The following is an 81,766-nucleotide window of genomic DNA, read 5'->3' as shown; positions in this document are numbered from 1 at the left end:
ATCGACTGGTCGCTATCAATGGCGAATCTGCCGCAAGGCCACCAACCGGACGCAACGTATAGATCAGATCAAGTTACTGCGGACCGCCCTCTCAGAGCGTCAAGGCCTCCCGCATCGAAGGCACGCGCCTCACCATCGAGATCGGCCACCGAAACCTTCCCGACAGCCGCGACAGCCGACATTCACACCAGTGCACTACATTTCCTACACCGGTGTAGAGCGAATGGCAAGAGGCTTCTTCATGCCCCATGACCTCCGTGGTGGACCCTGTACTCGACACCGCCCGGACTTCTCCAACGGCAAAGAGGTCACTCATGAAAGCCAACATAACGGGCAGCCGCTTCAAGGCAATTCATGCCAGTTGACCTGCAGTTTCATGCCGTTCGACGCAGTTGGCGCGCCCGTCCTTGGAGCGCCTGCGTGAATACGGTCCACACCAAGCCCGCTGAACTGCGGGAACGGCACTCCAGCAGGTCAGCAGCTTATCCATTGAGGACCGCTGACGCCGGTTCGGCGCCGTTGACGTCCGTTGGCGGCCCCACCTGCAATCCCCACCGGACCGGTCAGAACGGCCGCCGACCCCATCCGCCGCGCTCGCACTACCCGGACACCGGCAGTCAGGTCGCACGAACCCCACCCGGACCTGTCAAGGACCTGACGGCCATGCGGGCGTCGGCAGTCGGACGGGGCGGATGAGTGCCACGGCGTCCCCAGCCACGCCCGCGAACCCCGCCTGACAGCCCGCTGAGCTGCACTGTCAGGTCCGGTCAGGTCGCAACGTCCGGACGGCAGCGGCCAGGTCACCCATGAACTGTCGCCGGGCCTGCCGTTCACGGACACCGAATGCCGCGCGGCTCACACGGACAGGTCAATCAGATCGCAGCCGAAGCCCGACAACCCCCTGTCAACGCCGGCTGAAATTTGGCATCATCGGGCCTGATCTGGTCGCCCGCGACGGCCGGCTGGTGACCCGGCGGGCGGAGTCGAAACCCGGCGTTCCGCAGTCGTCCGGTGGAGACGACATACGAAGCCGCCGCCCCCGTCGCTTGCCGGATTTGTCGCTGGCAGGCCGATGAATCTGAGGTGCCGCGGCGGCCTGTGGTCTTTGACCTGCACAGACAGGGCAGGGCACGGCATCCGGCGGCATACGCCATCAACGCGGACAAACCCGGGCGATGGTTGGAAGGATCCACCAGGTCGAGCTGCGCGGCACGTTGCTGCACAGGAAACTCCAGTCCTCGTGGATCCGGCTGTACTCGCGCTCACTCATCCATGCGCACAACCGAGAAGATCGCCGAGAGCTCGCCGGCAACCCGCAAGGCTGCGCCCCGTTCCGGCAAGCGGAACACTCCGCTCGGTAAATGGACGAGTGATCGCCACGGTGTGCAGCATGGACGTCACCCTTGCCGCCCCTCGGGCAACGGTCGACGCGGCCGCGGAGCGCCTCCGCACGGCCGCACGTGACCGGATTCCCTGCCCACCGTTGCGCGACCTCATCGACCCCGACGACGTCACCACGGCGTACGCAGTGCAAGAGCGGCTGGGCGAGCTACGACTTGCCACCGGAGCCAAGGTGGTCGGACGCAAGATCGGCCTGACGTCCCCCGCCGTCCAGGCCCAGCTCGGCGTGGACCAGCCTGACTTCGGGGTGCTGTTCGACGACATGGCGTTCACCGCAGGCGCCGAGCTGCCCACCGAGCAGCTGCTACAACCCAGGGCAGAGGCGGAGATCGCCTTCGTCCTCGGTGCCGACCTGGCGGAAGGCCCGCTCGATCTGGCCCAGATACGGGCGTCTGTCTCCTACGCCGTCGCGGCATTGGAGATCGTTGACAGCCGGATCGCCGGATGGGACATCACCTTCGCCGACACCGTCGCCGACAACGCGTCCAGCGGGCTCTACGTGCTCGGCTCGCAGCGTCGCACGCTCGTTGAGGTAGAGCCGGTCGAGGTCGAGATGCGGATGCTCGTCGACGGCGAGGTCGTGTCCACCGGAAACGGCGCCGCCTGCCTCGGCGATCCCCTGGAGGCGCTGGCCTGGCTGGCTCGCACCGCCCGGGAGTTCGGGGATCCGCTGCGATCTGGTCAGGTGGTGCTCTCCGGCGCGCTCGGCCCGATGCATCCCGTCCACCCAGGTGCCCGGGTGACGGCCGAGATCAGCGGCCTCGGCAGCGTCACCACCACGTTCTCAGCACAGGAGGAGTGAGCATGAGCAAGACCAAGGTCGCGATCATCGGGTCGGGCAACATCGGCACCGACCTGATGATCAAGGTGATCCGGCTCTCCGACACCCTCGAGATGGGCGCGATGGTCGGCATCGACCCGGAATCCGACGGCCTGGCCCGCGCTCGTCGCCTCAAGGTGCCCACCACCCACGACGGCGTCGACGGGCTCATCGCGATGGACGGCTTCGAGGACATCGGGATCGTCTTCGACGCCACCAGCGCGAAGGCCCACAAGGCCAACGCGGGCCAGCTGGCGTCGTACGGGAAGCGTCTTGTCGACCTGACGCCTGCGGCCCTCGGCCCGTTCGTGGTGCCGGCGGTCAACCTCGGCGAGCACCTCGACGCACCGAACGTCAACATGGTCACCTGCGGCGGCCAGGCGACCATCCCGATCGTCGCCGCGGTCTCCCGGGTCACCCCGGTCGCGTACGCCGAGATCGTCGCCTCGATCGCCTCCAAGTCGGCCGGGCCGGGCACCCGGGCCAACATCGACGAGTTCACCGAGACCACGTCGCACGCGATCGTGACCGTCGGTGGGGCGGCGCACGGCAAGGCGATCATCATCCTCAATCCGGCGGAGCCGCCGCTGATCATGCGCGACACGGTCTTCTGCCTGATCGGCGCCGACGATCCGGCGGTGCACGAGCAGATCCGCTCCTCGATCGAGCAGATGGTCGCTGACGTGGCCGCTTACGTGCCGGGCTACCGGCTCAAGCAGCAGGTGCAGATCACGCCGATCCCCGAGGGCCAGCCGGTGCACACGCTGGCCGGAAAGGTGCCGCTGAGTCACCAGGTGTCGGTGTTCCTCGAAGTAGAGGGCGCGGCGCACTATCTGCCGGCGTACGCCGGCAACCTCGACATCATGACCTCGGCGGCGCTGCGCACTGCGGAGCGCCTGGCCGTTCGCGAGTTCTCGGAGGTGCCCGCATGACCGACGTCTTCCTGCAGGATGTCACCCTGCGTGACGGAATGCATGCCGTTCGCCACCGGATCACTCCCGCCGACGTCGGCCGGATCGTGGCCGCACTCGACGCGGCCGGCGTCGACGCCATCGAGGTCGCCCACGGGGACGGGCTGGCCGGCAGCTCCGTCAACTACGGCCCGGCCAGCAACACCGACTGGGAGTGGATCGAGGCGGCGGCCGCCAACCTCTCCCGGGCCCGGCTGACCACGCTGCTGCTGCCGGGCGTCGGCACGATCGCCGAGCTGAAGCAGGCCTACTCGCTGGGCGTGCGCTCGGTGCGGGTGGCGACCCACTGCACCGAGGCCGACGTCGCCGCCCAGCACATCGCCACCGCGCGCGAGCTCGGCATGGACGTGTCGGGCTTCCTCATGATGAGCCACCTGAACGACGCCGCCGGTCTCGCGCAGCAGGCGAAGCTGATGGAGTCCTACGGGGCTCACTGCGTCTACGTCACCGACTCGGGCGGCCGGCTGACGATGGATGGCGTGCGCGACCGGATCCGCGCCTACCGGGACGTGCTCGACCCGGCCACCGAGCTGGGCATCCACGCCCACGAGAACCTCTCGCTCTCCGTCGCCAACTCGGTCGTGGCCGTCGAGGAGGGGGTGTTTCGGGTCGACGCCTCGCTCGCCGGGCATGGCGCCGGAGCCGGCAACTGCCCGATCGAGGCGTTCGTCGCGGTCGCCAACCTGCAGGGCTGGAAGCACCGGGCCGACCTGTTCGCGCTGCAGGACGCCGCCGACGACCTGGTCCGGCCGTTGCAGGACCGGCCGGTGCGGGTCGACCGGGAGACGCTCACGCTGGGGTACGCGGGCGTCTACTCCAGCTTCCTACGGCACGCCGAGGCCGCCTCGGAGCGCTACGGCATCGACGTGCGCACGATCCTGCTCGAGGTCGGCCGGCGCCAACTGGTCGGCGGCCAGGAGGACATGATCGTCGACATCGCGCTCGACTTGCTCGCGGGGCAGGAACCGGCGGCACCGTAGGGCTGGTGTGTCGCCCGCACCGGCGCAGCGCGACCGCATCGCCAGCGCGATCGCGGCCTACCCTTCGCGATCGGGCGGCACGGTGAAGGCGGACCTGCCGCCATGTCATCCCGGTACGAGGACTCGCCGCTCGGGTAGGCCTCGCGGGAGGTGTTGGTCGGGCCGGTCGGATGATCGTGGGCAGCGGCGGCCCGTATCGCTCCGTGAGCGACCGGTCGGCGCCGTTGTCGCCACGATCGACTCCCTCGCCGAACCCGATCCGCGGGCGATAGCCGGCAGCAGCTTCTAGCGCTTCTGACCTGACCGGTCCGGCGTCGGGTCGGATGGTCGGCGGCGTGCTGCGGCTGCGCTCCGCACCGAGGGCTCGCGGTTCCGTTGAACAGAACGACCCGCTCGTGAAACGGTCGTCGGACCGCGATCGTGGTGCCATGAGTGCGCCAGGCAGCAGCAGGACGGGTCTAGCGGGGCAGCGCCGGCGCTGGACATGAGGGAAGAGCTGAGCACCTTCGCGCAGGCCGTGTGGCACCGCGCCCGGTGGATGCCAGATGCCGAGGTCCTTCGAGTGCCCGGGGTCGAGGTCTGGACCGCTGAGCAGCTGAGGCATCGGGCTGCCGCATGGGCCGCCGGCCTGTCCGGGAGCATCGGCCGAGGCGACGTCGTCGTCACCTGTGTCGATTCCGGCCCGGACGCGGTGGCGCTCACCGCAGCCGTGTCCACGCTTGGAGCCGTCGAGCTGCCACTGAGCAACGACCTACCGGAGGACTGGGCCCACCACCTGGTGGCCACCACCGCCGCCCGCGTCGTCGTCGCATCGGCCCACCGGGCGCAGGACGCACTCCCGGCACGGCTGGCCCGGCGCACCGGACACCCGCTGCAGCTCCTCGACGGGCCTCACCAGACCCTGCGTCCCGATCATCCAGAGGCGCACTCCGTCGCTCCCGCCGAGTTGCCACCCACGGCGCCCGCGCTGATCATGACCACCTCGGGCACCACCGGCCGGGCGAAGGCCGCGCTGCTGCCCGCCGGAGCCCCCGCCGGACAAGCACGCAGGGTGACCCGAGCCATGGACTACGGACCCGGCGACGTGCTGCTGAGCTACTTCCCGTGGCACCACATCAACGCCCGGCACGCCAGCCTGCTGCCCGCCCTCATCAGCGGCGCACGTGTGGTGATGGCACCGCGGTTCTCCGCCTCCGGCTTCCTCGACCTGGTGCGAGGTGAACAGGTGACCGCCTTCAACTTCATGGGAGCGGTCTGCATGATGCTCCTGGCGCAGCCGCCGACGAGCCGCGATCGGGACCATGTGCTCACCAAGGCGTACGGTGGGCCAGCACCCGCCCGGCTCGTTCACGACTTCCAGGAACGATTCGGTGTCACCCTTCGGCAGGCCTACGCCTGCACCGAGCTCGGCGACGTGGCCACGACTGCGATGGACGACCTGCGGCCGGGGGCGGCCGGCCGGATCGTGGCCGACCACGATGTCCGGATCGTCGACGGATCCGGCCGCGACGTCGCCGACGGCACGGTCGGTGAGATTCTGGTCCGGCCCCGCCGGCCGGAGTTCGCGTTCCTCGGGTACGTCGCTGACGCGGAGGCAACCCGCCGCGCCTGGGCCGGCCCCTGGTTCCGCACGCGGGACCGTGGTCGGCTCGTCGACGGCTGGTTGCACGTCGAGGGGCGCCTCGGAGACGTGATCCGGCGCCGCGGGGTCAACATCGACCCCCACCACGTCGAGGACGTGCTGCTCGCCCATCCGGCCGTCGCCGAAGCCGCAGCCGTCGCCGTGCCGTCCGAGCTCACCGAGGACGAGGTGCTGGCCGTGGTGGTGCCGCGCGACGGCAGCCGGATCACCGCAGAGGACCTCTGGTCGCACTGCCGCGCCGCATTGCCACGAGCTGTGGTCCCCCGCTATCTCTCGATCGAGGCCACCGTTCCGCACACAGCCACCCACAAGCTGGACCGCGCCGCCCTACGCCGGCGCGGCATCCCACCCAACGTGTGGGACGCCGAGTCATCCGTCCCCGCCACAACGGAGATCTCATGACCCCTGTTCCGCTCCTACGTGTCCTCGACCTCACCGACGGCCTCGCCGCGAACGCGGTCCGGCTGCTGGTCGGCCTGGGAGCCGACGTCATCCGGGTCCGGACGGACACCGCGGTGCCAGCCACACCGCCGGCTGCTGTGCACTGGTACGCCGGCACCCGGACGCTCACGGTGCCCGACGTCGACCTCGACCGCGTGGTGGCCAGCTTGCTGGTCGACGCCGACATCGTGCTCGAGTCCGGCCCGGTCGGCGACCTGCGCACGCTCGACCTGCGCAAGGCCAACCCGGAAGCGTGGGAGCACGTCGCCCATGTCGTGGTCACGCCGTTCGGTCTGAACGGATGCCGCCGCGACTGGCTCGCCGACGAAAGCGTCGCCGCAGCCGCCGGAGGCATGACCTGGCTTGGCGGCCGGCCGGGCGAGGCACCCACGCCGCCGCCGCGGGGACAAGCCACCCAACTCGCCGGCACCCACGCCGCCATCGCGGCGCTCCTCGCCGTCATCGCCCGCCGCCGCATCGGACGCGGCCAGCTGGCCGAGGTATCGGTACAGGAGGCTGTCGCCGCCACGCTCGAGACCGGTGCCATCGCCTGGATCCACGCTGGCACCGTCCCGGGCCGCACCGGCGGCGTCTACGGCCATGTCGCACACCGGGTTTTCCCCACCGCGGACGGCTACGTCGCCGGCGGCTACTCGGGGCCCGACCGGATGTGGAGCGACCTGTTGGCGTGGATGAACGAAACCGGCGAGGCCGCCGACCTCACCGACGATGTGTGGCAGGACCCTGTGCACCGCTGGCGCCACCGTCCACACGTCGACGAGGTGGTCACGGCATGGACGCTTCGGCGTACCACCGCGGAGATCGCCGTTGAGGCGCGCCGGCGGGCGCTGCCGTGGGCGGAGGTTGCCGCGCCGGCCGACCTGGTCGCCAACCCTCAACTGCGTGACCGGGACTTCTTCCTTCAGATCAGCACGCCTGAAGGGACTGTCATCGACGCCGGTTTCCCATACGAGTCTCCCGGCCAGCCGCGGCCGGTCCGGCTCGCTGCGCCCGAAGCCGTCGGGATCGGCGCGCGTTGGCACGTCGCCGCCCCACCGGCGGAGCTGCCACCGCAGATGCGGCTCGCCGGCGGCGGCGCACTCTCCGGACTGCGGGTGCTCGACCTGACCTGGGTACTCGCTGGTCCCTACGTCACGAGGATTCTCGGCGATCACGGCGCGGACATCGTCAAGGTCGAGTCGGCTCACCGGCAGGACCCGACCCGGTTCGCCCCCTCGATGCGACTGCGCCCCGGGGCCGGAGCTGATGAAAGCGGCTACTTCCTCAACTTCAACCGCAACAAGCGCAGCCTGGCACTCAACCTGCGCTCGGCGGAAGGACCGCAACTGTTGCGCCGCCTCGCCGGCACGGTTGACGTGGTGGTGGAGAACTTCTCCCCCGGCACGCTCGCCAAATGGGGTCTGGACTTCGAACATCTGCACCAGATCAACCCCGACGCGGTGCTGGTCTCGATGTCCGGGGTCGGTGCGACCGGGCCGTGGCGCTCGGCGGTCACCTTCGCCGACACCCTGGCCGGCTGGTCCGGGCTGACCCACGCCACCGGCGGTGCCGACGGCATTCCGCAGGGCCTGACCTTCGGGCTCGGCGACATGGTGGCCGCGAACGCCGCGGTCGCCGCCATTCTCGAGCGTGTGCTGCGCGGCGAGGGCGGCCATGTCGACCTCTCCCAACTCGAGGCCATGGCTGCCCACCTGGGCACCGCTGTGCTCGACGCCGCCGTCCCTGCCGTCGCCGACGACCGGCTCGGCCCCTTCGTGCTCCGTGCGCCCGGGGACGACCGATGGCTCTCCGTCGGCCGCGTCTCACCTGAGCAACTCGCGAGCATCGTCGGCGGAACCGACCCGGTGCGTCGGCTCGAAGAGTATGCCGCGGCCACCGACGCCGATCAGGCCGCCGCCCACCTGCAGGCGCACGGGATCCCGGCGTACCCGGTCCGAGACGGTCAAGACCTCGTCGAGCGCGATCCGCAACTCGCCGCCCGCAACTTCTACCCGACCCTCACCCACCCCCTCGCCGGAAAGGTGCGCGTCGAGGGTGTGCTGCACCATCTGACCGACACCCCACCCCATCTCGACCGCCCCGCTCCGTTGCTGGGCGAGCACACCGAGGAGCTGCTCGGCGAGCTGCTCGGACTGACCACCCAGGAGATCGCAGGTCTCCGCGAACGAGGAGTTCTGGTATGACGAGCGAGGACCTGAGGGCGCGCGAGGGCGCGGCGACCCAGGGATTCCGGATCGAGTGGAAGGGCGCCGTGGCGACGCTCGTGCTCGACAACGGTCCGGTGAACACCGTCGATCCACAGCTCATCGAGCGGCTCATCGAGGTGCTGCCCAGCCTGACGGAGGACGTCAGCATCCGGTGCCTCGTCATCCGTGGCAAGGAGCGTGTGTTCATCGGCGGCGCCGACATCCGGGTGATGCGGCAGCTCGACCCCGACATCTACACGACGATGCGTCGCTGGGTCGAGGTGCAGCGGCTGCTCGAGCTCGCACCCAAGCCGGTCATCGCCGCAATGAACGGACACGCCCTGGGCGGAGGCGCGGAGCTGTCGCTCGCCTGCGATCTGCGTATCCTGCACGCGCGGGCGACGTTCGGGTTCCCGGAGTCCCGCCTCGGCATCTTTCCCGGGGCGGGCGGCTCCCAGCGTCTCCCGCGGCTCATCGGCCCGCACCGCGCGAAGCGGCTGATGATGGACGGTACCCGGCTCAGCGCCGACGAGGCGCTGGCCGAGGGCCTCGTCGACATCGTGGCCGGCGAGGATTTCGACGCCGTCGTGGCCGCCGAGGCTGCGCGGCTGGCGGCGCTGCCCACGGCGACGCTGGGGCTGATCAAACGCGCCGTCACCGAGGGCATGGAGTTGCCGCTGTCGGACGCGCTCGCTGTCGAGGCGGCGTGCGTTCGTGCCAACCTCGATCTGGCCGATGCCGCCGAAGGTCTGCAGGCCTTCCTGGACAAGCGTGAGCCGCGGTTCAGCGGCCGGTGATCAGTTGATCAGGTTGGCCGAGGAGACCCGGCGGCTGACCTCGGTCAGCGCGGCGGCCACCTTGGGGACGTCCGCCCGGTAGGTCGGTGCCGCGATCGACAGCGCGCCCAGCAGCAGCCGGGTGCCGGTCAACAGCGGCACCGCCACCGAGCACCAGCCGGCGGCGATCTCCTCCTGCTCCACACCCCAACCGTTGGCGCGGATCCGCCGGATCTGTTCGAGCAGCAGCCCTGGTGCGACGGTGGTGTGTGGGGTGAGGCGCTTCAGCTCGCGGCTGACCACCTCCTCGAGCACCGACGGCGGCGAGAACGCGAGCAGCACCTTGCCGGTCGAGGTGGCGTGCAGCGGCATTCGCCCGGCGATGCGGGAGGGCTTGGCCGACTGTGCTGCTGCCAGCTTCTCGAGGTAGAGGACCTCGAGTCCGTCCAGCACGGCCAGGTGCACCGCCTCCTTGGTGGCGAAGTGCAGCCGCTCCATGAACGGGCGGGCGGCGTCGCGGAGCACGCGGAAGCGCGGCACCCGGGAGCCGAGCTCGAAGGCCCGCATGCCGAGGCGGTACTCGAAGCCGGAGCGCTCGAGCATCCCCCAGTCGACCAGCTCCTGTGCCAACCGGTGCACGGAGGCCTTGGAGATGCCGGTACGTCGGGACAGCTCGGAGAGCGACAGCTCGGCGTCATCGTGCTGGAACGACTCCAGAATCAGCCGAGCCTTGCCCAGGACGCTGTTGGCGCCCTGCCCCAGCCCTTCACCGTAGGCGCGAGTTTGAGCGACGTTTGTCATCTTTCCTCACCACAACGTCCCTCATGTTCTACCTTCATCACCACTCCTCACCGCAGTGGTTCCTCCTCCAAGCCCACAACAGTACGCACGAGTACCTCCACCAGGCGTTTCGCCTCCTTCAGATCGACGGCGTTCATGCCCAGGGTGAAGTCGACCGCCCGGCCGTTCGGACCCTGCGCGATCTTCGGCATGCCGACCCGGGCGGTCGGAATCCCCCGCATCCGGATCATGTTCGCGTCGGTGGCGCCACTGTTCGCCAGGACCAGCTCATGCGGCTGACCCGCAACCGACTCCCATGCCGCGACAGCCGACCGGACGATCCGGGCTGCCGGGTCGGTCCGGGTGCCCGGCACGGACGCGACCTGGCGCACCACGAGCGGCGCGCCGAACTCGGCCTCGAGCGGGGCCAGCGCCGCCCGCACCTCACGTACGACGGCGGGCGCGGTCTGCTCGGGCGTCATGCGGACGTCGAGCCGCACCCGGACCAGGGCCGTGGTCGACGCAGCCAGCCGCTCGAAGCCGCCATGGACCGACGACACGACGCCCTGCGGGCGCATCGTGCCGGCCTCGTGCCGCACGGCGTACTCCTCGCACCAGGCCTCGAGCACCTCGATCACCCGGGCCGCCGCGCTCGCCGCGTTGCGGTAGGGCATCCGGTGCCGGCTGCCGACGTAACTGTGCTCGCCGGGCACCTCGACATCCACCCAGGTGAGGCCGACTTCCTCGTGCGAGACGGTCCAGCCCGGTTTGGCGATGATCGCGTGATCGGTGGCAAACCCGCGTTCGAGGAGGAAGCTCGCACCGACTCCGTGTCCGGTGTTCATGCGACCCGGGACACCCACGCCATCAATGGCGAAGCTGGGCATCCCGCCGGCGCCGAAGGCCGCCACGACATTGACCGGGAGATCGATCCCGGCCCGCGCCATCGCCTCCACGGCGACGAGCACGCAGGCGGCATGCCCCTTCGGGTTACTGGCACCCAGACCGATGATGAGATCGTCGTACACGGTGGCGCGCGGCAGCATGTCCTCGCGCATGCGCGGACCGGCGAACGGGATGTCGAGGCTCGCATCGCCGGTGGTGTAGGTGTCCAGCGGCGCGTAGAGCAGCACGGATTCGCCGTCGTCCGGCCCGCGCAGTACCCCGATCGCGTTGGCCTGGGCATCGTCGATCACCTGGAGGGTGCTGTCCACCCCCGCGGCGGCGAGGTGGTCGACCAGCCACTCGGCGGCCTGGCGCTCCGCCCCGGTCGGGCTCGATCGATCGACCAGGCCGCAGACCGCCTCTAGCAGGTGGTCGCGCTCCACCTGCGCGAGCACCGCAGCGACCGCATCCTCGTGGGTCCGAACGGTCTCGGTCACGCCGGCACACCCGCCTCACGAGCAGCCAGGCTGGACCGGAAGTGCACCGACACCTCCGGCAGGTCGCCGATGACCGCGCTGAAGGAGTCGCCCTCGTTGATCTCCACCATCGGTCCGAGCGCACCGGCGAGGACCACCTGCCCGGCGCGCAGTGGCGTGCCACGTCGGTGCGCCTCGCCGGCGAGCCACGTCAAGCCGCGGATCGGGTCGCCGTGGAAATTGTCGCTCCCGGAGCCCGTCGACACGACGGTGCCGTTGCGGCGCACCTCCATGCGAAGGTCGCGCAGGTCGCGGTCCCCCAGCGGTCGCCCCTCGGCGGCCAGCACGAACAGGCCGGCAGAGGCGTTGTCGGCGATGGTGTCGACCGCGCTGATGTCCCAGCCCTCGATCCGGCTGTCGACCACCTCGAGTGCGGCCAGCACCTCGGCGACCGCACCACGCGCCCGGTCGGCGTCGACGTCCGGCAGATCAAGGTCCTCACCGAGCCGGAACACGACCTCGGCCTCGATCAGCGGCTGCAGCAGCCGCCGGACCGGGACCACGCCGCCGTCCGGGATCTGCATGGTGTTCATCAACGTGCCGATCGTCGGCTGGTGAACGCCGAGTTGATGCTGGACCGTGCGCGCCATCAGCCCGAGCTTGTGGCCCACCACGTAGCCTCCGCTAATCTCCTGCAGGGCCACCACGTGGCGTTGGACGGCGTAGGCGTTCTCGATGTTGCCCTCGCCGATCAGGTCACGCACCGGTGCGCAGGTGCGGTGCATGGTGCCGGCGTAGCGCAGTCGCTCTGCGGCCAGCGCCAGTGGCGGGCTCAGGTCGTCACTCATCAGGGTCTCTCGTCTCAGTTCGTGGGTGGCACCAGTACGGCCCGACCGCGGAGCTGTCCCGCTCCGAGCAGTTCGAGCGCGCGGCCCGCCTCGGCGAAGTCGAACTCCTCCGTCTCGAGGACGAGCTCGCCGGAGACCAGCAAGGGTGCCCACTCCTCCGCCAGTGCACGGGCCTCGGCGTTACGCCGGATCATGTTCACCGGCAGCAGCGGCACGTCGAGCAGTAGCCAGTTGGGAAGGTCGAGCGTAGCGGCCTCGCCGGCGACGTACCCGATGGAGACGGCGCGGCCTCCGGCACGGACCCAGCCCATCCGCTCGTTGAGCTGTTGGCCACCCAGGGTGTCGACGAGGAGGGTCGCCGGGCGTTCCTTGCCGAGGACCGAGAGCGCGTCCCCCGAGGCGATCAACGGCTCGACACCGCTGGGGAGGCGCTCCGCCTGCTGCTGGTCGAGCACAAGGCCGAGCACGCGGGCACCTTCGCGGAGGGCCAACTGGGCGACCATTGACCCGACCGCGCCGGCCGCGCCGGCCACGAGGACCACTTCGTCGGCTGCCGAGGTGACGTCCGGGATACCCCAGGTTCCTATCCGGCCGACTGTGCGCAGGGCGGTGACGGCGGTCGTCAGCGGCACGAAGTAGGTAGCACCGAGCGACGGCGGCATCCCCTCGGGCAGCGGGGACAGGCTGGCCGTCGGCACTGTCACGTACTGTGCCCAGGTCCCGTCGCGGAGCAGCCCCAGGCCGGCGCCCCGCAGCATCACCTGGGTACCTTCGGCCAGCTCATCGGATGCGACCACCCGGCCGCACCCCTCGACACCACCGACGTACGGCAGGGCGGGCTTCATCCTGAACTCGCCTCCGGCGACGGTGCGGTCGAGGTGGCCGACTGCGGCCGCCTCGACCCGCACCAGGGTTTCGCCATCGGTCGGCTGCGGCATCGGCACGTCCTCCACCACCGGGGCGATTCCCCAGTCGTGTACGCGGACCGCCTGCATGGTCGTCGTCATCAGCTCACCCGGTGACGGTCGATGAATTCGAGGCTGAGCTGGTTGTACTTCTCGGCCTGCTCGTGCTGGGGCCAGTGGCCGCACTCGTCGAAGATCGTCAGCTCGGAGCCCTTGATGTTGCGGTGCACGGCGTCGGCCTCCGGAACCTCACCGAAGGGGTTGTCACGGCCCCAGACGATCAGTGTCGGGACGTCAATCCTGGCCAGGTCCTCCGGGCGCAGGATGTTGCGCAGTCGGGTCTCCATGTCCTGCAGACACAGCAGGTTCCCGATGTTGGCGACGAAGCTCGGCTGGTGGTAGATCGCGTGCCGGACGGCGACGAGTTCCTCGGTGGCATCGGCGTCGTCGGCCATCAGCAGGCGCATCCGGGCCCGGGTCAGCTCCACATCGTCGGTGGTGACCGCCTTGCGGGTGCTGTCGCGGATCCGCTCCATCACCTGGGGGTTGGCGACGGTGCCGCCGGCGCAGAGTAGCTGCAGCGACGCGACCCGGTCGGGGGCGTCGATCGCGGTGCGAGCACCCACCCACCCGCCGAGCGACTCGCCGACGATATGCGCCTTCCCGATGCCCTGGGCGTCGAAGTACGCCAGCAGGTGGTCGCGGTAGCGCGGGATCTCGTAGGGGTAGTCCGGCTTGCCGGTGTAGCCGTGGCCGAGCATGTCGATGGCATGGACACGGTAGTGCTCGGCGTGCGCCGCAACATTGCGCATGAACGCCTCAAGGTGGCCAGAGGTCCCATGCAGGAAGATCACCGGCTCGCCGGCTCCAGCCCGCAGCGAGCGCGTGGGCACACCGCCCGCGTCGACGGTGGTGAGCTCGAAGTCGACACCGGCGAGCTCGGTCCAGATGGTGTCTGCAAGGGCGGTGGTCATGGGTTCTCCCGGAAGTCGTGGATCGGTCAATGGTTGATGCGGTGCACCTGGGTGTTGCTGCGGCGCGCCGCCCGGGCGACGCCGTAGCCGATGCCCGCGAGGACTGCCAGGATGAGCAGCGTGCGCAGTGCGGTCATGTCTTCTCCTTGTTGCGTCTTCGGCGCGTCTGTCAGGGGTGATCCACTGAGCGCAGGAAGCCCTCGACGACGGCGTGGTAGGCGCCGGGCCGCTCCTCCTGCAGGTGGTGCGAGACGTGGTCCATCACGTGCAGGTTGCCGCGCGGCACCATCCTCGACAGCATCAGCGGGTAGTCCGGGGTGAGGAATGCGTCCTCGCGGCCCCAGATGAACAGCGTCGGCGCCTGGATGCGGCCAAGCTGCTCCGTGAGGTCTTGCCAGTCACCGCGCGGCGAGTCCGACATCGCCGCCAGCTCGCGCTCGCCGGGGTCGAGGCTCTGTTCGTAGCGAATGTCGAGCGTCTGCTCCGGCAGCCGGTCGGCGTCGTACCACTCCAGCCGGGTGATCAGCTGGCGCAGCTTCTCCCGGGTGGGCCCCTCGCCGCCGTAGTAGACGTCGCGGGCGGCGCGCCCACGGTGGCCGCGCTCGGGCAGCGGGGCCAGCGGCCCGTAGAACACCGGCATCGAGCCGGTGACCACCAGCGAGCGCACCCGGTCCGGGTAGTACGCCGCCAGCGCGAGCGCGATCGTCCCGCCCCAGGAGTTGCAGATGAAGTCCGCCCGTTCGATCTTCAGGGCGTCCATGAAGGCCACTGTCTTGGCGGCATGGAAGTCCCACATCGGACCGGTGATGCGGCACTTGTCGGACCTGCCGTACTGAAGGATGTCCTGCAGCACGCACCGGCGGCTCTTCGCGAAGTACGGCACAACCGGGCCGAAGTCGCTCCAGCCGGTGCAGCCGGGGCCACCTCCGTGCAGGAAGATGGTGTCCGGGCCGCTGCCGAGGTCGTGGAAGTGGAAGGTGACCCCGTCGGCCTCGACGAAGTGACTCTCTGGCACCGGCCCGGCAGCGGGCGAGGTGAGGGGCTGGGCGGCAAGTGTCATGCTCTTCCTCCTGCAACGTTCGGCTCGATGACGGCGGTGCCCATGCCGGTGAGCCATTCGGGCATCGGCGAGTAGCAGAGGGCGGCGCCGGGAGCAAAGCCGAGGGCGGCGGCCATCACCAGCCAGGTGCGCAGCTCCTGACCGCCGTTACCGGCGATCTGCTCGAGCTCTGCGGTCGACAGGCGCAGGTACTCCTCGAGTCGGCCGGCCTCGAGGTCGGCGAGGAAGCGCTGGTCGAAGTCCTCGAACAGGCACGGCTGCGCGGCTACGATGATCTCCCGGCGGCGCTTGTCGAAACGCTCCCACTCCCCCCGGCCGTTGAGCCAGGCGTCGACCATGAACTCCTCGTCGTCGCCCTGCGGGTCGGCCCAGTTGCTGGGCCACGGCAGCTGGTGGGAGAGGCCACCGGAGGCGATCACCACCACCGTGCGGCCATCGGCGTGTGCCTCGATCGCCTCGGCCAGCCGCCGACCCAGTTGGGCGCAGCGTTCGAGCGTCGGCAGAGGCCGGGCGAAAACGTTGACTACCAGCGGCACGATCGGAATGTCGATGCCATCCAGAAGGTATTGGATGGCGTGCGACTGGCCGTGGTCGATCTGTAGCCGCGCCGAGATCGCGACCTCCGAGCCGGCCTCGATCAGGTATGTCGCCAGGTTGTTAGCCAACGTCGGATCGGTCTTCTGCGGGCCTTTGGGCGTGCCGGACTCGCCGGAGGCGATGACCTCGCCGACACCCAGGGTGAACGACGGGATCAGGTCGAGCCAGAACCCGCGGAAGTGGTTGGATCCCACGATGACCGCGACGTCCGGCTGGAGCTCCTTCAGTCGCCGGTTCACGTCGCCGAGGGAGTCGCGGAAGGCCACGGCCCGCTCGGTGTGCACGACCTTGTCCCAGTGCGTGTTCATCAGCGTGGAATGGGACGCTCCCACTCCGAGCGCGATCGCCGACACTCGTCGTTCCTCTCGTCTCAGTCGTCCTGGCCCGTCGGGGTGAGTCCGGACTCCGCGAGCCGTTCGATCCGCTCCTCGGTGACGTCCTCGGCGAGCTTGCGCCACTTCAGCAGCGACTCGTCCGGGCGGTAGAGCTTCTCCGGCGGCGCGTCGGTAACCTCGACCATCCACTTGTCCTGTGCGGAGAACTGGCCGTGGAACAACCAACGCACGGCGCCGAGGTACTTTGCGTAGAAGGGCAACGTCCGGAGTCCCTTGCGGAACTCGACAAGCGCTCCGACGTACAGGTGGTTGTTCTCGTCCACCGGCACGTACCACTCGTAGTGGATGAAGTTCGGGTAGACGATGCGCAGGATGCCGGGCATGGTCACCGATGCGAAGCCGGGGAAGTCCTGGGCGGCGATGACCGGGTTGACCTCGCGGTGCGAGGTGGTGTTGCCGACGTTCTGCTTGCCCGTGTCCTGAGATGGACGAGGCTGGTACCAGGCGAGGTTCGGCCACTTGCCGATTCCGGGATAGTCGCCCTCCCAGAACTGCTCCTCCTGAACGCGGTAGAGCCAGCGGCCACGCTGCACGATCTTGGTCGTGTTCCAGGCCGGCATCGGCTTGAACATCCGCCACAGTGAGCTGCGGTGCAGGTACTTGGCGTGGCCCTCGTCGAAGCCGTTCTCGCACGCAAACCGCCAGTTGCCCTCACGCGGCTGGATCCGGTGGCCGACGATGCCGGCATTGCTCACCAGCTCCTCGGGAAGCTGCTCGTCGATCGAGGGCGGCACCTCGCCGTCGCCGACGTAGACCCACACCATGCCGAGGCGCTCCTCGACGTCGTAGGTCGGCTGGCGGACCTTGCCGCAGATCGGCGATTGCGGGCCGTCAGTGAGCGCGGCGACGAGGTCGCCGGTCTTCAGGTCGAACGTCCAGCCGTGATAGACGCAGGAGACCGTGCCCGGGAATGCCTTCTCCCCGCAGCTCAGCGGGACGCCGCGGTGCGGGCAACGGTCCTTCATCCCGTAGACGGTGCCCTTGTCGCGGATCAGGAAGAGCTTCTCGCCCAACAGCGTCACCTGGCGAGGCTTGTCCCCGACCTGTGAGGAGAAGCAGACCGGATACCAGTAGCCACGGAACCCTGCCCTGGCGGCCTGGTAGTGCGGCCAGCTCGACCAGTCCTGCCGGCCGGGCAGCTTGCCTGCGCGGTGCTTGCGGACGGGCTTCTTCCGCGGCTCCTCGGCCGCTGCGGGCTCGGTGGCGCTGGTCTCCGCCTCCGGCTTCGCAGGCTGGGTCATGGCATGCTCCCGGGTTGCTCAGGTTGGGGTGTGCCCGGAGCAGACCACCGGCGTGTGGCGGCTCACAACAGGAGCGGTTCATCCACCGGAACGCCTGCAGGTCGCGGCGCTTATCGAGCTCAAGCGCGGGACAGGTCTCGCCCCCGCGAGCCTGACAAGGGCCATTCCGGTCAGCGATCCACGCCACAAGACCGAGCCGCGAACTGTTCCTACAGTCCGGGTCTCCCGCACTCGAACGCAGGAGGCCGGCGTGACCAGCGCACAGACATTGACGATGGACGTCCTTGTCCTCGGGGCCGGGCCGACGGGACTGTACGGCGCCTACTACGCCGGCTTCCGCGGCCTGTCGACCGTCGTGGTCGATGTCCTACCCCAGGTCGGCGGCCAGGTGATGGCCCTCTACCCCGAGAAGCAGATCCGCGACGTCGCCGGGCTGCCGAGCATCCGAGGGCGCGACTTCGTGGCGGCGCTCAAGGAGCAGGCCGACGCCTTCGAGCCGACGTACCTCCTGGGCCGCCAGGCCGTGGCGCTCACCCACGAGGACGGGCAGCCGGTCGTCACCCTCGACGACGACACGGTGATCCGCGCCGGCGCCGTGGTGATCACCGCGGGGATCGGGACGCCCCGCGCGCGGCCGCTCGAGGTCGGCACAGAGTGGCTCAGCACTGGCCTCTCCTACTTCGTCGTCGACCCCCAAGCGCACCGGGAGCAGGACGTGGTCGTCGTCGGCGGCGGCGACTCCGCGCTGGACTGGGCCGACGCCCTGGCCCCGATCGCGAACTCGGTCACGCTGGTGCATCGACGAACCGCTTTCCGCGGGCACGCGGCCACCCTCGCCCGGGTCGAGGCCTCGCCGATCACGACGGTCCTCACGCAGTGCCAGGTCACCGCACTCGACGGTGACCTGGCCAGCGGCCGCCTCGAGAAGGTCACCGTGCGGCACACCTCCGGCACGGAGCGGGTGCTCGCCGCCGACCACGTGATCGCCGCGCTGGGCTTCATCTCCGACATCGGTCCGCTGCGCGACTGGGGCCTGGCGCTACGCGGCCGCTCGATCGAGGTCGACCGGGCGATGCGCACCAACCTGCCCCGCGTCTACGCGGCCGGCGACATCGCCGACTTCGACGGCAAGGTCAAGTTGATGTCGGTCGGATTCGGCGAGGTCGCACTCGCCGTCAACCACGTCGCCGTTGACCTCGACCCCGACCTCACTCTCTTTCCCGGTCACTCGACCGACGAGCCCTGACAGCGAACCCTCGCGGAGGAACCACCATGACCTACGTCATCGGAGCCGACTGCATCGATGTCCTCGACCGATCCTGCATCGAGGTCTGCCCGGTCGACTGCATCTACGTCGGCGACCGCAAGAGCTACATCAACCCGAACGAGTGCATCGACTGCGGCGCCTGTGAGGTCGAGTGCCCGGTTTCGGCGATCGTCGTGGACCGGAAGGCCAAGAAGGATCCGGGCCTGGCGGTCTACCTGGCCGACTCGAGGGACTTCTTCGAGAAGCCGCTGCCGAGTCGGGATACTCCGCTCGGCAACCCCGGTGGCGCCTCCCGCCTCGGCGACATCGGCGTCGACACACCCCTGGTCTCCGGCCAGCCCGTGTCATCGTGACCGCGGCCGGCGGAGGACCGGTCCTGATCACCGGCGGCACCAGCGGCATCGGCATGGGCGTCGCCGAGGCGCTGACCCGGCAGGACCGGCCGGTGGTCATGTTCGGGCGCGACGCCGGGCGAGCCGCCGCAGCGGCCCAGCGCCTGCGCGCCTCGGTGCCGGGTGCAGATGTCGTCGACCTCCCGGGCGACACGACCAATCCGGGCGACCTCGCCGTCGCCGTCGAGGCGGCGCTGGACCGGTGGGGTCGACTGGACGGGCTCGTCACGGCCGCCGGCCGGCTGGCGCGCGGCTCGCTGCTCGGGTTGTCGCCTGAGGAGTTCACCGATGCCTGGCAGACGAACGTGCACGGCACGTGGCTCGCCATACGCGCCTGCGCGCCGCGGATGACGGAGCAGCGACACGGCCGGATCGTCACGATCGGCTCGGTGCTGGGCAGCACGGGTGCACCTGCCCGTGCCGGGTACGCCGCGACCAAGGGTGCCGTCGCAGCCCTGACGCGCTCGATCGCCCTGGAGCTCGCCCACACCGGCGTGACCGTCAACTGCGTCGCACCCGGACCGGTGCGCACCCCGATGAACACGACGGGCCCGGACACCTGCTCGCAGTTCGACGACGCCATCCCCGTGGGCCGCTGGGGCACGCCCGCCGACGTGGCGCACTCCGTCGTCGGCCTGCTCGACGCCGATGCCGGCTGGACGACCGGGAGCATCGTCCAGGTTGACGGCGGCTATACCGCGCGATGACCCACGGAGAACCGATGATCTCAACCCTGCCGCTCGCCGACACCACTCTCCGCTACTCGGTGACCACACCGGCCGCGATCGACCGTGCCGTGCCGATCCTGCTGCTGCACCCGTGGTTCGGCTGTCGCGCGTTCTGGGACCCGGTCGCCGACGATCTGGGGGCGCGCTGCTATGCCGTCGACTGGTACTCGCTCAGCCACGGGGCCTGGACCGACTGGGCCTCACCGGAGGGGCTCGCTCGCGCGGCGATCGCACTCGTCGACCACCTCGATCTCGACTCCGTTGACGTCGTCGGCAACAGCGTCGGCGGCATCGTCGCGCAGCTGCTCGCAGCCCGGAGCCCCGAGCGGGTACGTCGGCTGGTGCTGGTGGGCACCGGCGCCAGTCTGGGCGGACCGCCGACCGCCTTCGGAGAGCTGGTCTCTGCCTGGATCGCCGGCACGCAGGACCGCCGGGTTCTGGCGGCGCGGCTGGTCGATGCGCTGGTCGCCACGCCGCCGGACGAGCCGCAGCGCAACGCCTATGTCCGCGCGGTCCTCGATGCGGACCCCGGCTTCGTCAGCGCCGTGCTGACGGCCGCGCGCGGTCTGGATCTGCGCCCCGAACTCCAGCGGATCACCGCGCCCACCCTCGTGATCCGCGGTGAGCACGACAGCGCCCGGACCCCAGAGCACGTTGCCACCCTGATCGCCGGGCTCCCCGACGCCAGCGCAGTCGAGATGTCCGGATGCGGGCACTCGCCGATGATCGAGCAGCCGGCCACGTTCGCCACGCTGGTGCGCCGCCACCTGGCGGCCTGACCTCGTCGATATGCGCGGGCTCACGGAGCCCGCCCGCTGAGTTCAGCTGATTGGTACTCCACTTCATCTTTCGGCTGGCTTGATGACCCGGTCGCCCAGGCGCGACCTGGCGCTACCGATACGTGGGTGCCGCAGCCTCGAGGTCGTTGATACTGCCGGACATGATCGTGCGAAGGTGCTCGGTGATGTGCTGAGCTGTCGCACGTCAGAGACGGCAGGGGCTGTGATGTGGTGCGACATCACAGCCCCTGCCGTCGGTGGGTCCAGCACGCCGTCAGGGGCGCTGCTGAGACCACCAGTCGGTGATGATCTGCTGCTTCAGGTCCGGCATCGACTTCATGGCGCCATCGTCGACGAAGAACTGGGCGGTGTCGGTGGCCCGCTTGACCGTGGACTCGTCGAGATCACGCGTTTCGAACACGAGGTCCTTCATGATCTGTGCCGTCTGGTCGGTGGGGATCTTCACCGCCTTCTGCACGATCTTCTGCGCCTCCTCCGGGTGCTCCCGAATGAACTTGTTCGCGTCATCGAACGCGGCGGCGACCTTGGCAGCCTCGTCCTCGTGGCCCTTCAGCCACTTCTCGTCAGTGATCAACCACTGTGAGTAGCTGACGCCGAAGTCGCCGATCGACCCTACGATCTTGCCGCCGGATTCCTGGGCGGAGCGCGTTGCCCAAGGCTCGTAGATGACCGTGGCGTCGACGTCGCCGCGCTTGAGCATCACCGGGATGTCGGGCGGCGTAGCGGTGGACAACGTCACCTTGTCGGCGTCGATGCCCTTGCTCTCGAGATAGCGCACGGTGGCGAGCTTCATCAGGCCCGGCAGGATCGCGAGCTTCTTGATGTCGGACGGGTCCTTCACCTTCGGGCCCCAGACCACCTTGATGTACGTCTCGGAGTGCTGGAAGTCGAGCAGCGCCCGCAGCGCCGGATCGGTGCCCATCATCGTCGTGGTCGTCGCGTCGGACTGCGTTGCCATGTCCGCCTGGCCGGCGATCACGGCCTGAGCCATGGCGGGCCCGCCCTCGAAGGTCGAGTACTCCACGTTGACGCCGCGGTCTTTGAAGTACCCCTTCTCGGCCGCGACGTAGACCGCGGTGTATGAGGCGTCGACACCGGTGGCGAGACGGACCACGTCGCCGTCGCCGCCACCACCGTTCGAGTCGTTGCCACAGGCCGCCAGCAGCATCGACGATGCCGTAAACAGAGCCGCCACAAGGATCCTTGTGGGTCGCTTCATGGATGTTCCTCCTGTATGGCTCGAGGGTCGTGACAGCTATCCGGGAGACCGGGGCATCTGTTGGGGAGGTCAAACCCGGGCAGGTGGCCCGGTGAAATTCAGACCTTGACGTCGTATCGGGCAAGGACCGTGCGTCCGAGCACCCGGATCGCGCGGTCGCACAAGTAGCCGAGGATTCCCAACGCGATGATCCCTACGAAGATCCAGTCGATCCGGCCGAAGTTCCGGGAGTTCCAGATCAGGGATCCCAGGCCGGTCTGCGCTGCGACGATCTCAGCCGAGACGATGGTCAGGAAGCTGTTGCCGAGGGCCAGACGTGCGCCCGTGACGAGATGCGGAACGGTGGCCGGCAGGACCACCGCGGTGAAGACCTGCCGCCGACTGGCCCCAAGGCTGGTGGCGGCGAGCAGCTTTGACTCGTTGATGGACAGCACACCTGCGATCGTGTTGATCGTGATGATGAATACCGAGGTGTAGAAGATCAAAATGACCTTCGAGGTCTCGCCGATCCCGAACCAGGCGATAGCCAGGGTGACGAAGGCGATCGGCGGGATGAACCGGAAGAACTCGATGTAGGGATCAAGCAGGTTGCGGATGAGGCTCACCCGGGCCATCAAGATGCCCAGCGGGGCCCCAAGGAGGATGCCGGCTCCCCAGCCGATCATGATGCGCTGCAGCGACACCAGGCACGACTCCAGCAGGGTTCCATCGCGTGCGAGCTCGACCGCAGCCCTCCACGTTGTCGCAGGCGAGCTCACCAGCGAGGGGCCCATGTACCAGGCGAAGAACTGCCAGACCACGAGGCCGAGCACGATCGAGATGAGGAAGGAACCCCCACGGCGCAGCCCTGCACCACCGGCCGTGGACGGGCTGCGTCCCGAGCGCCTCTTCGGGGCGCGTTCGGGCGCCGCGATGCCCGTCTCGGGGGCTGCCAGGCTCATCGCTGTCCTCCCTTCAGCTGGCCACCGAGGGACTTGGCAACCTCTTCGGTGATGTCGGCGCGGATCTGGTGTCGCAGCTCCACGAACTGAGGGCTGTCCTCGTCACGAGGGCGCGGCAGCCCGACCTCATAGCTGGACTTGATCCGCGCCGCCGGACCCGCAGTCATGATCGCGATGCGATCGGCGAGAATCAGCGCCTCGTCGATGTCGTGGGTGACGAAGACGATCGTGCAGCGCCGCTCACGCCAGATCCGGTCCAGCTCGTGCTGCATGACCGTGCGCGTCTGGGCGTCGAGCGCACCGAACGGTTCGTCCATCAGCACGATCTGGGGCGAGTTGGCCAGGACACGCGCGATCTGGACGCGTTGTCGCATCCCACCGGACAGCTGTGGGGGCCGTTTGTCCGCGGCGTGCTCGAGACCGACGAGCCGCAGATGCTCCTCGACGAGCGCCGCCCGCTCCCGTTTTCCAATGCCGGCCATCCTCGGCCCGAAGCCCACGTTGTCGGCCACCGTGAGCCAGTCGAAGAGCGCGTCGGAGCTCTGGAAGACGAAGCCGAGCTCCTTGCCCGCGCCTGTGACCGGTTTACCCACCCGGGTGATCTCGCCGGAGGCGGCCGAGTTGAAGCCGGCCATCACCGAGAGTAACGTCGATTTGCCGCATCCCGAGGGCCCGAGTAGGCATACGAACTCACCCTCGCGGATGTCGAGGTTCACGTCCTGAACGGCGACGAAGTCACCGAACGCGACGTTGACGGCGTCCAACGACAGCGCGGCGGCCCCACCGGTGTTGGACCCAGGAGCGGCATCTGCGATGTTTGGGTGCACGGTCACGACGGGCTCCTGGTTAGCGATCGCGGTCATGGCTGCTCCAAGGTCCGGCAGGTTTCGCGAAACTGGGTGTTCACGGCTCCGTGTGATGCTGGTCATGCTCGAGCCGTGAGCAGACACGAACCGGTGGCCTGCCACAATGCCGACGGTTCGTCTAGTGGAACGCGAGAGATTTTCCCGCTTCGCTAATTGTGCACCAATTCGTGCCGCGAAGGCCGCGCCAGCCCGATCTTGAAAGGTGGCGCAGGCCGGATTGTGGCGATCTCGGTCGTCCGGTGGAAGCTGAAGCTTCGCCGGCTGCTGGTTGACGATGTGTCGCCAGATCTCGCGGGCCTGGGCAAACGGTTGGACCGGGTATCGATCTCCAGCAGGCGGGGGTGCTCGTACTTCAGTGGTCCCGACTGCGACGCGTCCTTGTCGGTGACGAGCTCGAAGCGCCGCTCCCGCCCGCTGTTCCGGTCGCGGACCTGCGCCGAGAAAGCCCGGCAACCGGCCCTTCATCGGCGCGCCTCTAGCCCACCGGTCGTTTCATTCAGCGGTCCAGCACGAGCCCTTCCAGCCGCCGTACGAGCCTACGGTCACGCCGAACTGAACCGTCGGTCGGAAGGAACGTGAGGCACATGGGAAGGAAGATGCAGGTCGGCGTCCGCGTGCCTCCCTGCCAGCCGGTGAGGGAGATCGGTGACTTTGCCTGCGAGGTCGAGCAGGCCGGCTTCGATGCCCTGTACGTCCCCGACTCGCAGACGCTGTGGCGGGACGCGTACCTGACGCTCTACGCGTCGGCAGTGCGCACCTCCCGGATCCGGCTCGTCACCGCCGTCTCCAATGTGATCACCCGCCACCCCACCGTGATCGCCGGACTGGCACGGAGCATCGACGAGGCCGCACCCGGCCGATTCGTCCTCGGCCTCGGCGTCGGCCACAGCTCGGTCGAGCCCATCGGCGTGGCACCCAGCACCGGGGCGCAGCTGCGCGACGGCGTCGACCAGATCCGCAGGCTCGTCCGCGGAGAGCAGCTCACCTACGGCGAGGGACGGGCACGCATCCGTGACCCGCGGCCTGACGGCATCCCCGTCCACATCGCTGCCACCGGGCCTCGCAATCTGCGCCTCGCCGGCGCCATCGGTGATGGCGCGATCCTGCTCTCCGGAGTCGCCGCCGACCCGCTCCGCCACGCGGTCGGGCTCATCCGCCAAGGGGCGATCGAGGCCGGACGAGACCCTGACGACCTGCAGATCACGGTTGCGGCACACACGATGGTCACCGACGACATCGAACGCGATGCCCGGATCCTCAAGCCGGTGGTCGCGACCATCGCCCAGAAGGGCGGCCGAGGCGCGCTGGAGCTTCTCGGGATCAAGGTCGACGTGCCCGCGCACGTACCCGAGGTCACCCCCGACCTGATCCACGCCGAGGACTGGGACCTGGCCGTCGAGGTGTCCTCGCGGTGGATCAGCGACGCCGACGCGGCAGCATTCGCCCGCGGCTTCTGCCTGTTCGGCTCCGCCGCGGACATTGTCGAGCGCCTGCACGTCATCGCAGACCTAGGCATCACGTCGGTCTTCATGCAGCACGTCGGCTCCTGGGACCTCCCGGAACGGCTGGTCCACTCGGTGGGCCGGGAAGTGCTGCCACTTCTCGGCGATGCGGCGCATGAATGAGGACGTCCCCCACGACACCGGTGCGCTGCGATCGGTCGCCGGCCTGGCAGGCGCCATCGTCTCGGCGGCGATACCACCGTTCCTGGTCGGGGCCCTCGCGCCACGGATTGCCCTGAGCATTCCGCTCGACACGGGGGACGTGGGCATTGCCATGGCGGGCTTCTACCTCGTCTCGGGCGTGCTGTCGCCGGCCGGTGGGCGCGTGGTGCACCGGATGGGCCCGACCGCCGCACTGAGGTGGGCGTGTGGCTTGAGCACGCTCGGCCTCGCCGCCATCTCGGCAGCATCGAACCCCGTGCAGATGATCGTGCTCCTCACGCTCCTGGGCGTTCCCAACGCGGTCGTCCAGCCGTCGTGCAATGAGGTGTTGTCCCGCCTGCGGAGTTCCCAGGTCCGTGCAGTGTCGTTCGGAGCCGTGCAGTCGTCGATTCCGGTCGCGACGCTGATCGCGGGTGTGCTGCTCGCAGTCGCCAGCTACGGAATTGGATGGCGCTGGACCGTGCTCGGTGTAGCAGTGCTCACGGTCGCGGCACAGCTGCCCATCCCGAATCTTGCGCCCAACACCGGCGCGGTGTCCGCGGTTCAGCCCGCGCCTCGACGTCGCTCGACCAGCGCAGCGCGAGGCCCCGCGCGGGGCCTTCTCGGGCTGCTCGTGGCCACCGGGTTCCTGGCCTCGTGTGCGGTCACTTCCCTGCCTTCGTTCGCCGCGACGACCGGACATCACTTCGGGCTGGCGCCGTGGGTGATCGCTGCCGCGCAGATGCTGGGGAGTGTGGGCTCGGCGGTCATGCGGGTCGTCGCGCCGGCACTCACGAGCCGAGCGTCCGCACGGCGTCAGCTGGTGGCAGTGGCTCTGCTGCAGGGCACCGGAACGCTCGGCTTTGTCGCCCTGGCCAGTGGCTCGAGCGCTGGCTTCGTCGCCGGCACCATCGCGGCGTTCACCTTCGGGTGGGGATTCAACGGGTTGTTCAACCTGATCGTGACCGACGCCCACCCCGGCCGGATCGCGACCGCCACCGGACTCACCCAGGGTGGAGTCTTCATCGGGGGCATGGCCGGTCCCCTGGTCTTCGCCGCGATCGCCGGATCCGACCGCTTCGGGGCGGCGTGGCTGGCCATGGCGTTGTTCATGTGCGGGGCCCTCTCGGCGACGCTGCTGGCCGCCCGCAGAGCCCGGTCGGTCACCACTGCGCACACCGTCGTGCCCGCCGGACCGGTCACCGTACCCGAGGGCAACCGGTGGTGACGCCATGTCGCCACCTCATCCGCGCGGGCCGAGGCCGTTGAGTTCCCTCGGTGATCGCGGCCGAGTCGTGGCCGCCGCCGCCGTGATGGTGTCGGCATCGCTTCCCGCCTTCCTCGTCGGCGCGTTGGCTCCGCACATCGGCACCGAGATGCCGTTCGCAGCGGCCGAGGTCGGAATCACGATGGCGTGTACCTTCACGGTGGCCGGCGTGCTTTCCCCGCTGGGCGGACGGCTGGTGCAGCAGCTCGGTGCCCACCGCGTCGCCCGGATCATCTCGGCGCTGTGCACGGCCGGGCTCCTCGGCATCAGTGTCGCTCACGCCGTCTGGCAGCTGGTGGGGGCACTTCTTCTGGTGGGGCTGGCGAATGCGCTGTCGCAACCGGCGTCGAACCAGCTGCTCGCTCAGTTGCAGACACCGCGACGGCGCGCGCTCGCGTTCGGCGTCGTCCAGGCAGCCATCCCTGCGGCCGCGCTGGCCGCCGGCGCGGCCCTCGCCGTCGCCAGCCATGGTGTGGACTGGAGGGCGACCACACTGGTAGCCGCGGTGTGCACGATCGCCGTGCAGGCAGTCGTGCCGCGCCGACCGGCAAGCTTGGCGCCGGTTCCACCCGCCCGCACACCAGGGCGCACACCGATGGCAAGGCCATCCCGCCCGGTGCCGGCAGGACAACTCGCCACACTCGTCCTCACCGGTGCCCTTGCCTCGGCGGCCGCTACCGCGCTGCCGACGTTCATCGCCACCGCCGGGCTCGCCCAAGGGCTGAGCCCGTTCACAGTCGCCGGCGCGCAGATGGCCGGCAGCATCGGCAGCATCGTCGTCCGGGTCCTTGCGCCGGTCGCGGTCAGCCAAGCTTCCGAGCAGCGCAGGTTCACGCTGATGGCCGTGCTCATCGGGGCCGGCACCGCTGGCTTGCTGCTGCTCGTGCCCGGCACACCGGCCGCCTTCGTGCTCGGCGCGGTGCTCGGCCTGGCTTTCGGCTGGGGTTGGAACAGCCTGTACAACCAGCTCGTCGCGGCCACGGCACCGGGCCGGGTCGCAAGCACGACCGGCTCCACCCAGGCTGGCGTCTTCCTCGGCGGAACTGCGGGTCCGGCACTTTTCGCGCTGGTGGCGGCCCGTATTGGATTCCCCACTGCGTGGACGGTGATGGCGGTGCTCATGGCCGTCGCCGCTGCTTGCGCACTGGCCGGACGGGCGGGTCGCCGCCGGCCCACCGCTTCCCAGATGACAACAGCCGAAAGGATCTGACATGCCCCTACGACGCGCATACGCCGACACTGCCCTCGGCCAGTTCCACTACGCCGACGCCGGCGCCGGCCGCCGCACGATCCTGATGCTCCACCAGGCACCGCGGTCACTGGACGAGTTCGTGGAGGTCCAGCATGAGCTGTCCACGGACTTCCGCACGATCGCCATGGACATGCGTGGCTTCGGCCTGAGCGCGCCTCTGGCCGCCCCCCAGACCATCGAGGCCATCGCCGAGGGCGTTCCAGCCCTGCTGGACGCGATCGGTGTTGAGACCGTCGTGCTCCTGGGTCACCACACCGGGGCAGTTGTGGCCCAGGAGGTGGCGGCGGCCTACCCCGAGCGGGTCGAGGCCCTCGCGCTTTCCGGGATGCCGTGGATCGGCCCGGAGCGACGGGCTCGCGATCACGGCGTCGGTGTGGACGATGCCCAGACCGCCGCGGACGGCAGTCACCTCGTCGACCTTTGGCGGCAACGGCTGCCCTACTACCCGCAGGGGCGACCCGATCTGCTTGACCGGTTCATCCGCGACGCCCTCGCGCCCGGCGTTGACCCGGCGGAGGGCCACCGTGCCTGCGCCCGCTACGTCATGGACGAGCGCATCGGCCTGGTCCGCTGTCCGGTCCTGGTCTTCGCACCGAGCGACGATCCGTTCGCTGCGCCCGCCGTACCGCTGGTGGTGGCCGGCCTCAGCGGGGCGGCCCGGGTAACGACCGCGCCCCTCGAAGGAGCGATGATCCCGGCCATGGAGCAGTGCGCCGACCAGGTCGCCGCACACCTGCGCGCCTTCCTGTCTGCTTGAGCGGCCGATGCCCGGACCGGCGGCCGCCGGTCCGGGCATCGGCACTCAGCCGAACGGGTCGGCGCTCACGCTGCCGAGGAACTCTGTGACGACCGCGGCGAACTGCGCCGGGTCGTGGTCGACTGAAGGCACGCCGACGCCCTGCAGGGTGGCCGTATGTGCCTGCGGCAGATGCGCCACCAGTTTCGGTACGTCCGGGAGCGAGAACGCGTCGAGCTCGCCACAGACCACGAGCGCCGGCGCGCGGACGAGATCGATCCGCTCGTCCATGCGGTAGGCGTTCACCGCCAGGTGGCCCTCCTCTACCCGGTCTTGCACCCGTACGGCATCCGCGACGAGGCGGTGCAACAGGTCCGGACGGTCGGCTGGATAGAAGGGCACCCGCTTGTTCCACAGCGCCTGGTAGTGGCTGCCGTCGTCGGAGATCGGCACGCCGTCGATCGACGGCCGGCGGCTCACCTCGTCACGCCTGCGGGCGTCGACGTACGGCACCCCGGACAGCACCAGCGCCGTGACGAGGTCGGGGCGGCGCGCGGCCAGCTCGAGCGCGATCACTCCACCGGTGTGGTGGCCCACGACCGCGACGCGGGTGAGTCCGAGGGCGTCAGCGAGGTCCTCCACGCCGTCGGCGAACAGCTCGATGTTCCACGGCTCAGCCGGGCTGTCCGAGCTGCCGAAGCCGAGGGTGTCCGGCGCGATCACCCGATGGTCACGCGCCAGCAACGGGATGACCTCGCGGTACTCGTCCCACGAGCGTGGCGTCTGGTGCAGCAACAACACCGCGGTGTCAGAGCCCACTTCGCCGTCTCGCCGCCCCGACCGCGCGGCCTCCACGTAGTGGATCTGGCCGTGTCGTGTGTCGGCGTAGTTCTTACGCATCAGTCTTGCACCACCTGTTCGTCGTGCGGACACAGCACCAGGCGCCCCCGTATCTCACCCCGCTGCAACCGCGTCATCGCGTCCTCAAAGCCGGACCAACCGACCCGCTCCACCGGCACGGTGAGCGCGCCCTCCGCCGCGAGCCGGTCGACCGCGGCGAGCGCGTCGATCGGCCGGTCACCGCGGCGCAGCATGTTGACCGGGAGCAGGGCGACGTCGGCAAGAAGCCAGTTCGGCAGGTCGAGGGTGATTGCGGTACCCGCCGTGTGGCCGAGCGCTGCGATTCGGCCGCCGGGTGTGACGCCCGCCCGCAGGAGCGCCTCGAGGACCGGACCGCCGACCGTGTCGATCGCAACGGTGGCCGGCCCTGTCGCGGCGAGTGCCTCGACCAAGGCCTCGCCCTGCCCGACCACCGGCTCGACACCTGGTGGCAGCTCGGCCACGCGGTGCTCGGCCGACACGACTCCATACACCCGGCGTACGCCGGCGCGTCGGGCGAGCTGTGCGGCGACCGCGCCTACTGCCCCGGCTGCGCCGGTGACGATCACGGTGTCGTCGGCGGTCACCTGGGCGACGTCGTGCACTGCTACGTATGCCACAGTGGCGACGCTCGGCAGTGCCACCGCGAGTGCGGGGTCGAGCCCCGACGGGGCGCTGGACAACGAGGCGGCCGGCGCGGCCACCCATTGGGCCCAGCACCCATCGCGGGTAATCCCCAGCCCGGCGCCCCGAAGCCGTACCCAACGGCCAGCGCCAGCGCCGTCGACCACCACACCGACAGCCTGGCTTCCCCCGATATAGGGCAACCCCGGCCGACGCCCGAAGGTCCCGGAGGCGATGGTCCGGTCCAGGTGTGTGACGGTAGCGGCACGCACCTCCACCAATACTGAATCGCCCGCGACGACCGGGACCGGCACCATCTCGAGGCGCGGCGGGCTGCCGAACTCGTGCACCCGGGCCACTCGCATGACAGGTGAGGTGCTCATCCTGCGAAGACCGCCGGGCGATCGGCAGCCCACGGTCGCGCTTCCTCCAACTGCGCAGCCACCGCGACGAGCAGATCCTCGCGGCCGAGTGCCGCCACCAGCTGGATACCGATCGGCTCCCGGTCATCGGTGAGCGTGGCGGGCAAGGCGATCGCCGGCTGCCCCGTCGTGTTGAACGGAGCGGTGAAGGACAGCACATCGATGGAGGTTTGGATGCCGTCGGGCTCCCGCCACGGCCACGAGACCGGCTTGGGAGGTGTCGCGAACACCGGGCTCAGCAGCAGGTCGAAACCCGACTCCCACCAGGTCGACATCCGGGCCCGGAATGCCCCCTGCCAGGCGAAGGCGTCGGCCAGCTCGACACCGGTGATCCGGCGGCCGCGGTGTTCCCAATACTCGGTGACGGGGTCGAGGTCACCCGGCTCCGGAGGGCCGATCTCGCGGGTGAGCATCTCGATCGTTTGCACCACGGTGACGCTGAGGGCGTCGAAGAACATCGGCATGCACTTCGAGTCGTCCATCGCCTCGGGGTGGTCGTCGACCACGTCATGGCCGATCGACGCCAGCAGCTGCGCGGTCTGCCGCACCGCCGCGCGCACCGGCCCGACGACCTGCGGCGCGTGGCCGGGGGCCTGATCCATCACACCGATCCGCAGCCGTCCGGGATCCCGGCCGACCTGCCCGATGAGGCCACCGTCCGGCAATGGCCGGCGAAGTCCCACATCGGCCGGAGAGGAGATCGCTACAGCGTCGAGCACCCGAGCGGTGTCGCGGACGGTCCGGGTGACCACAGCCGGGACGCTGTGCCCCCACCGGGTCGGGGCGCCGGGTCCACCGCTGATCCGGCCCGCGGTCGGTTTGAGCCCGACCAGATGGCAGAAGGCCGCGGGCATCCGGATCGAGCCACCGCCGTCACCGCCCTGGGCGACCGGCACCATCCCCGCAGCGACGGCGGCGGACGCCCCACCGGACGAACCTCCCGAGGTGAGGTCCGGGCGCCACGGGTTACGAGTGATGCCGTGCACCTTGGTCTCGCTGACCGACAGCACACCGAACTCCGGCGACGACGCCTGACCGACCATGACGAAGCCGGCGTTGCGCAGGCGTTGGACGATCAGCGAATCCTTGACGGCGCGGCGCCCATGACGGGCGGGCCAGACGCTGCCCAGGTTCGCCGGGTCTCCGGCGCTCTCATTGAGGGACTTCGTCAGGCACGGCACGCCTGCGAACGGCGCTGACCTGTCGACGCGCTCCGCCTCGGCGCGTGCCTCGTCATAGCGGCGGTGGGTGATGCAGTTGATCTCGCCGTCCACTTTTTCGATTCGCTCGATCGCGGCGTCGACGAGCTCGCGCGGAGTGACTTCACCCTTGCGCACCAGCTCGGCTTGCGCGGTGGCGTCCAGGTCGACGAGGTTCAACGGACGGGCTCCTTCGTCTGCTCGGCGGGGTGATGGCAGGCGACATGGTGGTCGTCGTGCGCGTTCAGAACTGGTCGCTGCGTGACGCACACGTCCTCTCGGCGTGGGCAGCGTGTCGCGAACGAGCACCCTGTGGCGGCCGTGAGTGTCCCTGCGGATCCGCCAGGTCTGACCTTGCCGCGCCGCGCTTCGGGGCGTTGCCGCGGGTCCGGAGACGGCACTGCGGCGAGCAGCGCCTGCGTGTACCAGTGGCGTGGTTGGGCGAAGACCTGAGTGGTGTCGCCCATCTCGACGACCTCACCGGCGTACATGACGGCGACCCGGTCGCTGATCTTCTGCACCACCGCCAAGTCGTGAGAGATGAAGATGTAGGTGAGCTGGCGGTCCCGCTTGAACTCGGTGAGCAGGTCGAGGATCTGCGCTTGAACCGACACGTCCAGGGCGGACGTTGGTTCGTCGAGGATCACCACGTCGGGCCGCTTCACCAGTGCGCGGGCGACGGCGATCCGCTGTGCCTGTCCGCCGGAGAACTCATGCGGGAACCGTCGCTGTGCCCCTGCGGGAAGACCGACCTCGTCGAGCGCGCCCGCCACCTGGTCGCGGCCCTGTTTCGTGCGCGCTTCCCTACCCAGCGGCTCGCCGACCGACGTACCGACCCGCAGCTTCGGATTGAGTGAGCCCAGCGGGTGCTGGAAAACCATTTGAAGACGCCCGGCCAGGGCGGTGCGACGCCGGTGCTCTACCGGCTGGCCGTCAAAGGTGATCGTGCCGGCGGTGGGCGCCTCCAGGCCCGCCAGCATCCGAGCCAGGGTCGATTTTCCCGATCCGGATTCTCCGACGATGGCGAGCACTTCGCCTTCGCGCACGTCCAGCGACACGCCCCTCACTGCGGCGATGTGCTGGCCCTTGGAGCGGAACGTCTTCCGCACGCCCTGAATGGTGTAGACAGGCCGTCCCCGGGGGGCTGTGGGCGCCGCGTCGGTCTCTCCTACCCGCGGCATCGCGGCGAGCAACCGCCGCGTGTAGTCAGCACGGGGGTGTAGGAGGACGTCGCTCACGGCACCGTGCTCGACGATCTTACCGTCGAGCATGACGCCTACCCGGTCAGCGGTCTGGGCGATCACGCCCATGTCGTGCGAGATGAGGAGAACGCCGACGCCGAACTCGTCGCGGACCTCCCGGAACAGTTCGAGGATCCCGGCCTGGACGGTGACGTCCAGCGCCGTCGTGGGTTCGTCCGCCAACAGAATTCGCGGATCACCGGCGAGTGCGAGCGCGATGGCGACTCGTTGACGCAGTCCGCCGGACAGCTGGAAGGAGTACTGCCTGGCACGGCGTTCCGGCTCAGGGATGCCGACGCGGTCCAACAGCTTCACAACAGCTTTACGCCGGTCCCGGCCCCGTAGTCCGCCGTGGCGATTGATGACTTCGGCGAGCTGGTTGCCGACGCGCATCGACGGGTCGAGGGCACCCATTGCGTCCTGGAAGATGGTGCCGACCAGGCGGCCACGGATGCCGCGCCAGCCCTTCGTGTCGAGGCCGAGCAGGGCTTGGCCACAGACAGCCAAGCGCTCAGCCTCGACACGAGCACCTCGTGGAAGCAGACCGGCACAGGCCATGGCAACGGAGCTCTTGCCGCTTCCGCTCTCACCGATCAGCCCCAGGATCTCGCCCGGCTTCATCCTGAGCGAGACATCCTGCACCGCTGCCGGTGCGTCACCGTAGGTGATAGTGAGACCACTGATGTCGAGGAGCGGCTGCGATGCGGTGGCGGTGTCACGCATGGGTGGGTCTGCCTCCACGAGGTAGGGCTGGCCGGGTCATCGGAGCGTCGCGTCCTTGAGCAACAACCGGGTGTTGGACGGCTCGGCGCTGAACTTCACGCCGGGCGCCCACGCCTCCCAGACCTGAACCGACGCGTACGGAATGAGGATGTAGGCCTTCTCGGCGATGTACCGGTTGATCTCCCGGTAGGCGGCGGTGCGCGCTTCGTCGGTCTGCGCATCCTCGACCGCGGCAGCCATCATCTGCCACAGCTTGTCGTCGTTGATCTTGGTGGCTGCGCCGCCCTTGGCGAACCACAGGTCGAGGTATTGGCTCGGGTCTGCGTTGAGCGCAGCTGTCAGCTGGACCAGATCGGCGTTCCACTTGCCTGAGGTGATCGCGCTCACCAGGCGGCTCCACTCGACCTGGCGGATCTCGACGGTCACACCGATCTTCGCCAGCTGCTCCTTGACCAGCTGTGCCGTCGCGAGCTTTTCCGGTGACTCCGCACGGATCGCCAGGGTGATCGTCACGTTCTTTGCGCCGGCGTCGGCGAGAAGCTGCTTCGCCTTCTCCGGGTCGTACTGATAGTTGGGCATGTCGGCGCCGACGTCGGCGCCGAACGGGTCACCAGGAGGGATCACGCCGGATGCGACACCCGCGCCCTGCGAGCCGATTTCGATCAACTGCTTGCGATCGACTCCGAGGTTCACCGCCTGACGGATGCGCTCATCCGACAGCGGCCCTTCCTTCACGTTCATCGCCAGCCAGTACGCACCCACCCGGTAGGTGTCTCCGACGGTGAATCCGGCCTTGTCGAGCTGCTGGGTGTTGCGCGGCAACCGCACCTGGGTCATCTGGATCGCGCCGGACTGGAGGGCCTGAACCCGGGTCGACTCGTCCGGCATGACGCGGTACTGCACCTTGGCGATTTCCGGTGCACCGTCCCAGTAGTCGGGGTACGCCGAGGTCGTGATCGTCGAGCCCTCCTTGAACTCGTCGAGCTTGTAGGGCCCAGTGCCGTTCTCCTGGGTCTTCAGCTCGTCCACCGACTTGGCGGTGACCCACTTCTTGTTGACGATGCCTCCGCTCCAGGGCTGGGCGAGGAGGCGGGGAAGGGAGGTCTGCGGCTGGGTGAGCTTGACGACGACCTGGCTGTCGCCCTTCACCTCGACATCGGCGATGCGGTACAAGGATTTGTACGGGGAGTTCTGCTTCGGATCGACGATCCGCTTGAGGCTGAACTGAACGTCCTCGGCGGTGAGCTCGCTGCCGTCGTGGAACTTCACGCCCTTACGGAGCGTGAACTCGTACTCCGTCGGGGACGTACGCTTCCACTGCTCCGCGAGGGCCGGCTCGACGGTCTTGCCGTCGGGAGCCAACTGAAGGAGACCCTCGTAGAACTGGGCGACCATGCGCTTGGCGTCGTGCGCCTGCGCCATGATGGGGTCGAGCCCGCTGAGCGGCTGGGTCTCGTCGGCGATCACGAAGGTGTCGCCCTTCTTCAGCTTCGACGCGGAACCTGCTGCGCCCTCGCCGGATCCTCCTCCGCATGCTGTCAGGAGCAGGCTGGCGGTCGCGGTGACGGCGACCCCGACGAGTCGCATTCTTGTTCTGGATGTCATGACGTCGGTTACCTTTCACGGATCTCCGGCAATGGAGGTTGGACGTGCGTTTTCAGACGATCGACTTGCGTGAAACGGCGAAGCCCTCTCCGATCAGGCCCCAACCGACGGAGGAGAGCACGAGCGCTGCGGCGCCGCCGAGGACCAGCCATGGAGATCCAGTCATGTAGCTCTGCGACTCGAACACCATTCGGCCCCAGCTCGGCGTCGGCGGCTGCACTCCGAGCCCGAGGTAGCTGAGGGACGATTCGAGGAGGATGACGATCGCTGCGGTGTTGGCGAGCTGGATTGTCATCAGTGGGGCAACGTTCGGCAGCAGGTGCTTGAGCGCGATCTTCGGCTCGGCGACACCGGACACGCGGGCGGATTGGACGAACTCACGTTCGCGCAGCTCGAGACATCGCCCACGCACCACCCGGGCGAAGTGCGGAACGGTGACGAGCGCGAGCACCGCGATCAGGGTGGTCTTGCTCGGGGACAGGACTGCTACCACGCCCAGCGCCAGAAGCATCGAGGGAAAGGAGAGCAACAGGTCGACCGCCGACATCAGGATCGTGTCGAGCCAGCCTCCGCGCAGGCCGGCGATCAGTCCGATCGCCGAGCCCACTGCCATGGCGAGCAGGGCGCTGGCCAGGGCGATGGACAAGGACGTTCGGCCAGCGACGCAGAGGCGGACGAAATAGTCACGTCCGATGTCGTCGGTGCCCAACCAGTGAGTACCGTTCGGCGGCTGGAATGGAATGCCGGCCACCTCGGTGGGCGTGAACGGACGTAGCACTCCGACCCCGAACGACAGGGCGAACAGCGTCAGCAGCAGTGCGATCCCCGCCACGATCTCGACTCGGCCGCGCAGAAGCGCCGCGCGTCGGCCTTTGCCCTTCGTTGGCTGTGTCACGGGTGCCGTGGTGGACACGTCGGCAAGGGCGGTCATCGCTTGGCACCCACCTTGGGATCGAGGAGCGGATAGGTCAGGTCGACGGCGAGGTTCATCACGACGTACACGGCACCCAGCAGCAGCAGGCAGGCTTGGGCGACCGCGTAGTCCTGCTGTTGGAGGGAATTCACGGTCAGCTGACCGATGCCCGGGATGGCGAAAACGTTCTCGACCAGGACTGCTTCGCCGATCAGTCCAGCCATCTGCAGACCGGCGATGGTGACGACAGGCGCTGACGCGTTGCGCATGCCGTGCCGAACGGTTGCGCCGAAGCGGGTCGATCCGGCCGCCAGGGCGGTTCGGATGAAGTCCTGCTCGTAGACCTCGAGCATCGAGGTCCGCATGTAACGGCAGATCGTCGATCCAAGCGGAAGTCCGAGAGCCAGGGCGGGCAACAGCAGCGACTTCAGGTTGCCGCTCGGATTCTCGGCGAACGCGACGTACTGCAAGGTAGGCCAGCTCGGCGCCCAGGTGGAAGCGGCAAGCACGAGCACTACGCCGAGGACGAAGACCGGCGTGGCGAGTCCGAGGAACGTGCCGGCCCGGGCGAGCCGGTCGATGACTCCGCCGCGGTTGAGCGCGGCGAGCGCGCCCAACGGGACCCCCCACAACACGGATATCAGCGTGGCGGCGGCTGCGAGCTCAACCGTGCCCGTCAGCCGATCGGCGATCATCTCGCTCACCGGCAGCCCCGAGAACATCGAGGTGCCGAAGTTGCCCTGGAGCACCTGTCCGAGCCAGGCGAAGTACTGGACGACCATCGGCTTGTCGAGGCCCAGCTGTTCCGACAGGCGCGCCCTGGCATCGGCGTCGGAGTAGGGACCCGCGAGGACATCGACCGGCGAGCCCGGCAGCGCCTGGACCAGTGCGAAGGCGAGGATAGACAGCAGCCAGAGAACCACCGCGCCACGCAACACGCGCCCCAGGATCATCAAGATCAGCGGCGGTACCCGCAGCGTCCGGCCCCAAGAGTCCCTGAATGGTTTGACGGCAGCGGTGCCGACTCGAACCTCACCCACGGTCATCCTTCCGACGGGGGCCCTCAGTGTTGTGATGCTCACAGTGCAGCGCTACGACGGTGTTCCGTTCAGCGAACCTGGTGCGGGCGCAGCAGAAGCACCGGATCCGGGTGCGGTACTCCCGCCCCGTCAAGTTCGGCTCGGACGGCGCCGGCTGCCAAAACACCCGGTACCTGAGGACCGGACTCCAGGTTCTCCGCCGGCAAGGGCTCGCGCGGCGGCCGAGTGAACCGGCAACGGCCGTCTCGGTCAACGGACCGCGTTGCTGTGCCCCTCACCATGGCTCGGCGAACGATGCGGCTGATGCGCCGTCAGCTGTTGTCCGCAGAGGAGAGCCATGTCCCAGACCAGCGCCCATGAACTTCTCGGCATCTCACCCCAGGACGAACAGCTGCTCCGCGATCGGCTGGAGAAGCTCACGGAGCTCCTGCTCGGCGTCAGTCACGACATTCACGCGCATCCGGAGGTCGGCTTCGAAGAGGTGCGTTCCAGCGAGCTTCTCGCCTCCGCCCTCAAGGAGCACGGGTTCCGTGTCCAGAAGCCGCTCGCAGGTCTCGAGACTGCCTTCCTCGGCACCTTCGACACGGGCCGGCCCGGCCCACGCGTCGCGGTGTTCTGTGAGTATGACGCGCTCCCGGAGATCGGACACGGCTGCGGGCACAACGTGATCGCGTCCGCAGGGCTCGGCGCGGCTCTGCTCACCAAAGAGTTGCTCGTCACTGAAGAGCTTGGCGGCACGCTTCTGGTGGTCGGCAGCCCCGCGGAGGAAGGAGGCGGCGGGAAGGTACCGATCATCAACGCCGGCGTGTTGGACGGTGTGGATGCGGCGATGATGCTGCATCCCTCGGGAGAGAACCTCTCCGCCATGCGGACGCTCAGCCGGGCGAGCATGGAGGTGCGGTTCACCGGCAAGGCCGCCCACGCGGCCGTGAGTCCTCACCAGGGCGTGAACGCCCTGGACGCCGCGGTGCTCACGCTGAACGCGATCGCGCTGCTCCGCCAGCAGGTGACCCCTGACGTCCGCATCCACGCGATCATCACCGACGGCGGCCAAGCGCACAACATCATCCCGGAGCGCGCAGTCGTCGTAATCTCGGTTCGTTCGGAAGACCCGAGGTTTCTACTCGAGAGCCTGCGACCGCGGGTGGAGAACTGTGTGCGGGGGGCAGCGCTGGCCACCGGTGCGCAAGCGGACATCAAGCACATCGATCCGCCGTACCTCTCCATCGCGCCGAACCCGGTGCTCGAACAGATCGTCGACGATGCCTACCGGCGGATCGGACGCGTCACGGAGCCGCACCGCGAGGAGGTCTTCCCCGGCTCCACGGACATGGGCAACGTCAGCCAGGTCGTGCCATCGATCCACCCCAACATCGAGATCGTGCCCGGGCTGACCATGCACAGCCGGCAGGCCACGGAGCTCGTCGGCGGCGAACACGGCGACAAGGCGGTGCTGGACGGAGCGATGATGCTCGCGATGACCGCGAGCGCCCTGTTCCGCGCACCCGGCCTGGTCGACGGGATGAAGGCGGAGTTCACCGAAGGCGTCAGGGTCTGATCGGCGCGTGACACCGGTCGGCGTACGGCTGCGTCCGTCGACTGGTCGCGCTGCCCCGGAGTTGAGAAACGTCGAACAGCGCCGAAGGCCACCAGGAGCGCCACGAAGGCGATGCCATCGGCGGTGGCGAGCTACCGCACGGCTACCGCTCACTCACAGTGTGTAGGAGGAGGTCAGCTATGGATACGATCGCGATCATCGGAGGCACGGGACCGCAGGGAAAGGGGCTCGGCTACCGCTTCGCGAAGGCTGGGCACCGGGTGGTACTCGGCTCCCGGTCCAAAGAGCGTGCCGCGGCGGCTGCCGAGGCGCTCCGGCTACGGATCTCAGGGAGCGGGTCTCTCGACGGTGCCGACAACGTGAAGGCAGCCGAGATCGCCGACCTCGTCGTCGTTGCGGTTCCCTACGACGGCCATGATGCACTTCTTGCCGAGTTGGGCGACCATCTCGCCGGGAAGGTCGTCGTGAACTGCGTGAACCCGCTCGGCTTCGACAAGGCCGGCCCCTACGGTTTGGATCTTGGCCCGAGTTCGGCTGCCGAAAAGGCGCAGGCTCTGGCGCCCGAAGCACACGTAGTCGGGGCGTTTCACCACCTGTCCGCGGTGAGCCTGATCAGCGGGGCTGACCTGCTCGACCACGAGGATGTTCTGGTCTGCGGCGACGACGCCACCGCGAAAGCCAAAGTCCTCGAGCTAGCCGCCACGGTCACCGGAAAGCCCGGGATCGATGCGGGCCCGCTTCGTCTTGCGCGTCACCTGGAGCCGTTGACCGCGGTCCTCATCTCGATCAACAAGCGCTACAAGGTGCGGTCGGGAATCGCAATCTCCGGCTTGACCGGGGTTCCGAACCGATAGCCAACCTGGACTCCGCCTGCACGGGGCCATCCCGCTCGGCTGACAGTCACACCACCTGGCCCAGGCGGAGTCCCGGCTGTCATCCGAGGCCCTGCTCCCTAAATCCCGTGGGTGATGCGACCTCCCGGCTCGCGTACTCCGACGTTTTCGGGTGCCTGCCCTGCGGCGTCGCGTTTCACCCGCGCGGCCACGGGAATCGGAGGCGGACCACCGCGCCGGGGCGGTGGACGACCTGCGGGAGGGTGATGAGCGACAGCAGGTGGCCGGCGGAGTCGGGAGGGTTCGGACGCCGCCTGGACGAGCATGAGCCGGGTGCCGAGCGACCAGAGCCGACCGGGAGCAGGATGGTGGACAGCGCCGTCTACGCCGACGGCCGCCGCCACGCCTCCCCGGCTACCCTCACCGACACCTACCGCTGCCTGCAGGAGCTGGACGATGCGATGGCCTGGATCGGCCTCTACCAGCCGAGCACGCCAGCGCGAACGCGGCGGCGAGGAACTGGCGGCGAGCCCGCACCCGCACGGCGGCCGCATGCGTCGCCATTTCGAATTTGAGCCGGGGCGCGGGCTGCGGACCGTTGAGCATGTCGGGACATCAACCACTCAGGTAGCTGGTCGGCATGCCTGGTGGGGGCGTCGCGGCCCACCCTCGCCCACCGCAACCAACCGGGCCTGCGAAGCCTCCTGCTCCAACTTCTCCTCGCGCCGTACGCAAACCTCCTGGCGGAACAGCAGGGCAGTGAACAAGACCGCGACCGTAGACATCACGACGCCGGCGATACTTCCCCACGCCTGCAACCAGTCCGTGACCTTCGGCGCTTCTGCAGCGAGCCAGAGTAGGGTTCCGGCGCCACAGCGCGCCGCAGAGCTTCCGGCACGGACCTGAGCGGTCAAGTCGCCGGCCGGTCTGCCTTGGGGGTCCACCCGCTACCGTTCAGCCAGGCGGTGCCGCCCACCCCGGCCTGCGGGAACGGTGTCGTGTTGTGGCTGCGGGTGCCGAGGTCGGGGCGTTCCTTGCGTTCCTGCTCGTCGATCTTGATCAGGTCGGCCATGGCCTCGACGTACTGGCGCTCGGCGACCAGCAGGAACGTGACGAACTCCTGCACCACCTTCTGCACCGCCGCCTCCGGGTTGGAGCACGACGAGAAGAGCCCGTTGACGGCCTCGATGTAGCCCTTCAGGACGTCGATGAGCGTCCCGATGTGCTGGTAGCCCAGGCTCGCGTACGCGTTGCGCAGGCCCTCCAACATGCTGGCGGCCTTCTTGCCTTCCTCAGCCAACCACCGCGTCTGCGTCTCCAGCTGCGTCAGGTAGGCAACGGCGCGGTCGGCGTACTGTCCGAAGGCCTGCGCGGCGCTGCCGTCCCAGTAGAGCTTGAGGTTCTTCAGCTCCGCGTCCATCTCGGCGCGCAGCTCGGCGTAGGTGCCGGCGGCCGAGTGCAGCAGGTCGGCCCGGTTCCAGATCACCTTCGGCGCAGAACGCCACGCGTGGACCATCAGATCGGTCAGCGGAAGGCGGTCGCCGGTGCCGAGCTCGATCAGGATCGCCTCCAACTGCAGAAGCGTGTCCCGGTGCTCGTGGATGAACGTGTCGAGGCGGTCGCCCTCACCGTTCTCGTAGTACGTGGTCCGGCCACCGGTGAAGCCCAGGTTGTTGCCGTCGCTGCTCCCGATCGTGATCGGCTCCTCCACCTCGCGCGTACGCGGAAGCCGCTCGCTGCGGGTGGCGCCGAGACGGTCGTTGCCCTCCGGGATCACCACCACCGGCTGGTCGTCGGGCAGCCTGCGGTCGTGAGGCCGGGAGACGATGCCGGCGCCGCCCGGGCGCACCCGCACGCTGTCGCCGTACCCCTCGCCGAGCGGCAGGTAAGGGCCCAGATCCTGATTGAACACGTCGAAGTCGGTGGCGACGTCGAGGTCGGTGCCCTCGTAGTCGGCGGCGATCTGCATCAACCCGTCGGCGATGCGTTCCATCTCGTTGCGGGCGATCGTCGCCTCGGACAACCGGCTCCCCAACGCGGTCGCCCAGTCCCGGTTCAGCTTCTCGGAGATTCCTTCCAGGGTGCCCCAGGCCGCGACCGGTACGGCGCCGATGTCGCCGAGGTAGCGGCGCATGGCGCTGTAGGTGACGGCGTCCTCGTAGCGCTCCTTGCCGAACGCCACCAGCGCCCGCGACTCGACCCGCAGGGCCGACGTGTCCGTGGTCATGATCCGCTTCTCTCCCCGTGCGGTGACTCGACCGGCGTGAACAACTCCACCCCGATGGGCGAGCCGAAGTAGTCGACGCGCAACTGCCGATACCGCCGCCGGTGATCAGCCACCGCCGCCAGCAGGGCCGTACGGATCTCCGACGCCACCTCGTCCGGACCGCACCGGCGCAGCATGCCGGGCCGAATGTCGACCTTGAGGTCACCGTCGTGGCCGCGGACGACGGTCACCCAGCCGTTGGTGGAGACACCTTCGGCCTGGATCCGGGCCACGTCGTCGAAGTAGCGCTCCAGCTTGCCCACGGCGGGCTCCTAGTCGGTGGCGTCGAGCGTCATTGCCTGGTCGGTGATGTGCTGCGCGCTGAGGTTCGCGTACGCGATGACCTGCTCGATCGGACGACCGGGACTGCTGAAGTCGGCGAGGATGTAGGCGTAGCGCCGATCGGAGGCCAGGAGCACACTCGCGAAGATCTTGTCGTTGATCCTCCGCGCGCAGGAGCGGGCCACCTCGTACCGGGGCGCGCTCGAGTTCGGGACCGCCTCACCCTCGCACGGGCCCGTCGTGGCCGTTCTGCGGAGGAACGCCTCGTCGTCGCTCTCGATCAGGCTCAGCAGGATCCTGCCCCGGTAGGCCTGGTCAGCGGAGGTGAAGTCGAACTCGCAGCGCACCCGGGACCGGTCGACCTCGCGCTTCGGCTCCGCACGTGTCAGGGTCCACGACCCCGCCATCACCTCCGGGAGGGCGTCAGCCACATCCCCGCACGACGGAACGACTTCGTCGTGACCGAGCGGGCCCCACCGCCACAGGCCGAGCAGGCCGAGGACCACGACGACAACGGCCGCAGCCGCAAGGGCCAGGACTTTCCTACTCATCGCACGACTCACCGCTGAGACCGCTGCTCAGGCACCGGAGCATCCACGTCGTGTGCCGGCCGCTGCAATGCGGCCAGAGCGACCCTGGCCGCGGCTCGGACCTGCCGGGCCAGCGAGTCGTCCGTGTGCCGGTGCAGCCCGTCGACCTCAACCGCGATGTCACCCCGACTGGATGCAGCGATGCGGACGGACCGGTCGGGCGAACAGACATCCACGTCATGGCGGTGTCCGGCGGCCTCGGGAACGGATGGTCCTCGCGACCCGGGAGTCATCGCACTGGTCCTCTCCGGGCAGGCGGGTGAACCGCAGCGCTCAGGTCGTGCCCGATGGACGCGTCCTCCCGTCGCAACGCCATCATGGCGGCGACCCTATCAATGCGCGTCACCGCCTCGCCGCCCTGAGTGATCGCAGCAGATCGGATCGCCAGCGCCCGCATCAACCCCGCCTCAGGATGATGAATCAATGCGGCTGGCGTGAGGATCCCGCGGAGGGAACCTCATCGAGCAGATCGTGCCGGACAGCTTCCTCTGCCCTGTGCCGTCGGCGGTTCCAGACCAGGAAGACCACAAGCGCCAGCAGGATCAGAACCACCAGGCCGGCCCCACCAGCGATCACGGCGACCTGCCTGTCGCTCGGGCCACCCTGGTCGCCGTACCTCGTGACATCGAAGTTGTCGTCCTCGGCTGCCTGGGGAGCACCGGTGGCCGGGGCCGCCGGGCCGAGCAGGGGATTCTCGGAGATCGTCGGCACATCAGCGGTCAACACGGCCACCGGGTCGACGAGACCGAAGCCGTACTGCGGATCGCGGCCCTTCGATCCGGCGTCGCGGGCGGTCCGGATGATCCTGTTGATGACGTTCGTCGCGTCCAGGTTCGGATACTTCGACCGGATCAGCGCGGCGACGCCGGAGACGATGGCGGCGGAGTCCGAGGTGCCGTCACCCCAGCCGTAGCCGTGGTCCGGGCCGATGTTGAAGATGCCATCGCCGGGAGCTGACACCACGGCCTCGGGACCCTGCACCGAACCGGACCAGAATGCGCCGCCACGGGTCGTGCCGGTCACCGCGATCACGCCGGGAATGTTCGCCGGCGAGATGACGGCCCGCTCCCCCTTGGCGATGTTGCCGGCAGCGACGACCACGACGACGTCCTTCGCGAGGGCGTACGTGATCGCCTGCTTCTCCCCCGGCGAGGCCGCAGCCGGACTTCCGACGGACACGTCGACCACCTTGGCGCCCCCATCGACCGCCATCCGGATGCCCTGGGCCACCGCTTGGCTGCTGGCCTTACCCTTCCCTTTCTTGATCTTGATGGGGAGGATCCTGGCGCCCGGTGCGATCCCGTCCACGCCGTCGGCGGCGGCGTTCGTCGCCGCGATGATGCCGGCCATGTGGGTGCCATGACCGTCCTCGTCGGCGCGGCCGTCGCCGAACGCGCCGTAGCTGCGGCCACCGGGAAGCACCCCAGGGCCTCGGCAAAGTCGTGACGGTGTCTGACTTGTGAGGCTTGGAGTAGAAGCGCCGCTGTTGGTGGCAGCAAGACGGGCATGACCTGTTCGGAAGATCATCAAGGTTCCTACGCCATGCTGATCGCCGAAGTGAGTCATGCCCGCGCTGCCATCATCGCTGATCTCGTCCTTGTCCTGCGCACCGGCTCTGACCGTTGTCGAAACCGCCGGTGGGCTGCCCGAAGCGCTCGCCGGTCTGCCTGATCCACGAGCCAGGCGAGGTGTCCGGCACCGGCTGACGGTCGTGGTCACCGCAGCGGTGTGTGCGGTGGTCGCCGGCTACCGCTCGTACGCCGCGATCGCCGAATGGGTCGCCGACGCGCCGGCTACAACGGCTCTCGCCTTGGGCATGACTGCCGACCGACGCCCATCGGAGGCGATGATCCGTCGACTGTTGCAGGCCATGGACCCACAACTACTGACCGCGGCGATCAGTGTCTGGCTCGCCGGCCGGGCCACCGCCACCACCTCGACGGCCGGGCGGGCGATCGCCTCGACGGCAAGGCCCTGCGCGGCTCTCGCACCACCGACACCCCTGCCCGGCACACGATGACCGCCTGCGACCAGAGCACCGGCGTGGTCCTGGCCAGCATCGACGTGGACGGCAAGACCAACGAGATCACCCGGTTCCAGCCTCTGCTCGAACAGATCAGCGACCTCCGCGATACGGTGATCACCGCCGACGCCCTGCACTGCCAACGCGAGCACGTCACCTACCTCGCGCAACGCGGCGCCCACTGGATCCTCACCGTCAAAGGCAACCAGCCCCACCTGCACGCCCAGCTCACCGCACTGCCCTGGCGGGCCGTCCCGGACGCCACCTGCGACACCGACCGCGGACACGGCCGCCGCGAGATCCGCAGCTGCAAGATCCTGACGATCTCCACCGGCATCGACTTCCCGTACGCCGCCCAAGCCATCCAGATCCGCCGCCGCAGACGCCGCCTGGACCAGCCGAAACGCTTCACCACCGAAACCGTCTACGCCATCACCAACCTCCGCGTCCACCAAGCCAAACCGGCACAACTGGCGGCGTGGACCCGCGGCCACTGGTCCATCGAGAACAAGGTCCACTGGGTCCGCGACGTCACCTACGACGAAGACCGCAGCCAGATCCACACCGCCAACGGACCCGAAGTCATGGCCGCTCTGCGCAACGCCGCGATCGGCGCCCTACGCCTGACCGGAGTCACCAACATCGCCGCCGCCAACCGGCATCACGCCCGCGACAGCACCCGCCCGCTGGCACTGCTCGGCATCACCTAACGACTTTGCCGGGGCCCTGGGCAACTGGTGACCAAAGTTCCCGGACGCTCACTCAGATGAGGCCGTGGGCGAGCATCGCCTCGGCGACGAGCCGGAAACCGTCGATGTTGGCTCCAGCGACGTAGTTGCCCGGCATGCCGTACTCGTCGGCGGTGGCGTAGCAGCGGGCGTGGATGGTCCGCATGACTTCCCGCAGCCGCTGCTCAGAATGGTCGAAGGTCCACGAGTCGCGGCTGGCGTTTTGCTGCATTTCCAGCGCGCTTGCCGCGACTCCGCCGGCGTTGGCCGCCTTACCGGGCGCGAACCGCACCCCGGCCTCGGCGAAACCCCGCACCGCCTCCGGCCTGGTGGGCATGTTAGCCCCCTCCACCACGGTGGTGCAGCCACCCGCAATCAGGCTGAGCGCGTCGGCGGCCGTGAGTTCGTTCTGCGTCGCGCAGGGGATCGCCACCTGGCAGGGCACCTGCCAGATCGGGCGACCGGCGACGAACGTGGCGTGCGGATGGGCCTCGACGTATTCGTCGATCCGTGCCCGGCGAACCTCCTTGACCTGCTTAAGCACCTCGACGTTGATTCCCTTTTCGTCGTGGACATACCCAGAGGAGTCCGAACATGCCACCACGGTGCCACCGAGCTGATGCACCTTTTCGATCGCGTAGATCGCCACGTTGCCCGAGCCGGAGACCACCACCCGCTTTCCGTCGAGGCTGTCGCCGCCATCGGCGCGTAGCATCTCCTCGGCGAAGAACACCGCACCGTAGCCGGTAGCCTCCCGGCGCACCTGGGCACCGCCGTAACTGAGGCCTTTGCCGGTCAGCACCCCGGACTCGTACCGGTTGGTGATCCGCTTGTACTGCCCGAACAGGTAACCGATCTCTCGGCCACCGACTCCGATGTCGCCGGCTGGCACGTCCGTGTACTCGCCGATGTGCCGGTATAGCTCGGTCATGAACGATTGGCAGAACCGCATCACCTCCCGATCGGAGCGGCCCTTGGGGTCGAAGTCCGCACCCCCCTTGCCGCCGCCGATCGGCATGCCAGTCAACGCGTTCTTGAACACTTGTTCGAAACCGAGGAACTTCACGATCCCCAGATAGACCGACGGGTGGAAGCGAAGACCTCCCTTGTACGGGCCCAGGGCGCTGTTGAACTCCACCCGGAAGCCGCGGTTGATGCGGACCTCACCGCGATCGTCCTCCCATGGCACCCGGAAGATGATCTGCCGCTCCGGCTCGCAGATCCGCTCAATGATCTTCGCTTCGGCGTACTCGGGATGCCTCTCCAGGACCGGCGTCACGTTGTCGAGCACCTCCCGCACCGCTTGGTGGAATTCGCCCTCGCCAGGGTTGCGCCGCACCACCGAAGTGAAGATCGACTCAAGCTTGTCCTGTACCGACACGAATACTCCTCGGTGTGCAAACATGGCCGGTTTGCGGCGGCACGCTAGACGCCCACAAGTCACCCCATACCACGGCCTCTTCAAGAGCAACGTTGCTGTTGAAGGACCTGTTGTGGTACGGCTGCTACGGCGTGTTGAGCGAGAAGCTCCGGCAGGACGAGGTCTTCTCACGGACCTTGTCCTTGCCGGCGCTTCGTCGTCGTTCAGTGTGACATTCTCAGCTGCTGGTCCGTTATCGCGGTGCCGGTTGGCGAGGTGACGGGTGTGCCGTAGCCCGCTGGAGCTGCTGGTCGGGTGTCGGAAAACCGGTCGCCGCCAGGCCGGGATCATGCGGCAGCGGTCGTCCTGGCGCTCCCTGCGGCGACGGCGGCGGGGATGAGTGAGCCTTTTCCAAGCTGATCTTGCAGCTCAAAGCGGGTGCGGTGGGCCCGATGATCGACGGGTGCGAGGCTCCAGGTAGGACAGCTGTCGACCAAGACTCGAAGCCCCGACCGGGAGCCTCGCCATGCTGTCCTACCCCGCCACGATTCCGTTGTCCAGCCGCACCCTGAACCACCTCGCCGACCGCATCCGCGGCCACCGCAAGCAGCGCCGATCCCGGTGGCGGCGCCTCGACCCCGGCCGGCCAGGCGCTGCTCGCTCTCGCCCACTTGCGCAACGGCGACACCTACACCCGACTCGCGACCGGCTTCGAGATCAGCGTCGCCACCGCCTGGCGCTACGTGCAGGAAGCAATAGCCCTGCTCAGCTCGGCAGCCGACGACCTGACCACCGCCATGCAACAGATTCCGCCGACTGGCGTACGCGATCCTCGACGGCACCCTGATCCCGATCGACCGGGTCGCCGACCAGCGGCCGTACTACTCCGGGAAACACAAGCACCACGGCGTGAACGTGCAGGTCATCGCAGATGCCGCTGGCCGGCTCGTCTGGGCCTCACCCGGCCTGCCCGGTTCGGTCCATGACCTGACCGCCGCCCGAACCCACGGCATCATCGACGTGCTGACCAGCGCAGACGCGATGACCGTCGCTGACATGGGCTACCAAGGAGCCCGCGGCAGCGTGCGCACCCCATTCAAGCGACGCGATTCCGGCCGAAGCTGTCACGCCGGCAGAAAGCCGTCAACCGGACCCACGCGAAGATCCGCGCCCGCGGCGAACGCGCCATCGCCACCCTCAAGACCTGGAAGATCCTCAACAAGCTGCGCTGCTGTCCACGACGAGCGACCCCGATCGTGCAGGCCATCCTCGTTCTGCACTGTCAATCCCCTGGATTCGTGGAGGGCTCCGTTATGCGGCCTGGGCCTTCAGGGCGCGGGTCTCTGATCGTTCGTAGTCGATGGGTGAGCGCCAGGCGCAGACGGAGTGCCGGCGGCGCCGGTTGTAGAAGTCGGTGATCCAGGTGGCGATCTTCACGCGGGCCTCGGTACGGGTGCGGAAGTGGCGGCGGTGCACGTACTCGACCTTGATGGTGGAGAAGGTGGCCTCGGCGACGGCGTTGTCGAAGCACGACCCGACCCGGCCCATCGACTGGCGTACGTTCCATCGGTTACAGGCCCATCCCTGGCAAGCCCGGGCCTCGGCACAGCGGCGACCTGGCCGACGTCGTCGACCTCATGCTCGCCACCGGCGCCCGTATCGGCGAGATCCTCGCCCTCCGCTGGGAGGACCTGGACCTCGCCGCCGAACGACCGACCCTGACGATCTGCGGCACGCTGGTCTTCATCAAGGGGCAAGGCTTCTTCCGACAGCCCTGGACCAAGAGCGACGCCGGCTACCGGAGGGTCGTCCTCCCCCGGTTCGCGGTCGGCATGCTGATGGCCCGCAAGCTCAGCGCCGCGGACAACCCGCACGACGCGATCTTCGCCTCTCGACGAGGCACCTGGCTCTCACCCAACAACGTTCGCCGTCAGTGGCGCCAGGCCCGCGCCGAAGCCGACCTCGACTGGGTCACCCCGCACACCTTCCGAAAGACCGTCGCCACCCTGATCAAGGAGGAGACCGACACCAAGAGCGCGGCGGCGCAGCTCGGGCACTCCAGCGAGGAGGTCACGGACACCTACTACATCGCCAAGCCGGTACAAGCCCCGGACGTGTCCGGCATCCTCGAACGGCTCGGCAGCCACCCGAGCAGCCAAGGATCATCATCAGGAGAGAATGATGCACATCGATGACGAACTTGGTTGCCGCACCACGTAAACGGGGGGTTTTCGGGGGCGGTTCAAATCTCCATAGATGAAAGTCAAAGCTCTGACCAGCATTTCCGCTGGTCAGGGCTTTTTCTTTGGTCGGGACGGCCGGATTCGAACCGACGACCCCTTGACCCCCAGTCAAGTGCGCTACCAAACTGCGCCACGTCCCGATGCCCCCGCGCGGTCTCCCCCGCGGCAGCCGGTACAGCTTAGCGCAGGATCTTCGCACCGTACGCACAGGCCCCTGCCGCGTCGCCCCGCACCGAGGTCACTCCCCCTAGAGCGTCCTAGGAAAGTAGCCGCCGGGTGGGGTCCCGGCGGCTACCGTGCGACTGCTCAGCCGTGGGCCTTGCCGCGACCGCCCGGGCCCAGCTTCTTGCGCGGCCGGACCGAGATGTCGATCGGGCTGCCCTCGAAGCCGAACTCCTCGCGCAGCTTGCGCTCCACGAACCGCTGGTAACCGGCGTCCAGCGGGCCGGTGGTGAACAGCACGAACCGCGGCGGCGCCACCCCGGCCTGGGTGGCGAACAGGATGCGCGGGGCGCGCCCGCCGCGTACCGGGTGCGGGGTGGCCTGGACCAGCGCGGTCAGCCACTGGTTGAGCTGCGCGGTGGGGATCCGGGTCTCCCAGCTCGCGAGCGCCTTGCGCAGCGCCGGGGCGAGCTTGTCGACGGCCCGGCCGGTCTGCGCGGACAGGTTCAGCCGGATCGCCCACGGAATCCGCCGCAGCTCCCGGTCGATCTCCTTGTCCAGGTAGTAGCGGCGGTCGGCGTCCACCAGGTCCCACTTGTTGAACGCGATGACCAGGGCCCGGCCGGCCTCCACCACCATGGTGAGGATCCGCTGGTCCTGCTCGCTGATCACCTCGCCGGCGTCCAGCAGCACCACCGCCACCTCGGCCGCCTCGATCGCCGCGGCGGTACGCAGGCTGGCGTAGTATTCCGTGCCGCTGGCCTTGCCGACCCGCTTGCGCAGGCCGGCGGTGTCCACCAGCTGCCAGGTCTCGCCGCCGATCTCGACCAGGCTGTCCACCGGGTCGACGGTGGTGCCGGCGACCGAGTCGACCACCGCCCGCTCCTCACCGGAGAACCGGTTGAGCAGGCTGGACTTGCCGACGTTGGGCCGGCCGACCAGGGCCACCCGGCGCGGGCCGCGCGGTCGGTTCTCCACGATCTTCGGCGCCTCGGGCATAGCGGCCATGATGGCGTCGAGCAGGTCGCCGGAGCCGCGGCCGTGCAGCGCGGACACCGGGAACGGCTCACCGAGACCGAGCGACCACAGCGAGGTCGCCTCCATCTCGATGGTGGTGTTGTCGGCCTTGTTGGCCACCAGGATCACCGGCTTGGCGCTGCGGCGCAGCATCTTCACCGCGGCCTCGTCCACGTCTGTCGAACCGACCATGGCGTCCACCACGAACACCACCACGTCGGCGGTGACGACGGCCGTCTCGGCCTGTGCGGCGATGGCCGCGGCCCGGTCCTTGGCGTCGGGCTCCCAGCCGCCGGTGTCCACCACGGTGAACTCCCGGCCGTTCCACTGCGCGTCGTAGGGCACCCGGTCCCGGGTCACGCCTGGAACGTCCTCGACGACCGCCTGGCGGCGGCCGATGATGCGGTTGACCAGTGTGGACTTGCCCACGTTGGGGCGGCCCACCACGGCCACCACGGGCTGCGGACCGGACAGATCCTCGGAGTCGATGTCGGGCTCGCGCAGTTCGACCCATCCGTCACTGTCGGTCATGCCACTCCCAGGTTGGATCAGCAGTTCACGGAGCGGACGGCAGGACGTCGCCGCGCGCGCTCCGGAGCGGAGAAGCACGACCACGTCCTCGCCGCCGTGCCGGTGCACTTGAACCGCCAATGCTACTGTCCGCATTCGCGAACGCCGGAGGTCCCTGCCAAGCTCACGTCGTCGAGGCGACGTAGGCTTTCCACGGTTGACCTCTACTCACTCTTCCCGCCGACCGGGTGGGAGACCGGACGGATGGCAATGAACGGGATTCTGGCGGTAGTCGGGTTGGCGGGCACCGGAAAGTCGACGGTCGTCGCAATGGTACAGAAGGCGACCGGTGCCCCCGTGGTGTACTTCGGCGGCGTAATCGTGGGCGAGGTGCGCCGCCGTGGTCTCCCTGTCAACGAACAGACCGAGCGGACCGTTCGGGAGGAAGTTCGCCGCTTGCACGGTATGAGCGCGGTCGCCCAGCTCGCCGCCGACGAGATCGGCAAGCAGCTGACCGAGCAGCGTCTGGTCGTCATTGATGGCCTGTACAGCTATGCCGAGTACGAGTACCTGTCCGAGCGCTTCCCGGACACCCTGCGCACCCTCGCCGTGCACGCCCCGCGGGAGATGCGCGAGGAGCGGCTGGGTAAGCGTGCCCACCGGCCGCTGACGCCAGAGGAGATCACCTCGCGTGACCTCCGGGAGATCAGCACCCTGGACAAGGCCACCCCGATCGTGCTGGCGGACTGGCACGTCGTCAACGACGACAACATCGACGTCCTCGCCGAGCGCCTGGACCGGGTCGGCCTCACCGACGTGCGGATGTCCCGCTGACCGTCGCCGTCGACATCGGTGGTCTCTCCTCTCGCGGTGGCTCCGGCCTCGTGATGTGATGGTCGGGTGGAAACGGGACTCCGGTGACGCGCGACTCCCGGCGTCCCGCGCTAGTGGTAGCGGTCGAAGGCCTTGAGGGTGCCGGCAAGACCACGGTGGTGAACGGTTGTGCCGCGATCCTGGCGGCCCGGTCGGTGTCCGCCACGGTGCTGCCGGAGTTCACTGCCTCCCCGCTCGGCGGTTACCTGATGACCCGACTCTCCGCCGATCGCTTCCTGCGCGACCCGGTTAACGTTCCCTCGGCCTGGACGCAGGTGTTCTCGGTCGTGGCCGACCTGGCGTACGCGTTGGAGTACTCCCTGCCGGCGGCGGCCCGGGCCCACACGGTGGTGCTGAAGGATCGATGGCATGAGAGCGTGGTGGCGTGCCAGCACGTGGCGCTGGCCGACGAGTACGGGCTGGACGACAGCTTGGCCTGCGACATGATCGATGGTGTCGTGCGTACCCTTCCCGACCCGGCGGATGTCCGGATCTGGCTGCACGCGCCGGAGGCGGTACGGGTCCGCCGGTTGCGGGATCGCGCCGACTACGACCCCGAGGACCTACCCGTGCTGCGGCGGCGGGAACGGGCGTACCAGCAGTTGCTGAGTAATCCGCAGCGGCGTGCTGGCTTCGTTTTCGTGGATTCGTCGCGGCCGGCGGACGAGGTCGTGGACGCGGTGTTGGAGATCGTTCTGGCGGCCCTCGACCGGCCGGTGAGTGACGTCAGAGGACCAGGCGGGGTGCCGCCAATCCCACCTCGTGGTAGGCGAACCACCGGTGGAGCACCTGCTTGACGTCGCTGCTGCACTGCGACGCTGCCGCCGCGTCCCGCCCCACCCAACGGAGGCTCACGTGCTCGGGGCTGAGCACGGGGACGGCGGCCGGGTCGACGTCGACAGTGAAGTTGAATTGCCGGGCCGACCGGCCGCCGGAGTCGACGTAGTCGAAGATGGCGAAGGTCTCCGAGATGGCGCGGACCCGCAGGCCGGTCTCCTCGAGGATTTCCCGGCACAGGGCGTCGAGCAGGCCCTCTCCCGGCTCCACCTCGCCGCCGACGATCTCTTCGAAGCCACCCATGAAGTCGTCGGGACGCCGCTTCGCCAGCAGCACCTCGGTGCCGCCGCCCGCCGCCCGCGGGATCACGGCGCCGACCACGAGACGCTCGACCCGGTCGGCGGCGGCTCCGGCCACGGCGGCCGAGACGGAGACGGCCACGGGATGCCGGGCTGGCACGGTGTCGACCATGTCGAGCTCAGCCAGGGTGTCCGCCAGGCAGACGCCCAGGGACCGGAACCGCTCCGCCGTGCCGGGGTCCTCTCCCACGGGCACCGGAACCCGCACCACCGCCGACTGGAGGTGCTCCGCCACGGGCACCGGTCGACGCAGGCTGACACCTGGCTGGTCGGTGACCGGGGACCTGGGGTGCTGGAAGAGGTGCCAGTTGGAGAGGCTTCCGAAAGTGCCGGCGTCGGTCAGTTCCGGGTAGCCGGCTTCGCGTACGTGCGCGAGCAACCGCCGCACGTCGTCCGGCGGTCGGTGCACCACGAGCGGCAGCGCGTAGTAGGAGCACCGGACCTCGGGCGACGGCGGCAGCAGCGGCGAGATGGCATCCACCGACCCGAGCGCCTCCAGGAACTGCTCGACGTGGCGCTGTCTGGCGGCCAGCCAGCGCGGCAGCCGGTCGAGGTAGACCGCGGCCATGGCGACGCCCAACGGATGGGCGCGGTACTTCAGACCCAGGCCGGTGTCGGCGTACCGGTGCAGTGGGTGGTCCCGGGGTATCTCGTTGATCGACCGACGGTTGAAGTGCCCCAGCAGGTTGGCCCGGACGTAGATCTCCTGTTCGTCGGTGCAGAGCACCCCGCCCTCACCGGCGGAGACCGTCTTGTTGCCCTGCAGACTCCAGGCCGCCACGTCGGCCAGACCACCGACGGGTTGTCCGGCCGCCGACGCGCCGTGTGCGTGCGAGCAGTCCTCGACCAGCGCGATCCCGTGCAGGTCACAGAACTCTCGGTACAACCGGACCGGCTGGGGGTAGCCCCACATGTGGGTGATGACCATCGCCCGGGTCCGCGGGGCAAGGAGCCGTTCCGCGAGGTCCAGGTCCAGGAGACCGGCGACGGTCGAGTCGACCAGCACCGGCACGGCCCCGAGCTGGAACAGCGGCAGCGCGGTGGCGAAGAAGGTGTACGCGGGACAGAGCACCTCGTCGCCGGGACCGATTCCCAGGGCGTAGTACGCGCTGTGGAGCGCCGCCGTTCCGGACGAGGTGAGCAGGGCGTAACGGGAGCCCGGCAGGCTTCTGAACCGTTCCTCGAAGTCCTTGATGACGCCGGACCGGTCGTAGATGGAGACCGACTGGTCAAGCTGGCGCAGCACCGCCGCCCGTACCTGTTCGTCGATCGGCGGCCAGGCCTCCGGCCCGTGTGCGCTGGGCGCCGCCTCAGGCGTTTCGGGAGACACCAGGTTCGTCCTCTCTGACCAGCTGCCTGGCCGCCTTCGTGCGGTCGGCGTCGGCGATCGCCGCCATCACCCGCAGTCCTTGACGGTTCTCCCACCTGGCCCGGTGGTGAGAGGCCAGGTCGGCCACCGCGCCGCCGATGGTGTGGGCGGCCGCCGAGACCGGGTCGTGGGGGAAGCGCCAGCTCCGGCTGGCCCCGCCGGCCAGCCGCATCTGCAGGTACGACAACCCGGCCCGGATCACCGCGCCGTTGCCGACGAAGATGTACCGCTCGTCCGCCACGTCGGCCAGCCGGGAGATCTCCATCGTGCCGCGGCTGCCGTCGCGATGCACGCAACGTAGCCGGACCTGTTCGTCCACCAGGTAGCCCTCGCGGCGCGCGGTGTCGCTGACCATAAGTAGGGTAGGCTCGCCGAACATCCGGAGGACCAGATCGAGGCAGTGGTAGCCCATGTCGGCGATCACGCCGTCGCCGGCCATCTCCGGGTCGTTGCGCCAGGTGTGCCGATACGGAGCGGAGGGCCGCCAGTATCGGGCCCGGTAGCGGACGACGGGACCGAGCCGGGGCAGCAGGCGGGTGAGCAACCGGAAGACCGGCATGAACGGCCGGTCGACCAGGGGGTGCAGCAGCTCGCCCGCGTCCCGGTACAGGCGCCGGGCGTGCGCCAGGTCGCGGGCGTACGGCTTCTCCTTCAGCACCGGGCAGCCGAGCCGGGTGAGATGGCGGGTGGTCGCCTCGTGCGCGCCGTGCGGCACGGCGACCAGGGCGAACCCGTACCGTTGGGCCTCCGCTGGCAGGTGGGCCAAGAGACGGGCCTCCGGGGCGACCAGGCCGGCCGCCTGGGCCGTCCGGAACGCTTCCAGTCGACGGGTCGAGGTGTCGACCACGTCCACCACGCGGATGCCGCACCGAGCCAATGCGGGCAGCAGGACCCGCTGTGACCGGTCACCGAGACCGACCAGCAGGCAGCTTCGGCTCCGGCTCGCGTCGGCGGCCGGCTGCGCGGCCGCTCGGCGGCGCACGCTTACGCGGGTCGGGCGTCGTTCCACAACGCGTCGAGCTCGTCGGCGAACTGCCGGTACCACCGGCCGTCGGCCGCGGTGACCCGCAGCCAGGGTCGGTCGTAGTTCTCCAGTCGATATGTGTAGTACTTGAGGCAGATCAGGCCGTTGTCGGTGCGGTAGTCGGCCGCCACCACTCCGAAGGGGAACGGCGCGGGTGAGAACCGAACGGCCGCCCGGGCCTGCGGAATGGCCATGAGCTGACGGAAATCCGCCGCCCCGTCGTTGATCAGCCCGCGCTGCCGCTCCCGCGGAAAGGGCCGCCGGGACCGCATGACCGCGTAGTCGACCGCGAGTCCGTCCGGGTCGTACAACATGACACGCAGTTCCTTGCCAGCCTCGACGAAGGCGGTCAGGTGGGGCCCGTAGTTGCTGAAGGTCCGGGCCAGGTCCACCCCGGCGAGCACGACGACCGAACTGCCCGCGAGGAGCGCGGGCAGTTCGTAGGGGGACTCCTGTTGGAAGCGCGCCCCGGCCGCCGCCGTCCGCAGATCGACGATCATGTCGGTGAGCTCGAAGCGCAGCCCCAACAGCGCGAGGCCCAGCGCGCCAATGCCGGTCACCGTCAGGGCGGTGATCAGCTTCTGGTCCGCCCAGCCGAAGAGTGAGGCCAACACGGCACCCAGGCTCACCAGCAACACCACGGCCAGCTCGACGTGCTGCCCCCGGCGGAACGCGCCGAACATCCGGCGGATTCTCACCGTTGCGCCAGTCTCATCGCTCGCATCCGCGAAACTCTATCTGGCCTCTGCCGAGTGCGGAACCACGGCAAACCAACAGCCGCAAAGGACGAACCGAACGGCGACGCTCAGTCGCCCACGGCCTTGAACAGGGCGGCGACCTCCGCGTTGGTCAGCCGCCGCAGCCGCCCGGTACGCAGGTCGCCAAGCTTGATCGGACCGATCGAGGTACGGATCAGCCGGGACACCGGGTGTCCCACCTCGGCCATCAGGCGCCGGACGATGTGCTTGCGCCCCTCGTGCAGGGTCAGTTCCACCTGGGCGATTTTGCCCAGCGTGTCGACCACCTTGAACCCGTCGACCCGCACCGGTCCGTCCTCCAGCTCGACGCCGGCGGTCAGCCGCTTGCTCAGGTTGCGCGGGATCGGCCCGGCCACCTCGGCGAGGTAGGTCTTGAGTACCTCGTACGACGGGTGCATGAGCTTGTGGGCGAGGGTGCCGTCGTTGGTGAGCAGGAGCAGGCCCTCGCTGTCGGCGTCCAGCCGCCCGACGTGGTAGACCCGCTGCTCCAGCCGCGCGCCGATGAAGTCGGCGAGCTCGGTGCGGCCCTTCTCGTCAGCCATGGTGGTGACCACGCCGCGCGGCTTGTTCATCGCCACGTAGACCAGGCGGACGTCGGCCTGCAGCCGCTCCCCGTCGACGACGATCACGTCGCGGGCCGGGTCGGCCTTGTCGCCGAGCTGCGCCACCCGCCCGTTCACGGTGACCCGGCGCCGGAAGATCAGGTCTTCGCAGGCGCGCCGGGAACCCACCCCCGCGGCGGCGAGCACCTTCTGCAGGCGCTCGGCGCCCTCGTACACGGGGGCGTCGGGCTTCGGGGCACGGTCATCGCGTCGCATCGGCAAGCTCTTCTACGTCGTCGGGAAGGAACGGGGCCAGGGGCGGCAGGTCGTCCACCGAGTTCAGCCCCAGCTTCTCCAGGAACATGGTGGTGGTCCGGTAGAGGTAGGCACCGCTGTCCGCTTCGGTGCCGCACTCCTCGACCAGGCCGCGACCCACCAGGGTACGGAGCACCCCGTCGCAGTTGACACCCCGGATGGCCGAGATGCGCGACCGGGTCACCGGTTGGCGGTAGGCGACCACGGCGAGGGTCTCCAGCGCGGCCTGGGTCAGCCGGACCGACTGCCCGTCCAGTACGAACCGCTCGACGTAGGTGGCGTATTCCGGCCGGGTGTAGAGACGCCAGCCACCTGCGGCCCGGCGCAGCTCGAAACCGTGCCCGGCCGCGGTGTAGCCGGCGGCGATCTCGTCGAGCATCGCCCCCACCCGTTGCGGGGCCTGCTCCAGCACCTCGGCCAGGACCAGCTCGCTGACCGGCTGGTCCACCACCAGCAGGATGGCTTCCAGGGCGCCGCGCAGCTCGGCGTCGTCCAGCACCGGCGCGGGCGCCGATTCCGGCGCCGCCCGCCGCCGACCCCGCTTCAGGGGTACGCCGGAAGCACCCCCCTCCCCACCGCCCGACCCCCCGGCGTGGTTTTCGCTGCCGCCGTCCACAGACGCGATCTTGGAAGGAATTGGCCCCTCTGGGGGCCGGTTGCTTCCAGGATCTGCGGAGGGGTCGAGATCTTGCACGGTGTCCGAGATCTCGGGCTCGGGCCGGTCGGCGGGGAGCGAGGCCTCGCCGGCCGGGGGCGGGTCCTCCTCGGTGGGGGTGGGGTCCGGCGGGGCCGGGCGCTCCCACGGTGGGATCCAGGCGGCGGCCTGGTCGGCCAGCGAGTCGCGGCGCTCCTCGTCGCTCATCAGGTCACTCCTGCGTAGGTGCGGTCGTGTCCGCCGCCTCGCGGCGCGAGTCAGCGGCGGCGGAGGCGGCGGGCGGGCTGCCGTCAGCGGCCCGGACGGCGGCGTCGGCGGGAGCCGCCTCGGCGAACGCGCCGTCGTCGGGCCCGCCGGGGGCGGGTGCGGCATCCGGTCCGGACGCGCCGGCACCGGTGTCGGCCGGCTCCGGGGAGCCGGCGTACTCGTCGACGGTCAGCTCGGCCTCGCCGTCGGCGGGTCCGGTCCAGCGGACCGTCAGCTCCTCCAGCGCCTGTTCCTGCACGAACGCGACCAGGCCCTGCCGGTACAGCTCCAGCAGCGCGAGGAATCGGGCCACCACCTCCAGCGTCATCTCGCAGTCGGCGCAGAGCAGCGAGAAGGTGGCGACACCGACGCGGCGCAGCCGGTCGGCGATGACGCCGGCGTGTTCCCGGACACTGACCCGGACCATGTGCACGTGGGCGATGGACACCTCGGGCACCGGCTTCGGGCTCATCGCCTTCACCGCGAGCTTGAGCAGTCGCTGCGGGCCGATGCCGAGCACCAGGTCGGGCAGCGCCTCGGCGTACCGGGGTTCCAGGGTGACGGCGCGCGGGTAGCGCCGGCCGCCGACCGCTTCCAGCTCGGCGATGTGCGCCGCCGCCTCCTTGTACGCCTTGTACTGCAACAGCCGGGCGAAGAGCAGGTCCCGCGCCTCCAGCAGCGCCAGGTCCTCCTCGTCCTCCACCTCGGCCGAGGGCAGCAGCCGGGCCGCCTTGAGGTCGAGCAGGGTGGCGGCGACCAGCAGGAACTCGCTTGTCTCGTCCAGGTCCCACTGGTCGCCCATGGCCCGCAGGTAGGCGATGAACTCGTCGGTGACCTTGTGCAGGGCGACCTCGGTGACGTCCAGCTTGTGCTTGCTGATCAGCTGGAGCAGCAGGTCGAACGGGCCGGTGAAGTTGTCCAGCCGGACCGTGAAGCCGCTGGGCGCGATCCCGTCGACCTCGGCGGTCGCGGCGGGGTCGCCGGTGCCGTGCGGCGGGTCGAGAGGCGGTGCGGTCACCGGGAAACCGTAGTCGACGCGGCAGGCGGGTGGCGTACGCCCTACCGGTCCGTCTCGGCGGCGATCACCTCTCGGGCGAGCTGCCGATAGTTGCGCGCGCCGGAGGAGGCCGGGTCGAGGGTGGTGATGGGCGCGCCGGCCACCGTCGACTCGGGGAACTTCACGGTTTTGGTGATGACGGTCTGGTAGACCTTGTCGCCGAACGCCTCCACCACCCGCTGCAGCACCTGGCGGCAGTGCGTGGTGCGGCTGTCGTACATGGTGGCGAGGATGCCTTCCAGCTCCAGGTCGAAGTTGAGCCGCTCACGCACCTTGTCGATCGTGTCCAGCAGCAGCGCCACGCCGCGCAGGCTGAAGAACTCGCACTCCAGCGGGATGAGCACGCCGTGCGCGACGGTCAGCGCGTTGATCGCCAGCAGGCCCAACGAGGGCTGGCAGTCGATCAGGATGAAGTCGTATTCCTTGCGGACGGTGCGCAGCACCCGGGCCAGGGCCATCTCCCGGGCGACCTCGTTGACGAGCTGGATCTCGGCGGCGGAGAGGTCGATGTTGGCCGGCAGCAGGTGCAGCCCGGCCACGTCGGTCTTGATCAGGACGTCCTCGGCGGTGACGTCGTCCTGCATGAGCAGGTTGTAGACCGACAGGTCGAGGTTGTGCGGGTTGACGCCCAGCCCGACGGAGAGGGCGCCCTGCGGATCGAAGTCGACCAGGAGCACCTTGCGGCCGTACTCCGCGAGCGCGGCGCCGAGGTTGATGGTGGTCGTGGTCTTGCCGACGCCACCCTTCTGGTTGGCCATCGCGATGATCCGGGCCGGGCCGTGCCGGTCCGTCGGCATCGGCTCGGGGATCGGCTTGCGCATCGTGTAGGCGGCCGGGTCGGCGGGGCCGAGGTCGGCGCCGAGCGTCGCCTGCTGCTCACGGAGCTCCGACGTCCAGGTCTCGGCACGGTCACCGTTTCCTGCCATGTCCTCGTTGCCCCCTCCCGACGACCACCTGGCGTCGGAGCCGTCCGACGTCCCTCGCGGCGCCGCTGCGCACCCCCGGTCCGTCGCACCTGGAGGCCCGCGCCGATGCCGACTGTACGCCACCGGCCAGCGGCAGGGTCGGTAGCGGGTCGGCGTGTCGGCCGGTCGCGCTCACCCGATGGCGCGCGGGTGGGCGGTGGCGTACACCTCGCGCAACCGTTCCACCGTGACCAACGTGTACACCTGGGTGGTGGTCACCGACGCGTGGCCGAGCAGCTCCTGCACCACCCGCACGTCCGCGCCGCCGTCGAGCAGGTGGGTGGCGTACGAGTGGCGCAGCGTGTGCGGGGAGACCGACTCGGGCCCGTCGACCGGCAGCCCGGCGCGCTCGGCGGCGGCGCGCAGCACGCCCCAGGCGCCCTGCCGGGTGAGCGGTCCGCCGCGGGCGTTCACGAACAGCGCCGGGGTGCCCCGCCCGGCGGCGAGCAACGCCGGCCGGCCGCGGACCAGCCAGGCGCGGACCGCGTCGGCGGCGTACCCACCGACCGGGACGAGGCGGGTCCGGCCGCCCTTGCCGCGCAGCAGCACGGTCCCGGCGTCCAGGTCGAGGTCGTCGACGGCCGCGCCGACCGCCTCGGAGATGCGCGCGCCGGTGCCGTACAGGAATTCCAGCAGCGCCCGGTCGCGCAGCGCGCGCGGCGCGGCGTCGCCGGCCGCCCCGGTCGGGCCGGCGGCCTCCAGCAGCCGCAGGACGGCGTCGACCGGCAGCGCCCGGGGCAGCCGGCGCGGCGGCGTGGGTGGGCGGACGTCGCGGCCCGGGTCGGCGCCGGTGAGACCCTCGCGCAGCGCGAAGCGGTGCAGGCCGCGTACCGCGCTGGCGGCCCGTGCGGTGGACGAGACGGCGAGCGGCGGGTGGTCGTCGTCGCCGGCGCGCAGCCGGGCCAGGTGGGCCTCGACCTCGCCCGGGCCGGCGGCGGCCAGGTCGGTCACCCCGGCGTCGGCGAGGGTGGTGAGGTAGCGGTCCAGGTCCCGGCGGTACGAGGCGAGCGTGTTGCCGGACAGCCCACGTTCGACGGTGAGGTGGTCCAGGTAGCCGCGGACCGCCCGGCGCAGGGCCGGCGCGGGTTGCGCGCCGGCCCGGTGCGCCGTCTCGGTCAGCTCAGCACCTCGGCCAGCGGCAGCACGTCCATGCCGTGCGCCTCGGCGACCGGACCGTAGACCACCTTGCCGTCGTGGGTGTTCAGACCCAGGGCCAGCGCCGGGTCGGCCCGCAGCGCCCCCCGCCAGCCCTGGTTGGCCAGTTCGAGGGCGTACGGCAGGGTGACGTTGGTCAGCGCGTAGGTGCTGGTGTTCGGCACCGCGCCGGGCATGTTCGCCACGCAGTAGAAGATCGAGTCGTGCACCTTGTAGACCGGGTCGGCGTGCGTGGTCGGGCGCGAGTCCTCGAAGCAGCCGCCCTGGTCGATGGCGATGTCGACGAGCACGCTGCCCGGCTTCATCCGGGCGACCAGCTCGTTGGAGATCAGCTTCGGGGCCTTCGCGCCGGGCACCAGCACCGCGCCGATGACCAGGTCCGCGTCCAGCACGGCCCGCTCGATCTCGTACGCGTTGGAGGCGACGGTCTGCAGGTGGCCCCGGTAGATGGCGTCGGCGGAGCGGAGGCGGGCCACGTTCTTGTCCAGCAGCAGCACCTCGGACTGCAGGCCCAGCGCGATGGCGGCGGCGTTCAGGCCGGACACGCCGGCGCCGATGACCACGGTCTTGGCCGCGTACACGCCGGAGACGCCGCCGGGCAGCACACCCCGGCCACCGCCGGTGCGCATCATGTAGAACGCGCCGACCTGCGGGGCGAGCCGGCCGGCCACCTCGGACATCGGGGCGAGCAGCGGCAGCGACCGGTCGGGCAGCTCGACCGTCTCGTACGCGATGCCGGTGACCTTCCGGTCGACCAGCGCGTCGGTGCACTCGCGGGAGGCGGCCAGGTGCAGGTAGGTGAAGAGCACCTGCCCCTCGCGCATCCGGTGGTACTCCTCGGCGATCGGCTCCTTGACCTTGAGCACCAGCTCGGCGGTGTCCCAGACCTCGTCGGCGGTGGCCAGGATCTTCGCGCCGGCGGCGGCGAACTCGTCGTCGGTGAGGCTGGAGCCGACCCCGGCGCCCGCCTCGACGAAGACCTCGTGGCCGTGGCGGGTGAACTCGTTGACGCCCGCCGGCGTGATCGCCACCCGGTACTCGTGGTTCTTGACCTCGCGGGGGATTCCGACCTTCACGATGCAGACACCTTCCTCCGGGGCGGCTCACCCCCGGCAGCACGGCGCCACGCCGGCTCCGTTGCCGACGCGGTCCACCGGTCCCGCCGGCGGCAGTCTAGGCGTGCGGGAGACCCGGGGACGCCAACACAGTGACATCCGGTGCCCGGTGGTGCTGACGGAGTGTCAGGCATGGACCGGGCCGGCCGGTGGAGACGCCGTCAGCCGACAGGACAGACTTCGGTAAATACCTCGCACCGTCGGGGTGCCGATGCGGACAGGACGCGAGTGGATCACTAGGGTGTCCGCTCATGACCACTCCTTACCAGCAGTACCCGCAGGGCGTCTCGGACAAGAGCAAGGTCGTCGCGGGCATCCTCCAGATCCTCCTCGGCGGCTTCGGCGCCGGCCGGTTCTACATCGGCGACACCAAGACCGCGGTGATCCAGCTCGTCGTCACGATCGTGACCTGTGGCTTCGGCGCGGTCTGGGGCCTCGTCGACGGCATCCTGCTCCTGGTCAACGGCGGCGTCGACGGCCAGGGGCGCCCGCTGCGCGACTGAGCGGGGGCACGGAAAAGGGGCCGCGCGGCGCACGCCGCACGGCCCCTTTCGTCGTCGGTTCCCGATCAGCGGGGCAGCGGCGCCTCCGGGCGACGCAGCTCGGTGAAGCCGGTCTCCCGGGCTCGGGCGGCGGCGAGCAGGCCCGCCACGCAGGGCGCGTTGGTGATCTCACCGGCCAGGACCATCCGGACCGCCTCGTCCAGGTCGACGCGGACCACCTGGAGGTCGGCCTCCTCGTCGCGCCGGTCGTGCCGCTGCGCCGCCGGCACCTCGGCGAGGTCGCGGGCCAGGAAGACCCGGATCACCTCGTCGGAGAAGCCCGGCGAGCTGTGCAGGTCGACAAGCACGTCGACGCGCCCCGCGGTCAGGTCGGCCTCCTCGGCCAGCTCCCGCGTCGCCGCGACGGCCAGGTCCTCGCCGCTGACGTCCATCAGCCCGGCGGGCAGCTCCCAGAGGTGCCGGCCGACCGGGTGCCGGTACTGCCGGATCAGCACCACCTGGCCGGCGTCGTCGAGCGCCACCACGGCCACCGCGCCCACGTGCCGGACGTAGTCGCGGGTCGCGGTGCCGCCGCCGGGCATGGTCACGTCGTCGCTGACCACCGAGAAGATCCGGCCGGACCAGACGTCGCGACGCGCCGTCACCTCGTACCGGTGCTCGACGCCGCTCACGCCGCCTCCCCGCCACGCTCGGCGGCGGCGCGCGGCGCCGCGCCGCCGGGCCGGACGGTTCGCTCGCCACGCCCGCTCATTTCGCGGTCGCCTTCGCCGCGCGGCCGGGCTTCTTCCCGGCGGCGTCCGCCGGGCCGTCCAGGTCCACCGGGAGCCGGTCGGCCTCCGAGTACGCGACCGCGGCGCCCACGAACGCCGCGAACAGCGGGTGCGGGCGGGTGGGGCGGCTCTTCAGCTCCGGGTGCGCCTGGGTGGCCACGAAGAACGGGTGCTGGGTGCGGTCCAGCTCGACGAACTCGACGAGCCGGCCGTCCGGCGAGGTGCCGGAGATGGTCAGGCCGGCCTTGGTGAGCTGGTCACGGTAGGCGTTGTTCACCTCGTACCGGTGCCGGTGCCGCTCGCTGACCTCGGTGCTGCCGTACGCCTCGGCGACGATCGAGCCCTCGGCCAGCGTCGCCGGGTACGCCCCGAGCCGCATGGTGCCGCCCAGGTCGCCGCGGCCGGCCACGATGTCCTCCTGGTCGGCCATGGTGGCGATGACCGGGTGCACGGCCTCCTCGTCGAACTCCAGCGAGTTCGCCCCGTCGAGGTTGGCCAGGTGGCGGGCCACCTCGATGGTCATGCACTGCAGGCCGAGGCAGAGGCCGAGCAGCGGGATGCCGTTCTCCCGGGCGTAGCGGGCGGTGCCGACCTTGCCCTCGATGCCGCGCACCCCGAAACCGCCGGGGATCACGATGCCGTCGACGCCGGCCAGGGCGGCGGCCGCGCCGGCCGGGGTGACGCACTCATCGCTGGGCACCCACTTGAGCTGCACCCGGGCCCGGTGACCAAACCCGGCCGCCCGGATCGCCTCGCTCACCGACAGGTACGCGTCGGGCAGGTCGACGTACTTGCCCACCAGGGCGACGGTGACGGTGTGGCGCGGCTGGTGCACCCGCTCCAGCAGGTCGTCCCAGCTGGTCCAGTCGACGTCGCGGAACGACAGGCCGAGCCGGCGCACCACGTACGCGTCGAGGCCCTCGCGGTGCAGCACCTTCGGGATGTCGTAGATGCTGGGCGCGTCCGGGGCGGCGGTGACCGCCTCCCGGTCGACGTCGCAGTAGAGCGACAGCTTCTCCTTGACCTTGTCCGGGATCTCCCGGTCGCAGCGCAGCACCAACGCGTCGGGCTGGATGCCGATGCTGCGCAACTGCGCCACCGAGTGCTGCGTCGGCTTGGTCTTCAGCTCGCCGGAGGGCGCCAGGTAGGGCACCAGCGACACGTGCAGGTAGAAGCAGTTGTCCCGGCCCAGGTCGTGCCGGATCTGGCGGATCGACTCCAGGAACGGCAACGACTCGATGTCGCCGACGGTGCCACCCACCTCGGTGATCACCACGTCGGGCACCTGGCCGCCGGCGTCCGGGTCGGCCATGCCGAGGATCCGGGCCTTGATCTCGTTGGTGATGTGCGGGATGACCTGGACCGTGTCGCCGAGGTATTCCCCGCGCCGCTCCTTGGCGATCACCGCCGAGTAGATCTGCCCGGTGGTGACGTTCGCCTTGCCGGAGAGATCCCGGTCGAGGAACCGCTCGTAGTGGCCGACGTCGAGGTCGGTCTCGGCCCCGTCCTCGGTGATGAACACCTCGCCGTGCTGGAACGGGTTCATCGTGCCGGGATCGACGTTCAGGTACGGGTCGAGCTTCTGCATGACCACGCGCAGGCCGCGCGCGGTCAGCAGGTTGCCGAGGCTGGAGGCGGTGAGGCCCTTACCCAGCGAGGAGGCGACTCCCCCGGTGACGAAAATGTGCCTGGTCGTCCGTGCTGAAGGGGCCAAGGCCTGCTCCCGTGTCGTCCGTAGCGGTCGTGCGAACCGCCGTGCCGATCAGCCAAGTGATCACGCGATCCACGGGATTCCACGGTAACACCTTCCGGACCGTGAGCTGGCGTCGCACCCGCTGCCGGCCCGTTTTCCGGCGCTCGTGGCCGTCTCCGTTACGCCGGAACGGCCGGGACAGCGGCCCGTCGAACCCCGCCACCTCGCCGGGCCGGTGCGCCGGTCGCCGGCCCGGCGGCGACCGGTCAGCGGACGCTCGACTCGGTCGACGCCGGCGGCGCCTGGCCGGGTATCCGGGGACGGGTGGCCACGCCACCCGGCGTCGTTCCCGCGGCCGGGCCGGCCGGACGTCCCGACGCGGCGCCGTCCCCACCGGGCCGGTCGGTTCCACCGGACGGGGCACCCGTGCTCCCGCCCTCGGCGGACCCGGCCGGACCGGCCGGCACCGCGTCACCACCCGGCACGTCCGCGCCGCCGGGACCGGGCCGGCCCGCCGGGTCCCGGGCACCCGGGCCCGGCCCACCCGACGGGTCCGCGCCGCCGGAACCGGACGGTCTCGCCGCGCCGCCCTCTCCCCCGCCCCGCCCGCCGTCGGGCACGGTGCGGTCGGTGGAGTGGTCGAGCACCCGCAACGCGGCCAGGGCCGCCATCGGCACCACCAGGGCGGCCGCCGCACCGGCCACGTCCAGCGCCGACCCGCCCAGCACGCCGCCGAGCCCGGCCGCCACCCCGGTGCCGGCCATCGCCGCCCGGATCGCCGGGTAGATGCCGAACAGCCGCAGCAGCCCGCCCCACGGCTGCAGCAGCGCCAGCCAGACCAGCGCCGCCCCGGCCAGGGCCAGCACGGTCAGTGGGCTGTTCACCAGCGTCTGGAAGTTCGAGGTGCTGGAGCGGTGCACGGTCAGCCCGCCGGTGCCGTCGCCGAGCGCGGCCAGGAACCGGCCCACGCTGCCCCGCTCGGCCGCCGGCCGATCCAGGTCCACCAGGGCGAAGCCGATCGTCACGGCCAGCCCGGCCATGGTGGCCCAGGCCAGCCGGCTGACGGTCAACCAGCCGCCGGCGCAGATCGCCGCCGCGACGCTCACCCCGGCGGTCAACGCGATCGCGCCGATCGAGTCGGCGCCCAGGTAGGGGCTGCCCACGATCACCACGGCCGCGCCGCCCACCGCCACCAGGACGGCCGGGCGCCAGCCGCGGCGTACCCGCTGGGCCAGCCATCCGCCGCACAGCAGCGACCCGGCGATGAACACGCCCAGGCCCACGGTGCCCAGCCCGGCGTACCGGCCGCCCTCCAGGGCGGAGTAGCCGACCACCCCGTTGAGTTGCAGCCGGGAACCGGTGAGCACGTCCACGCCGACCACCAGGGTGGCCAGCCCGGCGACCGCGCCGAGCGGCCCGAGCGTGCGGTCGTGCCCGGGGGTGAACCGGACCGCGGCGGTGCCACCGACGATGAGCAGCGCGGTCACCGAGGCGAACCACCAGCCGGCGTGCTGCCCGCGCCACCAGGGCACCGCGTCGGCCAGCAGCGCCGCCGGCACGGCCAGCGCGGCGGCGATCAGCAGCAGCTCCACCACGGCCACCACCCGCCGGGACACCGGCGCCGGCGAGTGCGGGCCGGCGAGCCGGCGGGCCCGGCGCAACAGCGGCAGCACCGCCACCGCGAGCGCCATCTGGGCGGCGGCGAGCAGCGTGAAGAACCAGCCGGCGACCCGACGTTGGGCGGCGGCCTCCCGGTCGGCGTCGGCCGGCGCCGCGATCGCGGTCCGCAGGTCGTCCGGCCGGTCGTCGACGGTCATCGCGGGCCGGCCGAGGAAGAGCCGCTCCGGCATCGGCCGGCCCAGCGCGGCGAGCGCGGTCGGCGCCAGGTCGACCAGTTGCAGGTAGCCGGCCCGGCCGGTGCTCGGCGAGGTCAGCCAGCCACCGTCCCAACCGGGGCCGTCCGCCACCGCGACGTGCAGCCGGGCCGGGTAGTCGGTGTCCGAGACGCCGGCCACCAGCACCAGCGAGCGCGGTGGCCGGGCGGCGAGCACCCGGGCGAGCCGGGTGTCGGCCTGACGCGCCTGCGCGGCCCGTACCGCCGGGTCGTCGTCGTCGACGGTGCCCACGTCGACGACGCTCAGCACGCAGGAGCCGAGCAGCTCCGCCGGGTCGTCGGGCAGCGTCGACTCGTACCGGTCGACCCGGCCGAACGGGCGGGCGGCGGCCACCGCGGCGCCCGGACCGACCGCCACCGAGCAGCGCACCGACTCGGCCAGCGCGCCCGGCGTGGCGCCCCAGGCCAGCTTGTCCTGGTTGTAGGCGACGACGCCGGGCTGGTCGGGCAGGTTGGCGCCGATGCCGTCCGGCTCCTCGACGGTCACCCCGCTGGCCGGGCAGCCCCCACCCGGGCGGCTGCCGTTCCAGGCGGCGAAGTTGCCGGCGCCGAGGGTCAGCCAGCCGTCCACCGGGCAGGTGGGGCGGTGTGCGGAGCGCACCGACAGGGAGCCGATCGCGCCCTGCTCGGCCATCTTCCACAACGTCGGGGTGTTCTGCGGGTCCACGTCGTCCCAGCGCAGGCCCGCCGCGCCGACCAGCACCACGAAGTCGGCGCTGCGCCGGGGCGTGCCGTCGTCCGGGCGGGCGGCCAGCGCCGTGATGCCCAGCGCCACCACCATCAGGGTCAGCAGCACCGGGGTCAGTCTGCGCAGCATCAGCGGTTTCCCGGTGCGCGCTGCGGCGTCAGCTCGGCGTACAGCTCGGCGAGCGCGGCCACGGTGTCCGCCTCGGTGGGCCAGCTCGCGGCCCGGGCCGCCCCCCGACGGCCCAGCTCGGCGCGGCGCGAGGCGTCGTCGAGCAGTTCACACACCGCCGTGTCGACGGCGTCCACGTCCCCGGGCGGGACCAGCACCGCGCCGTCGCCGACCAGCTCCGGCAGGCCACCGACGGCGGTCGCGACCAGCGGCACGCCGGCGCGCAGCGCCTCCTGCGCGAACAACTGGCGGGCCTCCCAGTCGCTGGTGACCACCGCCAGGTCGGCGCCGGTCAGCAGGTCCGCCACGTCGGTGCGGTGCCCGAGCAGGGTCACCGGGGCGCGGGCCGCCGAGATCCGCGCGGCCAGCGGCAGGTAGGCGGGTCCGCTGCCGGCGATCACCACCGCCGGGGCGGGGGTCCGGGTACGCCACCGGGCGGCGGCGTCGATCAGCACGTCGTACCGCTTCTGCGGGTGCAGCCGGCCCACCGAGAGGATCAACGGACGGTCGCCGGTCACGCCGAACTCGGCGCGCACCGCGGCGCGACGGCGGCGCGGCGCGGGCAGTGTCGGCGCGGCCACCGGGGCCAGCCGGGCGTCGCCGGCGCCCAGCGCGGCCGCCCGGTCGACCAGGTCGGCGGAGGCGCCCAGCGCGACCCGGACGGACCGCGCGACGACCCGCTCGACCAGCCGGGACAGCGCGCCCCGCAGACCGCCGGCGAGGACCGCGTTGTGCCAGGTCACCACCAGCGGGACGGCGGGGCGGGCGAGCGCGGCGACCAGGCCCGCGCGCAGCCCGTGCGCGTGCACCACGTCGACCGGCGTCTCCGCCAGCGCCCGGCGCAGCGCGGTGACCGCCCGGGCGTCCCCGGGGGTGGGGTTGGCCGGGATCTCCACCGGGGTGAACCGGGCGCCCGCGCCGGTGAAGTCGAACTGGTCCTGGGTGGCGGCCGGGCCGCAGACCAGCACCGACGCACCGGCCTCGGTCAGCCCTCGGGCGACGGAGCGGATGTGCTGCCCCACCCCGCCGGTGCTGGAGGCGAGCACCAGGGCGACCGACCCGGGCCAGCGCGGTGCCGGCGAGGCGTCCGTCATGAGGAAACGATCTCCTTTCCGTCGCCCCGATCGCCGGGGTGCTGATCCGCCGGCGGGCCGTCGGCCCCACCGGCCGGGCGGCGGCGCCGCAGCCGGCGGGTCACGGCCGCGAGCAGCGGCCGCAGGTCGCGGGCGTCGGTCAGCCAGGCGACGGCGAGGAACAGGACACCGACCACGACCCCGGACAGCATGCCCTGCACGAGGGCCTCGAATGTCGTCGGGGTCCCGCCCGTCAGGCCGGCGAGACCCCGGGCGGTGGCCGCGCCGCCGGCCGCGGCGACCACGGCGGCCAGCAGTCCGGCCGCGCCGGCCCGGCCGAGGCCGGCGAGCGCCTCCCGGCCGGCGGCCCGCCGCACGGCGGCGATCAGCAGCGCGCCGAGCAGCAGCATGCCGGCGGACGTGGCAAGCGTCACCGCGAGCACCCGGTCGGCCAGCGGCAGCGCCTGGGCGAGCAGGACCGCGAGCGCGGGCACGCTCAGCCAGCCGAGCGCGGTGGCGACGCTTGCCGCGCGGGTCTCGCCGCGCGCGTAGAGCGCCCGGGTGAGGATCGCGAACAGGCCGTAGCCGAGCAGGCCGGGCGCGAACCCGGCGATCCCGGCCGCGGCGGTGCGCGCGTCGACCGGGTCGGCGAAGAAGAAGTGCCCGAGCGGGATCGCGGCGCCGGCCAGCGCGGCGGCGCCGAGCATGCTGAACAGCACCACCTGACGCACCGCCGGGGCGAGGGTGTCGCGGTAGGCGCGCTCGTCGCCGGTCGCCCGGGCCGCCACCAGCGTCGGGTACGCGGCCACCGCGAGCGGCACCGCCAGCACCGACCAGGGCAGGAAGTAGACGGTCTGGGCCAGGTTGAACACGCCCACGTCGGCGGTCCGACCGTAGGTGACCTGGTTGAGCGTGACGGCCAGGGCGATCTGCTGCGCGGCCACGGTGACCGCACCGGCGACCACCAGCCCGCCGACCCGCGCCCGGGCGTCGGCCGGGAACCGGTAGCCCGGCCGGGGCCGCAGTCTCAGCCGCCGCAGCGGGACCAGCAGCGACAGCGAGAGCACCAGCACGCCGAGCGTGGTGCCGCCGGCGAGCAGCAACTCCCCGCCGCGACCGGCCTCGCCGATGGTGGCCAGCCGCCCCTCGACCGCGGTGAAGCCGAGGTAGACCGCGATCACGGTGACGCTGGACAGCAGCGGCGCGATCACCGGCCAGGCGAAGCGCCGGTGTGCCTGCAGCACACCGGTGAGCACGATGCCCACGCCGTAGAGCGGCAGCTGGGGCGCGAAGACCCGCAGCATCCGCGCCCCGGACGCCTGCTGGGCCTCGCTGAGACCGTGGCCCAGCAGCCCCGGCAGCGGGTCGGCGAACACCGCCACCAGCACCGCCAGCGGGACCAGCAGGCTCAGCGTCCAGGTCAGCAGCGCGCCCGTGGTGGCGGCCACCGCGCGCCGGTCACCCGCCTCGACGGCGCCGGCCAGCAGCGGTACGACGAGGCTGGCCAGCGCCCCACCGGCGACGATCTCGAAGATGAAGTTCGGGACGTAGTTGGCCACCAGGTAGGCGCCGCCGAGGTCGCTGGTGGACAGCGTCCAGGTGAAAACGGCGGTACGGCCGAAGCCGGCGAGGCGGCTGACCACGGTGAGGACGGCGATGAGGGCGGCCGCCCCGGCGACGCGGCCGGCGGCGGCGAGGGGTGCCGGTTTCGTCACGTCAGTCGGCGAGCCGACCCAGCTCGTCCAGGTGCCGCAACCCCGGGGTCCGCGCGATGACCTGGGTGAAGCTGACCTTCTCGCTGGCCGCGGTGAGCGCGGCGAGCACGGCCAGCGCACCGGCGCGCCCCAGCGGCCCGGTACGCGCCGCGAGGCTCACCCCGAGCAGCGCGCCGAGCGCGTTGGCGCCGCTGTCGCCGATCATCACCCGCTCGTTCAGGTCGTCCGTCACCAGCCCGGCGGCCGCGCCGACGGCGCCCGCCGCGATGCCGCCGTACGGGCCGGTGGACAGCGGCGCGCCGAGCAGCATGCCGGACTTCAGCGCCCGACCGGGCCGCAGGTCGAGCAGGTTGACGAGGTTGGCGGTGCCGGCCACCACGGCGGCGCCGAGCAGCACGTCGAGCCCGCGGCCGAAGGTGCCGGCGCGCTGCCGGCGCGGGTGCGCGGCGACCCGGGCGTCGGCCGCGAGCAGCGCCGCGGCTCCCAGCCCGGCCGCGCCCACGCCGGCGACCTTGACCAGCCCGGCGGTGACCCGCCCCTCGCGCAGCGCGGCGAGGTGCCCGGCGAAGCCCTTGGCGGCCTTCTGCTCCGGGCGCGCGCCGACCACGTCGTCGTAGAGCCCGACCGCGCCCGCCCCGACGCCGGCCAACAGCGCGGCGGCGCCGGCCGGGGCGCTGCCGGCGCCCAGCGCGCCCGCGGTGGCGGCGCCCACGGCCAGGGCCGGGCCGGCGGCCAGGGTCACCGTGCGGCCCCGGTAGTTGGTGCGCTCCAGCGCCGGCGCGCTGGGCGAGGCGCGCACCTCCCGCAGCGCGTAGCGGGCGGCCAGCACCCCCGCGCCCACGGCCAGCAGCCGACCCAGTCTCACGCGACCCCTCCTGATCCGGACTCTCGACGCGACGCGGCACGGACCTCACGGCCCGGCGCGGTCACTGGGGCAGTTTAGGCAGCCGCGACGCCGCGTTGTCGCCCACGCCGTACTGGCCGGCCTTCTTGCCGCTCAGCTGCTCGGCGAGGGCGAGGCTGGTGACCAGCTGGCCCTGCACGGTGTTGGCGTTGTCGACGGTGGAGACGGTCTGCGACAGGGTCGGGTCGCCGCGGACCACGGCCACCACGTTGCCGCCGGTCGAGCCCATGCCGGCGACCACGATCGCGCCGGCGCGGTCGAACATGTCGGCGATCTTCACCACCGACTCGTCCTTCTTCGCCGAGTCCTTGTCCACGTACGGCTGGCCGGTCACCAGCACCACCGCCTCGGCCGGGCCGGAGATCTTGTCCTCCGGGGTGAGGTAGCCGGCGGTGGCGTACTGCTGGAGCACGGTGCGGCGGTCGGTCTCGCTGACCGCGGCGCTGCCCGCCGGCCGGTCCAGCAGGACGTTGGCCAGCAGCGCGCTGGAGGTCTCCACGCCGTGCCCGTTGCCGGGCAGGTTCGTCGACGGCGCGCTGTTCGGACGGGCCGCGGTGACCGCCAGCTCCAGCAGGTTGTTGTTGCTGTCCGGGTTGATGAACTTGTCCTGCACGTCGATGCGGCCGGTCACGTCGGCGCCGGCGGTGCGGAGCATCTTCACCACGCCCTCGGTCTGGTCCCGGCCGCTGGGCAGGCTGACCACCACCACCCGACGGTCGTTCAGCTTGCCGGGCAGGACGACCTCCGCCATCTCGGCGGCGAAGTCCTCCTCGGTCTCCAACTGCTTCTGCATGCTGTTGACCGACTGGCGCATCAGCGAGTTGTCCTTGCGCAGGCCGTTGACGTTCTCGCGGAGCGAGTCGGCGACCGGGCCGTTGAGGGCGGCGGTGCCGACCACCAGGCCGATCGCCAGCGCGAGGAAGATCGCGGTCAGGGACACCACGTGGTAGCGGAAGTTGATCACGCTTGCAGCCTCTTGATCGTCGGGGAGCTAGAAGAGCTGGCCGAGCTGGAACACGAAATTGTCCCACCATTCGGAGACCACGCCCAGATACGCCTTCCCGACGGTGGAGACCGCCACCGCGGAGGCCATCGCGGCGACCGCCGAGAGGACCAGCAGCAGCAGCGAGGACCCGGAGATGCTCTGCCGGTAGAGACGGCTGACGCCCTTGGCGTCGACCAGCTTCCCGCCCACCTTCAGCCGGGTGAGGAACGTCGACGCCATGCCACCGCGGCCCTTGTCGAGGAACTCCACCAGAGTGGCGTGGGTGCCGACGGCCACCAGCAGCGAGGCGCCCTTCTCGTCGGCCAGCAGCATGGCCAGGTCCTCGCTGGTGGCCGCCGCCGGGAACGTGATCGCCGGCACGCCCAGGCCGTTGACCCGGGCCAGGCCCGGCGCCCGTCCGTCCGGGTAGGCGTGCACGATCACCTCGGCGCCGCAACGCAGCACGTCGTCGGTGACCGAGTCCATGTCGCCGATGATCATGTCGGGGGTGTAGCCCGCCTCGACCAGCGCGTCGGCCCCGCCGTCGACGCCGATCAGCACCGGCTTGAACTCGCGGATGTAGGGACGCAGCACGTCCAGGTCGGCCTTGTAGTCGTAGCCCCGGACCACGATCAGGCAGTGCCGGCCCCGGACCTGGGTCTGGATCTCCGGCACGCCGACGCCGTCGAGCAGCAGGTCGCGTTCCTGCCGGAGGTAGTCCATCGTGTTGGCGGCGAACGCCTCCAACTGCACCGACAGGCCCTCCCGGGCGTCGGCCATCGACTTGGCCACCGTCTCGGCGTCCTGCAACGCGCCGTGCGCCACCGGCTCCGCGCCGGCGAAGACGGTGTTGCCCTCGATGCGCACCAGATCGCCCTCACGCACCTGCTCGAAGACGCTCTCGCCGAGGTCGTCCAGGAGTGGGATGCCGGCCGCGACCAGCACCTCGGGACCGAGGTTGGGATAGCGCCCGGAGACCGACGGCTTGGCGTTGAGCACCGCGGCGACCCCCACGGCGACGAGCGAGTCGGCCGCCACCCGGTCCAGGTCGACGTGGTCGATGACCGCGATGTCACCGGGGCGCAGGCGACCGACAAGCCGTTTCGTCCGGCGGTCGAGGCGCGCGGTGCCGAGGATCGAGCCCGGTTCCGCGTTTCGGGTCCGGCGCAGTGTGGGTAGACGCATCGTGACCATCCTGGCATGTGGGGCAGGTTCTGCTGTCGCGACATGCCTGAGCAGGGCCGCCTACCCAGGGAAGCACACCGGGACGCGGCCCGGTGTGCTTGCGCTCACAATCGGGGCATCACGGACGCCTTTCCTTGGCCGCCACGGCCAGGAGTTCCTCTGCATGGGCGATACCCAGATCGGAGTCCGGCAAACCGGCGAGCATCCGGGCCAGCTCCCGCGCCCGCTCCGTGTCCTCCACCACCCGCACCCCGCTGGTGGTGACCGCGCCGCCGGTGTCCTTCGCCACCACCAGGTGCCGGTCGGCGAACGCGGCGACCTGCGGCAGGTGGGTGACCACCAGCACCTGGTGGCTGCGGGCCAGCCGGGCCAGCCGCCGGCCGATCTCCACCGCGGCCTGACCGCCGACACCGGCGTCGACCTCGTCGAAGACCAGCGTGGGCGGCCCGCCCGACCCGGCGAAGACCACCTCGATGGCGAGCATCACCCGGGACAGCTCACCGCCGGAGGCGCCCCGCTGCAACGGCAGCGCCGGCGCGCCCGGGTGAGCCAGCAGCCGCAGCTCGACCTCGTCGGCGCCGTCCGCGCCGACGCCCACCTCGACGCCGTTGACCGGCAGGCTCGGCTCGGCCCGCCCGGCAGCGCGGGGCAGCACCGCGACCTCGATCCGGGCGTGCGGCATGGCCAACCCGGCCAGCTCGACGGTGACCTGTTCGGCGAAGCGCACGGCCGCCTCCTGCCGCGACGCGGAGACCCGCCCGGCGAGGTCGCCCACCTCACCGGCGAGCCGCGACGCCTCCCGGTCCAACTCGTCCAGCAGTTCGTCGGAGGTGTCCAGATCGGACAGCCGGGTCCGGGCCCGCTCGGCCCAGGCCACCACGCCGTCGACGTCGTCGGCGTACTTGCGGGTGAGCGCGCGCAGCGCGGCGCGCCGCTCGTAGAGCGTCTGCAGGCGGGCCGGGTCGGCGTCCAGCGCGGTCAGGTAGGCGGACAGCTCGGCGGCCACATCGGCGACCAGCGTGGCCGCCTCCTCCAACCGGGCCGCCAGCTCGCCGAGCGCCGGGTCGGTGCCGGCCTGCGCCTCCAGGGTGCGGCGGGCGGTGCCGAGCAGCACGGTCGCGTCGGGGGTGTCGTCGGTCGCCTCCACCCCGCCGGCCACGCACTGCTGCGCCACCTGGGCCGCGGTGCGCAACCCCTCGGCGTGCTCCAGTCGCTGCGCCTCCGCCTTCAGCTCGTCGTCCTCCCCCGGCTGCGGGTCGACCCGGGTGATCTCGTCGAGGCCCAGCCGCAGCAGGTCGGCCTCCTGGCTGCGCTCGCGGGCGTTGCGCCGGCGATCGGCCAGATCGTCGACCACCGCCCGCCACCGCCCGTACGTCTCGCGCAGCCCGTCGAGCAGCTTCTCGTGCTCCGAACCGGCGAAGCGGTCGAGCGCGGCCCGCTGCTCCGCCGGGCGCAGCAGGCGCAACTGGTCGGACTGGCCGTGCACGGCCAGTACCTGCTCACCGACCTCGCCCAACGTCGACACCGGCATACTTCGCCCGCCCAGGTGGGCCCGGGACCGGCCCTCGATCGTGACGCTGCGGCTGAGCAGCAGCGAGCCGTCCTCGTCGGGCTCGCCGCCGGCGTCGACGATGCGGGCGTGCACCGACTCGGCGACCCGGCCGCGCAGCCGCAACCGCCCCTCCACCAGCGCGCGGCCCGGCTGGGCCCGCACCCGGCCGGCGTCGGCCCGGCCGCCGAAGAGCAGGCCGAGGCCGGTCACCACCATGGTCTTGCCGGCGCCGGTCTCGCCGGTGATGACGTTCATCCCCCCGGCCAGGGGCAGCGTGGTGTCCTCGATGACGCCCAGTCCGGTGATGCGCAGCTCTTCCAGCACAGCACCCGACAGTAGCCCCGCCGGGTGACAGTTGACCAGCCGGCACGGTGGCCCGCCACGACCACCGCGTCGCACCCGCGCAACTCGTTCTGCGCTTTCCCGCAATCGGCGCACCCGGAACCGGGGCGGGGTGGTCGGGGCGCCGGACGTCGCGTCGTCGCCCAGCTCGCGCTCCGCCGCTTCCTCCGGCGGCGGCTCATCGACCTGTCGGCCCGACCGGGGTCGACACCCGACCGGGCACGGCGCGCCGGTCCGCAGGTCGCGGCCCGCCGCGACGCTCCGGCGCCCCGACCCGTCGCGGCCCCGACCACCCCCTGGTCGGATCCGCGACCCACGGGCCGCGCGTCATCCGGGAGCGGCGGGCCTCACCGCCACGCCCGGACTCACCTCGACGCGGCCCGCACCGCCCACCGTAACGCGCCCGCCCGGCGAGCCGGGTCGTCCTGACGGGCCGGTCAGCGACGGCTGCCGCGCCAGCCCTGCACGGGCAGGCCGAACTTGGCCACCAGCCGGTCGGTGAACGGGCGCGCCCGCAGCCGGACGATGCGCACCGGCAACGCGCCCCGGCGCACCGTGACCCGGGCGCCGGGCGGCAGGTCGTAGACCCGCCGGCCGTCGCAGCAGAGCACCGCGAGCGTGGTGAACGGATCGACGGTGATGGCGAACGTGGAGGTCGGCGCGGTCACCAGCGGGCGACTGAACAGCGCGTGCGCGCTGATCGGCACCAGCAGCAGCGCCTCCACCTCGGGCCAGACCACCGGCCCGCCACCGGAGAACGCGTACGCGGTGGAGCCGGTCGGGGTCGCGCAGACCACGCCGTCGCAGCCGTAGCGGGACAGCGGCCGGCCGTCCACGTCGACGAGCAGCTCCAGCATCTGGGCGCGCTCGCCCTTCTCCACGCTGATCTCGTTGAGCGCCCACGACTCGATGGTCGGCCCGCCGTCGAACTCGGCGGTCACGTCCAGGGTCAGGCGTTCGTCCACGGTGTAGTTACGCCCCACCACGTCACGCACCGCGGTGTCCAGATCGTTGATCTCCGCCTCGGCCAGGAAACCGACCTTGCCCAGGTTGATGCCGAGCAACGGCGCCTTGGCCGGGCGGGCCAGCTCGGCGGCGCGCAGGAACGTGCCGTCCCCGCCGAGCGCGAACACGATCTCCGCGCCCTCGGCCGCCTCCGGGCCGGTCACCGGCACCACGCCGGGCAGGTCGAGGTCGTCGGCCTCCTCGGCGACCACCCGTACCTCGAAGCCGTTCGAGATCAGGTCGGCGGCCACCGCACGGGCGTGCTCGGTGCTGCGTCGACGGCCGGTGTGCGTCACCAGCAGCGCGGTCCGACTCACCCGGACACCTCCTCGGTCGTGGCCGCCGTCGCGGCGGCACCCTGCGGGCCGGCCGCGACCACCGCGCGGACCCGGTCGGCGTCGGCGGCCGGCGCGTCCCGGCGCAACCATACGAAGAACTCGACGTTGCCGCTCGGCCCGGGCAGCGGGCTGGCCGCCACGTCGGCCAGGCCGAGACCGAGCCGCGCGGCGGCGGCGGTCACGTCGAGCACCGCCTCGGCGCGCAGCGCCGGGTCGCGCACCACGCCACCGGCGCCCACCCGCTCCTTGCCCACCTCGAACTGCGGCTTGACCATCAGCGCCAGGTCGCCGTCGGGACCGGTGCAGGCGGCCAGCGCCGGCAGCACCAGACGCAGCGAGATGAACGACAGGTCGGCCACCGTCAGGTCGACCGGGCCGCCGATCGCCTCCGGCGTGAGGGTACGCACATTCGTGCGCTCGAAGACCCGGACCCGCTCGTCGGTGCGCAGCGGCCAGGCGAGCTGCCCGTACCCGACGTCGACGGCCACCACCTCGGCCGCGCCGGCGCGCAGCAGCACGTCGGTGAAGCCGCCGGTGGAGGCGCCCGCGTCCAGGCAACGCCGGCCGGTCACGGCCAGTCCGCCCGAGGCGAACGCGGCCAGCGCCCCGGCCAGCTTGTGGCCGCCGCGGGAGACGTAGTCCTCCGCCGGGTCCTCGCCGGTGACCAGCAACGGGTCGGCCGGGTCGACCATGGCGGCCGCCTTGCGGGCGGGCACTCCGCGCAGCTGGACGCGGCCGGCCTCCACCAGCGCGGCAGCCTGCTCACGGGAGCGGGCCAGGCCACGCCGGACGAGTTCGGCGTCCAGCCGGGTACGACGAGCCATCGGTGTCCGTTCTCCGCCTCTGCTCAGGCCTGGTCGATGGTGGCGAGGGTCTCTCGCAGCGTCTCGTACGCCGCCTCGTACTGGGCGATCTGGTCCGCCGGGGCGAGCGCCTCGGCGTTGGCCATGCCCCGCACCGCGGCGTCCACGGCCGGATGCGAAGCCTCGCCCACCTCCTCGACCGGCGCCGGGCGGATCCCGGGCGGCGGTCCGGGGCGCGCACCAGGAGGCGGGCCGGGACGGTAGGGCGCGGTCACGAGGCGGCCGGTCCGCGGCCGGCGCCCTTCTTCGCCGGCCGGGACGGCGCGGCGGGCGACTCGTCGGCCGGCGTGCGCGCCACCGTCGCGGCGGGCTTCCTCGCGATCGCCTTCTTGGCCACCGCCCTCTTCGCCACGGCCTTCGTCACCGGCGCGTCGCCGGACGCCCCGGCCGGCGCGGGCTCGGCCCGGCTCCCGGACGCGGCCGGATCGGCCCCGGCCGGCGCGGACGATCCGGCGGCGGCCGGCGCGGGGACGGTGCGGGCCTCACGTAGCTGCCGCTCCAGGTCGTGCACCCGGCGGGTCAGCTCGGCGACCTCGTCGGCGGTGGCCAGCCCGACGGCGCCGAGGGTCCGGTCGACCTCGAAGCGGACCAGCTTGGTCAGCGCCTCCCGATTCGCCAGGCCGGTGGCGACCAGTTCCTCGGCGAGCGACTGGAGCTGCCCGGCCGTCGCGCCGCCCTGACCGACGACCCGCTTCACCGTGTCCTGCGCCTTCTTCCGGGGCGCCTCGGTCAGGCCCATGGCCAGCTCGAGGTAGGCGCGCCACGCGTCCTGCATGCCTGATTCCTTCCGCGGGGCGGGGGTGTGCAGGTGCCACGCTACCGGGCACCTGGGACGCACCGTTGCGGTACGGTGCCGGGAACGGTACGGCGCGTGGTGAGGAGACGATGTGGCCAGCGTGGACGACTGCCGGCAGGCGTTGCAGGACCTGGCCGACCGCCTCGACCGGCACGTCGAGGCGCAGGGCCGCATCGACCTCGACCGCACGCTGGCCTGCCGGATCACCGACCTGGACACCGCGTTCCACGGGCGACTCGAAGGCGGCCGGCTGGTCGGCCTGACCGACGGTGACGACCCGAAGGCCAAGATCGGGCTGAGCATCGGCAGCGACGACCTGCTCGCCCTGGTGCACGGCAAGCTCGACATCATGTCGGCGGTGGCTTCCCGACGGGTTTCCGTCAAGGCGAACCCGTTCGACCTGATGAAGCTCCGCAAGCTGCTCTGAGCGGGCCGGCTCAGCCGCCGAGGCCGAAGGCGGCGAGCGCTTCCGCGGCCGCCGGGGAATCGGCCCGCACGCGCGGTCCGGCCGGCGTGGACCAGGCCACCGCGCAGAGCGCCCCGAGCGCGTCCAACGGCCGTCCCGCGCCGTCGAGCACCAGCTCCCCACCGGCCTCGGTCACCGACCAGCCGCCGCTCCGCGGCCGGCCGGGCACCGCCACCACGGCCTGCGGGTCGAACAACCCGGCCAGGTCGAAGGAGACGTACGCAGGCCGGCGCGACTCGGGCGCGGCCAGCAACTCGGCCGCGTCGCTGACCCCGGTCAGCACCAGCAGGCTGTCCAGGCCGGCCCGTCGGGCGCCCTCGATGTCGGTGTCCAACCGGTCGCCCACCACCAGGGTCCGGCCGGCTCCGGCACGGCGGGCCGCCGTCGCGAACAACGCCGGCTCCGGCTTGCCCACCACCACGTCCGGATCCCGGTCGAGCGCGGTACGCAGCACCGCCACCAGCGAACCGTTACCGGGCAGCGGCCCGCGCGGGCTGGGCAGCGTGCGGTCGGTGTTGGTGGCGTACCAGGGCGCACCCGCCCGCACCGCCAGGGACGCCTCGGCCAGGTCGGACCAGCCCACCTGCGGCCCGTACCCCTGGGCGACGGCGGCGGGTTGCTCCTCGACCGTCGACACCGGCCGCAGGCCCACCGCGCGCAGCTCGGCCCGCAACGCCTCCGCGCCGACCACCAGCACCGGCGCGCCGGCCGGCAGCCGGTCGGCGAGCAGCTCGGCGGTGGCGGCCGCGGAGGTGAGCACCTCCGCCGGCTCGGCCGGCACACCCATTCCGGTGAGCAGGTCGGCCACCTCGCTGGAACGACGGGAGGCGTTGTTCGTCGCGTACGCGACCATCCGCCCCTCCGCACGCAGCCGACCGACCGCCTCGACCGCGCCGGGGATCGGCCGGTCGATCAGGTAGATGACCCCGTCGAGGTCGAAGGCGACGAGGGCGTACCCGTCGACCAGCCGCCCGTTCGTCCCGGCGCGGTCGCGATCCGCGCCGGAACCGCTGTCCCCGGCGTCGGCGGCGGCGGCTGCCAGCTCGCCGTCGCCTGCGGCCTGTCCGGTCACCGGCGCTCCGCCGCCTCGTCCCCGCCGGCCTGGACATCGCCGGCCTGGACGTCGCCGGCCTGGACGTCGCCGGCCTGGACGTCGCCGGCCTGGACGTTCGCGGCGTGGCCTCCGCCGGCCCGGTTCCCGCCGGCCTGGACGTCGGCGGCCTGGCTTCCGCCGTCCTGGCTTCCGCCTGCCGGGGCGTCGTCGACCGACGGCAGGTCCCGGTCCGGCTCGGTGGGCGCGTCGCCGGTCGCGAGCGAGCCGGCCTCGGTGTCGGTCAGCTCGTCGTCGGCCAGGTCGCCGGCATCGCGGTCCCGGTACCCGGCCCGAGCCGCGTCACCGGCACCCGCCGCGTCGGTTCGGTCGTCGCCGTCCGGCCCGCGGCGCTCCTCGTCCTCGTCGAGGTCGCTGTCCCGACCCTCGTCTTCGAGGTCGTCATCATCGTCCTCGTCGTCAAGGTCGTCGTCGTCGTCCTCGTCGTCGAGGTCATCGTCGTCGTCCTCGTCGTCAAGGTCGTCGTCGTCGTCCTCGTCGTCGAGGTCATCGTCGTCGTCCTCGTCGTCCTCGTCGTCGAGGTCGTCGTCATCGTCCTCGTCGTCGCTGTCCCGGTCATCGTCCTCGTCGAGGTCGTCGTCATCGTCCTCGGTGCCGCCCGCGGCCGATGGGGCGGAAGCGTCGCCCTCACCCTCCGGCTCGTCGTCCTCGTCGTCGCCCTCGATGAGCACGCCGTCGAGTTCCAGCAGCCGCTCGGCGGCGTCGGTCTCACCCTCGGAGTCGATGTCGGCGGCCCGGGAGAACCACTCCCGCGCCTCCTCGCGCCGGCCCACCGCGAGCAGGGCGTCGGCGTACGCGTAGCGCAGCCGCGCCGCCCACGGCTCGGTCGATTCGGCGGTCAGCTCGCGGACCTGCAGCATCGCCACGGCCGCGTCCTTCTGCCCCAGGTCGCCCCGCGCGCCGGCGGCCACGATCAGCAGCTCGATCGCGACGGCCTGGTCGAGCTTCTCCCGGTCCGCGCCGCGGAACAGGTCGATCGCCCGCTCGGGCCGGCCCAGCGCCCGCTCGCAGTCGGCCAGGACCGCCAGGTGGCTCTGCAGGCCGGTCATCCGGTGGTACGTCCGCAGCTCGGCGATCGCCGACTGCCACTCCCCCGCGTGGTAGGCGGCCAGCCCGACCGCCTCCCGGACGGCGGCGATGCGCGAGGCGAGCCGGCGGGCCGCCATCGCGTGCGCCAGCGCCAGCGTCGGGTCGTCGTCGATCACCAGGCCGGTCGCGACGAGGTGCCGGGCGACGGTCTCCGCCACCGGCTTGGCGAGCGAGAGCAACTCGGCCCGGACGGTCGAGTCGAGGTCGCTGGCGAGCACCTCGTCCGGCAGGTCCGGCGCCTCACCGGTACGCCCCTCGCCACGCTCGTCCTGGCGCTCACGCTGCGGGCCGTAGCTACCCGACCGGCGGTCGTCCCGTTCCGGCCGGTCGCCGAAGCCACGGCGCTCCCCGTCCCGCTCGGTACGGCCGCCTCGGTAACCACCCTCGCGGCGCTCGCCGCCGGCGAAGCCCTCACGACGGTCACCGCCCCGGTAGCCGCCTTCGCGGTCGTCACGGCGGAAGCCGCCCTCACGGCGGTCACCGCCCGGCGCACCACCGGAACGGCTGTCACGGCTGAAACCGCCCTCACGACGCTCACCACCGCGGAAACCACCGTCACGGTCACCGCCACGGAAGCCACCCTCGCGACGGTCACCGCCCGGCGCACCACCGGAACGGCTGTCACGGCTGAAACCGCCCTCACGACGCTCACCACCGCGGAAACCACCGTCACGGTCGCCGCCACGGA

71 protein-coding genes, 1 tRNA gene and 3 pseudogenes are annotated in these 81,766 nt (G+C 70.8%); 25 read left to right on the top strand and 50 right to left on the bottom strand.

Going from position 1 to position 81,766, the window contains the following annotated elements:
• Window positions 1–1,390 precede the first annotated feature (1,390 nt).
• From ACGFI2_RS27595 to ACGFI2_RS27570, 6 genes are all read left to right on the top strand, one after another.
• Window positions 1,391–2,203 (top strand): 2-keto-4-pentenoate hydratase, encoded by an 813-nt coding sequence (locus tag ACGFI2_RS27595; RefSeq protein WP_393522201.1) that lies wholly within the window; start codon window positions 1,391–1,393, stop codon window positions 2,201–2,203.
• 2 nt (window positions 2,204–2,205) lie between these two features.
• On the top strand, window positions 2,206–3,153 hold the full coding sequence (locus ACGFI2_RS27590) for an acetaldehyde dehydrogenase (acetylating) (RefSeq protein WP_393522198.1): 948 nt from the start codon (window positions 2,206–2,208) through the stop codon (window positions 3,151–3,153).
• Window positions 3,150–4,172: a 4-hydroxy-2-oxovalerate aldolase gene (dmpG, locus tag ACGFI2_RS27585; RefSeq protein ID WP_393522196.1), complete on the top strand. Its 1,023-nt coding sequence runs from the start codon at window positions 3,150–3,152 to the stop codon at window positions 4,170–4,172. Before ACGFI2_RS27590 ends, dmpG begins: the two co-directional genes overlap by 4 nt.
• A 484-nt stretch (window positions 4,173–4,656) precedes the next feature.
• Window positions 4,657–6,216, top strand: a complete 1,560-nt coding sequence (locus tag ACGFI2_RS27580) for an AMP-binding protein (RefSeq protein WP_393522193.1) — start codon at window positions 4,657–4,659, stop codon at window positions 6,214–6,216.
• The gene (locus ACGFI2_RS27575) at window positions 6,213–8,459 is read left to right on the top strand and encodes a CoA transferase (RefSeq protein ID WP_393522212.1); all 2,247 of its coding nucleotides are present in this window, start codon (window positions 6,213–6,215) and stop codon (window positions 8,457–8,459) included. Before ACGFI2_RS27580 ends, ACGFI2_RS27575 begins: the two co-directional genes overlap by 4 nt.
• Window positions 8,456–9,259, top strand: a complete 804-nt coding sequence (locus ACGFI2_RS27570; protein ID WP_393522191.1) for an enoyl-CoA hydratase/isomerase family protein — start codon at window positions 8,456–8,458, stop codon at window positions 9,257–9,259. The genes ACGFI2_RS27575 and ACGFI2_RS27570 overlap by 4 nt, the downstream gene beginning before the upstream one ends.
• On the opposite strand, the gene ACGFI2_RS27565 is transcribed toward ACGFI2_RS27570, so the two are convergent.
• The 8 genes from ACGFI2_RS27565 to ACGFI2_RS27530 all read right to left on the bottom strand — a co-directional run bounded on the left by ACGFI2_RS27565 (window position 9,260) and on the right by ACGFI2_RS27530 (window position 17,399).
• Window positions 9,260–10,039, bottom strand: a complete 780-nt coding sequence (locus tag ACGFI2_RS27565) for an IclR family transcriptional regulator (protein WP_393522189.1) — start codon at window positions 10,037–10,039, stop codon at window positions 9,260–9,262.
• A 47-nt stretch (window positions 10,040–10,086) separates the two neighbouring features.
• Entirely contained in the window at window positions 10,087–11,400 is a 1,314-nt protein-coding gene (locus tag ACGFI2_RS27560) for a M20 family metallopeptidase (protein WP_393522186.1), read from the bottom strand.
• Window positions 11,397–12,227 (bottom strand): 2-keto-4-pentenoate hydratase, encoded by an 831-nt coding sequence (locus ACGFI2_RS27555; protein ID WP_393522183.1) that lies wholly within the window; start codon window positions 12,225–12,227, stop codon window positions 11,397–11,399. The genes ACGFI2_RS27560 and ACGFI2_RS27555 overlap by 4 nt, the downstream gene beginning before the upstream one ends.
• A 14-nt stretch (window positions 12,228–12,241) precedes the next feature.
• Window positions 12,242–13,234 (bottom strand): zinc-binding alcohol dehydrogenase family protein, encoded by a 993-nt coding sequence (locus tag ACGFI2_RS27550; RefSeq protein ID WP_393522181.1) that lies wholly within the window; start codon window positions 13,232–13,234, stop codon window positions 12,242–12,244.
• Window positions 13,234–14,106: an alpha/beta fold hydrolase gene (locus ACGFI2_RS27545; protein ID WP_393522178.1), complete on the bottom strand. Its 873-nt coding sequence runs from the start codon at window positions 14,104–14,106 to the stop codon at window positions 13,234–13,236. Before ACGFI2_RS27545 ends, ACGFI2_RS27550 begins: the two co-directional genes overlap by 1 nt.
• A gap of 169 nt (window positions 14,107–14,275) precedes the next feature.
• Window positions 14,276–15,166: an alpha/beta fold hydrolase gene (locus tag ACGFI2_RS27540; protein WP_393522175.1), complete on the bottom strand. Its 891-nt coding sequence runs from the start codon at window positions 15,164–15,166 to the stop codon at window positions 14,276–14,278.
• Window positions 15,163–16,116, bottom strand: a complete 954-nt coding sequence (locus ACGFI2_RS27535) for a hypothetical protein (RefSeq protein WP_393522173.1) — start codon at window positions 16,114–16,116, stop codon at window positions 15,163–15,165. Before ACGFI2_RS27535 ends, ACGFI2_RS27540 begins: the two co-directional genes overlap by 4 nt.
• A 17-nt stretch (window positions 16,117–16,133) precedes the next feature.
• A complete protein-coding gene (locus tag ACGFI2_RS27530) occupies window positions 16,134–17,399 on the bottom strand; it encodes a Rieske 2Fe-2S domain-containing protein (RefSeq protein WP_393522170.1) in 1,266 nt (421 codons plus the stop codon).
• 274 nt (window positions 17,400–17,673) lie between these two features.
• On the opposite strand from ACGFI2_RS27530, the gene ACGFI2_RS27525 reads away from it, so the two are divergent.
• Genes ACGFI2_RS27525 through ACGFI2_RS27510 form a run of 4 tightly spaced genes read left to right on the top strand, consistent with a single transcriptional unit; the run spans window position 17,674 to window position 20,565 of the window.
• Window positions 17,674–18,645 carry an NAD(P)/FAD-dependent oxidoreductase gene (locus ACGFI2_RS27525; protein WP_393522210.1) on the top strand — a complete coding sequence of 324 codons (972 nt, stop codon included), beginning with the start codon at window positions 17,674–17,676 and terminating at the stop codon, window positions 18,643–18,645.
• A 26-nt stretch (window positions 18,646–18,671) separates the two neighbouring features.
• On the top strand, window positions 18,672–19,019 hold the full coding sequence (locus ACGFI2_RS27520; protein WP_393522167.1) for an indolepyruvate ferredoxin oxidoreductase subunit alpha: 348 nt from the start codon (window positions 18,672–18,674) through the stop codon (window positions 19,017–19,019).
• On the top strand, window positions 19,016–19,765 hold the full coding sequence (locus ACGFI2_RS27515; RefSeq protein ID WP_393522165.1) for an SDR family NAD(P)-dependent oxidoreductase: 750 nt from the start codon (window positions 19,016–19,018) through the stop codon (window positions 19,763–19,765). The genes ACGFI2_RS27520 and ACGFI2_RS27515 overlap by 4 nt, the downstream gene beginning before the upstream one ends.
• 14 nt (window positions 19,766–19,779) lie before the next feature.
• A complete protein-coding gene (locus ACGFI2_RS27510) occupies window positions 19,780–20,565 on the top strand; it encodes an alpha/beta fold hydrolase (RefSeq protein ID WP_393522162.1) in 786 nt (261 codons plus the stop codon).
• Between the two features lie 274 nt (window positions 20,566–20,839).
• Here ACGFI2_RS27510 and ACGFI2_RS27505 read toward each other — a convergent pair whose 3' ends face one another.
• The 3 genes from ACGFI2_RS27505 to ACGFI2_RS27495 form a co-directional block, all read right to left on the bottom strand.
• Window positions 20,840–21,754 carry an ABC transporter substrate-binding protein gene (locus ACGFI2_RS27505; RefSeq protein WP_393522159.1) on the bottom strand — a complete coding sequence of 305 codons (915 nt, stop codon included), beginning with the start codon at window positions 21,752–21,754 and terminating at the stop codon, window positions 20,840–20,842.
• Between the two features lie 149 nt (window positions 21,755–21,903).
• Window positions 21,904–22,746 (bottom strand): ABC transporter permease, encoded by an 843-nt coding sequence (locus tag ACGFI2_RS27500; protein ID WP_393522156.1) that lies wholly within the window; start codon window positions 22,744–22,746, stop codon window positions 21,904–21,906.
• Window positions 22,743–23,609 carry an ABC transporter ATP-binding protein gene (locus tag ACGFI2_RS27495; RefSeq protein ID WP_393522153.1) on the bottom strand — a complete coding sequence of 289 codons (867 nt, stop codon included), beginning with the start codon at window positions 23,607–23,609 and terminating at the stop codon, window positions 22,743–22,745. Before ACGFI2_RS27495 ends, ACGFI2_RS27500 begins: the two co-directional genes overlap by 4 nt.
• A gap of 587 nt (window positions 23,610–24,196) precedes the next feature.
• Here ACGFI2_RS27495 and ACGFI2_RS27490 point away from each other — a divergent pair.
• The 4 genes from ACGFI2_RS27490 to ACGFI2_RS27475 all read left to right on the top strand — a co-directional run bounded on the left by ACGFI2_RS27490 (window position 24,197) and on the right by ACGFI2_RS27475 (window position 28,531).
• Window positions 24,197–25,237 carry an LLM class flavin-dependent oxidoreductase gene (locus tag ACGFI2_RS27490; RefSeq protein WP_393522150.1) on the top strand — a complete coding sequence of 347 codons (1,041 nt, stop codon included), beginning with the start codon at window positions 24,197–24,199 and terminating at the stop codon, window positions 25,235–25,237.
• Window positions 25,230–26,483 (top strand): MFS transporter, encoded by a 1,254-nt coding sequence (locus ACGFI2_RS27485; RefSeq protein WP_393522147.1) that lies wholly within the window; start codon window positions 25,230–25,232, stop codon window positions 26,481–26,483. Before ACGFI2_RS27490 ends, ACGFI2_RS27485 begins: the two co-directional genes overlap by 8 nt.
• 67 nt (window positions 26,484–26,550) lie before the next feature.
• Window positions 26,551–27,732 carry an MFS transporter gene (locus ACGFI2_RS27480; protein WP_393522145.1) on the top strand — a complete coding sequence of 394 codons (1,182 nt, stop codon included), beginning with the start codon at window positions 26,551–26,553 and terminating at the stop codon, window positions 27,730–27,732.
• 1 nt (window position 27,733) lies between these two features.
• Entirely contained in the window at window positions 27,734–28,531 is a 798-nt protein-coding gene (locus tag ACGFI2_RS27475; protein ID WP_393522143.1) for an alpha/beta fold hydrolase, read from the top strand.
• Between the two features lie 45 nt (window positions 28,532–28,576).
• Here ACGFI2_RS27475 and ACGFI2_RS27470 read toward each other — a convergent pair whose 3' ends face one another.
• From ACGFI2_RS27470 to ACGFI2_RS27440, 7 genes are all read right to left on the bottom strand, one after another.
• A complete protein-coding gene (locus ACGFI2_RS27470) occupies window positions 28,577–29,410 on the bottom strand; it encodes an alpha/beta fold hydrolase (RefSeq protein ID WP_393522141.1) in 834 nt (277 codons plus the stop codon).
• Window positions 29,410–30,363: a zinc-binding alcohol dehydrogenase family protein gene (locus ACGFI2_RS27465; RefSeq protein WP_393522139.1), complete on the bottom strand. Its 954-nt coding sequence runs from the start codon at window positions 30,361–30,363 to the stop codon at window positions 29,410–29,412. Before ACGFI2_RS27465 ends, ACGFI2_RS27470 begins: the two co-directional genes overlap by 1 nt.
• A 29-nt stretch (window positions 30,364–30,392) precedes the next feature.
• Window positions 30,393–31,814, bottom strand: coding sequence for an amidase (locus ACGFI2_RS27460; protein ID WP_393522137.1), 1,422 nt, complete (start codon window positions 31,812–31,814; stop codon window positions 30,393–30,395).
• Window positions 31,811–33,598 (bottom strand): dipeptide ABC transporter ATP-binding protein, encoded by a 1,788-nt coding sequence (locus tag ACGFI2_RS27455; protein ID WP_393522135.1) that lies wholly within the window; start codon window positions 33,596–33,598, stop codon window positions 31,811–31,813. Before ACGFI2_RS27455 ends, ACGFI2_RS27460 begins: the two co-directional genes overlap by 4 nt.
• A gap of 36 nt (window positions 33,599–33,634) precedes the next feature.
• Window positions 33,635–35,185, bottom strand: coding sequence for an ABC transporter substrate-binding protein (locus ACGFI2_RS27450; RefSeq protein ID WP_393522133.1), 1,551 nt, complete (start codon window positions 35,183–35,185; stop codon window positions 33,635–33,637).
• 70 nt (window positions 35,186–35,255) lie between these two features.
• Entirely contained in the window at window positions 35,256–36,134 is an 879-nt protein-coding gene (locus ACGFI2_RS27445) for an ABC transporter permease (protein WP_393522131.1), read from the bottom strand.
• A complete protein-coding gene (locus tag ACGFI2_RS27440) occupies window positions 36,131–37,156 on the bottom strand; it encodes an ABC transporter permease (protein WP_393522129.1) in 1,026 nt (341 codons plus the stop codon). Before ACGFI2_RS27440 ends, ACGFI2_RS27445 begins: the two co-directional genes overlap by 4 nt.
• A 337-nt stretch (window positions 37,157–37,493) precedes the next feature.
• Here ACGFI2_RS27440 and ACGFI2_RS27435 point away from each other — a divergent pair, with 337 nt between their 5' ends.
• Entirely contained in the window at window positions 37,494–38,714 is a 1,221-nt protein-coding gene (locus ACGFI2_RS27435) for a M20 family metallopeptidase (RefSeq protein ID WP_393522127.1), read from the top strand.
• A gap of 179 nt (window positions 38,715–38,893) precedes the next feature.
• Entirely contained in the window at window positions 38,894–39,568 is a 675-nt protein-coding gene (gene npdG, locus ACGFI2_RS27430; RefSeq protein WP_393522125.1) for an NADPH-dependent F420 reductase, read from the top strand.
• An 889-nt stretch (window positions 39,569–40,457) separates the two neighbouring features.
• On the opposite strand, the gene ACGFI2_RS27425 is transcribed toward npdG, so the two are convergent.
• From ACGFI2_RS27425 to ACGFI2_RS27410, 4 genes are all read right to left on the bottom strand, one after another.
• On the bottom strand, window positions 40,458–41,774 hold the full coding sequence (locus ACGFI2_RS27425; protein WP_393522124.1) for a hypothetical protein: 1,317 nt from the start codon (window positions 41,772–41,774) through the stop codon (window positions 40,458–40,460).
• Window positions 41,771–42,076, bottom strand: a complete 306-nt coding sequence (locus ACGFI2_RS27420) for a hypothetical protein (RefSeq protein ID WP_393522122.1) — start codon at window positions 42,074–42,076, stop codon at window positions 41,771–41,773. The genes ACGFI2_RS27425 and ACGFI2_RS27420 overlap by 4 nt, the downstream gene beginning before the upstream one ends.
• Before the next feature lie 9 nt (window positions 42,077–42,085).
• Entirely contained in the window at window positions 42,086–42,658 is a 573-nt protein-coding gene (locus ACGFI2_RS27415) for a hypothetical protein (RefSeq protein WP_393522120.1), read from the bottom strand.
• Between the two features lie 447 nt (window positions 42,659–43,105).
• Window positions 43,106–44,107, bottom strand: coding sequence for a S8 family serine peptidase (locus tag ACGFI2_RS27410; protein ID WP_393522118.1), 1,002 nt, complete (start codon window positions 44,105–44,107; stop codon window positions 43,106–43,108).
• Window positions 44,108–44,249: 142 nt separating this feature from the next.
• Between ACGFI2_RS27410 and ACGFI2_RS27405 the strand changes: the two genes are divergently transcribed.
• Both ACGFI2_RS27405 and ACGFI2_RS27400 read left to right on the top strand, forming a co-directional pair.
• Window positions 44,250–44,705 carry a transposase family protein gene (locus ACGFI2_RS27405; RefSeq protein WP_393522116.1) on the top strand — a complete coding sequence of 152 codons (456 nt, stop codon included), beginning with the start codon at window positions 44,250–44,252 and terminating at the stop codon, window positions 44,703–44,705.
• Window positions 44,702–45,418: an ISAs1 family transposase gene (locus tag ACGFI2_RS27400; protein WP_393522114.1), complete on the top strand. Its 717-nt coding sequence runs from the start codon at window positions 44,702–44,704 to the stop codon at window positions 45,416–45,418. The genes ACGFI2_RS27405 and ACGFI2_RS27400 overlap by 4 nt, the downstream gene beginning before the upstream one ends.
• Window positions 45,419–45,470: 52 nt before the next feature.
• Here ACGFI2_RS27400 and gdhA read toward each other — a convergent pair whose 3' ends face one another.
• Window positions 45,471–46,841 carry an NADP-specific glutamate dehydrogenase gene (gdhA, locus tag ACGFI2_RS27395; RefSeq protein ID WP_393522112.1) on the bottom strand — a complete coding sequence of 457 codons (1,371 nt, stop codon included), beginning with the start codon at window positions 46,839–46,841 and terminating at the stop codon, window positions 45,471–45,473.
• A 481-nt stretch (window positions 46,842–47,322) separates the two neighbouring features.
• On the opposite strand from gdhA, the pseudogene ACGFI2_RS27390 reads away from it, so the two are divergent.
• Window positions 47,323–48,076, top strand: a pseudogene (locus ACGFI2_RS27390) (transposase family protein); the annotation flags it as partial.
• A gap of 31 nt (window positions 48,077–48,107) precedes the next feature.
• Here ACGFI2_RS27390 and ACGFI2_RS27385 read toward each other — a convergent pair.
• On the bottom strand, window positions 48,108–48,344 hold the full coding sequence (locus ACGFI2_RS27385) for an integrase core domain-containing protein (protein ID WP_393522110.1): 237 nt from the start codon (window positions 48,342–48,344) through the stop codon (window positions 48,108–48,110).
• Between the two features lie 26 nt (window positions 48,345–48,370).
• On the opposite strand from ACGFI2_RS27385, the pseudogene ACGFI2_RS27380 reads away from it, so the two are divergent.
• Window positions 48,371–48,991 (top strand): annotated as a pseudogene (locus ACGFI2_RS27380) (site-specific integrase); the annotation flags it as partial.
• A 111-nt stretch (window positions 48,992–49,102) separates the two neighbouring features.
• Here the strand turns inward: ACGFI2_RS27380 and ACGFI2_RS27375 are convergent.
• Window positions 49,103–49,179: transfer RNA gene (locus ACGFI2_RS27375), tRNA-Pro, on the bottom strand.
• Window positions 49,180–49,345: 166 nt separating this feature from the next.
• Window positions 49,346–50,749 (bottom strand): ribosome biogenesis GTPase Der, encoded by a 1,404-nt coding sequence (gene der, locus ACGFI2_RS27370; RefSeq protein WP_393522108.1) that lies wholly within the window; start codon window positions 50,747–50,749, stop codon window positions 49,346–49,348.
• A 249-nt stretch (window positions 50,750–50,998) separates the two neighbouring features.
• On the opposite strand from der, the gene ACGFI2_RS27365 reads away from it, so the two are divergent.
• Window positions 50,999–51,562, top strand: coding sequence for an AAA family ATPase (locus ACGFI2_RS27365; protein ID WP_393522106.1), 564 nt, complete (start codon window positions 50,999–51,001; stop codon window positions 51,560–51,562).
• A gap of 83 nt (window positions 51,563–51,645) precedes the next feature.
• A complete protein-coding gene (locus tag ACGFI2_RS27360; protein WP_393522104.1) occupies window positions 51,646–52,398 on the top strand; it encodes a hypothetical protein in 753 nt (250 codons plus the stop codon).
• Here the strand turns inward: ACGFI2_RS27360 and ACGFI2_RS27355 are convergent.
• From ACGFI2_RS27355 to ald, 9 genes are all read right to left on the bottom strand, one after another.
• On the bottom strand, window positions 52,328–54,067 hold the full coding sequence (locus tag ACGFI2_RS27355; RefSeq protein ID WP_393522102.1) for a DegT/DnrJ/EryC1/StrS family aminotransferase: 1,740 nt from the start codon (window positions 54,065–54,067) through the stop codon (window positions 52,328–52,330). The two genes, ACGFI2_RS27360 and ACGFI2_RS27355, sit on opposite strands and share 71 nt — an antisense overlap.
• The gene (locus tag ACGFI2_RS27350) at window positions 54,048–55,088 is read right to left on the bottom strand and encodes a Gfo/Idh/MocA family protein (RefSeq protein WP_393522100.1); all 1,041 of its coding nucleotides are present in this window, start codon (window positions 55,086–55,088) and stop codon (window positions 54,048–54,050) included. The genes ACGFI2_RS27355 and ACGFI2_RS27350 overlap by 20 nt, the downstream gene beginning before the upstream one ends.
• Before the next feature lie 2 nt (window positions 55,089–55,090).
• Complete coding sequence (locus ACGFI2_RS27345; protein ID WP_393522098.1) at window positions 55,091–55,813, bottom strand: hypothetical protein; 723 nt, start codon at window positions 55,811–55,813, stop codon at window positions 55,091–55,093.
• A gap of 122 nt (window positions 55,814–55,935) precedes the next feature.
• Window positions 55,936–56,706: a pseudouridine synthase gene (locus ACGFI2_RS27340; protein ID WP_393522096.1), complete on the bottom strand. Its 771-nt coding sequence runs from the start codon at window positions 56,704–56,706 to the stop codon at window positions 55,936–55,938.
• A complete protein-coding gene (gene scpB, locus ACGFI2_RS27335; RefSeq protein ID WP_393522094.1) occupies window positions 56,693–57,607 on the bottom strand; it encodes an SMC-Scp complex subunit ScpB in 915 nt (304 codons plus the stop codon). Before scpB ends, ACGFI2_RS27340 begins: the two co-directional genes overlap by 14 nt.
• 4 nt (window positions 57,608–57,611) lie before the next feature.
• Window positions 57,612–58,664, bottom strand: a complete 1,053-nt coding sequence (locus tag ACGFI2_RS27330; protein WP_393522092.1) for a segregation and condensation protein A — start codon at window positions 58,662–58,664, stop codon at window positions 57,612–57,614.
• 41 nt (window positions 58,665–58,705) lie between these two features.
• Complete coding sequence (locus ACGFI2_RS27325; protein ID WP_393522090.1) at window positions 58,706–59,629, bottom strand: ParA family protein; 924 nt, start codon at window positions 59,627–59,629, stop codon at window positions 58,706–58,708.
• 171 nt (window positions 59,630–59,800) lie between these two features.
• Window positions 59,801–60,787 carry a site-specific tyrosine recombinase XerD gene (locus ACGFI2_RS27320; protein WP_393522207.1) on the bottom strand — a complete coding sequence of 329 codons (987 nt, stop codon included), beginning with the start codon at window positions 60,785–60,787 and terminating at the stop codon, window positions 59,801–59,803.
• Entirely contained in the window at window positions 60,784–61,899 is a 1,116-nt protein-coding gene (ald, locus tag ACGFI2_RS27315) for an alanine dehydrogenase (RefSeq protein ID WP_393522088.1), read from the bottom strand. Before ald ends, ACGFI2_RS27320 begins: the two co-directional genes overlap by 4 nt.
• A 188-nt stretch (window positions 61,900–62,087) precedes the next feature.
• On the opposite strand from ald, the gene ACGFI2_RS27310 reads away from it, so the two are divergent.
• On the top strand, window positions 62,088–62,441 hold the full coding sequence (locus ACGFI2_RS27310; RefSeq protein ID WP_393522086.1) for a TM2 domain-containing protein: 354 nt from the start codon (window positions 62,088–62,090) through the stop codon (window positions 62,439–62,441).
• Between the two features lie 65 nt (window positions 62,442–62,506).
• Here ACGFI2_RS27310 and ACGFI2_RS27305 read toward each other — a convergent pair whose 3' ends face one another.
• The 13 genes from ACGFI2_RS27305 to ACGFI2_RS27245 form a co-directional block, all read right to left on the bottom strand.
• The gene (locus tag ACGFI2_RS27305; RefSeq protein WP_393522084.1) at window positions 62,507–63,112 is read right to left on the bottom strand and encodes an NUDIX domain-containing protein; all 606 of its coding nucleotides are present in this window, start codon (window positions 63,110–63,112) and stop codon (window positions 62,507–62,509) included.
• A 76-nt stretch (window positions 63,113–63,188) separates the two neighbouring features.
• Window positions 63,189–64,925, bottom strand: a complete 1,737-nt coding sequence (locus ACGFI2_RS27300) for a CTP synthase (protein ID WP_393522082.1) — start codon at window positions 64,923–64,925, stop codon at window positions 63,189–63,191.
• Window positions 64,926–65,170: 245 nt separating this feature from the next.
• Window positions 65,171–67,615 (bottom strand): hypothetical protein, encoded by a 2,445-nt coding sequence (locus tag ACGFI2_RS27295; RefSeq protein WP_393522080.1) that lies wholly within the window; start codon window positions 67,613–67,615, stop codon window positions 65,171–65,173.
• Complete coding sequence (locus tag ACGFI2_RS27290; protein WP_393522078.1) at window positions 67,615–68,748, bottom strand: glycosyltransferase family 4 protein; 1,134 nt, start codon at window positions 68,746–68,748, stop codon at window positions 67,615–67,617. The genes ACGFI2_RS27295 and ACGFI2_RS27290 overlap by 1 nt, the downstream gene beginning before the upstream one ends.
• Window positions 68,745–70,442, bottom strand: a complete 1,698-nt coding sequence (gene murJ / locus ACGFI2_RS27285; RefSeq protein WP_393522076.1) for a murein biosynthesis integral membrane protein MurJ — start codon at window positions 70,440–70,442, stop codon at window positions 68,745–68,747. The genes ACGFI2_RS27290 and murJ overlap by 4 nt, the downstream gene beginning before the upstream one ends.
• A 1-nt stretch (window position 70,443) precedes the next feature.
• Window positions 70,444–71,307 (bottom strand): hypothetical protein, encoded by an 864-nt coding sequence (locus ACGFI2_RS27280; RefSeq protein ID WP_393522074.1) that lies wholly within the window; start codon window positions 71,305–71,307, stop codon window positions 70,444–70,446.
• A 61-nt stretch (window positions 71,308–71,368) separates the two neighbouring features.
• Window positions 71,369–72,310 carry a copper transporter gene (locus ACGFI2_RS27275; RefSeq protein WP_393522072.1) on the bottom strand — a complete coding sequence of 314 codons (942 nt, stop codon included), beginning with the start codon at window positions 72,308–72,310 and terminating at the stop codon, window positions 71,369–71,371.
• A 27-nt stretch (window positions 72,311–72,337) separates the two neighbouring features.
• Window positions 72,338–73,516, bottom strand: a complete 1,179-nt coding sequence (gene steA, locus ACGFI2_RS27270; protein WP_393522071.1) for a putative cytokinetic ring protein SteA — start codon at window positions 73,514–73,516, stop codon at window positions 72,338–72,340.
• Window positions 73,517–73,634: 118 nt separating this feature from the next.
• The gene (gene recN / locus ACGFI2_RS27265; protein WP_393522069.1) at window positions 73,635–75,392 is read right to left on the bottom strand and encodes a DNA repair protein RecN; all 1,758 of its coding nucleotides are present in this window, start codon (window positions 75,390–75,392) and stop codon (window positions 73,635–73,637) included.
• 455 nt (window positions 75,393–75,847) lie between these two features.
• On the bottom strand, window positions 75,848–76,732 hold the full coding sequence (locus ACGFI2_RS27260; RefSeq protein ID WP_091070759.1) for an NAD kinase: 885 nt from the start codon (window positions 76,730–76,732) through the stop codon (window positions 75,848–75,850).
• A complete protein-coding gene (locus ACGFI2_RS27255) occupies window positions 76,729–77,577 on the bottom strand; it encodes a TlyA family RNA methyltransferase (RefSeq protein WP_393522067.1) in 849 nt (282 codons plus the stop codon). The genes ACGFI2_RS27260 and ACGFI2_RS27255 overlap by 4 nt, the downstream gene beginning before the upstream one ends.
• 23 nt (window positions 77,578–77,600) lie before the next feature.
• The gene (locus tag ACGFI2_RS27250) at window positions 77,601–77,831 is read right to left on the bottom strand and encodes a hypothetical protein (protein ID WP_393522065.1); all 231 of its coding nucleotides are present in this window, start codon (window positions 77,829–77,831) and stop codon (window positions 77,601–77,603) included.
• Complete coding sequence (locus tag ACGFI2_RS27245; RefSeq protein WP_393522063.1) at window positions 77,828–78,391, bottom strand: hypothetical protein; 564 nt, start codon at window positions 78,389–78,391, stop codon at window positions 77,828–77,830. Before ACGFI2_RS27245 ends, ACGFI2_RS27250 begins: the two co-directional genes overlap by 4 nt.
• A 112-nt stretch (window positions 78,392–78,503) precedes the next feature.
• Here ACGFI2_RS27245 and ACGFI2_RS27240 point away from each other — a divergent pair, with 112 nt between their 5' ends.
• The gene (locus tag ACGFI2_RS27240) at window positions 78,504–78,839 is read left to right on the top strand and encodes an SCP2 sterol-binding domain-containing protein (protein WP_393522061.1); all 336 of its coding nucleotides are present in this window, start codon (window positions 78,504–78,506) and stop codon (window positions 78,837–78,839) included.
• 10 nt (window positions 78,840–78,849) lie between these two features.
• Here the strand turns inward: ACGFI2_RS27240 and ACGFI2_RS27235 are convergent, their stop codons facing one another.
• Together ACGFI2_RS27235 and ACGFI2_RS27230 are read right to left on the bottom strand one after the other, a co-directional pair.
• A complete protein-coding gene (locus tag ACGFI2_RS27235) occupies window positions 78,850–79,845 on the bottom strand; it encodes an HAD-IIA family hydrolase (protein WP_393522204.1) in 996 nt (331 codons plus the stop codon).
• Between the two features lie 769 nt (window positions 79,846–80,614).
• Window positions 80,615–81,155 (bottom strand): annotated as a pseudogene (locus ACGFI2_RS27230) (Replicase polyprotein 1ab); the annotation flags it as partial.
• Between the two features lie 57 nt (window positions 81,156–81,212).
• Between ACGFI2_RS27230 and ACGFI2_RS27225 the strand changes: the two are divergent.
• Window positions 81,213–81,766, top strand: a 554-nt coding sequence (locus ACGFI2_RS27225; protein ID WP_393522059.1) for a hypothetical protein, incomplete at its 3' end; no start/stop codon positions are given.

Source organism: Micromonospora sp. NPDC049282 (genome assembly GCF_043197045.1).
Classification (GTDB): domain Bacteria; phylum Actinomycetota; class Actinomycetes; order Mycobacteriales; family Micromonosporaceae; genus Micromonospora.
The sequence above is the reverse complement of the archived record's forward strand: the minus strand, read 5'-3'. Positions and strand labels throughout refer to the sequence as shown.

What these genes read in the sequence shown, in the direction of transcription:
- ACGFI2_RS27445 (WP_393522131.1), bottom strand. Translation starts at nt 36,134, where the DNA reads ATGACCGCCCTTGCCGACGTGTCCACCACGGCACCCGTGACACAGCCA.
- ACGFI2_RS27340 (WP_393522096.1), bottom strand. Translation starts at nt 56,706, where the DNA reads ATGCGACGCGATGACCGTGCCCCGAAGCCCGACGCCCCCGTGTACGAG.
- ACGFI2_RS27520 (WP_393522167.1), top strand. Translation starts at nt 18,672, where the DNA reads ATGACCTACGTCATCGGAGCCGACTGCATCGATGTCCTCGACCGATCC.
- ACGFI2_RS27325 (WP_393522090.1), bottom strand. Translation starts at nt 59,629, where the DNA reads ATGGCAGGAAACGGTGACCGTGCCGAGACCTGGACGTCGGAGCTCCGT.
- ACGFI2_RS27255 (WP_393522067.1), bottom strand. Translation starts at nt 77,577, where the DNA reads ATGGCTCGTCGTACCCGGCTGGACGCCGAACTCGTCCGGCGTGGCCTG.
- ACGFI2_RS27505 (WP_393522159.1), bottom strand. Translation starts at nt 21,754, where the DNA reads ATGCTGCTGGCGGCCTGTGGCAACGACTCGAACGGTGGTGGCGGCGAC.
- ACGFI2_RS27475 (WP_393522143.1), top strand. Translation starts at nt 27,734, where the DNA reads ATGCCCCTACGACGCGCATACGCCGACACTGCCCTCGGCCAGTTCCAC.
- ACGFI2_RS27450 (WP_393522133.1), bottom strand. Translation starts at nt 35,185, where the DNA reads ATGCGACTCGTCGGGGTCGCCGTCACCGCGACCGCCAGCCTGCTCCTG.
- ACGFI2_RS27485 (WP_393522147.1), top strand. Translation starts at nt 25,230, where the DNA reads ATGAATGAGGACGTCCCCCACGACACCGGTGCGCTGCGATCGGTCGCC.
- ACGFI2_RS27435 (WP_393522127.1), top strand. Translation starts at nt 37,494, where the DNA reads ATGTCCCAGACCAGCGCCCATGAACTTCTCGGCATCTCACCCCAGGAC.
- ACGFI2_RS27295 (WP_393522080.1), bottom strand. Translation starts at nt 67,615, where the DNA reads ATGCTGCGCAGACTGACCCCGGTGCTGCTGACCCTGATGGTGGTGGCG.
- ACGFI2_RS27555 (WP_393522183.1), bottom strand. Translation starts at nt 12,227, where the DNA reads ATGAGTGACGACCTGAGCCCGCCACTGGCGCTGGCCGCAGAGCGACTG.
- ACGFI2_RS27570 (WP_393522191.1), top strand. Translation starts at nt 8,456, where the DNA reads ATGACGAGCGAGGACCTGAGGGCGCGCGAGGGCGCGGCGACCCAGGGA.
- steA (WP_393522071.1), bottom strand. Translation starts at nt 73,516, where the DNA reads ATGCGTCTACCCACACTGCGCCGGACCCGAAACGCGGAACCGGGCTCG.
- npdG (WP_393522125.1), top strand. Translation starts at nt 38,894, where the DNA reads ATGGATACGATCGCGATCATCGGAGGCACGGGACCGCAGGGAAAGGGG.
- ACGFI2_RS27345 (WP_393522098.1), bottom strand. Translation starts at nt 55,813, where the DNA reads ATGTTCGGCGCGTTCCGCCGGGGGCAGCACGTCGAGCTGGCCGTGGTG.
- ACGFI2_RS27530 (WP_393522170.1), bottom strand. Translation starts at nt 17,399, where the DNA reads ATGACCCAGCCTGCGAAGCCGGAGGCGGAGACCAGCGCCACCGAGCCC.
- ACGFI2_RS27575 (WP_393522212.1), top strand. Translation starts at nt 6,213, where the DNA reads ATGACCCCTGTTCCGCTCCTACGTGTCCTCGACCTCACCGACGGCCTC.
- scpB (WP_393522094.1), bottom strand. Translation starts at nt 57,607, where the DNA reads ATGAGCGACGAGGAGCGCCGCGACTCGCTGGCCGACCAGGCCGCCGCC.
- dmpG (WP_393522196.1), top strand. Translation starts at nt 3,150, where the DNA reads ATGACCGACGTCTTCCTGCAGGATGTCACCCTGCGTGACGGAATGCAT.
- ACGFI2_RS27245 (WP_393522063.1), bottom strand. Translation starts at nt 78,391, where the DNA reads ATGCAGGACGCGTGGCGCGCCTACCTCGAGCTGGCCATGGGCCTGACC.
- ACGFI2_RS27405 (WP_393522116.1), top strand. Translation starts at nt 44,250, where the DNA reads ATGCCCGCGCTGCCATCATCGCTGATCTCGTCCTTGTCCTGCGCACCG.
- ACGFI2_RS27490 (WP_393522150.1), top strand. Translation starts at nt 24,197, where the DNA reads ATGGGAAGGAAGATGCAGGTCGGCGTCCGCGTGCCTCCCTGCCAGCCG.
- ACGFI2_RS27565 (WP_393522189.1), bottom strand. Translation starts at nt 10,039, where the DNA reads ATGACAAACGTCGCTCAAACTCGCGCCTACGGTGAAGGGCTGGGGCAG.
- der (WP_393522108.1), bottom strand. Translation starts at nt 50,749, where the DNA reads ATGACCGACAGTGACGGATGGGTCGAACTGCGCGAGCCCGACATCGAC.
- ACGFI2_RS27290 (WP_393522078.1), bottom strand. Translation starts at nt 68,748, where the DNA reads ATGACGGACGCCTCGCCGGCACCGCGCTGGCCCGGGTCGGTCGCCCTG.
- ACGFI2_RS27455 (WP_393522135.1), bottom strand. Translation starts at nt 33,598, where the DNA reads ATGCGTGACACCGCCACCGCATCGCAGCCGCTCCTCGACATCAGTGGT.
- ACGFI2_RS27545 (WP_393522178.1), bottom strand. Translation starts at nt 14,106, where the DNA reads ATGACCACCGCCCTTGCAGACACCATCTGGACCGAGCTCGCCGGTGTC.
- ACGFI2_RS27525 (WP_393522210.1), top strand. Translation starts at nt 17,674, where the DNA reads ATGGACGTCCTTGTCCTCGGGGCCGGGCCGACGGGACTGTACGGCGCC.
- ACGFI2_RS27500 (WP_393522156.1), bottom strand. Translation starts at nt 22,746, where the DNA reads ATGAGCCTGGCAGCCCCCGAGACGGGCATCGCGGCGCCCGAACGCGCC.
- gdhA (WP_393522112.1), bottom strand. Translation starts at nt 46,841, where the DNA reads ATGTTTGCACACCGAGGAGTATTCGTGTCGGTACAGGACAAGCTTGAG.
- ACGFI2_RS27365 (WP_393522106.1), top strand. Translation starts at nt 50,999, where the DNA reads ATGAACGGGATTCTGGCGGTAGTCGGGTTGGCGGGCACCGGAAAGTCG.
- ACGFI2_RS27425 (WP_393522124.1), bottom strand. Translation starts at nt 41,774, where the DNA reads ATGACCACGGACACGTCGGCCCTGCGGGTCGAGTCGCGGGCGCTGGTG.
- ACGFI2_RS27400 (WP_393522114.1), top strand. Translation starts at nt 44,702, where the DNA reads ATGACCGCCTGCGACCAGAGCACCGGCGTGGTCCTGGCCAGCATCGAC.
- ACGFI2_RS27540 (WP_393522175.1), bottom strand. Translation starts at nt 15,166, where the DNA reads ATGACACTTGCCGCCCAGCCCCTCACCTCGCCCGCTGCCGGGCCGGTG.
- ACGFI2_RS27550 (WP_393522181.1), bottom strand. Translation starts at nt 13,234, where the DNA reads ATGACGACGACCATGCAGGCGGTCCGCGTACACGACTGGGGAATCGCC.
- ACGFI2_RS27510 (WP_393522162.1), top strand. Translation starts at nt 19,780, where the DNA reads ATGATCTCAACCCTGCCGCTCGCCGACACCACTCTCCGCTACTCGGTG.
- ACGFI2_RS27495 (WP_393522153.1), bottom strand. Translation starts at nt 23,609, where the DNA reads ATGACCGCGATCGCTAACCAGGAGCCCGTCGTGACCGTGCACCCAAAC.
- ACGFI2_RS27470 (WP_393522141.1), bottom strand. Translation starts at nt 29,410, where the DNA reads ATGCGTAAGAACTACGCCGACACACGACACGGCCAGATCCACTACGTG.
- ACGFI2_RS27580 (WP_393522193.1), top strand. Translation starts at nt 4,657, where the DNA reads ATGAGGGAAGAGCTGAGCACCTTCGCGCAGGCCGTGTGGCACCGCGCC.
- ACGFI2_RS27590 (WP_393522198.1), top strand. Translation starts at nt 2,206, where the DNA reads ATGAGCAAGACCAAGGTCGCGATCATCGGGTCGGGCAACATCGGCACC.
- ACGFI2_RS27595 (WP_393522201.1), top strand. Translation starts at nt 1,391, where the DNA reads ATGGACGTCACCCTTGCCGCCCCTCGGGCAACGGTCGACGCGGCCGCG.
- ACGFI2_RS27385 (WP_393522110.1), bottom strand. Translation starts at nt 48,344, where the DNA reads ATGGGCCGGGTCGGGTCGTGCTTCGACAACGCCGTCGCCGAGGCCACC.